The 99274-nt window shown below is 58.5% G+C and carries 86 protein-coding genes, 6 tRNA genes and 1 rRNA gene; 71 read left to right on the forward strand and 22 right to left on the reverse strand.

Annotated features, from left to right (window positions below; all coding sequences use genetic code 11):
- Positions 1-165: 165 nt before the first annotated feature.
- The 4 genes from rrf (at position 166) to uvrB (ending at position 3984) form a co-directional block, all read left to right on the forward strand.
- Positions 166-281, forward strand: a 5S ribosomal RNA gene (rrf, locus tag DWZ52_RS02725).
- Positions 282-476: 195 nt separating this feature from the next.
- Positions 477-1118: a dephospho-CoA kinase gene (gene coaE / locus DWZ52_RS02730; RefSeq protein WP_118384868.1), complete on the forward strand. Its 642-nt coding sequence runs from the start codon at positions 477-479 to the stop codon at positions 1116-1118.
- Positions 1111-1692, forward strand: coding sequence for a lytic transglycosylase domain-containing protein (locus DWZ52_RS02735; protein WP_118384869.1), 582 nt, complete (start codon positions 1111-1113; stop codon positions 1690-1692). Before coaE ends, DWZ52_RS02735 begins: the two co-directional genes overlap by 8 nt.
- A 51-nt stretch (positions 1693-1743) precedes the next feature.
- Positions 1744-3984 (forward strand): excinuclease ABC subunit UvrB, encoded by a 2241-nt coding sequence (uvrB, locus tag DWZ52_RS02740; protein ID WP_118384870.1) that lies wholly within the window; start codon positions 1744-1746, stop codon positions 3982-3984.
- 65 nt (positions 3985-4049) lie between these two features.
- On the opposite strand, the gene DWZ52_RS02745 is transcribed toward uvrB, so the two are convergent.
- The 4 genes from DWZ52_RS02745 to DWZ52_RS02760 form a co-directional block, all read right to left on the reverse strand.
- On the reverse strand, positions 4050-5690 hold the full coding sequence (locus tag DWZ52_RS02745) for an NAD(P)/FAD-dependent oxidoreductase (protein WP_118384871.1): 1641 nt from the start codon (positions 5688-5690) through the stop codon (positions 4050-4052).
- A gap of 80 nt (positions 5691-5770) precedes the next feature.
- The gene (locus DWZ52_RS02750) at positions 5771-7042 is read right to left on the reverse strand and encodes an NAD(P)/FAD-dependent oxidoreductase (RefSeq protein ID WP_117862272.1); all 1272 of its coding nucleotides are present in this window, start codon (positions 7040-7042) and stop codon (positions 5771-5773) included.
- Positions 7043-7873 carry an Mrp/NBP35 family ATP-binding protein gene (locus DWZ52_RS02755; RefSeq protein ID WP_022094864.1) on the reverse strand — a complete coding sequence of 277 codons (831 nt, stop codon included), beginning with the start codon at positions 7871-7873 and terminating at the stop codon, positions 7043-7045.
- 145 nt (positions 7874-8018) lie between these two features.
- Positions 8019-10172, reverse strand: coding sequence for an LTA synthase family protein (locus DWZ52_RS02760; protein ID WP_158572401.1), 2154 nt, complete (start codon positions 10170-10172; stop codon positions 8019-8021).
- 193 nt (positions 10173-10365) lie between these two features.
- On the opposite strand from DWZ52_RS02760, the gene uvrA reads away from it, so the two are divergent.
- The 35 genes from uvrA to nrdD all read left to right on the forward strand — a co-directional run bounded on the left by uvrA (position 10366) and on the right by nrdD (position 51337).
- Positions 10366-13245 carry an excinuclease ABC subunit UvrA gene (uvrA, locus tag DWZ52_RS02765; protein WP_118384873.1) on the forward strand — a complete coding sequence of 960 codons (2880 nt, stop codon included), beginning with the start codon at positions 10366-10368 and terminating at the stop codon, positions 13243-13245.
- 132 nt (positions 13246-13377) lie between these two features.
- Complete coding sequence (gene ybaK, locus DWZ52_RS02770; protein WP_089573609.1) at positions 13378-13878, forward strand: Cys-tRNA(Pro) deacylase; 501 nt, start codon at positions 13378-13380, stop codon at positions 13876-13878.
- Between the two features lie 3 nt (positions 13879-13881).
- Positions 13882-15564: a murein biosynthesis integral membrane protein MurJ gene (murJ, locus tag DWZ52_RS02775; RefSeq protein WP_233547248.1), complete on the forward strand. Its 1683-nt coding sequence runs from the start codon at positions 13882-13884 to the stop codon at positions 15562-15564.
- Positions 15565-15570: 6 nt separating this feature from the next.
- A complete protein-coding gene (gene uvrC, locus DWZ52_RS02780; protein WP_370448264.1) occupies positions 15571-17511 on the forward strand; it encodes an excinuclease ABC subunit UvrC in 1941 nt (646 codons plus the stop codon).
- A gap of 365 nt (positions 17512-17876) precedes the next feature.
- A complete protein-coding gene (locus DWZ52_RS02785; protein ID WP_117638004.1) occupies positions 17877-19490 on the forward strand; it encodes an ABC transporter substrate-binding protein in 1614 nt (537 codons plus the stop codon).
- 157 nt (positions 19491-19647) lie between these two features.
- Complete coding sequence (locus tag DWZ52_RS02790; protein WP_055251823.1) at positions 19648-20604, forward strand: ABC transporter permease; 957 nt, start codon at positions 19648-19650, stop codon at positions 20602-20604.
- 3 nt (positions 20605-20607) lie between these two features.
- On the forward strand, positions 20608-22623 hold the full coding sequence (locus tag DWZ52_RS02795) for a dipeptide/oligopeptide/nickel ABC transporter permease/ATP-binding protein (RefSeq protein ID WP_117842833.1): 2016 nt from the start codon (positions 20608-20610) through the stop codon (positions 22621-22623).
- On the forward strand, positions 22624-23451 hold the full coding sequence (locus tag DWZ52_RS02800; protein WP_089573612.1) for an ABC transporter ATP-binding protein: 828 nt from the start codon (positions 22624-22626) through the stop codon (positions 23449-23451). It begins immediately after the preceding gene.
- 80 nt (positions 23452-23531) lie between these two features.
- Positions 23532-24509, forward strand: coding sequence for an acetylxylan esterase (locus DWZ52_RS02805; RefSeq protein ID WP_118384875.1), 978 nt, complete (start codon positions 23532-23534; stop codon positions 24507-24509).
- Positions 24502-25353 (forward strand): acetylxylan esterase, encoded by an 852-nt coding sequence (locus DWZ52_RS02810; protein ID WP_117786311.1) that lies wholly within the window; start codon positions 24502-24504, stop codon positions 25351-25353. Before DWZ52_RS02805 ends, DWZ52_RS02810 begins: the two co-directional genes overlap by 8 nt.
- A 68-nt stretch (positions 25354-25421) precedes the next feature.
- On the forward strand, positions 25422-26342 hold the full coding sequence (locus DWZ52_RS02815; RefSeq protein ID WP_089573615.1) for a dihydrodipicolinate synthase family protein: 921 nt from the start codon (positions 25422-25424) through the stop codon (positions 26340-26342).
- A gap of 172 nt (positions 26343-26514) precedes the next feature.
- Entirely contained in the window at positions 26515-27480 is a 966-nt protein-coding gene (locus DWZ52_RS02820; protein ID WP_022094876.1) for an ROK family protein, read from the forward strand.
- Positions 27481-27550: 70 nt separating this feature from the next.
- Complete coding sequence (locus tag DWZ52_RS02825) at positions 27551-28237, forward strand: N-acetylmannosamine-6-phosphate 2-epimerase (RefSeq protein ID WP_022094877.1); 687 nt, start codon at positions 27551-27553, stop codon at positions 28235-28237.
- A 101-nt stretch (positions 28238-28338) separates the two neighbouring features.
- Complete coding sequence (gene rapZ, locus DWZ52_RS02830) at positions 28339-29259, forward strand: RNase adapter RapZ (protein WP_022094878.1); 921 nt, start codon at positions 28339-28341, stop codon at positions 29257-29259.
- 6 nt (positions 29260-29265) lie between these two features.
- Positions 29266-30195 (forward strand): DNA-binding protein WhiA, encoded by a 930-nt coding sequence (whiA, locus tag DWZ52_RS02835; protein WP_022094879.1) that lies wholly within the window; start codon positions 29266-29268, stop codon positions 30193-30195.
- Positions 30196-30388: 193 nt separating this feature from the next.
- Positions 30389-31414: a type I glyceraldehyde-3-phosphate dehydrogenase gene (gene gap / locus DWZ52_RS02840; RefSeq protein WP_022094880.1), complete on the forward strand. Its 1026-nt coding sequence runs from the start codon at positions 30389-30391 to the stop codon at positions 31412-31414.
- 140 nt (positions 31415-31554) lie between these two features.
- Positions 31555-32745, forward strand: coding sequence for a phosphoglycerate kinase (gene pgk / locus DWZ52_RS02845; RefSeq protein ID WP_022094881.1), 1191 nt, complete (start codon positions 31555-31557; stop codon positions 32743-32745).
- A complete protein-coding gene (gene tpiA, locus DWZ52_RS02850; RefSeq protein WP_118384876.1) occupies positions 32738-33505 on the forward strand; it encodes a triose-phosphate isomerase in 768 nt (255 codons plus the stop codon). The genes pgk and tpiA overlap by 8 nt, the downstream gene beginning before the upstream one ends.
- Positions 33506-33510: 5 nt before the next feature.
- Positions 33511-35064, forward strand: a complete 1554-nt coding sequence (gpmI, locus tag DWZ52_RS02855) for a 2,3-bisphosphoglycerate-independent phosphoglycerate mutase (RefSeq protein WP_055286937.1) — start codon at positions 33511-33513, stop codon at positions 35062-35064.
- Positions 35065-35227: 163 nt separating this feature from the next.
- Complete coding sequence (gene secG / locus DWZ52_RS02860; protein WP_006236144.1) at positions 35228-35482, forward strand: preprotein translocase subunit SecG; 255 nt, start codon at positions 35228-35230, stop codon at positions 35480-35482.
- 290 nt (positions 35483-35772) lie between these two features.
- On the forward strand, positions 35773-37449 hold the full coding sequence (locus DWZ52_RS02865) for an ABC transporter substrate-binding protein (protein WP_117648301.1): 1677 nt from the start codon (positions 35773-35775) through the stop codon (positions 37447-37449).
- Positions 37450-37605: 156 nt separating this feature from the next.
- Complete coding sequence (locus DWZ52_RS02870; RefSeq protein WP_089572952.1) at positions 37606-38643, forward strand: ABC transporter permease; 1038 nt, start codon at positions 37606-37608, stop codon at positions 38641-38643.
- 14 nt (positions 38644-38657) lie between these two features.
- A complete protein-coding gene (locus DWZ52_RS02875) occupies positions 38658-39593 on the forward strand; it encodes an ABC transporter permease (protein WP_089572954.1) in 936 nt (311 codons plus the stop codon).
- Positions 39594-39595: 2 nt separating this feature from the next.
- Entirely contained in the window at positions 39596-40687 is a 1092-nt protein-coding gene (locus DWZ52_RS02880) for an ABC transporter ATP-binding protein (protein WP_117655654.1), read from the forward strand.
- A complete protein-coding gene (locus DWZ52_RS02885) occupies positions 40688-41716 on the forward strand; it encodes an ABC transporter ATP-binding protein (RefSeq protein WP_117655655.1) in 1029 nt (342 codons plus the stop codon).
- Between the two features lie 597 nt (positions 41717-42313).
- Positions 42314-42403, forward strand: a tRNA-Leu gene (locus tag DWZ52_RS02890).
- A 59-nt stretch (positions 42404-42462) separates the two neighbouring features.
- Entirely contained in the window at positions 42463-44808 is a 2346-nt protein-coding gene (locus tag DWZ52_RS02895) for a GAF domain-containing SpoIIE family protein phosphatase (protein WP_118384877.1), read from the forward strand.
- A gap of 78 nt (positions 44809-44886) precedes the next feature.
- Positions 44887-45633 (forward strand): anti-sigma factor antagonist, encoded by a 747-nt coding sequence (locus tag DWZ52_RS02900; RefSeq protein ID WP_117800887.1) that lies wholly within the window; start codon positions 44887-44889, stop codon positions 45631-45633.
- A gap of 105 nt (positions 45634-45738) precedes the next feature.
- Positions 45739-45814 (forward strand) — tRNA-Gly (locus DWZ52_RS02905).
- Between the two features lie 34 nt (positions 45815-45848).
- Positions 45849-45922 (forward strand) — tRNA-Cys (locus DWZ52_RS02910).
- 42 nt (positions 45923-45964) lie between these two features.
- A tRNA-Gly gene (locus DWZ52_RS02915) sits at positions 45965-46040 on the forward strand.
- Positions 46041-46404: 364 nt separating this feature from the next.
- Positions 46405-48138 (forward strand): glycoside hydrolase family 13 protein, encoded by a 1734-nt coding sequence (locus DWZ52_RS02920; protein WP_233547249.1) that lies wholly within the window; start codon positions 46405-46407, stop codon positions 48136-48138.
- Positions 48139-48280: 142 nt separating this feature from the next.
- Positions 48281-48356 (forward strand) — tRNA-Gly (locus DWZ52_RS02925).
- A gap of 3 nt (positions 48357-48359) precedes the next feature.
- Positions 48360-48434, forward strand: a tRNA-Val gene (locus DWZ52_RS02930).
- Positions 48435-49114: 680 nt separating this feature from the next.
- Positions 49115-51337, forward strand: coding sequence for an anaerobic ribonucleoside-triphosphate reductase (gene nrdD / locus DWZ52_RS02935; protein ID WP_117766069.1), 2223 nt, complete (start codon positions 49115-49117; stop codon positions 51335-51337).
- Positions 51338-51473: 136 nt separating this feature from the next.
- Here the strand turns inward: nrdD and DWZ52_RS09925 are convergent, their stop codons facing one another.
- Positions 51474-51647: a hypothetical protein gene (locus tag DWZ52_RS09925; protein WP_158555244.1), complete on the reverse strand. Its 174-nt coding sequence runs from the start codon at positions 51645-51647 to the stop codon at positions 51474-51476.
- Between the two features lie 116 nt (positions 51648-51763).
- Between DWZ52_RS09925 and nrdG the strand changes: the two genes are divergently transcribed.
- The 4 genes from nrdG (at position 51764) to folB (ending at position 54082) form a co-directional block, all read left to right on the forward strand.
- Positions 51764-52345 (forward strand): anaerobic ribonucleoside-triphosphate reductase activating protein, encoded by a 582-nt coding sequence (gene nrdG / locus DWZ52_RS02940; RefSeq protein WP_055251392.1) that lies wholly within the window; start codon positions 51764-51766, stop codon positions 52343-52345.
- Positions 52346-52411: 66 nt separating this feature from the next.
- Positions 52412-52969, forward strand: coding sequence for a GTP cyclohydrolase I FolE (gene folE / locus DWZ52_RS02945; protein WP_055251394.1), 558 nt, complete (start codon positions 52412-52414; stop codon positions 52967-52969).
- Positions 52970-52971: 2 nt separating this feature from the next.
- On the forward strand, positions 52972-53553 hold the full coding sequence (locus tag DWZ52_RS02950; protein ID WP_172622418.1) for an HD domain-containing protein: 582 nt from the start codon (positions 52972-52974) through the stop codon (positions 53551-53553).
- Between the two features lie 43 nt (positions 53554-53596).
- Positions 53597-54082 carry a dihydroneopterin aldolase gene (gene folB, locus DWZ52_RS02955; RefSeq protein WP_055251396.1) on the forward strand — a complete coding sequence of 162 codons (486 nt, stop codon included), beginning with the start codon at positions 53597-53599 and terminating at the stop codon, positions 54080-54082.
- A 6-nt stretch (positions 54083-54088) separates the two neighbouring features.
- Here folB and DWZ52_RS02960 read toward each other — a convergent pair whose 3' ends face one another.
- Both DWZ52_RS02960 and DWZ52_RS02965 read right to left on the reverse strand, forming a co-directional pair.
- Complete coding sequence (locus tag DWZ52_RS02960) at positions 54089-54865, reverse strand: M48 family metallopeptidase (RefSeq protein WP_158572402.1); 777 nt, start codon at positions 54863-54865, stop codon at positions 54089-54091.
- A gap of 74 nt (positions 54866-54939) precedes the next feature.
- Positions 54940-55953: a dipeptidase gene (locus tag DWZ52_RS02965; RefSeq protein WP_118384879.1), complete on the reverse strand. Its 1014-nt coding sequence runs from the start codon at positions 55951-55953 to the stop codon at positions 54940-54942.
- Between the two features lie 120 nt (positions 55954-56073).
- Between DWZ52_RS02965 and DWZ52_RS02970 the strand changes: the two genes are divergently transcribed.
- The 3 genes from DWZ52_RS02970 (at position 56074) to DWZ52_RS02980 (ending at position 57965) form a co-directional block, all read left to right on the forward strand.
- The gene (locus DWZ52_RS02970; protein ID WP_118384880.1) at positions 56074-56502 is read left to right on the forward strand and encodes a peptidylprolyl isomerase; all 429 of its coding nucleotides are present in this window, start codon (positions 56074-56076) and stop codon (positions 56500-56502) included.
- Positions 56503-56505: 3 nt separating this feature from the next.
- Positions 56506-57084, forward strand: coding sequence for an urease accessory protein UreE (locus DWZ52_RS02975; protein ID WP_118384881.1), 579 nt, complete (start codon positions 56506-56508; stop codon positions 57082-57084).
- An 83-nt stretch (positions 57085-57167) separates the two neighbouring features.
- Positions 57168-57965: an HAD-IIB family hydrolase gene (locus DWZ52_RS02980; protein WP_117655274.1), complete on the forward strand. Its 798-nt coding sequence runs from the start codon at positions 57168-57170 to the stop codon at positions 57963-57965.
- A gap of 15 nt (positions 57966-57980) precedes the next feature.
- On the opposite strand, the gene DWZ52_RS02985 is transcribed toward DWZ52_RS02980, so the two are convergent.
- The 5 genes from DWZ52_RS02985 to DWZ52_RS03005 all read right to left on the reverse strand — a co-directional run bounded on the left by DWZ52_RS02985 (position 57981) and on the right by DWZ52_RS03005 (position 61505).
- A complete protein-coding gene (locus DWZ52_RS02985; protein ID WP_172677978.1) occupies positions 57981-58361 on the reverse strand; it encodes a Fur family transcriptional regulator in 381 nt (126 codons plus the stop codon).
- Between the two features lie 61 nt (positions 58362-58422).
- Entirely contained in the window at positions 58423-58833 is a 411-nt protein-coding gene (locus DWZ52_RS02990) for an acylphosphatase (protein ID WP_118384882.1), read from the reverse strand.
- A gap of 2 nt (positions 58834-58835) precedes the next feature.
- Positions 58836-59942: a Gfo/Idh/MocA family protein gene (locus tag DWZ52_RS02995; protein WP_118384883.1), complete on the reverse strand. Its 1107-nt coding sequence runs from the start codon at positions 59940-59942 to the stop codon at positions 58836-58838.
- A 75-nt stretch (positions 59943-60017) separates the two neighbouring features.
- A complete protein-coding gene (rnhA, locus tag DWZ52_RS03000) occupies positions 60018-60554 on the reverse strand; it encodes a ribonuclease HI (protein WP_117776457.1) in 537 nt (178 codons plus the stop codon).
- 48 nt (positions 60555-60602) lie between these two features.
- Positions 60603-61505: a LysR family transcriptional regulator gene (locus DWZ52_RS03005; protein WP_118384884.1), complete on the reverse strand. Its 903-nt coding sequence runs from the start codon at positions 61503-61505 to the stop codon at positions 60603-60605.
- A gap of 273 nt (positions 61506-61778) precedes the next feature.
- On the opposite strand from DWZ52_RS03005, the gene DWZ52_RS03010 reads away from it, so the two are divergent.
- The 3 genes from DWZ52_RS03010 (at position 61779) to DWZ52_RS03020 (ending at position 64575) form a co-directional block, all read left to right on the forward strand.
- A complete protein-coding gene (locus DWZ52_RS03010; RefSeq protein ID WP_055251414.1) occupies positions 61779-63089 on the forward strand; it encodes an O-acetylhomoserine aminocarboxypropyltransferase/cysteine synthase family protein in 1311 nt (436 codons plus the stop codon).
- A gap of 311 nt (positions 63090-63400) precedes the next feature.
- Positions 63401-64177 (forward strand): hypothetical protein, encoded by a 777-nt coding sequence (locus DWZ52_RS03015; protein WP_118384885.1) that lies wholly within the window; start codon positions 63401-63403, stop codon positions 64175-64177.
- A gap of 191 nt (positions 64178-64368) precedes the next feature.
- Positions 64369-64575 carry a hypothetical protein gene (locus DWZ52_RS03020; protein WP_117564436.1) on the forward strand — a complete coding sequence of 69 codons (207 nt, stop codon included), beginning with the start codon at positions 64369-64371 and terminating at the stop codon, positions 64573-64575.
- Between the two features lie 108 nt (positions 64576-64683).
- Here DWZ52_RS03020 and DWZ52_RS03025 read toward each other — a convergent pair whose 3' ends face one another.
- Complete coding sequence (locus DWZ52_RS03025; RefSeq protein WP_233547250.1) at positions 64684-65598, reverse strand: ketopantoate reductase family protein; 915 nt, start codon at positions 65596-65598, stop codon at positions 64684-64686.
- Positions 65599-65715: 117 nt separating this feature from the next.
- Positions 65716-66486 (reverse strand): cyclase family protein, encoded by a 771-nt coding sequence (locus DWZ52_RS03030; RefSeq protein WP_118384887.1) that lies wholly within the window; start codon positions 66484-66486, stop codon positions 65716-65718.
- 163 nt (positions 66487-66649) lie between these two features.
- On the opposite strand from DWZ52_RS03030, the gene DWZ52_RS03035 reads away from it, so the two are divergent.
- From DWZ52_RS03035 to DWZ52_RS03060, 6 genes are all read left to right on the forward strand, one after another.
- Positions 66650-67840, forward strand: coding sequence for an aldo/keto reductase (locus tag DWZ52_RS03035; protein ID WP_118384888.1), 1191 nt, complete (start codon positions 66650-66652; stop codon positions 67838-67840).
- Between the two features lie 90 nt (positions 67841-67930).
- Entirely contained in the window at positions 67931-68950 is a 1020-nt protein-coding gene (locus DWZ52_RS03040) for a Gfo/Idh/MocA family protein (protein ID WP_233547251.1), read from the forward strand.
- 144 nt (positions 68951-69094) lie between these two features.
- A complete protein-coding gene (locus DWZ52_RS03045) occupies positions 69095-69961 on the forward strand; it encodes a deoxyribonuclease IV (protein WP_118384889.1) in 867 nt (288 codons plus the stop codon).
- 147 nt (positions 69962-70108) lie between these two features.
- Complete coding sequence (locus DWZ52_RS03050; protein WP_118376924.1) at positions 70109-70969, forward strand: ABC transporter substrate-binding protein; 861 nt, start codon at positions 70109-70111, stop codon at positions 70967-70969.
- 112 nt (positions 70970-71081) lie between these two features.
- Positions 71082-72443 (forward strand): ABC transporter permease subunit, encoded by a 1362-nt coding sequence (locus tag DWZ52_RS03055; RefSeq protein ID WP_233547252.1) that lies wholly within the window; start codon positions 71082-71084, stop codon positions 72441-72443.
- Positions 72444-72455: 12 nt separating this feature from the next.
- Positions 72456-73208: an amino acid ABC transporter ATP-binding protein gene (locus DWZ52_RS03060; protein WP_055286888.1), complete on the forward strand. Its 753-nt coding sequence runs from the start codon at positions 72456-72458 to the stop codon at positions 73206-73208.
- Positions 73209-73323: 115 nt separating this feature from the next.
- Here the strand turns inward: DWZ52_RS03060 and DWZ52_RS03065 are convergent, their stop codons facing one another.
- Positions 73324-73743 (reverse strand): flavodoxin, encoded by a 420-nt coding sequence (locus DWZ52_RS03065; protein ID WP_118384891.1) that lies wholly within the window; start codon positions 73741-73743, stop codon positions 73324-73326.
- Between the two features lie 46 nt (positions 73744-73789).
- Positions 73790-74494 carry a DUF3793 family protein gene (locus DWZ52_RS03070; RefSeq protein WP_118384892.1) on the reverse strand — a complete coding sequence of 235 codons (705 nt, stop codon included), beginning with the start codon at positions 74492-74494 and terminating at the stop codon, positions 73790-73792.
- 174 nt (positions 74495-74668) lie between these two features.
- Between DWZ52_RS03070 and DWZ52_RS03075 the strand changes: the two genes are divergently transcribed.
- Positions 74669-75052 carry a heavy-metal-associated domain-containing protein gene (locus DWZ52_RS03075; protein ID WP_117583897.1) on the forward strand — a complete coding sequence of 128 codons (384 nt, stop codon included), beginning with the start codon at positions 74669-74671 and terminating at the stop codon, positions 75050-75052.
- Between the two features lie 26 nt (positions 75053-75078).
- Here the strand turns inward: DWZ52_RS03075 and DWZ52_RS03080 are convergent, their stop codons facing one another.
- Together DWZ52_RS03080 and DWZ52_RS03085 are read right to left on the reverse strand one after the other, a co-directional pair.
- Complete coding sequence (locus DWZ52_RS03080; RefSeq protein WP_233503836.1) at positions 75079-75504, reverse strand: hypothetical protein; 426 nt, start codon at positions 75502-75504, stop codon at positions 75079-75081.
- Complete coding sequence (locus tag DWZ52_RS03085; RefSeq protein WP_118384893.1) at positions 75497-77002, reverse strand: DNA repair protein; 1506 nt, start codon at positions 77000-77002, stop codon at positions 75497-75499. The genes DWZ52_RS03080 and DWZ52_RS03085 overlap by 8 nt, the downstream gene beginning before the upstream one ends.
- A gap of 223 nt (positions 77003-77225) precedes the next feature.
- On the opposite strand from DWZ52_RS03085, the gene DWZ52_RS03090 reads away from it, so the two are divergent.
- The 5 genes from DWZ52_RS03090 to DWZ52_RS03110 all read left to right on the forward strand — a co-directional run bounded on the left by DWZ52_RS03090 (position 77226) and on the right by DWZ52_RS03110 (position 82371).
- The gene (locus DWZ52_RS03090) at positions 77226-77750 is read left to right on the forward strand and encodes an iron-containing alcohol dehydrogenase (RefSeq protein ID WP_158572403.1); all 525 of its coding nucleotides are present in this window, start codon (positions 77226-77228) and stop codon (positions 77748-77750) included.
- Positions 77751-77949: 199 nt separating this feature from the next.
- On the forward strand, positions 77950-79644 hold the full coding sequence (gene pgi, locus DWZ52_RS03095; RefSeq protein WP_117564424.1) for a glucose-6-phosphate isomerase: 1695 nt from the start codon (positions 77950-77952) through the stop codon (positions 79642-79644).
- A 236-nt stretch (positions 79645-79880) separates the two neighbouring features.
- Complete coding sequence (locus DWZ52_RS03100; RefSeq protein WP_199579094.1) at positions 79881-80723, forward strand: Cof-type HAD-IIB family hydrolase; 843 nt, start codon at positions 79881-79883, stop codon at positions 80721-80723.
- A 64-nt stretch (positions 80724-80787) separates the two neighbouring features.
- Entirely contained in the window at positions 80788-81447 is a 660-nt protein-coding gene (locus tag DWZ52_RS03105) for an HAD family hydrolase (RefSeq protein ID WP_368161025.1), read from the forward strand.
- A gap of 60 nt (positions 81448-81507) precedes the next feature.
- The gene (locus DWZ52_RS03110; RefSeq protein ID WP_089573021.1) at positions 81508-82371 is read left to right on the forward strand and encodes a PfkB family carbohydrate kinase; all 864 of its coding nucleotides are present in this window, start codon (positions 81508-81510) and stop codon (positions 82369-82371) included.
- A 279-nt stretch (positions 82372-82650) separates the two neighbouring features.
- Here DWZ52_RS03110 and DWZ52_RS03115 read toward each other — a convergent pair whose 3' ends face one another.
- Positions 82651-83433: a TatD family hydrolase gene (locus DWZ52_RS03115; RefSeq protein ID WP_089573023.1), complete on the reverse strand. Its 783-nt coding sequence runs from the start codon at positions 83431-83433 to the stop codon at positions 82651-82653.
- Between the two features lie 14 nt (positions 83434-83447).
- The gene (locus DWZ52_RS03120) at positions 83448-84245 is read right to left on the reverse strand and encodes a ThiF family adenylyltransferase (protein WP_117779268.1); all 798 of its coding nucleotides are present in this window, start codon (positions 84243-84245) and stop codon (positions 83448-83450) included.
- A gap of 179 nt (positions 84246-84424) precedes the next feature.
- On the opposite strand from DWZ52_RS03120, the gene DWZ52_RS03125 reads away from it, so the two are divergent.
- The 3 genes from DWZ52_RS03125 to ettA all read left to right on the forward strand — a co-directional run bounded on the left by DWZ52_RS03125 (position 84425) and on the right by ettA (position 87264).
- Positions 84425-84703, forward strand: coding sequence for an autorepressor SdpR family transcription factor (locus tag DWZ52_RS03125; protein ID WP_117635429.1), 279 nt, complete (start codon positions 84425-84427; stop codon positions 84701-84703).
- Entirely contained in the window at positions 84696-85400 is a 705-nt protein-coding gene (locus DWZ52_RS03130; protein WP_117779269.1) for an SdpI family protein, read from the forward strand. Before DWZ52_RS03125 ends, DWZ52_RS03130 begins: the two co-directional genes overlap by 8 nt.
- 184 nt (positions 85401-85584) lie before the next feature.
- Complete coding sequence (gene ettA, locus DWZ52_RS03135; RefSeq protein ID WP_055251458.1) at positions 85585-87264, forward strand: energy-dependent translational throttle protein EttA; 1680 nt, start codon at positions 85585-85587, stop codon at positions 87262-87264.
- Positions 87265-87309: 45 nt separating this feature from the next.
- On the opposite strand, the gene DWZ52_RS03140 is transcribed toward ettA, so the two are convergent.
- The gene (locus DWZ52_RS03140; protein ID WP_118384897.1) at positions 87310-88626 is read right to left on the reverse strand and encodes a hypothetical protein; all 1317 of its coding nucleotides are present in this window, start codon (positions 88624-88626) and stop codon (positions 87310-87312) included.
- Between the two features lie 140 nt (positions 88627-88766).
- On the reverse strand, positions 88767-89729 hold the full coding sequence (locus DWZ52_RS03145) for a hypothetical protein (protein ID WP_118384898.1): 963 nt from the start codon (positions 89727-89729) through the stop codon (positions 88767-88769).
- A gap of 493 nt (positions 89730-90222) precedes the next feature.
- Here DWZ52_RS03145 and DWZ52_RS03155 point away from each other — a divergent pair, with 493 nt between their 5' ends.
- The 7 genes from DWZ52_RS03155 (at position 90223) to DWZ52_RS03185 (ending at position 99254) form a co-directional block, all read left to right on the forward strand.
- Positions 90223-90504 carry a DUF2087 domain-containing protein gene (locus DWZ52_RS03155; RefSeq protein WP_055251466.1) on the forward strand — a complete coding sequence of 94 codons (282 nt, stop codon included), beginning with the start codon at positions 90223-90225 and terminating at the stop codon, positions 90502-90504.
- Entirely contained in the window at positions 90482-91666 is a 1185-nt protein-coding gene (locus DWZ52_RS03160) for an MFS transporter (RefSeq protein WP_082435530.1), read from the forward strand. Before DWZ52_RS03155 ends, DWZ52_RS03160 begins: the two co-directional genes overlap by 23 nt.
- A gap of 7 nt (positions 91667-91673) precedes the next feature.
- Complete coding sequence (locus tag DWZ52_RS03165; RefSeq protein ID WP_117735774.1) at positions 91674-93995, forward strand: radical SAM protein; 2322 nt, start codon at positions 91674-91676, stop codon at positions 93993-93995.
- A gap of 312 nt (positions 93996-94307) precedes the next feature.
- The gene (locus DWZ52_RS03170) at positions 94308-96308 is read left to right on the forward strand and encodes an NAD(+) synthase (RefSeq protein ID WP_117800373.1); all 2001 of its coding nucleotides are present in this window, start codon (positions 94308-94310) and stop codon (positions 96306-96308) included.
- Positions 96309-96425: 117 nt separating this feature from the next.
- Complete coding sequence (locus tag DWZ52_RS03175; protein WP_118384899.1) at positions 96426-97589, forward strand: pyridoxal phosphate-dependent aminotransferase; 1164 nt, start codon at positions 96426-96428, stop codon at positions 97587-97589.
- A gap of 201 nt (positions 97590-97790) precedes the next feature.
- The gene (locus DWZ52_RS03180; protein WP_006234343.1) at positions 97791-98741 is read left to right on the forward strand and encodes an L-lactate dehydrogenase; all 951 of its coding nucleotides are present in this window, start codon (positions 97791-97793) and stop codon (positions 98739-98741) included.
- A gap of 132 nt (positions 98742-98873) precedes the next feature.
- Positions 98874-99254: a hypothetical protein gene (locus DWZ52_RS03185; protein WP_199579096.1), complete on the forward strand. Its 381-nt coding sequence runs from the start codon at positions 98874-98876 to the stop codon at positions 99252-99254.
- The last annotated feature ends 20 nt before the right edge of the window (positions 99255-99274 follow it).

Raw genomic sequence — 99274 nt, forward strand, 5'->3', positions numbered from 1 at the left:
GCCCGAGCTCTTCCGGAACCGCACCTCGCGGCCCGCGGGACATGCGCTCTGAAGCGCGGTCCGGGCACGAGGATGCCCCCGAGTCAGACCTTTCCTATGCGCCATGCGGCCCCCAGGGCACGTGTATGCGATACCGGACACCGTAACGGTGGGCGCCGCCCACCGGTCAGCGGCCAGAGCATGGGGGGCACGCCCGGTCCCGTTCCGAACCCGGAAGCTAAGCCCCATCGCGCCGAGAGTACTGCGGGGCCAGCCCGTGGGAGGCCAGGGCGCCGCTGACCGGTGGACGGCACCGAGCCGTACGCTTGGACTGAAGAAGGGGGAGGCCTCGCGGCCTCCCCCCTTTTTTGCGTTATATAGAGAGCTGTAATACAAGAACTCGCCTTCTTTTAGCTTGTCTTACTGTTTGGCTGTATTTTGAGTCCTTCTTTTGTATTTGCGCGATAATAACTCCCATTGGCGTTGGGGAGGACTTGATGTTTACCGTTTTTGTCTTGGGCAATATTGCTTCGGGTAAGTCGACTGCCTGCCGCTATCTCGAATCTCATGGCGCCATGCTTATCGATCTGGACGAGCTTGCCAAATCGCTGTATGTGCCAGGCTCCGATATCGTCAATGCCCTCGCGGAAGAATTTGGCTGGGATATTTTGGACGAGGAGGGCGGCGTTCGCCGTAACATCCTCGCTTCTCGAGCCTTTGTTTCTCCTGATGCGGTCGCGGGGCTCAATAGCATTGTGCACCCCGTTCTCATTGAGCAGCTGTCACTGAGGATTCTTGATCCGGTTTGCTGTACGGTTTCATCTCCCCGTTATTCCTTTGCGGTGGTCGAGGTTTCTGCTCCGACTGGTTTTGAGGATGCATTTGGCTTGGCTGATGAAATTCTGGTCATCAGCGCCCCTTTGTCAGTTCGTCGCGAGCGTGCTATTCAGCGTGGCATGGAGCCATCTGATTTCGATGCCCGTTCTGCTTGCCAGCCCGATGAGTCTGCGCTGTGCAATCTCGCTACAACGGTGATTGATAATGCCGCAGGCGATAATTCGCTCTTTGAGCAGCTTGACTCATGGCTTGCATTCCATGGGTTTATAGACACTGCGAATAAGGAGGATGCCGATGCCTAAGACACGTTTCTTTGCGTGGTATCGCCTTATACCGCTGGCTGCCGTTTTTGCCTTCGGCCTTATCTCATTCGTTTACTCGTGTGCTCCTGCGACTTTCTTTAAGCCGCTGTATCCCATTGACTACGAGGCGTATGTAAAGCAATCTAGTATTTCGCATAATCTGGATCCGTATCTGGTGTGCGCTGTCATTAAGTCGGAATCGAATTGGGATCCCGAGGCTGAGTCGAATCAGGGTGCTCAGGGATTGATGCAGCTGATGCCCGAGACTGCCCAGGATATGATCGCCAAGGGTCTTGTCGACGGTGGGGAGTATTCGGCCGACAACCTTAACGATCCTGCTACGAATATCGAGTTTGGCTGCGCGTACCTCTCGTATCTCTTAACGTATTTCAACGGGTCGACGGATAGCGCTATTGCCGCATATAACGCCGGCATGGGCAATGTGGATGGTTGGGCGCAGCAGAGCGCGTCGCTTCACAATGCAATCACCTTTCCCGAGACGCAGGCGTATCTGATTCGTGTCAATAATGCCTGGGTTCGCTATAAGACCCTCTATCCCGACCGGTTCGTATAGGACTATGCCTGCCGCCTGCGTATACTGCAGATGTATGAGTTAGGAGTATCCATGGCGGATTTTGAAGTTGAGCGTGTTGGCGGAGAGCTCAAACGTTTTGGCGTTGAGGGCTCTGATGTGCCGTTTAAGGTCGTGTCTCCCTATGACCCTGCAGGCTCTCAGCCTGAAGCCATTGAGTCGCTTGTGCAGGGTGTGAGGGACGGAGACCGCTATCAGGTTTTGCTTGGCGTGACCGGTTCGGGCAAGACCTTCACGATGGCTAAGACTATTGAGGCCCTGGGGAAGCCGACGCTGGTCATGGCCCCCAACAAAACCCTCGCCGCACAGCTTGCGAGCGAGCTCAAAGAATTCTTTCCCAACAACGCTGTGGTCTACTTCGTCTCGTACTACGACTATTATCAACCCGAGGCATATGTACCGCAGAGTGATACGTATATCGAGAAAGACTCCTCGATTAACGAAGAGGTCGAGATGCTGCGCCATCAGGCGACAGCATCGCTGCTTTCTCGACGCGATGTGATCGTCGTCGCATCGGTCTCGTGCATCTACGGTATCGGCTCTCCCGAGGACTACGCGGGCCTGGCGCCGAACGTCGACAAGAAGGTGCCGCTCGAGCGCGATGACTTTATCCATGCGCTCATCGACATTCAATACGACCGCAATGACTATGATTTGGCGCGCGGTACCTTCCGCGTGCGCGGTGATGTCGTCGACGTGTATCCGCCCTATGCCGAGCATCCGTTGCGCTTTGAGTTCTTTGGTGACGAGGTCGAACTGATTGCCGAGATCGATGAGGTTACCGGTGAGATGTTGCGTGAGTACGAAGCGATTCCCGTGTGGCCGGCTTCGCACTACGTGACCGAGAAGCCAAAGGTGAAGGCGGCCCTGAAATCGATCAGCGAAGAATGCGAAAAGCGCGTGGCGGAGCTCAAGGCGACTGATAAGTTGCTCGAGGCACAGCGCCTGCAGCAGCGGACCGATTATGACCTCGAGATGCTCGAGACGATGGGCTTTTGCAACGGCATCGAGAACTACTCGCGCCATCTGGATGGACGTAAACCGGGCGAGCCGCCGTTTACCTTGATTGACTACTTTCCCAAGGACATGCTCTGCATCATCGACGAGAGCCATGTGACGGTGCCGCAGATTCGCGGCATGCACGAAGGTGACCGTTCGCGTAAGGTGACCCTGGTGGAACATGGTTTTCGCCTGCCCTCGGCGCTCGACAACCGTCCACTTCGCTTCGATGAGTTTGAGGCGAGGATCCCGCAGTTCATCTACGTTTCGGCCACGCCGGGTGACTATGAGTTGCGCGTGAGTCAAAACGATGTTGAACAGATTATTCGACCGACCGGCCTGCTCGATCCCAAAATCGACGTTCGTCCGGTCCGAGGCCAGATTGACGATCTTGAGGACGAGATTCGCGAGCGCGTGGCCCGCAAGGAGCGCGTGCTGGTGACCACGCTGACCAAGCGCATGGCCGAGGATCTGACCGATCACCTGCTCGATGCCGGCATTAAGGTCAACTACATGCACTCCGATACGGCGACGATGGACCGTGTCGAGATTCTGCGAACGTTGCGCGAGGGCAAGATCGATGTTCTCGTTGGCATCAACCTGCTCCGCGAGGGTCTAGACCTCCCCGAGGTCTCGCTGGTGGCAATTCTCGATGCCGATAAGGAAGGTTTCTTGCGTAACCGCCGTTCGCTGATTCAGACAATTGGCCGTGCGGCCCGCAATGCCGACGGCGAAGTCATCATGTACGCCGACGTCGTGACCGATTCGATGAAAGAAGCCATCGAGGAGACGCAGCGCCGTCGTGAGATACAGATGGCCTACAACGAAGAACACGGCATTGTGCCCAAGACGGTGCGCAAGGCCATCAACGACATTTCGAGCTTTATTGCCGAGGCCGAAAAAACTGTGGGCTCCAAGGGACGCTCGAAGGGCGACTCTCTTGGCCATGGCGCATTCTATACGCCCGATGAGTCGGGCGAGGGCGGTGTGCCGGAAACGGTGGCGCCCGAGCAGACACTTGCGGAACAGTTGGAAGAACTGCCGCATGACGAGCTTGTGCGGATCGTCGAAACCATGGAAGAGGATATGCGTAACGCTTCTGCCGCCATGGACTTTGAGGAGGCGGCGCGCCTGCGCGATGCCGTCGTTCAGATTCGGGCGATGCTCGAGGGCGCGTCTGAGGACGAGACGATCGAGCGCTTACGTTCGCAGGCCCGCAAGGGTTCCACTTTCGCATCGGGCAGAAAACGCCAGGGTGCACGGTTTAAGAAATAGCAAACAGGCCCCGAGTCCCCTGTGGAGCTCGGGGCCTATGTCTTTTGCGCGCTGGAATTCGTGCGTTAGAGGTCTGCGATCAGGGCTTCGGCACAACGAATGCCGTCGGTGGCCGCGCTCATGATGCCGCCGGCATATCCAGCTCCCTCACCGCAAGGATAGAGACCCGGGGTCGACACGGCATGGCACGTTCGGTCTCGGGTGACAGTGACCGGTGAGCTCGAACGAGTCTCCACGCCGGTAAGAACGGCGTCGGGACGGTCGTAGCCTCGTAGCTTTTTTCCGAGTAGGGGAAGTCCCAGGCGGAGCGACTCGACGATATGCTGCGGCAGGGCTTCGTCAATTGCCGTCCAGGTCACACCGAGCGGATAGGTGGGCTTTACCTTTCCGGGCGCCTTGCTGGCACGTCCTGCGAGGAAATCTCCGACGAGCTGTGCCGGTGCGTTCCAGTTGGAACCGCCCAGGCGATAGGCGGCCGCCTCGCAGGCACGCTGGAGCTCGATGCCGGCGAGCGGGTCATCGTTGGGAAGGTCCTCGGGCGTGACGTTAACGAGCAGGGCGGCATTTGCGTTGCGTCCGTCGCGGGCATTGAGACTGGCGCCGTTGACGCACAGGTGGCCCTGCTCGGAAGAGGCGGCGACAACCTGCCCGCCGGGGCACATGCAAAACGAGAACACGCTGCGGCCGTTGGGAAGATGGGCGACGAGCTTGTAAGGGGCTGCTCCGAGGGCAGGATGTCCCGCCGAGGCTCCGTATTGGACTCGGTCGATGTCGCGCTGCGGATGCTCGATGCGAACGCCCATGGCAAAGGTCTTTTGTGCGAGGGCCACGTTGTGGCCCTTAAGGAGCTCAAAAATATCGCGAGCAGAATGCCCGCAGGCGAGGATGAGGCGCTTTGTCTCGATTGGCTCGCAAGCGGCGTCTTGGGACGATTGGACATCAATACCGGTGATGGCGCCAGACGCGTCGATGCGAATGTCGACGAGCTTTGTTCGATAACGGACGACACCTCCGAGCTGCTCGATGCGCTGGGATATAGCGGTGACAACCGTGGGAAGGATGTCGGAGCCAATGTGCGGCTTGGCATCCCACAGAATATCGCGGGGCGCGCCCGCCTCGACGAAGGTTTCGAGGATAAGGCGATGGGCGGGATTTTTGGTTCCCGTATTGAGTTTGCCGTCCGAGAAGGTTCCCGCGCCGCCCAGGCCAAACTGGATATTGCTCTCGGGGTCGAGGATGCGCTCCTTTAGAAAGAGGTCGATCGCCTGCGAGCGGCGAAATGCCGGGTCGCCGCGCTCGATGAGCAAGGGCTTAAGACCTGCTTCGGCGAGCGTAAGCGCAGCGAAAAGGCCGGCGCATCCGGCGCCGACAACGACAGGGCGTTCTTGAGGTGCGTCGGAGGCGGGGGAGGGGAATGAAGGCTCATCATCTTCTATCGCGCGTACGCGCGAGCGGTCACGCTCGGCAACGCTGTCGATCGCTTCTCGCTCGAGGTGGGGACTAGTCAGCTCAACACGAAAGCTCAGGATAAAATGGACGTCTCGTTTTTTGCGAGCGTCGATTGACTTGCGGTGGAGCTCGATGGACTTGATCTCGGAGTCCTTGCAACGTAGGACGCACTTGGCGACTCGCTTGCCAACAATGAGACAGGCATTTTCATCGCCGGCTTCATCGAGCGACGCGTTGACTTGGGTGATTTCAATCATCGAGGTCTCCTTAGAGGCAAGAAAGAGGCCGTCCGGTATCCTAGACGGCCCGAATGCGTTTTTGATTATAGACTGCGCGGCTACAGGCTGCTTGCAGCGCGAATGCCCGAGATCCAGGCCCACGCAAGGTTAAAGCCTCCGCAATCGGCGTCGATGTCGAGCGCTTCACCGCAGACGTAAAGCGGGGCGTCGACAACGCTGCGCGCGCGTAGGCTGGGTGTTGAGATGCTCTCGACAGATATGCCACCACGCGTGACCTGTGCTGAGCGCTCCTCGGCTGTTCCCTCGACGAGCAACTTAAAGTGTTTGAGGATCGAGACCAGGTGGATGACATCGTTGGAGCCTGGATGGCACTGCTCGAACGCTGTGCAGACGACGCGGGAGAGTTGCGGGGCGAGCATGCCGTCGAGCCAACGGGGATCGCGGGGTGAAAAGCGGCCGAGCAGTTCAACGCGTCGGTTGAGCGTATCGAGCAGCTCGTCTTTGGAGAGGTCGGGGAAAACGTCGAGCAGGATCGTATCGCCGTGCTGGATACGACGAGAGAAGTTGAAGACAGCGACGCCCGAGATACCGAAGGTTCGAAACAGCACTTCACCGTCTTCGTGCCAGAGCTCATTATGATTGCGGGCGAGCGTCAAGCAGGCGCGGACGCGCAGGCCGTCCAACGTCTTGAGTGCCGCTCGATCGCCAACGACCGTTGCCGATACGGGGCAGAGGATGGGGCGCAGCGAAGTGAGGGGAAGGCGAAACGTATCGGCGATACCGGTGGGGTTGCCGCCCGTAGCGATAATTACGGCATGTGCCTGCAGGGCCTCGTTCTTGCGAGGGACATCGGCGAGCGCCTTCCGAAGCGAGCGGAGCTCCGATTTTCGGTCGTCGTGCTTTTTTGCCTTGAGCGCCCGCGCTGGACGGTCTATTTGGAGTGCCCAGCCTTCAGAAGCTTTGTACGCCGAGGCAACGTTGGCTCCGCAGATTAAGGTGATACCTAGGCGGTCGCAAGCGTTGAGAAGTGCGTCGCGCACCGATTCGGCGCGAAGGGAGCGCGGGTACAGCCGGCCTTCCTCGGAGGTTGTCATGATACCCAGCGAGGAGAAGAAACCCATAAGCTCTTGTTCGGGCTGGGGGGCCATGACGGATTCGACGAATGCGGGGTGGTTATACCGCTGAGGATCAATCGATTCGTTGGAGAGGTTGCAGCGGCCGTTACCGGTCGCAAGGAGCTTAAGGCCGCAGGCGACATCGCGCTCAACGATGCAGACGCTTTTGCCAGCGCGTGCGGCCGTAATGGCGGCGGCGAGGCCTGAAGCCCCGCCGCCGATTACCAGGACGTCATAGAAGGCGCTCGCGTTCACTTAGGCCTCGTCGGTCTCGTGCGGGGTAATAGCCTCGACGGCAGAGACTGCCTTGGGCAACATGCCATCGGGCAGCGCGGTCTCGACCTCGCCCTTATCGCAGGCCTCGGCGAGTGCCGGATTAATGGGAAGCTGCCCCAAGATGTCGAGGTTATAGCGCTCTGCGACCTCGGGGAGCTTGCTCTTGCCAAAGACCTCGATCTTCTTGCCGCAGTCGGGGCACTCAATATAGCTCATGTTCTCGACAATGCCCAGAATGGGGACGTTCATCTTCTCGGCCATGTTGACCGCCTTGGCGACGATCATCGAGACCAGATCCTGCGGGCTCGTGACGATGACGATGCCGTCGACGGGCAGCGACTGGAAGACGGTGAGCGCGACGTCGCCTGTTCCCGGAGGCATGTCGACCAGCAGGTAGTCGATGGGGCCCCACGAGGTCTCGCTCCAGAACTGCCTAATGGCGCCTGCGATGACCGGACCGCGCCAAAGGACGGGGTCGGTCTCGTTTTGGAGCAGCAGGTTGGAGCTCATGACCTTGACGCCGTGCTCGGAGATTTCGGGCAGCATAAGGTTGCCAAGGGCATGGACGTGGCGTCCACTCATACCGAACATCTTGGGGATAGAGGGACCGGTGATGTCGGCATCGAGGACGCCGACCTTGTGGCCGTGACGGGCAAGCTCGGTGGCGATGGCACCGGTGACAAATGACTTGCCGACACCGCCCTTGCCGGAAAGCACGGCGATGACGCGCTTGACCTCGGACAGCGTGTTCTCCTCAAATTGCGACGGCGACGTTTGTCCGCCGGCGGCCTGTGCGTGTTCGCAACCCATGTATGACTCCTTTGTATATGCTGGGGCCGGGGCCCCGCGATGTGACACGAGCGTCATTGTACCCTCGTTTGCGAGCGGGAGTCATTTGCGATGCGTTTGGGCCGAGCGTGCTTGCAATACGATGGGCCCAAGCGAATGGGCGGGCTTACTGAACTTTGCTGGCGAACTCGAGGTATTGCATGCGCTGCAGCTTGTCGATCGTCGAGGCGTAGGGGCTGTCTTCCGATTCCAAGTCGTAGCGCAGCCCGTCGGCACCGAGATAGCCGGCGACATTGATGGTGGGCACATCTGACCTTGTCGCAAGCAGGGCCTTTTGGTAATTGGTGAGCGGGGCGCCGATCTTATTAAGGGTAATGGCTGCAATCTCGTTTGCCCCGACGGTGTCGTAGACGTTGAGCTCGGTATTGCCGGCGATCTCATAGTTAGCCCAGACGAGATATGTCGACTGATAGATACGGAAAGCGTGGCTTGCCGTATCTTCCTGAGGGTACAGCTCGTCGTTGAGAGTCGTTGCGGCGCTCGGCTGATGGTCGCCAAAAAAGACAAGAACAACCGGTCTGCCGATGTTGCGGAGCTCGTTGATAAAGTACTCGAGGTCCCGGTCGGATGCGTTGATGCAGGTGAGATAGGTGTTGAGCGCGCTGTTGGCGCCTTCGCTGGCTCCCTCGACCCAATAGTTTGTCAGCTCTTCGGCGGGAACGGTGCCATAGTCGTAGCCGCCGTGATTTTGCATCGTGACGTCAAAGATGAACTGCGGCGCTTCGTCGGTTCTAAGCAGGTCGAGTATCTTGTCGTAGGTGGCGTAGTCGCATACGCCGGCATGGTAATAGGGCGCACCTTCGAAATCGCCGATTGAAAGAAAGTCTCCAAAGCCCAGCTGCTGATAGATTTTATCTCGATGGTAGTTGACGGGGTTTTGCGGGTGCATAGCGGTAGTGGTATACCCAAGCTCTTTAAGGTCCTTTGCCAGGCTGTTTACGCCATTCATCTGATACAGCTGATAGGGGATCTTGCCTAATCCGACAAAGGCCGTTGTCGCTCCGGTCAAAAATTCGAATTCGGAGTTCGCCGTTCCGCCACCGGCGACCGAAGCGAGCATGGTGCCGCGAACAAGTGTGTCGGGAAGCGAGTTGTAGAATGCGGGGCCGAAGTACCCGGCCGCCTGGAGCTGCTCAAAGCACGAAAGGTCGCTAAAACTCTCGTTCATGACGGCAACAATCGTCGGCTTGATTTCATTGAACTGGGCAACGGCCGCCGCGCGCTGTTCGCTCGAGCCATATGTGCTGTCGTAGACGGCGGCGAGCTCCTGCTCGATGCTCTGCGCCTCATCGGGCGTATAGTCTTCGGGCTTCTCAATGGGCAACTCGTTGACCATTTCGGTGAACGAAGTGATAAAACCCTGAGACGCATACGTGGTGATGGGCTGCCAACGGTCAAATCCAAAATCCAGCGCCTGCTCCAAGTCGATGTTGGAAAAGCCTGAGAGCCCCACAACGGTCACTAGCAGAAAAGCACAGAGGTTAGCGGCGATAGCGGGGAAGACATGGGTGGGCGTACGGAGCTTTCGCGGTCGGATGAGCGAAAGAAGCCCCAGGGAAATCTCCAGCAGGGCGAGAGAGGTTACGATTCCGGCGGTAAAGGTAAACTCGTATCCCTCGCTCACTTCCATTGCGGTGCCAAGGGCCAAGATATCGCTTGGCAGGATGGCTTCGCCTTTAAACGTTATGACGAAGTGCTCGGCAATGCCAAGGATGCAACAGACGACGGGCACGAGGACCATGACGCCTCCATGACGCTGTCCCAGCAAATAAAGGGAGAGCAGAACCGTCGCGAGCAACCCGACGGAAAACCCGAATGAGTTGGCGGGAATGCGATAGAGCGTTTCGTTGCAGGCAATTTCGATTGAAACGAACGAGAGCGCTGAAACAGCGGCGATGACAAGGATGTCGCGGCAAATACAGGCAACCGTTCCCGTCGCAAGGTCGGTTTGGTCGATAAGTCCCGAAACCAAGGGCTCGACAAGAAGCATGACGGCGGCAGCACCGAGCGCCGAATAAGAAAGGACCCATAGGGAGCTGCCCTCATTTACGAGCGATTGATTCGTAATCCATGCAGCTACCACGCCGAGCGGGATGAGGAGCGTCGCGCACCAAAAGACGCGGGCAATGGGTGGCTTTTCGTTGCGTTTGATTGAAAAATACACGCGCACGACGACGGCGGCCACGATAAGGACGGCGATGAATATGGGCAGATTGGCCATGTCGCTCGAAGTGATTTCAAGGGGGATATCTTCGGTCATGGACGTTCCTCTGGTACAGCAAATTAAGTTCAGTATTAGATTACTGTAACCTTTCCACGGCATTTCGAGAAACAAAGCGCCCGATACGCAAAGCTAAAGGTCTGCGAATCTTGTATTACGAACATCTGTGCGCGTCGAGTGCGCTAAACTCATCGGCAGTATGATTCGATGCAATAGGAGGCAAGGAGCTTCCATGTCTGATTCCTCTATCGTTATTCGCGGCGCTCGTGAGCACAACCTCCGTGATATCGATGTTTCCATTCCGCGTGACCAACTCGTGGTCATTACCGGTCTTTCTGGCTCGGGCAAGAGTTCGCTGGCATTCGACACTATCTATGCCGAGGGCCAGCGTCGATACGTCGAGAGCCTTTCGAGTTATGCGCGCCAGTTCTTGGGCCAGATGGACAAACCCGACTTGGATTCAATCGACGGCCTTTCGCCGGCGGTGTCGATCGACCAAAAGACGACATCTAAAAACCCTCGCTCGACGGTTGGCACCGTAACCGAGATTTATGACTATCTGCGTCTGCTGTTCGCCCGTGTGGGCACCCCGCACTGTCCCGAATGCGGCCGCGTCATTGAGCGCCAGACGACCGACCAGGTCGCCGATAAGGTCCTGGCGGCGGGGGAGGGCCGCCGCGCGTTTGTGCTGGCACCGGTGGTGCGCGGGCGAAAAGGCGAGTACACCAAGCTGTTTGAGGACCTTCGCGCCGAGGGCTTTAGCCGCGTGCGTGTCGACGGCGAAGTGCGCTCGCTCGACGATCCGATCGATCTGGACAAGAAGTTCAAGCACGATATCGAGGTCGTGGTCGATCGCATCGTGATCCGCGAGAACTCGCTGGGCCGTATCGCCGAGTCTGTTGAGCAGGCGACCGCGCTGGCTCACGGCAATGTAAACGTGTACATGCTGCCCGATCGTGATGCCCCCGAGGGGACCGAGGGCGAGCTGCTGGAGTATTCGTTGGCCTTGGCGTGCCCGGAGCATGGTCACTCCATTGACGATCTTCAGCCGCGTGATTTTTCGTTCAACGCTCCCTATGGCGCATGTCCTGAGTGCGACGGCCTGGGCTTTAAGAAAACCGTTGATGCCGAGGCGCTGATCGAGGACCCCTCGAAGTCCATTGCCGACGGAGTCTTTGGTAGCCTGTTTGGCAATTCGAACTACTATCCGCAGATTTTTGCTGCGGTCTGCAAACACTTTAAGGTGAGCACCGATACGCCGTGGGAGGACTTGCCCCCTCGCGTGCGTCGTGCATTCTTGGATGGCCTGGGCGATACGAAGATTTCGGTCGACTATCAAAAGCTCGATGGGCGCCGCAGCCAGTGGGACACCAAGTTCTCGGGTGTGCGCAATATCCTGTACGAGCGCTATACCGAGACGACGAATGAGAACACCAAGGCGCGCTTGGAGAAGTACATCCGCGAGGAGCCGTGCTCGAGCTGCCACGGCGCTCGTTTGCGCCCCGAGATGCTCGCCGTCACCGTGGGCGGCAAGTCCATTTACGAGGTTTGTTGTCTGTCGTGCCGTGAGTCGCTCGAGTTTTTTGAGGGCCTGGAACTCACCGAGCGCCAACAGTTTATCGGCGGACGCATCGTCAAGGAAATCCTGGAGTGCCTGCGTTTTCTGGTCGATGTCGGACTCGACTATCTGACCCTCGATCGTGCCTCGGCGACGCTTTCCGGAGGCGAGGCCCAGCGCATTCGCCTGGCAACGCAGATCGGCGCCGGCCTCATGGGTGTCCTGTACATTTTGGACGAGCCATCGATTGGCCTCCATCAGCGCGATAACGAGCGCCTGATCAAGACGCTTGAGCGCCTACGCGATATCGGCAATACCGTCATCGTCGTCGAGCATGATGAGGATACGATTCGTGCTGCCGACTATGTGATCGACATGGGCCCCGGCGCGGGCGTGAACGGCGGACACGTAGTCGCGGCGGGAACGCCTGCCGATATCATGGCGTGTCCCGAGTCGATGACGGGCGCTTATCTGACCGGCAAACGAATGATCCGGGTTCCCGATGAGCGCCGCAAGCCCGGTCGCGGCTGCCTTAAGATCACGGGCGCCCGCGCCAACAACCTCAAAAACGTTACCGCCAAGATCGAGTTTGGTACGCTTACGGTCGTTACCGGCGTGTCGGGATCGGGTAAGAGCTCCCTGGTTACCGACACTATCGCACCTGCCCTTACGAATGCCATTCACCGTTCGACGCGCCCTGTGGGTCCGTATAAGAAAATCGAGGGCATCGAGTGTATCGATAAGGTTATCGATATCGACCAGTCGCCGATTGGCCGCACGCCGCGTTCCAACCCTGCTACGTACATTGGCCTGTGGGATGATCTTCGCGCGCTGTTTGCGAGTACGCCGGAGTCGAAGGCGCGCGGCTACTCGCCGGGACGTTTCTCCTTTAACGTGAGCGGCGGTCGCTGCGAAGCATGCAAGGGCGACGGACAAATTAAGATCGAGATGCACTTCCTTCCCGATATCTATGTTCCCTGTGAGGTCTGCGGCGGCAAACGCTATAACCGCGAGACGCTTGAGGTCACCTACCGTGGTAAGACCATCTCGGACGTGCTCGACATGAGCGTCACCGAGGCACTGGCCTTCTTTGGGAATATCCCGCAGATTAAGCGCAAGCTCCAGACGCTGTACGATGTAGGCTTGGGCTACGTGAGCCTGGGCCAGCCCGCTACGACGCTCTCGGGCGGCGAGGCGCAGCGTGTGAAGCTCGCCAAGGAGCTTCATCGACGCCAGACGGGCAAGACGTTCTATATTTTGGATGAGCCGACGACCGGCCTTCATTTTGAGGACGTCCGCCAGCTGCTCGATGTGCTGCAGCGCTTGGTCGATGCGGGCAACACGGTGCTGGTGATTGAACACAACCTTGATGTCATCAAGGTTGCCGACCGCCTGATCGATATGGGCCCCGAGGGCGGTAACGGCGGCGGAACCGTCGTGGTTTCGGGCACACCGGAGCAGGTTGCGGACTGTCCGCAGAGTTATACGGGCAAGTTTTTGGCGCCGTTGCTCAGGCGTGACCGGGAGCGTCAGGCTCAACTTGATGCTCAATAAATAGGCGATTCAGTTTATGGGCGCCATCGACTCCTTGTGATTCGATGGCGCTTGCTGTGTCGAAGTGACGTATGCAGCCGAATTGGACATATACTTAATCCTTGCGTCCGAATGCGAGGGAAAGGATATGCCATGGCAAAGGCTGTAAAGACGCCAAAAACCAATGCGATGCGCGAGCTGGAAAGCGCCGGCATTTCCTATGTTCTACATACGTACGAAGACGATGGTGATGAGTCGGCGGGCCTGGGGGTCGCGATTTCGGAGCAGCTTGGCGAGGAGCCCGGACAAGGATTTAAGACCTTGGTCTGCGTGACGCCGTCCAACGACCACGTCGTGTGCTGCATCCCTGTTGCCGACGAGCTCGATCTAAAGTCCGCCGCGCGTGCCGCGGGGGAGAAGTCCTTGGCCATGATGCATGTGAAGGATTTGCTTGCGGCGACTGGCTACGTTCGCGGCGGCTGCAGTCCGGTCGGTATGAAAAAACGCTACCGGACGCTCATTGATGAGACATGTGTCCTTTGGGATACCATTTTTATTTCGGGAGGCAAGCGTGGTTATCAGCTTGAGCTTGCACCTGATGATTTAATTGCATTTTGCGGGGCGACGGTCGCCCCGATTACGAGAGAGGACTGAGCGATGCCGCAGGAAGAATTGAAGTGCGGAGCTCATTTTGCAAAAGAATCTGCGCCTCAGACACCCTCATCCGAAGCTTCTTCGTCGCGAGACGACACTGACGACATGGGCTCGTCGGACTACTCCACGGTTGGTCGTTCCGCCGGGCTTATGACCATCCTGACCATCGTGTCTCGCGTCACCGGTTTTATCCGCACGTGGGCAATGGCGGCCGCTATCGGCATGTCGCTGCTCTCGTCTTCCTATCAGGTCGCCAACAACCTGCCCAATATGCTCTACGAACTCGTGATGGGCGGCATGCTCGTGACGGCGTTTTTGCCCGTGTACATGGGCGTGAGGCGTGAGCAGGGTCGCGAGGCCTCTAACGAGTACGTGGGCAACCTGCTCGGTATTCTGCTATTGGTGCTGGGTGGCATTTCGTTGCTGGGGACCGTGTTCGCCCCAGGCTTTATCTGGACGCAATCGTTCCTTTCGGGTGACGGCGGCAGCATGGATACCGCTGCGTTCATGTTCCGTTTCTTTGCCATCCAGATTCTGTTTTATGGTTTGGGCTCGGTGTTTTCGGGCGTCCTCAACGCACACCGCGACTACTTCTGGTCGACGTTTGCCCCGGTCCTCAACAATGTGATCGTCATTGCGAGCTTTATGGGCTTTGCGCCCGTGTCCGCACAGTTTGGCGAACGTGCCGGCATCATCTTGATTGCGGCCGGTACGACCCTCGGTGTCTTTGTTCAGATGGCATGCCAGATCCCCGCGCTTGGCAAGCACGGCGTGCATCCCCATATCCATATCGACTTTAAGGACCCCGCACTGCGCCAGACGATTGCGCTCGGTATCCCGACGCTGCTCGCCACGGTGTGCATGTTTGTCTCGACTTCTATCACCAACGCTGCTGCGCTGGTGGTCCAGCCCGAGACTGGTCCTTCCGTCATCGCCTATGCGCGCCTGTGGTACACGCTGCCCTACGCGCTGATTGCCGCCTCGCTTTCGACGGCGCTCTATACCGAGCTCTCTCACGACGCACAGGAGAAGGATTACGACAGCGTCCGCACGGGCATTTCGCGTGGCGTCGCCCAGATGCTGTTCTTCCTGATTCCATTCGCGCTGTACCTGATTGTCTTCGCGCGTCCGCTCAACATGATCTACTGCGCTGGCAAGTTCGATGAGTCCGGTGTGGCGCTGGTGTCGGAGTTCCTTATCTACCTGGCACTTTCCCTGCCGCTCTACGGCGTGGTCGTGCTGATGCAGAAGAGCTTCTCTGCCTTGCTCGACATGAAGCCCTATAGCCGCTATTGTCTGTATTCCGCCATCGGCCAGGCCGGCTCGGTTCTGCTGTTTGGCGTTGTGCTGGGCTTCGGTATGCCGGCAATCGCGCTTTCGTATGTCGTCGACTACGTGATCTTGGTCGGTTGCTCGCTGTGGTGGCTGCGTCGTCGTCTGCGTGGTCTTCAGGTTAAATCTATCCTGCATGGCGGTTTCTTTGGCCTTTTGCTCGGTGGCCTGGGTGCTGCCGCAGGCGCCGGCGTCATGTGGGCGCTTGAGCACTTTGTCGGGGCACTTGGCGGCTCGATTCTGATTACTCTTGGCTACGTTTGCGTTGCGGGTGTCGTCTCGCTTGCTGTTACCTTTGGCCTTGCCGTCGTCCTTAAGATGCCCGAGGTCTCGGCGCTGATTCGTCGCAAGTAGGTGCGCGTGGCCGGTCACGACAACATTCCAACGCTTGCCGAGCAGGTTTCGCGCGTTCCCACGCAGCCCGGCTGCTACCTTTGGAAAGACGCCAAGGGCGATGTCATCTACGTGGGCAAGGCGAAAAACCTGCGCGCCCGTATGCGTCAGTACGTGACGCTGCAGGACGAGCGCCAGAAGATCCCGCTGATGATGCAGCTGGTGGCGAGCTTTGACTATATCGTGGTGGAGACCGAGCACGAGGCGTTGGTGCTCGAGCGCAATTTGATTGGTCAGTACCATCCGTACTTTAACGTCGACCTCAAGGATGACAAGAGCTACCCCTTTATCGCCATTACAAAGGGCGACCTGTATCCCGCTATCAAATACACGCGTGAGCGTCATAAGCCGGGAACGCGCTATTTTGGACCTTATACCGATAGCCGCGCGGCACGTGAGACGATAGATACGCTGCGCAAGGTTATCCCCATCTGCTCCGCATCCTGTGCGGAGTGGCGTCGTTGTCGCCGTATCGTCGAGTCCCACAAGGGCGAGGAAGACATCGTCAATATGATTTGCGCGCAAAACGGGCGCCCCTGCTTTGACTACCATGTCGGGCGCGGCCCGGGTGCGTGTGTCGGCGTGATTTCCCCGGCAGACTATGCCAAGAACGTCAAGCGTGTCGAGCGCTTTTTGTCGGGCCATCGCAAGGATGTCGTCGATGAGCTGACCTCCGAGATGACGGATGCCGCTGAGGTGCTCGACTTTGAGCGCGCGGCACGCGTCAAACGTCGTTTGGAGGTCATCAGGGGTCTGGACGATCGTCAGCAAGTCGTTTTTCCCTCCAGTGTCGATATAGATGTCATCGGTTTCTATCGCGAGGAGACCATCTCCGCCGCTTGCGTCTTCGTCGTTCGCGAGGGCCGAACAGTTCGCACCTGCGAGTTCATTCTCGACAAGGGTCTTGATGTTGACGAGGAAGAGCTCCAGTCGGGCTTTCTTAAGCGCTATTACGACGAGACGGCTGATATTCCAGCTGAGGTCAACCTTTCCGTCGAGCTTGAGGATGCGGAGGCGCTGGGGGAGTGGCTTGCGGGCAAGCGTGAGCGTTCCTGCCATCTCCATAGGCCGCAGCGTGGCGAAAAGCACCGTCTGCTCGATATGGCATCCAAAAATGCGCGCCATGCTCTCATGCGCTACATGATGCGAACGGGGTACGCTGACGACCGCACCAATCAAGCGCTCCTGGAGCTCGAAAGTGCGTTGGCGCTGCCATCGCCGCCGTTGCGTATCGAGTGCTTCGATATCTCTACACTGCATGGCACCTTCACGGTCGCCTCGATGGTGGTGTTTACCAACGGGCGCGCCGACAAGAGTCAGTATCGTCGTTTTAAAATTCAGGCCGAATTGGACGAGGCAAACGACTTCGTGTCGATGTCCGAGGTTTTGGGACGACGTTATGCTCCCGAGCGTATGGCCGACGAGCGCTTTGGCTCGCGCCCCGATTTGCTCGTTGTCGATGGCGGTAAGCCGCAATTGACCGCTGCGATCAAGCAACTTGAGGCTCTTGGGCTCGATATACCAGTTTGTGGCTTGGCAAAGGCCGATGAGGAGGTTTTCGTGCCTTGGGACGAGACTCCAGTCGTGCTGCCGACCGGGTCCGCGTCGCTCTATCTAATTAAACAGGTGCGCGATGAATCGCACCGTTTTGCCATCACGTTCCATCGCGAATTGCGCGATAAAGCCATGACGGTTTCGGTACTCGATGACGTTCCAGGCGTGGGACCCACCAGAAAACGTGCCCTTATGCGCCATTTTGGCTCGATGAAGCGTTTGCGCGCGGCGAGCGAGCAAGAGATCGCGGAAGTTCGAGGCATTCCTGCCGATGTCGCCAAAGCGGTTCACGAGGCGCTCGTTGCATGGAATGCCGAGCGCGCCGAGGCGGCGGCAAAGCAATCCGAAAACTAAACACGCCTCTAAACAACTGATATACATGATTGCGTGATTTTCAATCATTTATTTCACGGCGATTACCAGCCGATTTCGGGTTTAATTAACGCTAAAACGTTTGACTAGCCATGGTGAACAACCCTGCTATCCTGCGGGTTGACGAAGACTGATATCTCACCTCGTCGATACATACTGTCTGGCGAATCGTTTGTCAATGAATTCGGTGAACGGTAGTAAATACCGTTCAAGCGTATGTATGTATCGGTCGCCGAGCGCGGCACCTCAGTTGGGTTCGTCGGTAGGTAAGGTATATATCGTCCGCAAGTTGCGCGGGGGCACGTCTAGGTGCTCCCGGGTAAGATTCTCTATTGATAGGAGAAGACATGGCCATCATCAACAAGGGTATGTCCAGGCGTTCGTTCCTCGGCCTCACCGGCAGCGTCGCTGCTGTCGCAGGGCTTGGTCTCACCGGCTGCGGTGGCAGCTCCAACGACGAGGGTTCCGCTTCCGGTTCCACCGATTCCGCCAACCGTGGCGGCGGCGTGATCACCGCTGGTTCCGCTTACGCTCCGTCCAGCTTCGATCCCGCCAGCACCGGCTCCGCTGTGGGCCTGGGTGCTAACTGGCACGTCGTCGAGGGCCTCTACGGCATCGATTACCACGACTACAGCACCTTCAACGAGCTCGCCACCGACGATCCCAAGTCTGTGGACGACACCACTTTCGAGGTCACCATCCGCAAGGGCGCCAAGTTTTCCGATGGCACCGAGGTCACCGCTGACGATGTCGTTGCCTCCTACACCGCTTGCGCCGCTTCCGCTACCTATGCTCCGTTCTTCCAGCCCTTCGAGTCCATCGAGGCCAAGGACGCCAGCACCGTGACGGTCAAGACCAAGGTCCCCAACTTCTCCCTGCTCAAGGATCGTCTGGCCATCGTCCGCGTTACCCCGGCCACCCAGACCGAGGAGGATCGCGCCAAGCAGCCGATCGGCTCCGGCCCCTGGATGTACGACTCTATCTCCGATACCGAGATCACCCTGGTTCCCAACCCCGAGTACAACGGTGAGTATGCTGCCGAGGATAAGAAGATCCAGTACAGCATCCTGACCGACCCCACCGCTCGCGTTACCGCTCAGCAGGAGGGCTCCACGCTCGTTATGGAGCTCGTTACCGCTGACGCCGTCGACCAGCTCGAGAGCGCCGGCTGCAAGATCGATAACGTTCAGGGTTTCGGCACCCGCTTCATCATGTTCAACGTCGCCAAGGAGCCTTGGAACAACGTCAAGGTCCGCCAGGCTGTCATGTATGCGCTCGACACCGAGAAGATGGTCAGCAACACCTTCGCCGGCCTTGCCACCGCTGCCAGCTGCTACCTGCCCAAGAGCTTCACCAACTATCATGAGGCTTCCACGGTGTACAAGACCGACGCCAAGAAGGCTAAGAAGCTCATCGAGGAGTCTGGCATCACCCCGGGTGCCATCACCCTGCGCACCACCGACAACGAGCAGATTAAGGGCATGGCCGCCCAGGTCAAGAACGACCTCGACGCCCTCGGCTTCGATGTGACCATCCAGACCGATACCTCGCCGGCCACCTACGCTGCCATCGACGGCGGCGAGGCCTACGATATCCTCCTTGCCCCTGGCGATCCTTCCTGCTTCGGTGCCGACCCCGACCTGCTGCTCAACTGGTGGTACGGCGACAACGTCTGGATGCAGACCCGTTGCCCGTGGAAGGAGTCCGCTGAGTGGCAGAAGCTCCACGGTCTCATGGACGAGGCTCTTGCCGCCGAGGGCGACGAGCAGCAGAAGAAGTGGAACGAGTGCTTCGACATCATTGCCGACAATGCCGTTCTGTACCCCGTTGTCCACGTCAAGACCGTCTCCGCTTCCTGGGACGATCCGTCCACTGCGCCCAACGGAGAGGCCCTCGATGGCTTCAAGGGCATCGGTACGACGAGCATGTCCTTCAGGGGCGTTGCGACCGTCAAGGCGTAAGACTCGCTTGAGTCTGTATGCAGGATGTCGGTCGTTGGGACCGTATCCTCATAGTTGAAACAAAGACCCGGGCGGCAACGATGTCGCTCGGGTCTTGTAATGAGTATCCGTACTCATATACCAGTTGGTCCTACCGACAAAAGAAAGGGGAGAGAACGTGAACAACTTGCTACGTTTGATTGGAAGGCGTCTTGTGGCGCTGCCGATCATGGCATTGGGCGTCACCGTCCTGGTGTTCTTCCTTATGTCGTTCTCCAAGACCGACCCCGCCTACACGGCGTTGGGTGACGGTGCCTCGCCCGAGGCGGTTGCCGAGTACCATGAGAAGTATGGTCTGGACGACCCCTGGCCCGTGCGCTACGTGCGCTATATGGGCGATTTGATCCATGGCGACATGGGCACCTATGGTGCTGCTCGCAACTCCGTTGCCAAGCGCATCTCCACGGCCCTGCCCGTCACGATGCAGCTGACCTTCATCGGCCTTGCCATCGGTGCGGTCGTTTCGTTTTTACTCGGCGTCATCGCGGCACTGTATCGCGACAAATGGCCGGACCAAGTGATCCGCGTCTTTTCCATCGCCGGCTTGGCAACCCCGTCGTTCTGGCTTGCCGTTCTGTTGATCCTGCTGTTCTCTTCCTACCTTAAGGTGCTTCCGGCATCGGGTGCTCTGCCTCACTTCACCACGAATCCGGCTGGCTATCTGGGACGTATGATCATGCCCGCTATCGCCTTGGCATTTCCGCTGACGGGCCAGATGACTCGTATCGTGCGTACCGCCATGGTCGAGGAGCTCGATAAGGATTATGTCCGTATGGCTCGCGGCGCCGGCGTTCCCGAGAAGGTCGTCGTCGGCATCAACGTTCTTCGCAATGCGCTGATCACCCCGGTCACCACCCTCGGTCTTAAGATCGGTTACCTCATGGGCGGCGCCGTCGTCATCGAGGTTATCTTCAACCTCCCCGGCATGGGCACCGCGATTCTGCAGGGCGTTCAGGGCAACGAGGCGAACCTGGTTCAGGGCGTCGTTATCGTCGTTGCTCTTGCCTTCATCATCATCAACATCGTGGTTGACATGCTCTACCTGCTCATCAACCCGCGCATCAGGACGGTGTAGATTATGGTAAAGATTCGAGAGAAGCAAACCGAGCAGCTCGAGAAGGCTGCCTCCAAGGGGCTCAAGCTCGGTGGCTGGAAGAAGATGACGCTGTCTTCTAAGATTGCCGCCGTCGTGTTGGTGCTGGTCGCCCTGACTGCGATTCTGGCGCCCCTTCTTGCCCCCTATAGCCCGGTCGAGATTTTTACGGCTCGCCAGGCTCCCGGCAACGGATTTATCTTCGGTACCGACGATAAGGGTCGCGACATTCTGTCGCGCATGCTCTACGGTGGTCGTTACTCGCTGATTATCGGCTTTGGCGCCACTGCCATGGCTCTGGTCTGCGGCTCGGTCGTGGGCGCCCTTGCGGCGGTTTCGCGCAAGGCCGTTTCCGAGACGATCATGCGTATCCTGGACATCATCATGTCCATCCCGGGCATCGCCCTCGCGGCCGTCTTCGTCTCCATCCTGGGCAACTCCGTGCCGTCGATCATCTTCGCCATCGGCTTTATGTACACTCCGCAGATTGCCCGTATCGTGCGCGCCAACATCGTGTCCGAGTACGGCGAGGACTATGTCCGCGCGGTCATCGTTTCCGGCGCCAAGGCTCCGTGGATTTTGATCAAGCATGTTCTGCGTAACTGCATCGCCCCGATCATGGTCTTCACCGTTACCCTGGTCGCCGACGCCATCATCTTCGAGGCCTCGCTGACCTTCATCGGCGCTGGTATCCAGGAGCCCACCGCTACCTGGGGCAACATCCTCGCCGACGCCCGCGGCGGCGTGCTCGCCGGCCGTTGGTGGCAGGCGCTGTTCCCGGGCCTGGCCATCATGATCACCTGCCTGGCGCTCAACATCCTCTCCGAGGGCATTACCGACGCCATGGCCGCTGCTCCCTCCGCCGCCCTGGATCCGACCGATTCCTCCAAGCGTCGCGAGGCCGACCTGCTGGTCTCCGACCCCGTTCGCGCCTACAAGGAGCAGGCCCAGTCCCTCTCCGCTCGCCTTGGCGCCCTGCGCGATGTCGAGCTCAAGCGTGACGATCGCCATGTGCCCGACGAGTCTGTCGAACCGATTCTCTCGGTCCGTGACTTCTGCATTCAGTTTGAGCATCACGGCGATATCAACGTCGTCGACCATGTCAACTTTGACGTCCGTCCTGGTCAGACCATGGGCCTGGTGGGCGAGTCCGGTTGCGGTAAGTCCATCACCACGCTGGCCATCATGGGCCTGACCGACGATGACGAGCACCTTTCCGGCCAGGTCCTCTGGGAGGGCCGCGACCTGCTCAAGATGAGCAAGAAGGAGTGGTTCGGCCTGCGCGGTACCGATATCGCTATGGTCTATCAGGACGCCCTGTCCTCGCTCAACCCCTCCATGCTCATCTCTGCCCAGATGAAGCAGCTCACCAAGCGCGGCGGCACCCGCAGCGCCGAGGAACTCCTGGAGCTCGTGGGCCTCGACCCCAAGCGTACGCTCGAGAGCTACCCGCATGAGCTTTCCGGTGGCCAGCGTCAGCGTGTCCTGATCGCCATGGCCCTTACCCGCGACCCCAAGCTGGTCATCTGCGACGAGCCCACGACCGCTCTGGACGTTACCGTCCAGAAGCAGGTCATCAAGCTGCTCAACGACCTTCAGGCCAAGCTCGGCTTTGCCATGATCTTCGTCTCGCATGACTTGGCGCTGGTCGCCGAGGTCGCCCATAACATCACGGTTATGTACGCCGGTCAGGTTATCGAGCAGGCGCCCACCAAGGAGCTGCTCACTAACCCGATCCACGAGTACACCCGCGGTCTTCTGGGCTCCGTTCTGTCCATCGAGAGCGGTTCGGGCCGTCTGCACCAGGTGCCCGGCGCCGTTCCGAGCCCGCGCGATTTCCCCAAGGGCGATCGCTTCGCGCCCCGCTCGAGCCATCCGCGCATTGGCCTGGACACCCGTCCGGTCTTCAAGCGCGTGCCCGGCACCGAGCACTTCTATTCCGAGCTCCCCGACGAGGTGCTCAAGGCAAATGGTTTGACCCCTCACGCGGAGGTGATGTAGATGAGCGAGACCGCAGTCAACGGCGTCGAGCCGATCATCTTCCTTGATGACGTCCACGTCACCTTTAGGACCCGTACCGGCTCGATTCTGCACCCCAACCTGGTTCACGCCGTCCAGGGTGTAACGATTAGGCTCATGCCCGGTCAGACGATCGGCATCGTCGGCGAGTCCGGTTGCGGTAAGTCCACCACCGCCAACGTCATGTGCGGCCTGCAGGCCCCCACGAGCGGCAAGGTCTACTTTAAGGGCAAGGACGTAACCAAGCGTACCGCCGAGGACCGTCGCCACATGGGTCGCGTCATCTCGGTCGTGTTCCAGAACCCGGCCACGGCGCTCAACCCCCGCATGGTCGTTCGCGAGCAGCTGCTCGATCCCATGCGCGTCCACAATCTGGGCACCGAGGCCGAACAGGAGAAGCGCGTCAAGGAACTCCTGGAGCTCACCGGTCTGCCCAGCTCCGCCGCCGAGGTTCTTCCCGGTCAGCTTTCGGGCGGCCAGCGCCAGCGCGTCGCAATTGCCCGTGCCCTGTCGCTGAACCCCGATGCCATCATCGCCGACGAGCCCACCTCGGCTCTGGACGTTTCGGTCCGCGCGCAGATTCTGAACCTGCTGACCGACCTTAAGAAGGAGCTCGGCCTGGCCATGGTGTTCATCAGCCATGACATCCAGACGGTCCGCTATATCTCTGACGACATCATCGTTATGAATGGCGGCAAGATCGTCGAGCAGGGCGAGGCCAAGCAGGTCTTCCAGCACCCCCAGGACCCCTACACCAAGATGCTGCTCGGCGCTGCGCCGTCGCTGCTGCATCCCAAGCTCGGCGAGTAGTCTCGCTTTCCCTCCCGTGCGCCCGGTTCCCTTGCCGGGCGCACCTCCGTTGCGATTTCGAAAGGTTGGGTTCACGAGCCATGCCAAGTGCTCAGGAGCTGCAACATCAATTTGGTGAATATCGAGGCGCCATGCCCCGTCCATCAGATTTCGATCTCTTTTGGAAGGATCGCATGGCCGAGGCCGACGCCGTCGGGCTTGACTATGCGATCGAGACGGCATCGGTCACCGATGCCGTGACCTGCCAGCTTTTCGACCTCTGGTATACCGGCATGTGTGGCGCTCGCCTGCATGCCAAGTACCTTAAACCCGTCTCGGACGAGCCCGTGCCATTGGTACTTCAGTTCCATGGGTATCCGGGTGCAAGCCGCAGCTGGTTTGAGCAGGCGTCGTTTGCGGGCATGGGCATGGCACTCATCGCCCTCGACTGCCCCGGCCAAGGAGGTCCCTCCGAGGACATTGGTGGATTTGAGGGCACAACGGTCGCGGGCCATATCGTCGCCGGTATCGACGGCGATCCGGCCAACCTCTACTATGTCCGCTTGCACCAAGATATTCGCATCCTGTGCCGCATCGTTCGCGAGCTCGAGGGCATCGATCTTGCCCGTGTGTTTGTGAACGGCGCGTCGCAGGGCGGCGGTTTGGGCATTGCGACCTGTGCACTTAACAGCGAGCTTATCAATCGCGCCGCCATCCTCTATCCCTTCCTGTCGGATTTCCGCCTGGTCTGGGATTTGGATGCCGACGACATTGCCTACGAGGGCCTGCGCTATTGGTCTCGCTGGTTTGACGAGGACTCGACTCGTATCGACGTAGCCTATGCCAAGCTGGCGTACTTCGATTCCAAGAACTTTGCCCCTATGGTCAAATGCCCCGTGCTGTTTGGCACTGGCACAGCCGATACCGTCTGTCCGCCAGCGACGCAGTTTGCGGTCTATAACAACCTGACCTGTGAAAAGCGTCATGAGTTCTTTGAAGGCTTTGGCCACGAGGAGATTCAGGATTTTGACGATCTGATCATTCCGTTTTTCTGCAAGGGAGGGGAGGCTTATGTCTAAGTGCGAGAGCAATGTCAATGAGCTGATTGTCTCCGACCTTGTGGGGATTCCCGGAACGGTCTCGTCAAGGCTCGCTGATTTCCGGGATTGGCGCGGTGATGCTTCTGCGGATGTTTCCGAATTAGAGATAGCCGCTTCGGACCTTGAGGTTTGCGGGCCGAGTATTACGGCGATCGATTTCGCCAATCCGTATGCCCGCTACTCCGAGGTTTCCTTTGAGCTTGGTGGCGATGTGGTCCACGCACGCTTGATTGAGCCTGCCGGTCGCGCCCGAGCATCCGAGCTTGTGCCGCTATGTCTGATGTTTCACGACATCGACCGACCCGTGCGGGGATGGCATCACATGACGAGGTTTGCGGCCATGGGATATGCCGTGCTTGCGCTGGACGATGAGGCGATTGGATCCAGCGAGCTGCAGCAGGGGATTGCCTCTCCTGCTTTTGTCAAGCGCGTCCGTTGGGGTTGCGCGATGGCGAAGGTGGCGCGCAATCTTGATGGCGTGGACCCCGACCGCATCTTTGCATGGGGCGAGGGCCTTGGCGGCGGAGTCGCGCTGGCGGTTTCTGCTCTGGACGAGCGGGGCCTCGCCTGCACGGCGGTTGCCAATCCAATTCCCGGTGGCCTCGAGGCGTTGTCGTCTCGGGTGCGTGGATCGGTGCTCATGGGCACATCGCTCATGGATGCCGTGAGCGATCCCAAGGGCCAGTTTGCCGTATTCAACGGTCTTGAGTGTGACCGGAGGCATATCATCTATGCCAAATACGCTCATGAGCGCATCAATGCGTTCGAAAACGAAGTCATCGACTTTTTTAACCAAACGTTCTACCCGTGTTCTTTGGCCTAGACGGCCTGGACACTGCCAACAAGAGTGGGTGGCATAGGGCCGCCCGCCAGACAACTAAGGAGATTCTTGTGGCAACTCAGAAATTCACCGGCGTTATCCCTCCCGTCGTTGTTCCCGATACCGAAGATCACCAGCTCGACGTTGCCTCCTTTGAGCGCAGCATCAACCGCATGATCGATGCCGGCGTCGATGGCCTGTTCTTCCTGGGCTCTTCGGGCGAGGTCGTTTTCTCCACCGATGAGCGTCGTCGCCAGATCATCGCCGAGGCCGTTCGTATCGTCGACCACCGCGTGCCCGTCCTGGTCGGCATCATCGATACCGAGACCGAGCGCATGATCGAGCACGGTAAGGTCGCTCAGGAGCTGGGCGCCGATGCGCTTGTCGCCACCTGCCCGTTCTATGCCCTGCAGGGCATGACCGAGGTCGAGGAGCACTTCCGCATCCTGCACGAGGAGCTCGACCTGCCCATCTTTGCCTATGACATTCCCGTCTGCGTTCACACCAAGCTCCCCTGGAAGCTCCTTGCCAAGCTCGGCGCCGAGGGCGTCCTTGCTGGCGTCAAGGATTCCTCGGGTGATGACATCTCGTTCCGCTATCTCGTTCAGGAGAACGAGAAGAACGGCCATCCGATGAGCATCCTCACCGGCCACGAGGTTGTTGTCGACGGTGCTTACCTCGGTGGCGCCGACGGCTCTGTCCCGGGTCTCGCCAACGTTGAGCCCGAGGGCTACGTTCGTCAGTGGAAGGCCGCTCAGGCTGGTGACTGGGCTACCGTCAAGGCCGAGCAGGATCGCCTCAATGAGATTTCGCACATCTGGGATGTCACCTCGGGCGTCCAGGGCTATGCCGGTGGCGTCGGCGCCTTCAAGACCGCTATGAACCTCATGGGTATCTTCGACAGCCCGACCATGCCGCGCCCGGTGAAGGCCATGACCGGCGAGAACGTCGAGGCTATTAGGAAGGTCCTCCAGGACAACGGCCTCCTGTAAAGCTTTCCCAGGCACCCGACCTCGCCGTTCAACCGTGTGGCCATGACTATTAGGTCAATGGCCACACGGTTTCTCGGCGATCTTGGGCACCAGGAAAACCTTTACTGCGCTGTGACGGCTAGCCTGACGGCGCATTTCCTATAGTTGTTTTTTATCTCCGAAGGAGAGCGACATGGAGAACAAGTACGTCTGCTCTGTCGATATCGGCGGAACTAAGATTGCGACTGCCATCATGGAGTACCCGGCTGACGGTAGTGTGCCCCATCCCGTTTTTGAGGCCGAGGTTCCCACGGAGGCCCAAGAGGGCGGCGAGGCCGTCTTCCAGCGTATTGAGGCGTCCATCAAGGCTGCTCTCGAGGCGAATCCCGATGTCGAGGTCCTTGGCGTCGGTATCGGTGCCGCCGGCGTCGTCGATCCCAAGACGGGCGCCATCGCGTATGCCAATGAGATCATGCCCGGCTGGTCCGGCGTTCAGTTGGGGCCGCGTCTGCGTGAGGATCTCGGTCTTCCCGTTGCCGTTGTAGGCGACGTGCAGGCTCATGCTCTGGGCGAGGCCCACTGGGGCGTCGGCAAGGGCAAGTTCTCCGTCTTGTGCCTGGGCATCGGTACGGGCATTGGCGGCGCATATGTCGAGAACGGCCGCGTGATGCAGGGCTTCCATGGTGCTGCTGGCCATATGGGCCACATCGAGTGCTCGGCTGCCGCCGGCATTCCCTGCGCCTGCGGGCGTTCCGGCCATCTTGAGTCTGTCGCTTCGGGCACTTCCATTGGTCGTATGTACGATGAGCGCTTTGGCCGCGTCGACCCCAGCCGTCCTTCGGTCGGTCGCGATGTGAACGACCTGTGCCGCGCGGGCGACGCAAAGGCAACCGAGGTCATCCACGACGCCGGCTTTGCGCTGGGCGCCAGCTTGGGCTCGCTCGCTAACATCCTGGACCCTGAGGTCATCGTGCTTTCGGGCGGCGTGATTCACCAAGGTCCCGATTGGCGTTCGCAGACGTGGAAGGATTCGGTGCACGAGGGCTATGCCAGCCAGGCGCTCGATCCGCTTCAGGACACGCCGATCCTCATCGGTTCTCTGGAGGGCGATGCTCCGCTCATCGGTGCCGCTGAGCATCTTCTTGCCTCGTTGAAGTAAACGTATCTGCTGTAGGAGCCTCCCGAGACAACACGCCTCGGGAGGCTGTTCTGAGAAAGGTTGCAGCCTTATGACCGTCGATCCTTTGATTCAATCCCTGAAGGGCAAGCTCGTCGTGAGCGTTCAGGCGTATATGGGCGAGCCGCTTCGTACGCCCGAGACCATGGCTCAAATGTCTCGCGCTTGCGAGCTTGGCGGCGCCGCCGCCATTCGCTGTCAGGGCCTTGCCGACATTGCCGCTATTAAGGGTCGCTGTGAGGTTCCCGTCATCGGCCTGTGGAAGGATGGACACGAGGGCGTTTACATCACGCCGACGCTGCGTCACGCTCGCGCCTGCGTTGCTGCCGGTGCCGATATCGTGGCGATCGACGCCACCGATCGTCCGCGTCCCGATGGCAAGACCGTCGAGGATACCTTCCGCCCGCTGCACGAGGAGGGCGTGCTCCTGATGGCGGATTGTGCCACCATCGAGGACATTCGCCGTGCGGTTGATATGGGCTTTGACCTGGTATCCACCACGCTTTCTCACGGCGTCGCCGCCATCGACTGCACCATGGCCGATGGCCCCGACCTGCCACTCCTGCGTCAGGCGACCGAGGAATTCCCCGGTCTTCCCATCATCTGCGAGGGCCGCGTGCACACGCCCGAGGAGGCTCGCGCTGCGATCGATGCTGGCGCCTGGGCCGTTGTCGTCGGCACCGCCATCACGCACCCCACGAGTATTACGAGTTGGTTCAAGGCTGCGCTTGAGGCGTAAGACAGGCCTCGTATCCGCTCGGGGCGGTATACTCAATATAGGCAATTGACCGCGCGGGATCCGGGTTGCTGGGTCCCGCGCTTGTTTTTGGGAGGCAGCACATGCAAAAGGGAGATGCCATGGATGCGGCGGAGCGCTCGGAGCGCATCCCCGATATCGTCATCATCACCGGAATGTCCGGATCGGGCCGCACACAGGCCATGCACGTGTTCGAGGACATGGGCTATTTTTGCATTGATAACCTACCTCCGCGTCTCATCGCCCAGCTTGCCGAGCTCGTCGGCATCAATACGGGCGTGGGCAGGCATCTCGCCGTCACCTGCGATTTGCGTAGCCAGGGACTGTTTGACGAGTTGCTCGATGCGGTCGCCGCGCTCGAAGAGCGCGAGATGAGCTGCGACATCGTGTTCCTGGAGGCTTCTGACGAGGTGCTGATTCGTCGCTACAGCGAAAATCGCCGCCGTCATCCCATTGCCAAGCCGGGGGAGACTACGGCCGATGCCATTCAGCGCGAGCGCCTTCAGCTGCAGGGCGTGCGCGATCGAGCCGATATGATTATCGACACGAGCCGCCTGCGCACCTCTGCCCTGCGCAACAAATTGCGCATGGCGTTCTCCGAGTTGTCCGACCAGCAGCTCATGGACGTTCACGTGTTCTCGTTTGGCTTTAAGCACGGTATGCCCGTCGAGGCGGACATTATGATCGACGTTCGCTTCCTGCCCAATCCGTTTTACGATCCCGAGATGCGTACCATGACCGGTCTCGATAAGAAAGTCTCCGACTTTGTTCTGGACCATCCCAAGACCCAGGAGTTCTGGAAGGCCTGGACGCAGCTGCTCGATACGGTGATGCCGGGCTATATCGCGGAGGGTAAGCCGCAGCTTTCTATCGCCATCGGCTGCACGGGCGGACAGCACCGTAGCGTCGCCATTGCCGAGGCCACGGCCCGTTACCTGGAAGGCGCCCAGTATCACGTGAGCATCTCCCACCGCGACCTGTCGCGCGCCAACACGAAGGCATAGGCCTGCATGTCGTTTACCGCTGAGGTGCGCGACGAGCTTGCGCGCTGCGAACCCGAATGTGAATACTGCGATTTGTCGACGCTTGCCGCCCTGACGCGTGTGAGCGGTACGCTTTCGTTGGCCGGCTCCGGGCGGTATCGTTTGACGGTCGCGACCGAGACGGGCGCCGTCGCGCGCACGATGATCACACTGACGCATCGCATCCTTAAGCTCAAAACGGAGTTCACCGTCCGTAAATCTGTATTGCATAAGGTTCGAAACTACCTCATCACCTTGCCCGATCAACCCGACCTGGACAAGGCTCTGGTGCTGCTGGGCATTCTCGACCGCAGGGGAGGGCTCGTCGCCGGTGTTCCCCGGCACATCGTTGCCCGTCCCTGCTGCAGGCTTGCCTACATCCGCGGCGCGCTCATCGCGGGCGGTTTCGTGGCCGATCCCCGCGGCGACTTTCATTTGGAGATCGCGGTGCAGGGCGAGCAATATGCCAAGGGGCTTTGCGATCTGTTGGAGCAGATTGGGGTCCATGCTCGTGTTAATGCGCGGCGGGGGTCATATGCCGTGTACATTAAGAGCGCCGAGGAAATCGAGCATCTATTAAAGCTGATTGGTGCCAAGCGCAGCGTTGCCGAGATTGAGGAGGCGCGCGCGGTCAAGTTGGTTAAGAACGATGTGAACCGTCGCGTGAACGCCGAGCTCGCCAACCAGACCAGAAGCGCCGGTGCTGCCCAGCATCAGCTTGCGCTTATCGATGAGCTCGAGCAGCGAGGCCTTCGCGATGCGCTTCCGGATGCCTTGGCGGTCTTTTGCGACCTGCGCGAGCGCTATCCCGATCTTTCGCTGCGTGATTTAGGGGAGATGGCTGACCCTCCCTTGTCGAAGTCGGCCCTCTACCATCGTGTTTTACGGCTTGAAAAGCTCATTGAAGCAAACAGGTAGATTAAAGTATCGACTTATATACGGATTTAGCTGCTGTTTTAGTATTTAAAACGTTTTAACGTAAATTTGATTTTCAATTTCGAGCATTCTCGTGAAATTCAAGTCAAAAAAAAGGTATATTAGGCGAGTGGTTAGTTTGTGGGCCTCAACGGCAGGCGCTGTAGCTTGCGGGGGCCTTACGAAAGGAGACACAATGGCAGTAAAGGTTGCTATTAACGGCTTCGGTCGCATCGGTCGTCTGGCTTTCCGTCAGATGTTCGGTCATGAGGGCTCCGAGATCGTCGCTATCAACGACCTCACCTCTCCCGATATGCTCGCTTACCTGCTGAAGTACGACTCCACGCAGGGCAACTACGCTCGCGATCACGAGGTCGTTGCTGGCGAGGATTCCATCACCGTTGACGGCAAGGAGATCAAGATCTACAAGGAGGCCGACGCCAACAACCTGCCTTGGGGCGACCTCGACGTCGACGTCGTTCTCGAGTGCACCGGCTTCTACACCAGCAAGGCTAAGGCTCAGGCCCACATCAACGCTGGCGCCAAGAAGGTCGTCATCTCCGCTCCGGCTGGCAGCGATCTGCCCACCATCGTGTACAACGTCAACCACGAGACGCTGACCGCTGAGGACAACATCATCTCCGCTGCTTCCTGCACCACCAACTGCCTCGCCCCGATGGCCAAGGGTCTGAACGACTTCGCTCCCATCGTGTCCGGCATCATGACCACCATTCACGCCTGGACTGGCGACCAGATGCCGCTCGACGGCCCGCAGCGCAAGGGCAACAAGCGTCGTAGCCGCGCCTGCGCCGTCAACATCGTCCCCAACACCACCGGTGCTGCCAAGGCTATCGGCCTGGTTCTCCCCGAGCTCAACGGTAAGCTCATCGGTGCCGCCCAGCGCGTCCCGACGCCGACCGGCTCCATCACCAACCTCTACGCTGTCGTTGACAAGAAGGTCACCGTCGACGAGGTCAACGCTGCTATGAAGGCCTACGCTGCCACCATCTCCGAGACCTTCGGTTACAACGAGGACGACATCGTCTCCACCGACATCATCGGCGAGACCCATGGCTCCATCTTCGATGCCACTCAGACCATGTGCTCTGACCTCGGCAACGGCCAGACCCTCGTTCAGGTCACCTCTTGGTACGACAACGAGAACTCCTACACCTCTCAGATGGTCCGCACCATCAAGTACTTCGAGAAGTTCGTTGCTTAATTTAGCTTTTAGCGAATAGCTCGTTGAGCGTCTAAAGAAGGGCGCGGCCTTATAGGGCTTACACCCTAGGGTCGCGCCCTTTTTATAAGAAATCGTCTGCCGTAATGGGAGGCAGACACGTACGAAAGGTAGAAGCAAACATGGCCTTTACCAAGAAGACCGTCCGCGACATCGATGTCGACGGCAAGCGCGTTCTCGTCCGCGTTGACTTTAACGTGCCTATCAAGGATGGCGTCGTTGGCGACACCACCCGTATCAAGGCTGCCCTGCCCACCATCAACTATCTCGTTGAGCACAATGCTCGCGTCATCCTCATGAGCCACCTCGGCCGTCCCGATGGCACCGGCTTCCAGCCCGAGCTGTCCCTCGAGCCCGTCGCCAAGAAGCTCGCCGAGCTCTCTGGTCTTGACGTTGCCTTTGTTGCCGACACCTACGGCGAGAAGGCTGCCGAGGCTGTCGCCGCCGTCGAGCCGGGCAAGGTTCTCGTTCTCGAGAACGTCCGCTTCGATAAGCGTGAGAAGAAGAACGATCCCGAGATCGCCAAGAAGCTCGCTTCCTATGGTGACGTCTTCGTTCTCGATGCCTTCGGCACCGCTCACCGCGCCCAGGGTTCCGTCGTGGGCCCCGCCGCTTACCTGCCTGCCGTCGCCGGCTTCCTGCTCGAGAAGGAGGTCGACACGCTGACCGGCATCTTCGCCGAGCCCGAGCGCCCCTTCGTCGCCATCGTCGGCGGTTCCAAGGTTTCCTCCAAGATCGGCGTTCTCGATCACCTCATCGACTCTGCTGACACCCTGATCATCGGTGGCGGTATGGCCTACACCTTCTTCCTGGCTCAGGGCCTGTCCGTCGGTCAGTCCCTCAAGGAAGAGGACTGGGTCGAGCGCGCTGGCGAGATGCTCAAGAAGGCCGAGGAGAAGGGCGTCAAGATCCTGCTCCCCATCGACAACCGCGTTGCCGATCACTTTGGCGAGGACGCTGTCCCCGAGGTTGTCGCTTCCGACGCTATCCCCGACGATCGTGAGGGCATGGACATCGGCCCCAAGACCGAGGAGCTCTACGCCGAGGCCGTCAAGGGCGCCAAGACCGTGTTCTGGAATGGCCCCATGGGCGTCTTCGAGTTCGACAACTTTGCTCACGGCACCCAGGCTATCGCCGAGGCTGTCGCCGAGGCCGACTGCACCTCGATCATCGGCGGTGGCGACTCTGTCGCAGCTGTCAACAAGTTCAACCTGGCCGACAAGATGAGCTGGATCTCCACCGGTGGTGGCGCTTCCATGGAGCTCGTCGAGGGTAAGGCCCTGCCCGGAGTGGAGGCGCTTCTCGATGCCTAATCGCACCCTTCTTATCGCTGGTAACTGGAAGATGAACAACGACGTCGCCGAGGCTGCCAAGCTTGCCGACGAGCTGGCTCAGGCTCTGCCCGAGGTTCCGGCTGGCGTCGAGGTGCTCGTCTGCCCTCCGACCATCGACATCACCACGGTTCATGACCGCATTCAGGCTGCCCCCATCGCCCTCGGTGCACAGAACGTGTACTGGGAGGCCAAGGGTGCCTTCACCGGTGAGTCCTCTTGCGACATGCTCAAGTCCGCTGGCTGCACCTACTGCATCATCGGTCACTCCGAGCGTCGCGACTACTTCCACGAGACCGACGAGGACCAGAACAAGAAGGCTAAGGCTCTCGTTGCCGCCGGCCTTGTTCCCGTCTTCTGCTGCGGCGAGTCCCTCGAGGTCCGCGAGGCTGGCACCTATGTCGAGCACGTCGTGAACCAGGTCAATGCTGGCCTTGCTGGTCTTGAGATCACCTGCCCCAAGCAGGTCGTCGTCGCCTACGAGCCCATCTGGGCCATCGGCACCGGCAAGACCGCTACCGCCGAGGACGCTCAGGAGGTCTGCGGTGCTATCCGTGAGACCCTCAAGGAGATGTTCGGCGAGGAGCTCGCTAACGGCATCCGCGTGCTGTATGGCGGTTCCGCCAAGCCCGGCAACATCGCCGAGCTCGTCGCCAAGCCCGACGTTGACGGCGCCCTCGTGGGCGGCGCTTCGCTCAAGGCTGCCGACTTCGCCTCTATGGTCGTCAAGGCAGGCGAGTAGGACATATGGCACAACGTCATCTTCCTGCACTCCTGATTATCATGGATGGCTGCGGCCTTGCTCCGGCCGATGGCGAGAACGCCGTCGCCGCTGCCAAGACGCCCTTCCTTGATGGCCTGTACGAGAAGTACCCCCACACCACGCTCGGTGCTTCGGGCGAGGACGTGGGCCTTCCCGACGGCCAGATGGGTAACTCCGAGGTGGGTCACCTCAACATCGGTGCCGGCCGCATCGTGTTCCAGGAGCTTTCGCGCATCAACAATGCCATCAAGGACGGCTCCATCGCCAAGAACGAGGTTTTCGTCAAGGCTATGGACGATGTCAAGGCTGACGGTAAGACTCTCCACCTCATGGGCCTTATGAGCCCTGGCGGTGTTCATTCTCACATGAACCACGTCGAGGCTCTGGTCAAGATGGCTGCCGAGCACGGTGTCAAGACCGTTCGCGTCCACGCCTTCATGGATGGTCGCGACGTTGACCCGCAGTCCGGTGCCGGTTACATGAGCGAGTTCTGCGCTTTCCTGGCTAAGATCTCCGAGGAGACCGGTTGCGACGCTCGCGTTGCCACCGTTTCGGGCCGCTATTGGGCCATGGACCGCGACAACCGCTGGGAGCGCATCCAGCGTGCCTACGACGTCATGGTCAACGCGTCCGATGCCGATACCGACCCCGTTGCCGGTATCAAGGCCTACTACGAGAAGGATCCGCGCGGCGACGAGTTCGTCGAGCCCTTCGCTGCCCACAACGAGGGCATTCACGAGGGCGACGCGGCCATCTTCTTCAACTTCCGTCCCGACCGCGCCCGTCAGATGACCCGCGTGTTCACGGACAAGGAGTTCGACGGCTTTGAGCGCGAGCAGATTAAGCTTTCGCACTTTGTGACGATGACCGAGTACGATCCGACGTTTGACGTTGAGGTCGCCTTCCCCAAGACATTCCCTGAGAACGTCCTGGCTGACGTTATCGCCGCCAATGGCCTGAAGCAGCTGCATACCGCCGAGACCGAGAAGTACGCCCACGTGACGTTCTTCCTCAACGGCGGCATCGAGGAGCCCAAGGAGGGCGAGGAGCGCGTGCTCGTCGCTTCCCCTAAGGTTGCTACCTACGATCTGCAGCCCGAGATGAGCGCTCCCGAGGTTACCGAGAAGCTCGTCGCCGCCATCAACGAGGATCGCGCTGATTTCTACATCGTGAACTTCGCGAACTGCGACATGGTTGGTCACACCGGTGTCTTCGACGCCGCCGTTAAGGCCGTCGAGGCTGTTGACGATGCCCTGTCCAAGGTTGTCCCGGCGATTCTCGCTAAGGGCGGCTTTGCGCTGATTACCGCCGACCACGGCAACGCCGATCACATGTTTGACGTTGCTTCCGACGGTTCCAAGCATCCGTTTACGGCTCACACCACCAACCGTGTGCCGTTTATCATCGTTGATGAGAAGGCACAGCTCACCGGTATCGAGGACGGTCGTCTCTCCGATATCGCCCCGACTATGCTCACCATGGCTGGTCTGGAGCCTTCCGCCGAGATGACGGGCCGCGTGCTCGCAACCGAGGCCTAAGAGAAAACTCCAAGCGATTTCATGCGAGGGGGTTGCCCATATTCGGGCAACCCCCTTTTGGTATTTCTGCCATTTCTACCCCGTCCCTAAATGGCAGGTGGGGGAGTGTTGGAGGTTGTGGTACAGTACTGGAGTTTGAATTGTTCTATTAAGGAGCTTATCTATGGGTCCGTTTCAGATTCTTCTGTTTGTCGTTTGGGCTGTTTCTGCCGTGGCGCTGACGATTCTCGTCCTGATGCACTCCGGTAAGGGCACCGGCGTTTCGGATATGATCGCTAGCTCGCTGTATAACTCCAGCTCTGCCACAGGCGTTATGGAGCAGAACCTTGACCGCCTGACCGTTATCATGGCTGTCGTGTTTGCCGTGTGCGTCGTGCTGTGCATGTTCTTCTTCCCGCAGGGCATCGTCGGCTACTAAGCATCGGCGTATATGCGTTTGTAAAGGGTCCCGCATGTGCGGGGCCCTTTTTGTTTACATATTTGTAACAGAGTCAAAATATCCCCACATACTTCGCCCAACTAAAGAAATTCTCGACCGTTAACCGGAATCAGCGCCAAATTGTGCATAAAATGCGCTACTGTATTGCAAAACGTTGGCCCGCATTGCATAACCAGCCATAACAGCGGACCGCGTTTGAATGGTTCGATTGGGCTGTCTCGACGTTGCCCGGCCGAATTCACTTTGTCCTATCTCATAAGGAGGATGGCATGGCTGATTCTATGTTCCACCAGCCCGTTATGGGTCGTCGCGCCTTTGTTGGCGGCACCCTCGCTGCGAGCTCCATGGCTTTTCTTGCCGCATGCGGCAAGAAGGGCGGCGACGCTTCCGGTTCTGAGTCCGGTTCGACGCTGAACTTCTACATCAACAACCCGGTCTGCATCGACCCCTACAACGTCCAGGAGGATCAGGGCACTCAGGTCGAGTACCAGCTCTTCGACGCTCTGACGGAGTACGATAACGAGAAGGGCGAGATCGTTCCGCTGGCTTGCGAGTCCTTTGAGGCTAACGACGACGCCACCGAGTTCACCTTCAAGATCAAGAAGGCCAAGTTCCATAACGGTGACGACGTTACCTCCAAGTCCTTCAAGCTCGGTTGGGAGCGCCTGGTCAACACCAAGTCGGCCATCGCTACCGAGTATGGTCCTTCCGAGGTCTCCTATCACCTTTCCATGGTCGAGGGCTATGACGATCTGGTTGCCGGTAAGGCTACCGAGCTGACCGGTGTCACCTGCCCGGATGACGAGACCCTCGTCGTCAAGCTGACTTCTGCCTACGCCGACTTCCCCTTCGTCGCCTCTCACCCGGCTCTGTCCCCGGTTCCCGAGTGCGCCGAGACCGATGTCAAGAGCTTCTATCTTGCCCCGGTCGGCAACGGCCCGTTCATGATGGACGGTAAGTGGGAGGATGGTCAGGAGATCAACCTCAAGAAGTTCGACGATTATTATGGCGACAAGGCCAAGATCGACGCCATCCACTTCCAGGTCATCAAGGACGTGGAGACCGCTTACAAGGAGTTCCAGGCCGGTAACCTCGATGTCTGCGACGTTCCCGTTGCTCAGATCGACGCCGCCAAGAAGGACCGCGGCGAGTCCAAGGATGGCTACACCATGAGTGATGGTGCGCGCATGCTGCTCGGTTCCGAGCCTTCCACGTACTATCTGACGTGCAACACCACGGCCGAGCCGTTCAACAACGCTGACCTGCGCAGGGGCATCTCCCTGGCTATCAACCGTGAGGCCATCTGCAAGACCATCTTCAAGGGCACCCGTACCCCCGCTGACGGCATCGTTCCTCCGGGAATCGCCGGCTACAAGGAGGGCGCATGGGAGTTCTGCGCCTACGACGTCGACAAGGCTAACGAGTACCTCGACAAGGTCGCTCCCGCTGGCGCTAACGGCGATCGTGGCATCAATGTGACCCTGTCCTACAACCAGGACGGCGGCCACAAGGAGATCATGGAGTCCATCATCGGCGACCTCGCCAAGGTGGGCGTCACCGCCGTCTCCGATACCCCTGAGTGGTCTGCCCTGCTCGAGCAGTATCAGAACTTCAACTATCAGTTCGGCCGTCTGGGCTGGATCGCTGATTACCCGATCATGGACAACTTCCTGTATCCGCTGTTCCACTCCGACTCCCTGGGTGGCGACAACCGCTCCGGTTACAGCAACCCCGACTTTGACGCCAAGGTTGACGAGGCCCGTGCCACGGTTGACGACGACGAGCGTATCGCCAAGATGCAGGAGGCCGACGCCATGGTCGCCGCCGACTGCCCGGTCATCCCGGTGATGTTCTACACGCACACCATCGCTGGCTCCGACCGCGTCAAGTACCTCTACGTTGATCCGCAGAAGCACGCCGATCTGGGTACCGCTGAGCTCGCCTAAGAGTTTGCAGCTTCCGTGAGGGTCAAGTATTTACGTAGACCTCATGGGAAACATACAGTTCCCCCTAACCTGGGGTAAACTGGCTGATGGTAATTTTGGGATGCCGGTCTGGCGATCGGCATCCCATTTAGGTTAATCCCTAGATAGGGGAGTGGTATGGGTAAGTACATCGTTAAACGTGTGCTTCAGTTCATCCCGGTGTTTTTGGGCGTCACGCTGATTCTGTTCGCCCTCCAGAATATCGTGCCGGGAGATCCGATCAAGCTGATCGGTGGAGACAAGGCTCTATCCCCCGAGGTAGAGCTTCAGCTTCGCGTACGCTATCACCTGGTCCAGACGGACGAGGACGGTAACGCGATCCTTGACGAGAACGGCGATCCCGTTCAGACGTCGCTTGTAGACCGTTATCTGTATTACATGAACGGTCTGCTTCATGGCGATCTGGGTAATTCGTACCAGCGCAAGCTGCCGGTTACGGAAATCTTTGCCCAGAAGTATCCGTATACGGTCAAACTCGCCGCGTGCGCCATCGTGCTCGAGGCGATCATGGGTATCGGTGCGGGTATCATTTCGGCGGTAAAGCGTTATTCCTTCTGGGATATTTTGGTAACGCTGACCACGTCGATCCTCGTTGCCGTTCCCGCCTTCTGGCTCGGCATGCTGCTGCAGCTGTTCTTCGGCGTCATCCTTAAGGACCTCACCGGCGGCGCATTCTCCATGCCGATTTCGGGTGCCGGCGGTTCCAGCTCTCAGTATCAGGATTGGATGCACTATGTGCTTCCGACCATTACGCTGGCTTCGGTTTCGACCGCTTATGCTGCCCGCATTATGCGTTCGCAGCTGCTTGACGTCATGAACCAAGATTACATCCGTACGGCAAAGGCCAAGGGTCTCTCCAATCGCGCGATCATCATCAAGCATGCGCTTAAGAATGCACTCATCCCCGTCGTTACCTATATTGGTGTCGACTTTGGCGGCATGCTTTCGGGTGCCATCCTGACCGAAACGGTCTTTAACTGGCCCGGTATCGGCTATGAGGTCTATCGCGCCATTAGCATGCGTGACTGGCCCATCGTTATGGGCGGCGTTACGCTCATCGTCGTCGTCGTCATGGTGATCAACCTGCTCGTCGACATTAGCTATGCATTCCTCGACCCGCGCATCCGCCTTGGCGGTCCGTCGGATAAGGCCTAAGGGAGGTACGTCTCATGCAGGAAACTGATTCTCAGTCTCAGGAGCAGGCTACCGCCACCAAGGCCGCATCTGCTCCCGCCAAGTCCCGCACGCTGTGGGGCGACGCTTTTAAGCGTCTTCGCAAGAACAAGCTCGCCGTTATCGGTGTCTGCTGGATCATCGTCGTCGTTTTGGTTGCCCTGACCGCAGATCTTTGGGCTAAGCCCTGGCTCGGTTCGCCGACGGCTTCCGACTCGACCACCATGGCCGAGACGTCGCTGCTGGCTCCGTGTGCCGAGCACCCGTTTGGCACCGACGCCCTTGGCCGCGACATTCTCGTTCGTGTTATCTACGGTGCACGTGTTTCGCTTTCCGTCGGTATTATGGCCACCGCCATCTCCACGGTGATCGGTCTGGTCATGGGCGCCCTTGCCGGTTTCTATGGCGGCATCTGGGATACGATTATCATGCGCTGCGCGGACATCTTCCTGGCGTTCCCGTACGTGCTGTTCGTCGTCGCCATGATCGCCGTTATCGGCCGTGGTCTTCAGAACGTCTTTATCGCCATCGGTATTCTCGGCTGGCCTTCGATTGCGCGCGTCTTCCGATCCGCGATCCTGACGGTCAAGGAAAACGACTATGTTGACGCTGCGCGCGCGATGGGCGCATCCGATGCTCGTATCGTCGTGCGTCACATCTTCCCGAACTCCGTCGCCTCCATCGTGGTCTACGCGACCATGAACATTGGTGGTGCCATTTTGACCGAGTCCGCTCTGTCCTTCCTCGGCATGGGCGTTATCCCGCCTACGCCTTCGTGGGGCTCCATGATTCAGGACGGTCAGCAGTATCTTCTGACTGCTCCCTGGATGATGATCATGCCCGGTCTGGCAATTCTCTCGACGGTGCTCGCCTTCACCCTGCTGGGTGACGGTCTGCGCGACGCCCTCGACGTCAAGATGAAGGACGCATAAGGATGAAGAAGAACAAGAACTATGTGGACCTGAAGGACCAGCCGGTTCCCGAAGGCCAGCATCTGCTCGAGGTCGATGACCTTAAGATGTATTTCCACACCGAGGATGGCGTCGTTCGCGCTGTCGACGGTGTCTCCTACACGCTCGATCGCGGCGAGACCTTGGGCGTCGTCGGTGAGTCCGGCTCCGGTAAGTCCGTGACCGCCATGACCATCATGGGCCTCATCTCGATGCCTCCGGGAAAGATTGAGGGCGGCGACGTTCGCTACCGCGGTCGTTCGATCCTCGAGATGACCGAGGAAGAAATGCAGCATATTCGCGGCAACGATATCGCGATGATCTTCCAGGATCCTATGACCTCCCTGAACCCGGTCTATAAGATCGGCAAGCAGGTGGGCGAGGGACTTCGTCTGCACCGTGGCTACTCCAAGCAGGAGGCGCTCAAGCGCGCCACCGAGCTTTTGGACCTCGTTGGCATTCCCGAGCCCGAAAAGCGCGTCAACGAGTATCCGCACCAGTTCTCTGGTGGCATGCGTCAGCGCGTCATGATTGCCATGGCGCTTGCCTGCGATCCCGATATCCTGATTGCCGATGAGCCCACGACTGCTCTGGACGTTACCATCCAGGCTCAGATTATTGAGCTGATGCAGGAAATGCAGGAGAAGAACGGCAACGCCATTATCATGATCACCCACGACCTTGGCGTTGTCGCCGATATGGCCGATAAGATCATGGTTATGTACGCCGGCCGTCCCGTCGAGTTCGGTACTGCTGAAGAGATCTTCTACGAGAGCCGTCATCCCTACACCTGGGGCCTTATCCGCTCCATCCCGGAGCAGGCTATCGATGAGAAGAAGCCGCTGACGCCGATTCACGGCAATCCGCCCTCGCTCATGAACCTGCCCGAGGGTTGCGTGTTCTCGCCTCGTTGCCCCTATGCGACCGATAAGTGCCGCAAGCAGCGTCCTGAGCGTGTTGTCACTGAGTCTGGCCATTATTCCGCGTGCCACTACTCCGGCGACCCCGAGTTCCTCAAGAATGCTCCTGCGACGTCCCGTACGCGCAAGGATTCCGAGAAGGGAGGCGAGGCGTAAATGGCAGATAAGAACGAGCGCACTCCGCTGCTGAAGGTCGAGCACCTCTCTAAGGAATTCCCCGCCGAGTCCGGCATGTTCGCCAAGCGCTTTTCCAAGCGCGTCGTCTCTGCTGTGAACGACATCTCGTTTGAGATTTATCCTGGCGAAACCTTTGGTCTGGTTGGCGAGTCTGGTTGCGGTAAGTCCACCACGGGCCGCACGATTATGCGCCTGACCCAGCCGACTGCCGGCAAGGTGTTCTTCCAGGGCAAAGATGTTGCCGAGATGAGCAAGCATGAGATCAAGGACATGCGTCGCGAGATGCAGTTCATCTTCCAGGACCCCTATGCTTCGCTGAACCCCCGTATGACCATCGGCGAGATCGTCTCCGAGCCCATGACTATTCACGGCGTGGGCACCAAGGAGGAGCGTATCGAGCGTGTTCGCGAGCTTCTCGACGTCGTTGGACTGAACCCCGAGCACATCAACCGCTACCCGCACGAGTTCTCGGGCGGTCAGCGTCAGCGTGTCGGCATCGCCCGCGCCTTCGCTTTGAAGCCCAAGCTGATCATCTGCGACGAGCCCGTTTCCGCTCTGGATGTTTCCATTCAGGCCCAGGTTCTGAACCTGCTCAAGGAACTTCAGGACAAGTTTGGTACGGCGTATCTGTTTATCGCCCACGACCTGTCCGTCGTGCAGCACATCTCCGATCGCGTTGCCGTTATGTATCTGGGCAAGATGGTCGAGGTTTCGGACTGGAAGACGCTCTATAGCGAGCCTCACCATCCGTACACGCAGTCGCTGCTATCTGCTGTGCCGGTGCCCGATCCGGATATCCAGAAGACCCGCAAGCGTATCATCCTCGCCGGCGATCCGCCGTCGCCGCTGGATCCGCCGACCGGCTGCCGTTTCCACACGCGCTGCCCGATCGCGCAGGGCATCTGCTCAGAGAAGCTTCCTGAGTTTAAGGAAGTTGCCCCGGGCCACTGCTGCGCCTGCCACTTCGCGGAGCCGTTCCCGATTAAGGAATCGCACATCGACCTGTAGTCGGTGAACCGTCCGGGCCCGCTCTGGAATTGCCTTTCAGAACGTCCTCGACCATGGAAGCCCTCTTATCCTGCTCCTTCGGAGCTGCGGATAAGGGGGCTTCCTGGTCTGCGGAATGTTCTGAAAGGCAATTCCAGAGCGGGCCCTGCGTTAACGCTGCAGAGGGGAGTGCGATTCCTTGATCGCTCACTTAATCTAATAGGACAGTTAGTGAGGCCGGAGCCTTGGCTCCGGCCTCCCCATATAAGGGCTCGGCAAAGTCGAGCCACTAAATTTATATCAGCCCCCAGAACATGTTTGAGAACTGTGCATGAAGCATGTGCCCCTAGGGCAGGAATGAGGTCGCTTTCCAACGCATTCCGCAGGGGGCGGCATTATTTTGTAGCGCGAAGCGCGGATCAAAATAATGCCGCATGCCCGAGGACGCGTTGGAAAGCGACCTCATTCCTGCCCGAACAGGTCGGTCTACCTGCGCAATTACAAATTCGTAAACTTTTTTGAAAAAAGTGCTTGCACAGTTCTCGAATCATAGGTTATTATCTTCCTCGTTGAACGCGCGGGTCCAACAAAACGAACCGCGAATCAACAACATAGCATGTCGGAGTGGCGGAATTGGCAGACGCGCTAGCTTGAGGTGCTAGTGACCGCTTTTTGGTCATGCGGGTTCAAGTCCCGCCTCCGACACCATCGCATTTGAGAAGCCTCTTCGGAGGCTTTTTTGTTACCGATAGACGGTGAGGTCCACGATGGAAACGCTTGAACGCAACGAGTGGGCAGACGTTGCCCAACTAGTCGAGATCACGAGCGATGCTGTCATCATCTGCGAGCTCGACGGAACCATTCTGCATGTGAATAATCGCTTACTTGGTTTGATGTGCGAGGAACGCGCCGACGTCATCGGCGGAGATGTTAAAGACGTCCTGTACTCGTCCGCTTTTGAACGTGCGACGGAACATCGTCTGCCATTTGAAACTGATGGCTCCGAGAACGAACTGATGCTCAAGCTGAGTGACGGCTCTTTTATTCCCGTCTTGGTTCGTGCGGGCTCCGTAACGCCTCCACACATCTTTGGGCGCCGCGCACCACGTGTCCTGGTGGCGCTTCACAGTATCGAGGAACAGTATTCTCACGACCGGCAACTCAAGCGTGCGCTTTCGGAGCTTAGAGTGGCGAACAAGCGCCTCTCTGGCACGCTCTCGGTCATTATGAGTACCGTGGGCTCCGATGAGCTGCCCAGCCTACTTGATACCGTTTTGAACCAGCTTGTAGGAACGCTCGATGCTTCGGGTGCCGCTATCTATTTTTCTGAGAGCGGTGGTTTTAAACTTCGCGGTGTTTCCAAGGAGCTGTACGACAGCTACCTGCCTGAGTTTTTGCCGTATGGCGCTGGCATTCCGACGTATGTTCTTCGTGAGTCGCGTGCCTGTCGCTTGTCGATTCAACAGGACCTTGAGGGTGATAAGGTCGCCTCCGGTATGTTCATGGATCTGGACAATCGTTCTAAGCACCTGTTGCGCATGCAGGATATGCCTCCGTACCGCAGCGAGATCTGTCTTCCCGTTTTTTACGGTACGCAGATCCTTGGCGTGCTGGAAGTTGGTTGGAAACGCCCTCAGGCACCGCTCGCCTATGACGTTAATGTGCTCGAGGTCATTTGCGATTACCTGTCTATCCAGCTGGTCGGCATGGCATCGAGCCTTCGCTCCCGTCGCACGGCCGAGCTTGGCCGCTCGCTCAATGTCTTGCGTGACGAGTTGTTTACCTTTCTAGACGATTCCGCCGCGGCTACCCAGGCGGTATCGTCCGAGATCTGCAATATGCTCAACTGCCATTTTTGCCCTATTGAGTATGACGCCAGTCTGGATTCCTACGTCATAGATTTTGAAGGCGGCAGTCGCGTTGCTTTGCCGGACGATCCCGAGAAGCTTTTCTTTTCCACGACGGCGCCAGCGGCACGTCTGGGGGCTGGCCCTGATGGCTTTGAGGCATCTGTTTTGGGCGGCACGAGCGCCGAGGACCTTAAACACGTCCGTATAACTCGCGTTGACGAATCGATGCCTATGGGAGGCTGGCTTAGGGCGCATGGCCTGCCTTGCCAGGGTCTCTACGTCGACGCCGGCATCGAGGCGGGGCGCCCGCGCCCTGAGGGCGATGGCAAGCACAGTAACGACGCGATCGTTCCTGCTTCTGTTGCGAAGGGCCCGACGACGCGCGCGCTGCTGCTTCGTGATGGTAGCCAAGAGCCGATTGATGACCTTGAATATGACTACTTGGTGCACTTGGCTCATGACTTTGAACTGATCTATGAAGGCGAATCTCAAAAGCGTGAGGAGCGCCATATCGCTCAGACCCTTCAGATTGGCATGAGAAATTCACTGGGGGATGTTCCGGGAATCGCCGCCGATTCGGTGTACCTGTCGGCCACGAACTCGGCGTTGGTCGGCGGCGATTTCTATACGCTCATCCGTCTTCCCGACGATTGCGCCGTCATGATTCTGGGCGATGTGTCTGGCAAAGGCATTGAGGCTGCATCGATGTCCGCGCTCGTCAAGACGGCCCTGACGGCATATGCCTGGGAGGGCGCTGGGCCGGCCCGCATGGCACGCTCCCTTAACAGCATGCTCATGGGCTTTTCAAGGGTCGAGACGTTCGTGACGGCCTTTATCGCCAAGGTTGACCTTAAAGCCGGACGTGCAACGTATTGTTCGGCGGGCCATCCTCCGACCATGGTCATCAGGCCAGAGTCGATGCCGCTGGGTGGCGGCGAGGTTCGTGGGGGAGAGGTTGAGCTGCTTGGATGCCAATCGGGGGTAATCGGTGCCTTTGAGAGCATGGTGTACGAGACAGGCGTGTTTACGTTCGCTCCTGGTGACATGCTATTTATGTACACCGACGGAACAATCGAAGCACGTGACCGCTCGGGTGCTTTCTTTGGCGAGCAGCGCCTTCGTGACCTTCTGCTCTCTGTCTCGGGTGAGGGCGTATCGGGAATCTGCGGCAAGGTCTTGGGCGAGCTCGACCGATTTACCGAATCGGCGCTGGACGATGACATTGCATTGGTGTCCCTTGAGTTTTTACGGGGTCGTTCATAGACGACGCTGGGTGGGCTGAATCCGTACGGTTGGGGAAACGAATGCATCGAGTGGGCTTTTTTGGGGAACCATGGTCGTATGAATGAGTGGAATGACATAGCGGTTTTGACGCCACCAGGCGATATCGACATCGCCACGGTGCCTGCGCTGCGTCGGCGGTTGGATGCTTTGATTGGCCGCGGCGTGCGTCGTGTCGTCATCAACTGCCAGGCTGTTAGCTTTATCGATTCGACGGGCTTGGCATTCCTGCTTACGCGCGCTCGTGAGCTCATGAGGCGAGAAGGCCTGCTTTCGCTCGTCAATGCATCAGGTGAAGTTGTTCGCTTTTTGGAGATTGCCCGTCTTGTCGATATTCTTCATGTCGCGGGGCCGGCACGGGAGTCTATTCCCGCCATTCCGGTGGGGGAGCTGCCTCGCTGGAGTAAGAGCGTCGAGGTCCGTCAGGGTATCGAGAATCTTCCATACTACCGACATCGCATCGCCGAACTCCTTGAATCGCTTCCGTTGCGCCGTGACGAGCGCTACGATGTCGCGTTGGCGTCGGGGGAGGCGCTGGGTAATGCCTATGACCATGCGGGCGGTATCGGGTGCGTCCTGACGGTTCAGGCCTATGGCGATCGCGTTGTGGTTGAGGTGCTTGATCGAGGTGCCGGCTATTCTATCGATGAAACGAGCGAACCGGTCGCATCAGAGGAGCGCGGCCGTGGTATCAAGCTTATGCGTATGCTCGTCGATAACGTGGAGGTTGCTCGTCGTACGGACGGCGTCGGTACGCGCGTGCAGATGGTGAAGCTGTTTAGCGGAGCGCTGGAGTCGTGTGCCTAGCCAATCGCTTTAGCGCGTTTAGCTACTAAGAACATGCGGCAGACAAGTTTTTTGAAAAAAGTACTTGCGTCTTTTGGACAACTCGCGTAAATTAATAACCCGCAAGCGGACATGGCTCAGTTGGTAGAGCACAACCTTGCCAAGGTTGGGGTCGCGGGTTCGAGCCCCGTTGTCCGCTCCATTGCATTTCCGGACCGTTTAGGCGGTCCTTTTTCGGCGAAGTGGCCAAGTGGTAAGGCAGAGGCCTGCAAAGCCTTTACCCCCGGTTCGAATCCGGGCTTCGCCTCCAGGCAACATCCGGGCGCTCCGGCGCCCGTTTTGTTTTACATATGCGGACATGGCTCAGTTGGTAGAGCACAACCTTGCCAAGGTTGGGGTCGCGGGTTCGAGCCCCGTTGTCCGCTCCAAACGCAGCAGCCCGACTACTACGGTAGCCGGGCTTTTTCGTACCCATCGCTTGGACTCGAACCCGAGAGGGAGCGAGCGTTAAGCAAACGCGGAGCGTTTGTAGCGAGCTGGCGAGGACGCCGGCAGGCGGCCGAAGCCGGTGCGGATCCGCGAAGCGAATACGCAGACGCCCCGTTGTCCGCTCCAAGCGTAACAGCCCGACTACTACGGTAGCCGGGCTTTTTCGTACCCGTCGTCTGGGCTCGAGCCCGTGAGGGAGCGAGCGTTTGGGGCGTGGCTGTGGCGTTGTTTGCCGCGAATGTCCGCTTTGGGCGTATCATCGTGGGCATCTCGCAAAACCTCGTTGCAAGGGAGACTCATCCCATGGCTACAGAAAAGTCCTCGTCGCGCCCATGGATGTCCGATGCCGCGATCTATCAGATCTATCCGCGCTCGTTTAAGGATTCGACTGGTTCGGGTCTGGGCGATATCGCGGGCATTACCCAGCAGATGGACTATCTTGAGCAGCTGGGCATCGAGGCCATCTGGCTGAGCCCGTTTTACCCATCGCCTCTTGTCGATGGCGGCTATGATGTGGCGGACTACTGCGATGTCGACCCACGTCTCGGCTCGCTTGACGACTTCGATGACATGATCGCTGCGGCTCATGCGCACGGCATCAAGGTCATCGTCGACATCGTGCCCAACCATTCGTCCAACCAGCACCCCTGGTTCAAAGCCGCTCTTGCCGCCGGCCCCGGATCACCCGAGCGCGCCCGTTATATCTTCCGCGATGGTCGCGGCGAGCACGGCGAGCTGCCTCCCACCAATTGGAATGCCAACTTTGGCGGCCCCGCCTGGACGCGCGTCGCGGACGGTCAGTGGTATCTGCACATGTTTACGCCCGAGCAGCCGGACTTTGACTGGTCGTGTCCCGAGGTTCATGCGTTCTTTTGCGACGTCCTGGCGTTTTGGAGCGATCGAGGCGTCGATGGCTTTCGCATTGATGTGGCGCACGGTCTCGCCAAGGATCTCGACCGCGATGACCTCGACCAGTGGCATCTCGCCGAGGGCGATGACATGGTTGAGGACGGCACCCATCCGCTGTGGGACCGCAACGAGGTCCATGAGATCTATCGCGAGTGGCGCCGCGTGTTCGACCGTTATGATCCGCCGCGCAGCGCCGTTGCCGAGGCGTGGGTTCTGCCCGAGCGCCAGTATCTCTACGCACGCCCCAGCGAGCTTGGCCAGACATTCAACTTTGAGTTCGCCAAGGCCACTTGGACCTATGATGACATGCACGCTGCAATCGAGAAGGGCTTGAAGGCGGTCATCGAATCCGGTTCCGCCTCGACCTGGGTACTCTCCAACCACGACGTGCCGCGCGTGGCGACACGCTATGCCCTGCCGCAAATCAAGGCGACGCGCTACCATCAGATTGCGCTCGACTGGCTCTTACGCGACGGGTCGTCTTATGACGAGGACCGTGAACTCGGCGAGCGCCGCGCGCGGGCAGCCCTTTTGCTTGAGTTGGCGCTTCCGGGCTCGGCATACGTGTATCAGGGTGAGGAGCTCGGCCTTTTTGAGGTGGCTGACATCCCGTGGGCTGCACTCGAAGATCCCACTGCGACCAATACGCACGGACCGAAGCGCGAGAAGGGGCGCGACGGCTGTCGTGTGCCCCTGCCGTGGGTGGCAGCGGACGATCCCGCGCAGGGCGGATCGTTTGGGTTTTCACCGGCGGACGCCGATGCGGCGCCCCATCTGCCACAGCCTGCATGGTTTTCCGATTACGCTGCCGATAGGGAAGAAGCGGACCCGGCATCGATGCTTGCGTTCTATCGCGACGCCCTCTGGCTGCGGCGCAAGCTGCGCGGGTGCGCCAACGATCTTGCGTGGCTCGATCTTGACGGGTGCACCGGCCTTGCGGATGGTGCCGAGGGCGCTGAGGGCGGCGTCATCGCCTATCGCCGCGACAACGGCTGGGCGTGTGTGACGAACTTCGGTGCAGCACCCGTGGAGCTGCCGGCGGGCAGGGTCCTGCTCACCTCATCACCGCTTGCAGATGGCAGGCTCGCGCAGGACAGCTCTGCCTGGATCATGCTCGCTGAGTTGTAGGGGGCCTCTTGCGGCGAGCTTGCGTTTGCCTACACCTTCCGTGGTGGCTGATGTCTTCGCGAGGTTCGCGAGGGCGTCGCAAAACTTTTCAAAAAAAGTTCTTGCATTTGGGTGGATCATCCCGTATATTAAATCCTCGCAGGCGGACATGGCTCAGTTGGTAGAGCACAACCTTGCCAAGGTTGGGGTCGCGGGTTCGAGCCCCGTTGTCCGCTCCATTTGGGCGTTTAGCTCAGGGGGAGAGCGCTTCCCTGACACGGAAGAGGTCAGAAGTTCAAATCTTCTAACGCCCACCAAATGTTCGCAGCCCAGAGGCATCGCCTCTGGGCTGTTTTGTTTTACGTCGCCAAATGGGTCGCCAAATACGTCACCAAATATCGAGTTTTTGATCTTCCGGAATGCTTCTCAGTAGTCATCCGAGAAAACTCCCATCTTCTCCGTTTGCATGCACATATCTTTCAAGGATTCGTGCCGCGGTTGCATGGAGCTCGGCAAGGCACGACCGCAACATGTTGGTCAAGCATAATCTTTTGGATTCTTTTGGCGTGAGCGGCTTGGTTTTGGTAGGATTTGTCAGCGGCTTGACTAAGGGGGTTTTATAACTGCCATGCAGGTAGCCGTGTTGGTAACGTTTTACCGACTTGTCAAATACCCCTCATTTTTAATGCGTCTGCAAAATGACCAATTGCTTTGACCTGCTGAAACACTATATGTTGTGTTTGACCTAAAAAAAGAATACAGGATATAGATGCTTCTTTGTCGTATGATAGATGGCGGACAGAGAACGAAGACCTTAACTGCCTCTTTTGAACGTGTCCTTGAACCGCTTGATTGGCTCTAGGGAATGTCCGCATGGAGGCTTATGGTTTATCGAGAACACAGATTGCGCGACGGCGCCGCAAGGCAGGGGCAGGCCCTGCCGGGCATCGTTTGGCTCTGAAGCGCAATGAGGCTACGACGCGAAAGAGGCAAGAGGATGAAGATCATCAAGCGCAGCGGCACCGAGGTTGTCTTTGACATCGATAAGATCGTCAATGCCATCCGCGCCGCAAACTTGGAGGTCGAGGAGAGCTCTCGTCTTACCGACCGCCAGGTGGTTTATGCGGCGCAAAACGTCGCCGAGGCATGCGAGAACGCGGGCCACACCGTTTCGGTCGAGGAGATCCAGGATTTGGTCGAGGACGAGATCATGCGTCTCGACTGCTACGAGGTCGCCCGCCACTACATCATCTATCGCTATGTTCAGAGCCTGAAGCGCCAGAAGAACACGACCGACGACAAGATTCTGTCGCTGATCGAGTGCAATAACGAAGAGGTCAAGCAGGAGAACTCTAACAAGAACCCGACCGTCAATTCCGTCCAGCGCGACTATATGGCCGGCGAGATTTCAAAGGATCTGACTCAGCGTGTGCTGCTGCCCCAGGAGATCGTGGATGCCCACAATGAGGGCCTGATCCACTTCCACGATTCTGACTACTTTGCCCAGCACATGCATAACTGCGACCTGGTGAACCTGGAGGACATGCTCCAGAACGGCACCGTTATCTCGGGCACGCTGATCGAGAAGCCGCACAGCTTCTCGACTGCCTGCAACATCGCGACGCAGATTATCGCCCAGGTTGCTTCCTCCCAGTACGGCGGCCAGTCTATTTCGCTGACCCATCTTGCCCCGTTTGTTGAGGTGAGCCGTCAAAAGATTCGCGGCGAGGTTGCCCGCGAGCTCGAGGAGCTCGGTGTTTCGGCATCTGCCGAAAAGGTCCGTGAGGTCGTTGAGGACCGTCTGCGCGATGAGATCCGTCGCGGCGTCCAGACGATTCAGTATCAGGTCGTGACCCTTATGACCACCAATGGCCAGGCGCCGTTCGTGACGGTCTTTATGTATCTCAATGAGGCCCGTACGCCCCAGGAGAAGCACGACCTTGCCATGATCGTGGAGGAGACGCTTCGTCAACGCTATGAGGGCGTTAAGAACGAAGCCGGTGTGTGGATTACCCCGGCATTCCCCAAGCTTATCTACGTGCTCGAGGACGATAACATTCGCGAGGATTCGCCGTACTTCTATCTGACCAAGCTCGCCGCCAAGTGCACCGCCAAGCGCATGGTGCCCGATTACATCTCCGAGAAGAAGATGCGCGAGCTCAAGCTGTCGAAGGGCGAGACCGCCGGCAACGGCGATTGCTACACCTGCATGGGTTGTCGCAGTTTCCTGACGCCCGACCGCTCGGGCAACGGCTTTAACAATGTTGCCAACGCGCTGAACTATGACCCGACCAAACCTAAGTACTATGGCCGCTTTAACCAGGGTGTTGTGACCATCAACCTGCCCGATGTCGCGCTGAGCTCGCATCAGGACATGGACAAGTTCTGGAAGATCTTCGATGAGCGCCTTGAGCTGTGCCATCGTGCCCTGCTGTGCCGTCATGAGCGCCTGATGGGCACGCTTTCGGATGCCGCGCCGATTCTTTGGCAGTACGGCGCCCTGGCGCGTCTGAAGAAGGGCGAGACGATCGATAAGCTGCTCGTGGGCGGCTATTCCACCATCAGCCTGGGGTATGCCGGCCTGTATGAGTGCGTCAAGTACATGACGGGCCACAGCCACACCGAGAAGGAGGGCACGCCCTTTGCCATGGCAGTCATGCAGCGCATGAACGACAAGTGCGCCGAGTGGAAGGCCGAAAGCGATATTGACTTCTCGCTGTACGGTACCCCGCTTGAGTCGACGACCTACAAGTTCGCCAAGTGCCTGCAGCGTCGTTTTGGCATCATCCCGGGCGTGACGGACAAGGGCTACATCACCAACAGCTACCACGTCCACGTGTCCGAGGAGATCGACGCATTCGACAAGCTCAAGTTCGAGGGCATGTTCCAGCAGCTTTCGCCGGGCGGTGCCATCTCCTACGTCGAGGTTCCCAACATGCAGGACAACCTCAAGGCTGTCATCCGCGTGATGCAGTATATCTACGACAACATCATGTACGCCGAGCTCAACACCAAGAGCGACTACTGCCAGGTGTGCGGCTACGATGGCGAGATCAAGATTGTCGAGGATGACGGCAAGCTGGTGTGGGAGTGCCCCAGCTGCGGCAACCGCGACCAGGAGAAGATGAATGTCGCCCGTCGCACGTGCGGCTACATCGGTACCCAGTTCTGGAACCAGGGTCGAACCGAGGAGATCCGCGACCGCGTGCTGCATCTCTAATAACCATCCCAGGCCGCCCCGTAGCGAGGCCCCGGACCTTTACTCGCTATTTCGGACAGTCCTGGCTCACGACGGAGGCGCCACTGGCGCCTCCTGTTCGTGCGGAACTCATATCGAGCAAAGGTCCGGGGCCTCGCTACGGGGCGGCCAAGTTGATGTAGCTGAGATGCAGCACGCAGCCTGCTCGCTCCTCGAAGTTCTTAGCGGAAATGAGTTGACTTGCAACAACGCTTTGCTTGCGATGGCGGTTGAGCCGCAGCCCAGTTTTTATTAGACCTCGAACCCTATACTCGATGTTCGCTTCGTTCATTGAGTTACCCTTTGCATGAGGCCGGGACATATCGTCCCGCCCGCAGTTTCGCAGGCCGAAGGCCGAGAATGTTTGAGGACGGGATGATATGTCCCGGCCTCCCGGGAGAGTTACCTATGAACTACGCGAACATTAAGTATTTCGACATTGCTGATGGAGAAGGCGTCCGCACTTCTCTGTTTGTGAGCGGGTGCCGTCGTGGCTGCAAGAATTGCTTTAACTCCGTCGCGTGGGACTTTGCTGCGGGCGAGCCCTTTGATCGTGCCGTCGAGGACAAGATTATCGAGAGCCTCGATCATCCCTTTATTGACGGCCTGACGATTCTGGGCGGAGAGCCCATGGAGCCCGAGAACCAGGCGGGGCTCGTTGAGTTTGTCGAGCGTGTTCGTGCCGCTTATCCTGCGGGGTCAGGAAAGACCATTTGGTGTTTTACCGGCGACGTGCTCGAGGAGCTTATGCCGGGTGGTCGTCACCATACCGAGGTCACGGACCGTATCCTTGCCTGCCTCGACATGTTGGTGGATGGCCCGTTTGTTCAGGATCTTTATGATATCTCGTTGCGCTTTAGGGGCTCGAGTAACCAGCGTGTGATCGATATGAACGCTACGCGCGACCGCGCCGTGCGTGAGGGCGTTGCGCTTTGCGACGCTGTGGAGCTTTGGCGGGACGATCCAGTCTATTCGACCCATACTATGTAGCTTGTGGTCGATGCCGGAGGGCGTGGTACCATAGCGCGAACGTGAAATCGGAAAAGTGAGGCCCAGATGGTCGATCAGGAAAAAGTCGAGGCCGCCATTAAGCTGTTGCTTGAGGGCATAGGCGAGGACCCAACTCGTGAGGGCCTGCTGGAGACCCCGGCGCGCGTTGCCCGTATGTATGGTGAGATCGCCGGCGGCATGGACCAGAGTGCCGAGGAGCACCTGTCCAAAACCTTTGCCGTCGCTTCGAACGATTTGGTTATCGAGCGCGACATTACGTTCTACTCGCTGTGCGAACATCATCTGCTGCCGTTTTATGGCAAGGCCGCCATTGGTTATATCCCTAACGGTCGGGTGGCTGGGCTTTCCAAGCTCGCCCGCACGGTTGAGGTTTATGCCCGCCGTCTTCAGCTGCAGGAGCAACTGTGCACACAGGTTGCCGATGCCCTCATGGATTATCTCGCTCCCCAGGGAGCGATTGTGTTGATGGAGGCCGAGCATATGTGCATGACGATGCGTGGCGTGCAAAAGCCCGGCACCAAGACCGTGACGCTTGCTCGCCGCGGCGTCTTTGAGACCGATCCCGCGCTCGAGGAGCGTTTCTTTAGGATGCTGGGCCGCTAACCATGAGAGTCGTCAACGACTTTACATCGAAGACCGATGAGGGGACGTCGCGTCGCGGCTTTATGGCTTCGGGCCTGGCCCCCTTTGGTGCCATGCCTCGCATTGATTACATTTGTGCCAACGGGCTGTTCCGGCGGCACCTGGGCAACATCGTACAGTTGGAATCGGGGCGCATCTTCTGCCGCCACGGTATTGACCATCTGCTCGATGTCGCTCGCATTATGTGGATCAAGAATCTCGAGGAGCAGCTCGAATTTGACCGCGAGGTCATCTACGCCACGGCACTTCTTCACGATATCGGCAAAGATGAACAGTATGAATCGGGTATATCCCATGATGTTGCAAGCGAACGCGTCGCTGATGCGATTCTCGGCGGCATGCCCGATGATGTGGCGTTTGAGCCGGCCGATGCCGCAGCCATTAAGACGGCCATTCTGGGCCATCGAAAGCTGCGCGTGAACAGCCAACCGCTTGAGCGTCTGCTCTATGCGGCCGACAAAGCGTCGCGCGCCTGCTTTGCATGCCCCGCGCGCAATGCTTGCAACTGGAGCGATGATAAAAAGAACCTGTCGATTCGCGTGTAGTTAGTTTGCGCGGTTGGGGTTCTAAACGAAGGAGACGATCGCGTTGAGTAACAAAAAACTGCCCGAGAATGCAACCAAGACTGAAGGTGCTGAGCTCGCCCGCCGTGGAAGGGGCGAAATATCCACCGCAACGGCGGTGCCTCACGTGAGCTATGATGATCTGCGCCATGCCGATCGTATTGTCATTGACGGCCTTGAGGTTTTTGCCAACCATGGCGTGTATCCCGAGGAGAACGCGCTGGGTCAGAAGTTCATCGTTTCTCTGGTGCTCTATGCCGACCTGCGCGCGGCGGGGGAGCACGATAACCTGGATGCCTCGATTGACTACGGCTCGGTGTGCCACGATGTCGATGGCTATCTGCGCGAGCATACGTTTAAGCTCATCGAGGCGGCAGCCGAGGGGACAGCCCAGATGCTGCTGCGCCGTTATCCCTCGCTGCTTGGTGTGCGCATAAAGCTCGATAAGCCGTGGGCTCCTGTTGGCCTGCCCCTGGCAAGCTGCGGCGTCGAGATCGAGCGCGTGCGCTAACCGGTTCTAATACGACTCTATGGGTGGCTGCTTGAGCCGCTGCGACAGAGCTTTATTGTTGGGACAGTACGTGTCGAGCAGGGCGTGAAAACGCTGATTGTGGCTTGGCTCGAGCAAGTGGACGAGCTCGTGGGCGACAACCATGTCGAGGCATTCGACGGGGTAGGCGGCGAGCTCGCGCGCGATGCGAATGGCGCCGGATTTGGGCGTGCATGATCCCCAGCGCGTTTTCATGCTGCGCACGGAGATGCGGGCCACGGTGACGCCCATTGCGACTTCGTACGCGTGCACGATGTCGCGCAGCGCCGATGTGACCTCGGACGCGTAGAGCTGGTCGATGTGGGCTTGGAGCTCATCGGACGTTAGGACGTCGAGGATTGCGTGCCGCTTGGCCTGCGGGCCTTCGTCCGATTCATCGGTACCCATAAAACTTGCGAAGGTGGCCTGTTTGGGTCGCGGTGCGGGGGATGCAAAGTTGTGATCGAGTGCATCCTGTACCGTGATGGGCTTGCCCCAAAGTGCAATGATGGACGAGGGGCTGAGCGGCTCTCGTGCCGTCGCCTGACGCTGCTCGCGCTGGGCAAGTCGGCTGATAATCCAGGCGCTGTTGCGCTTCACAAACGCTTCGATACGCTCGCGGCTGGCGCCGATCGGTGCGCTGGCGTGGACCTCGCCGCTCGATGTGACGCGTAGGTTGAAGTTCTTGACGCGCTTTTTGGTAACGACGACGGGGATGGTCATCCCATCCGGTCGGGATGCGGAAATCGTAAACTGCTGCGTCAAAAGCGGTCCTTCAGATCGGGGACGGGCCGGCATGTCGACCGTTCGGCATGCCGGCCCGCTCAAGGGATGTGAAATTAATAACGCTCGAAGAAGGCAAGCGCGTTGTCGCTGCAGAGCTTTTGCATCACGGTCTTGCCAAAATGCTTGGAAAGCATGTTCTGGAACTCGGGCATCTTGCTGGCATCGGAGAGGAAAGCGGGCACCGTGGCACCGTCCCAGTCGCCGCCGAGCGCGATGACGTCCTCGCCGCCCAGGTCGAGCCAGTGCTCGATATGCGCCGCCAGCTGGTCGAAGGTGACGTCTGCGGCGGTCTTGTCGGTTGCGTCGTTGGAAAGGAACTCGCTGCAGTAGTTGAGGCCGACGATGCCACCCATGTCGCGAATGGCGCGGAACTGGTCGTCGGTAAGGTTGCGTTTGGCGCCGCAAACCGCACGGGAGTTGGAGTGGCTGGCGACGAAGGGACGCGTGGCGCGGGCGGCGACCTCGTCAAAGCACTCATCGTTGAGGTGGGAGACGTCGAGCACCATGCCGGCGTGCTCCATCTGCGTAAGCGCCTCGATGCCGGCGGCGGTGAGGCCGGCGTGGGTGTCGTGGCCGCTCGCGAGCGGTCCCTGCGCGTTCCAGCTGAGTGACGACATAAGCACGCCCAGGCTCTTGAGCACCTCGATCAGCGCGGGGTCCTCGGCAAAGAACGTGGCGTTTTCGATGGTGTGGATGCAGGCGACCTTGCCGTCCTTGAGCGCGGGGCGAATGTCTGCGGCGCTGCGCACGTTGACCATACGGTCGTGGTTGAGCATCGCCTGGCCGCTCATGTGCGCCATGATTTGCGCCTGGAAGCGCGCGGCGTGGGCGGTGGGAATCTCGTCGGGGACAAACGTGGCGAAGCACTGTGCCCACGGCGTGTTGCCGATCTTTGCGAGCGAGATGGCGCAGGCGTTGCCCTCGATGAGGTCGAAATCTTGCGGATGCGTTTCGTCGCCGGGGAAATAACCGTCGGTGCCGGCGGTAAAGCGCAGGTCGAGATCGAGCGTGGCCCAGCCGATGCGGTCGGCGGTGTCGCAGTGTAGGTCAAATACGGGATATGCCATGGTTCCTCCGGTTGCAGCGTTTCTTTGCAAACTGTCTTTGAATTGTATGACTAGGGTATAGTTAGCGCCATATGTTCACGGCGGCCCGCGTTGTGCGCCGCCCTTATCACGGAGGTTACCATGTCCAACAAGGGCAAGAAGGTCAAGACCCATTATCGTGGCACGCTCGACGACGGCACGCAGTTCGATAGCTCTTACGATCGCGGCGAGCCGCTGGAGTTCACCTGCGGCGCCGGTCAGATGATTAAGGGCTTCGACGCCGCTGTTGTCGACATGCAGGTGGGCGAGAAGAAGACCGTGCACATTCCCGCTGCCGATGCCTACGGCGAGCACAACCCCGAGATGGTTCTGACCTTCCCGGCCGAACAGGTTCCCAACATCGAGCAGATCGAGAAGGGCATGAAGCTCTTCCTGTCCACGCCGAGCGGCATGCCCGTCCCCGCCGTGGTCATCGACGTGACGCCCGAGGCCGTGACGCTCGACGCCAACCACGAGCTCGCCGGCAAGGATCTCAACTTTGATATCGAGCTCGTCGAGGTCGAGGGCTAGAGTATGCCTGAACGCTTGGTTTCGACGACATGCTTGGGAAATCTCAACGATCCGTCCTATGAACTCCTACTTCGCCGGGAGCTGGGCGGTGTCTTTGAAGTTGACGAGCTACTGCTCGATTGGGACCAGGCTGATGCCTGCGCGTTTGTGGGCGTGACGGAGCTGGGACGCACGATCGATGTTCGGCTGGATACTGCCGACGGCGGTCGTCTTGCCGATGGCGACGTGCTCGCCATTGACCGTTCGGGCATGGTGCCCGTGGCGGTTGTCGTGCGCCTGCGCAGCGCCGAGGTCTATTTGGTCGAAGTCGACCGCATGGATCCGATTGCACTCGCGCATGCGTGCTGGGAGATCGGCAACATGCATGCGCCGCTCTTCCGGGGCGACTCGGACGAGCATACCGTGCGCATGTATACGCCGGTGCAGCCTGTTTTGGGCCGCATGCTTCGGGGTGTCGAGGGAGCTCGAATCTCGATCGTTTCGCGCGAGCTCGATGCGGGCCGACGCTTTGCGTCGAGCGCGGCCGATGTTGTCGTGAGCATGGCTCCGGACTTTACCATCGTTAAAAAGACGCGCGACTAAGCGCGCGTATGCGCAAGACGGGCTTTGAGGGGTGACCGATCAAGGTCCGTCTTGCTGTTGATAGGAGGCTTTGGGGGAAGCATATGGGTCTTGAGGGAATCAAGCTGATTGCATGCGATTTGGACGGCACGCTGCTGCACCCGGGGGAGCGCGAGCCGCGTTCCGAGGCCTTTGAGCTTATCGATGAGCTGCATCGTCGCGGTATCGTGTTTATGCCGGCGAGTGGCCGTCAATATGCGAGCCTGCGCTACCTGTTTGCCCCGGTGGCCGATGAACTCGCCTATGTATGCGAAAACGGAGCCCTGGTCATGAGCGAGGGGCGTGCCGTGGTCAAGCGTTCTATGGAGCGTGGCCTGGCCATGGATATCGCGAATGCCGTGGTTGCGTACCCCCATGCCGACGTGACCCTTTCGTGCGAGGGACACCTCTACACCATGAGCAGCAACGATGCGTTTGTTGACCACCTGCGTTATGAGGTCCATTGTGATGTGGCGGTAGTCGACCGTCCCGAAGACATTGACGAGGATGTCATTAAGATTGCCTTCCAGACGCCCGAGGCGGAGCAGCCGGCGGCGCTGGAGTATTTTGTGCGTCGCTTTAGCGACCGGGTCGATGTGATGACGTCGGGAACCGAATGGACCGACTTTATCGGCTTTGATTCGGGCAAGGGGTCCGCGCTTGCCGATTATGGTTGTGCGCTGGGGATCTCACCTAACGAAATGATGGCGTTTGGCGATAACGAAAACGATCGCGACATGCTCAACGTGGTGGGCCATCCCTATCTGATGGAGAGCTGCAATCCCAGCATGCGCGGTGTCAATGACCGTGTCCGCTACGTGCGCACGGTCGAAGAGGAGCTGCGTCGTCTACTTGCTGAGTAGGCATGTCCCAAACATCTACCGGCAGTCGGGGCAGAGACCCTCGAAGATGGTGTAGTGCGACGTGACGTGCCAGCCGATTTGCTCGGACGCCTTGGCGTCGAGCTGGGCATCGAAGGGGAGCGGTACGTCGATGACGCGGCTGCACGAGGTGCAGATGATATGCGCATGCGGCTCGATGGTGCGATCGAAGCGGCTGCCGCCCGGCGTCTTGATGGAGAGGATTTCGCCGGCGTCGGCCAAGAGATTGAGATTGCGGTAGACTGTACCGCGGCTGATTTTGTCATCCTGCGCGCGCACGACGTTGTAGATTTCGTCGGCGGTGGGATGGTTATAGCTTTGGCGCACGGCGTCAAGAACCAGCTTTCGCTGCCTGGTATTCCTTCTTTGCACCGCCATGCGCCTCGCCTCTTTTCTATTAACGGTCGTAGGTAAATGATACCGTATTTAGCACACAATACTAATAACGAGGCGTGAAACCGTCTTCATTGGCAAGTGGGGCTCGAGCCTGGGCGTCTGCGAGGCGAAAACGCGTTCCCATGCGCTCGTAGGAGGCATGAAGCGCTTCGAGATGAGATAGGATATTTGCCGGAGCTCCCTGTATCTCCATCTCGACTGAGCCGTCTTCCATGTTACGCACCCAGCCGGTGAGCGCGCGTGCCTGCGCGAGGTTGGTGTTGGTAAAGCGAAAGCCAACGCCCTGGACTTGCCCCGCCCAGCGCAGGAAATAGCGCAGGGGAGTGTCTTGAGTGGCCTCGTCGCTTGCGAGCACAGTAAGCCTGCGGCGCAGCTCGAGCTCGACGTTTGATGGTTTTTGAGGTTCTCGACTGCCGCCGGTGACGCTGGAGAAGAGCGTATCGAAGAGGCCCATCGCTATGCCTGCTTGCCTGCGTCGGCCGGGAAGGTTATGCCGGCCTGCTGGCGCACGGCATCCATGATGCGCAGCGAGACGAGCGTGACATCGCGGTAGTGACCAAGTTCGTGACGTCCCGCCGGGGTCTCCCAAATCTCTTCCTTAACGTTATCGATGCCGCCGATGGCGGTGATAAAGTCTGTGAGTTCGTATTCCATAGTGTTGCTCGATTTGGGCAGGTCGAGCACGCGGCCGTTGTCGCCCTGTTCGCGCGGTGCCTCGGTCGCCGAGCCGCGTACGACATCGCCGCGATAGTCGATGCGGACGTTGCGGGGCGTGGACAGATGGTCGATCTGGATAGTGCCACGCTCGCCTTCGATCTGCGAGGGCAGCAGGTCATTCGTTATTTTGGAGTGCGCGAGCTCGACGGAGATACGGCCACCGCCGTAGCTGGCGAGGATGGAACCGCAGCCGTCGATGGGGCCGTGCGTGAGCTGTCGCGTGGCGGGGTCGAGCAGAGTAGCCATGCTCGTAAGGCCGGAGGGCATGCCGAAAATCTCGACCATGGGCTCGACGGTGTAGACGCCAATGTCCATGAGGGAACCCGATGCCATATTGCAGTCGAAGATATTGGTGGCGCGTCCCGCGAGAATCTCGTTGTAGCGCGAGGAATATTTGCCAAAGCGCAATGAGGCGCGGCGGATGGGGGCGATCTCGCCTAGGGCGTCCTCGATGGCGTGGAAGGCGGGGTCGTGGAGGGGACGCATGGCCTCGAGGGCCACGACACCTGCTGCCTCGGCAGCGCGGAAGACTTCCAGCGCCTGCGCTTCGGTGGCGCAGAAGGGCTTCTCGACGATGACATGCTTGCCACCGGCGATGCAGGCAAGGGCCTGCTCGTAGTGAAGCGCATTGGGGCTGCCGATGTAGACGGCGTCGACGTCGTCGGCGGACGCAAGCTCGTCAAGTGCGGTGAAGTTACGCTCGCCGCCGTGTTCGGCGGTAAAGGCGGCGCCGCGCTCGGCATCGCGCGAGAGCGTGCCCACAAACGCGGCTTGGTCGTTGGCGTTGACGACCTGGATAAAGTCGTCGGTAATCATAGATGTGCCGATGGTCGCTATACGCGGCATGTATCCCCCTCGTGCCGTTCGGTTTACAGGATGAGTGTAGCGCGAGGGGGCAGGAAATAGCGTGCGAAAACGCCGTTACAGGTCGCTCTCGTTAAAGCCGGTATCGATATCGAGGTTGCTGCCGTCGGCCGCCGTGGTGGCGAGCTCATCGCAGCGCTCGTTGAGCTCATGGCCGGCGTGACCCTTAACCCAGATGAACTCAACCTTGTGCTTGCTTTTGGCGGCGAGTAGGCGCTCCCACAGGTCGCGGTTCTTGACGGGCTGCTTGTTGGCGGTTTTCCATCCGCGCTTTTTCCAGCCGTCAATCCAGTGCTTGTTGAAGGCGTTGACGACGTACTGCGAATCGGAATGGACCTCGACCTCGCAGGGGCGGTTAAGTGCCTCGAGCGCCACGATGACCGCCATGAGCTCCATGCGGTTGTTGGTGGTCTTGGCGTAGCCGCGCGAAAGCTCGGAGGTGAAGGTCTTGCCGGCGGGGTTGGTGTATTTGAGCACGGCGCCGTAGCCGCCGCGTCCCGGATTTGATCGGGCCGAGCCGTCGGTATAGATGATGACCTTCACGGGCTTCCTTTCGTTGGGTACGTTTCGTGTGAGTGACCATTGTAGCGCCATGCCCGCCGGGGGCTAGCAATCTACGATTTCTACCCCGTCTTCCGACAGTTAGTTGGCACGGATGATGCGGTTGAGCTCGTCGAGGTATTGCTGCAAGAGGGGAGAGGGCTTGCGCTCGTCGTGCATGATATAGCCTACGTGCATCGTTGGGGCGTCTGCTAACGGGATCGATGCCATACCCCATTGCATTTCATTGGAGAGGACACCGGTCGACAGGGTGTAACCGTTCGACGTGATAAGTAAGTTAGTAAGTGTTCCGCGGTCCGAGATTCGTATGTTGCGGTCGCAAGGGATATAGCTAAAAGGTTCCTCGGCGTAATAGAAGGAGCTCGAGGTGCCTTGCTCAAAGCTGTAGCGCGTATAGGGTGTAAGGTCGGCAAGGGACAGCTGCGGGCGGCGTGCGAGCGGGTGGCGCTCGCTAACGAAGACGTGGACCGTCGCGTCGAAGAGGGGATGGAAGCTTGCGCGGGCATCGGCGAAGGCCTTCTGCAGAACGCGGGCGTTAAAGTCGTCCAGATAGAGGATGCCGATGTCGCTGCGAAACGCGCGGACGTCATCGATGATCTGCGACGTGGTGGTCTCGCGCATGATGAATTCGAACTTGCTGTCCCGGCAGCGCTCGACGACGTTGACGAAGGCCTCGACCGAAAAAGCGTAATGCTGGGCCGAGACGGCAAGGCGCGCCTGGGGCGTGCCGCCGTCCTCGTAGCGGGCCTCGAGCATATCGGCCTGCTCTACGACTTGACGCGCATAGCCCAAAAGCTCGGTGCCGTCGTTGGTGAGCGTGACGCCGCGGCTGGAGCGCGTAAAGATCTCCAGATGGAGCTCCTGCTCGAGGCTTTTGACGGCGTTGGAGATATTGGACTGTGCGGTATAGAGGCGCTGCGCTGCGGCGTTAATTGAGCCGGATTCTGCCACGGCGATAAGAAAGCGAAGCTGCTGGAGGGTCATCGGCGCCCGTCCTTTCGATAGCTATCTAAAAAACCGATAACAGGCTAGCGCTTTTAAGTGATTGACTGAGGGAGACGATGCTCGTACTATTCAAAACACACAAAGGCGGTAGGTAATTAAGCCGACCACGGAACCGGGATGCGAAAGGAGGCCCGCATATGAATTGCTTACCAAGACGAATGCCGGGCTCCTGTTTGCGCCCGTCGGCGTGATCAGGAGACAGCGACTTACTTCTCTCTTTTTATTTACTTTCGTTCGATCAAGGAGATCATCATGAGCCAGTTCATCAACAACCCCGAGCACACCTTTGGTTTCGATACCCTGCAGCTTCATGTTGGCCAGGAGAGCGCCGACCCCGCATCCGACTCCCGCGCCGTGCCTATCTACCAGACCACGAGCTATGTGTTCCGCAACTCCCAGCACGCCGCCGACCGCTTTGGTCTTGCCGACGCCGGTAACATCTACGGCCGTCTGACCAACTCCACCCAGGGCGTCTTTGAGGACCGTATCGCCGCGCTCGAGGGTGGCGTGGCCGGTCTTGCCGTCGCCTCCGGTGCCGCTGCCATCACCTATACCCTGCAGGCTCTTGCCCAGGCTGGTGACCACGTGGTGGCTCAGAAGACCATCTACGGTGGCTCCTACAACCTGCTCGAGCATACGCTCTCCCAGTTTGGCGTCGAGACCACGTTTGTCGATGCTCATAACCTGGAAGAGGTTGAGGGTGCCATCAAGGACAACACCACGGTCATCTATCTCGAGACGCTCGGCAACCCCAACTCTGACATCCCCAACATCGACGCCATCTCCGAGATCGCCAAGAAGCACGGTCTGCCGGTTGTCGTCGACAACACCTTCGGCACCCCGTATCTGTTCCGTCCGCTGGAGCATGGCGCCAATATCGTTGTCCACTCCGCAACCAAGTTCATCGGCGGCCACGGCACCTCGCTGGGCGGTGTGATCGTCGACGGCGGTAACTTCGATTGGAAGGCGAGCGGAAAGTACGCCCAGATCGCCGAGCCCAACCCCTCCTACCATGGCGTCTCGTTTGCCGAGGCTGCCGGTCCCGCCGCCTTCGCAACCTATGTCCGCGCCATCCTGCTGCGTGACGAGGGTGCCTGCATCAGCCCGTTCAACGCCTGGGTCCTGCTCCAGGGCACCGAGACCCTGTCGCTGCGCGTCGACCGCCATGTCGAGAACACCAAGAAGGTCGTTGAGTTCCTTGCCGGCGACAGCCACGTTGCCAAGGTGAACCACCCGAGCCTGCCTGAGCACCCCGATCACGAGCTCTATCAGAAGTACTTCCCCAACGGCGGCGCCTCGATCTTCACCTTTGAGATTAAGGGTGGCCAGGAGGCTGCCTGGAAGTTCATCGATCATCTGCAGGTGTTCTCGCTGCTCGCCAACGTGGCCGACGTCAAGTCGCTCGTCGTGCACCCGGCTACCACCACGCACTCCCAGCTCTCTGCCGAGGAGCTCGCCGAGCAGAACATCACGCCCTCCACGATCCGTCTTTCCATCGGTACCGAGAACGCCGAGGACATCATTTGGGATCTGAAGCAGGCCTTCGCCGCGCTGGACGAGTAAGGCGACTTGTGCAAGGACCCCTTGCGACTCGATAGGTATAACTGCATAAATGCCTGCTCAAGGCGCCTGCGCAAGCAATGGTTGCGCAGGCGTCTTTTTTGCATAGGAAGGGCGCTATTACAGGGTTTTTGGCATGCTTTATGCATTCGAGTTGTGGAAAACTCCTGTTGAGAGGATGTGAGTTTTACGCAATTGACGTGCGCCTTTTGAGTAAAACCGCAGGTCGCGATTTGCTCGAGGTACTATGCAGCGCGATCGAATCACACGCAGCTCAAACGCAGCAAAAACGCACTACGGAGGTTTCCAGCTACATGAGGATCGATTCACGAAAACCGAAAGCCGCTGCCCTTTCCGCCGCTCTGACCGTGGCACTTTTGGCAGGCGCCGGCGCAACTGATGCCCACGCGGCAACACTGTCCGATACGGTTGGATCTACGCCGTCCGAGGCGACGCTGGTACAGCCCGTTGATTATCGCGGCGATGGTTATGGTTCCATGCAGGAGTGGAACGCCTCGATGGAGGCCAAGCGCGATTCCCTTGAGATGCGCGCTCAGATCATTATGAATATGTATGGTGACTATGCCACCGATGACGAGCACGCTGTGCTGCAGGGTTGTATCGATGGTGCGGGCAGCCTTTTGACGATGGGGGAGGTCGACGCGAAGTCGACCGAGCTCGATGAGCTGCGCACTGCGCTTGAGAATGCCAAGCGCGAAGCGCTCGAGGCCGCCGCAGCCGAGGCGGAGGCTGCCGAGGCCGCCCAGGCTTCGTACTACAACGCCGGTTACACTCCGTCCTACGCGTCTGCCGCGTCCTACGCGAACGGATCGGGCCTGACGCGCTCTGCGGGTGTCAATAACTACAACGGGCGCCGCGAGACCTATTACAGCAGCAATGTGCTTTATCACTATCGCACGGGCGAATGGACTCAGGATTCTGAGGGCTTCTGGCGCGATTCCGACGGCTATTACGTTGTTGCCGCGGGCGATATGGCCCAGGGCTCGACCTTTACGGGCTCCAAGGGTGATTGCAAGGTCTATGACTCCGGCTGCGCCGCCGGAACCACCGATTACTACACCGGTTGGTAATCTGCTATCAGAGCAAAATAGGCACATGATGGGCGGGCGTCTTTACTGAGCTTTTAGGCAACGTAAAGCCGCCCTTTCTTTATGTGCGTTTGAGCTAACAGAGCCCTTACCGTGGCGGTACGCTGGGCGTATGCATACGGGGCACACTGGTTCATGAGAAATAAGGTCTTTCTCGTGGAGGAAGTGGTCTCATGAACGCTCGAGATATCGCTATCGCCGCCGTCGCATTGGTACTTGGCTGTCTTGGCCCTACAGCTGCGTTTGTCGCAGGCATGCAGGGCTCGTGCGGGGCTGCTCCTATTGTGGTCGGCGCGCTCATCGCAGCAGCGCTGCTGGGAAGTGCGGGCGTGACCCTTTGTCGCGATGACGAGGACGAGACGCCGCAGGTGCGGCGCTAGCCGTTGTGAAGCTGGTTTTGCCCATAGATGAAGAAGGAAGCCGCCGCAAGGGGAGTGCCCTTTGCGGCGGTTTTTGCTATTGAGACTGTTGGATGCGGTGCGGCGGCGTTACCAGCTGGCCTCGATTTCGCGGATGCGCGAATAGAGCCATTCGTTTTGCGGCACCTGGATACCGTGCTTGGCCGCGAGGCGGCAGATGGTACCCGCAAATTCCTCGACCTCGGTTCTGCGTTGAGCGATGCGGTCTTGCGCCATCGAGGGCATGCCGGCGGGATCGAGCCCTTTTATGAGACGCACCATCTGCGTCAGGTCTTCCTCGGTGAGCTCGATGCCCTCGGCATTGGCGACTGCAAGCGTCTCGCGCATGGCGGAGACAAAACTGCGGAGCTGCTCGGAGCCCTGCTCCGTAGCGCTTCCGTAGGTGCCGCCGTAGGCCATACAGGTCTGGTTGATGCCGTCGTTGAGCATGAGTTTGGCCCACATGCGATGTGCGATGTCGTGCTCGACGGTATGGGCGATGCCGCAGCGCGTGTAGAGCCCGTCGATAGCGGTGACGGTCGCGGGGTCGGTGCCGGCGGCCGCACCAAAGCGGATCTCGCCCGCATTGGTAAAGGTGAGCGCGCCGTTGAGAAACACAGCGTCCATGCCTTGGCAGATTCCGAGGACGGTGTGCTCCCAGCCAAAGCGCTCGGCAATCTTTTGCTCGCTCGTGATGCCGTTGCATAGGGATGCGATGAGCGTGTCGGGCCCTACGATGCGTTCCATAGTCTTGAGCGCCTGGTCGAGTCCGGTTGTCTTGACCGTGAGGATGACCAGGTCGACGGGCGTCGCCTCGCTCGCGCGGACGGACTTGAGCGCGCAGGGCTTGCCGTTGACGGTGAGCGCATCACCCGCGTGGCGCTCAAAGCGCGCGTCGTCCATAACGTATTCGACGGCGTCGTTGCCGAGCGCTTGGGCGATCATGCTGCCGTAGAGCAGGCCCACGCCGCCCTTGCCGATGAAGGCGACCTTGTTGATCTGCATGTGAATCATCTCCCCATAAAAAGGCGACCGCGTATGGGGCGTCTGATGGATTGTATGCCGCCGGGCCATGTCGCGTGCACCGGATGGCCGTATTTAGAAGAACAAACGCATGGGAACTTATGACGCGGGGCAGACCGCAAAGACACGTGCGGGATATCCGACGCCATCACGCACCTTGGGGAAGGTGCAGAAGATGACGGCGCCCGTGGCGGGAAGCTCGTCCAGATGGTCCATGACCTCAATCTGGTAACGGTCGACTGAGAGGATGTACTGTTCGCCGGGGTAGGGGTAGGCATCCTCGCGTGTGGTCACGGTTGCGGGGTCGGTGTCTGCCGGTTCGTGGCCGATGGCACCGATGTTGCGCTCTTCTACAAGCCATTTGATGGCATCGAGGTCCCAGCCGGGGTAGTGGGGTTGGCCGTCCTCGTCCTTGTTTTCGAGGTCGGCGAGCTTGGACCAGTCGGAGCGGAAGGCGACGAAAGCGTCCTTGGGAATGCGACCGTGCTCGTCCTCCCAAGCCTTGAGGTCATCGATGGTCAGGATAAAGTCGGGGTTTGCGGCGCACTCCTCGTGCTTGTCGATGACGCAGAGCGGATGCATAAACTCGATAGGTTCGATCTCGCCAAGGGAGCGGCCATCAACATGGAAGTGGCGCGGCGCGTCGACGTGGGTGCCGTACTGCGAGGCGACCGAATACTGGAAGCAACGCATGGGCGCGAGCATATCTTCGGGCGTGCCGGGCAGGTAGTCGAAGAGCTTGGTGGACTCAAATGGCTCAAAGCCAAACCAGTGCGGGGTGTCGCACGAGAGCATATGGGTGAGGTCAACCCAGCGATAATCGGTGCTTTTGAGCTGGGATGCGAGGTTCCAAAGGTCGAGCGCGGGCATGGGTGACTCCTTTCATCGGGCTTTTTGCTGATGTTAAAGCGGTGCCGTGACAGCTCGATTTCTGCTGCGTTACGATACGTTCTCGATTGCGATTCCACGATGTTTCGGCCGCGTGACCATTGTGTTTCGCCTTGCCGGGGCGCTGATGGCGAAGGGAGGGGCCGTGCAATACCGCGTTGACCCCAAAAGTGGTAACCGAATATCTGCTCTGGGTCTGGGCTGCATGAGGTTTCCCGGTTCGCCGGGACACCCCGATGCGAAGACAGCCGATGCCATCATTTCCCATGCGGTGGAGCTGGGGATTAATTATCTGGATACTGCGTATCTCTATCCCGGTAACGAGGCGTGCGTGGGCGCCTCACTTGAGCGCTTGGGGCTGCGCGACCGGGTGTTGCTGGCGACCAAGTTGCCGCACGCTTCGTGCAAGTGCGCGGAGGATTTCGACCGGTTCTTCGACGAGCAACTGCGTCGCCTGCGGACCGACCATATCGACTATTACCTTATGCACAACATCACTTCGCCCGCCCAGTGGGAGCGCGTGGTGGCGTTGGGCATCGAAGACTGGATTGCGCACCAAAAGGCTGCGGGGCGTATTCGCCAGATAGGTTTTTCGTATCACGGCAGTGCGGCGGACTTCCTCACGATGCTCGACGCGTATGACTGGGATTTTTGCCAGATTCAGTACAACTACGCTGGAGAGCGCTACCAAGCGGGAACGGCGGGACTTATAGCAGCCGCCGAGCGCGGGCTCGCGGTGTTTGTGATGGAACCGCTTTTGGGCGGACGCCTGGCGGGCAAGCTGCCTCCGCGGGCCCGCGCCGTGCTCGATGACGTACGCGATCCGTACCTGAAGACGCCGGCTGCTTGGGGCCTTTCGTGGGTGTGGAACCATCCTCAAGTCACGATGCTGCTTTCGGGCATGACCGATACCGCGCAGGTGGACGAGAACGCGGTGCTGGCCGATCGGGCCCTGCCGGATTCGATGACAGCCGCTCAGCTCGATACCATCGCACGCGTGCTGGCGGAGTTTGAAAAATCGAATCGCGTGCCCTGCACGGGATGCGGCTACTGCATGCCATGTCCCAAGGGTATTAACATTCCCGGCTGCTTTGCCGCTTACAACGCGAGCTATGCGCACAGCTGGTTTACGGGGCTGTCGCAATACTTTACGGCGAGCGCGGTGCGCACGAGCGAGCCCAAGCTCGTGAGCAATTGCGTCAAGTGCGGCAAATGTGCGCGTCACTGCCCGCAACACATCGATATCCCCGAGCGTCTCGACGACGCGCGCCGACGTTTCCAGCCTGGCCCCGTAACGGCCGCGCTTAAAGTCTTCAGCAAAACTCGCTCCTCATGACCCTTTTATATCTTGTGATGGAATAGTTCCTGTTTGCGGCAGAATAGGGCGATAGCAGGAACTATTTCGTCGCAACTGAAGGGGGCTGTCGTGGGCTATCGGGATTCATGTGATGATTTGCGTGAGGTTCGTTGGGGCGTTTTGGGCGCTGGGCACATTTCGCATCGATTTGCATCGTCGCTCAAGAAGGTCGACGGGGCACGGCTGGTGGCTGCGGCCGGCCGCACTCCTGCACATGTCGAGGAATTTTGTCGAGCGTTTTCGATCGATGCTGCGCACAGTTATGTCACGGCTGACGATGGCGGCGATGCGGCTTATGATGCGCTGATTGCCGACCCCGATGTCGACGCAATCTACTTGGCTCTTCCGCATGGTATGCATACGCGTTGGGCCTGTCGCGCGCTGCGCGCCGGAAAGGCCGTGCTGTGCGAAAAGCCGGCCGTTTTGAGTGAGGAAGAGGCTCTCTCGATTGCCTCCGCCTCTCGCGAGTGCGGCGTGCTGTTTATGGAGGCGATGAAGAATCGGTTTTGCCCGATGCGCACTCGCGTGGAGGACTTGCTTGCGTCGGGCGAGCTCGGCTGTATCGTCTCGATCGAAAGCGTGCAAAAACTCGATTATGGTGAGTTCCCTTCGAGTTATCTGCTCGATCCGTTGCAGGGCGGCTGTCTATATGACATGGGCTGCTATGCGGTCGGGTGGTTTGAGGATCTGCTTGCGGGTGCGTGCGATGTTTCGTCTCGTGAAGTTCGCTGGCGTGACGTATTAGGCGGCCGCGTGGATTGGGCCGATGAGATCCATATGAGTGTCGGCGGTATACCCATTCATATGGTGTGCGACGGCAAAGCAGCATATGAAAGCCGCTTAATGATTGCTTGCGAACGGGGTTCGGTGGAAATCGAGCGCCTCCATCGCCCCGAGCTCGCCCATGTGAAGTACTCCGACGGACGAATGCTCGAAATTAATGCCCCGTTTGATGTCGATGATTTCTACGGCGAAATTCAGCATGCGACGCAGCTCGTCCAGACGGGAGAGCTTGAAAGCCCCGTTATGCCTCTTGCCGCCACGCAGCGCTGCGCGCAGATAATCGATGCGATTCGCTTGACGCTCTAGGCTGCGGTGCTGGTGCTCAAGGGGGCTCGGCGGACCTTGCCCCTGATGCCCCTTTTATATCTTGCGGTGGAATACGGTCTGATTGCGCCAAAATAAGGCACCAATAGACCGTATTTCACCGCAACTGATGAGGGGGAGTTGGAGATGCTGACGATCGGGTGTCATCTTTCGACGACGAAGGGCTATCGGGCGATGGGGGAGACGGCGTTGTCCATTGGCGCCAATACCTTTGCGTTCTTTACGCGCAACCCGCGCGGTGGCAAGGCAAAAGACCTTGACATGGATGACGTGGCGGCTCTGCGCGAGCTTATGGCGCAAAACGACTTTGGACCGCTGGTGGCGCATGCCCCGTATACCTATAACCCCTGCTCCGCTAAGGAGCGAGCGCGCGAGTTTGCCTTGGAGGCTATGGCGGAAGATTTGCAGCGTCTGGAAGCACTGCCCGGCAACTACTACAACTTCCATCCCGGTGCGCATGTGGGACAGGGGGCAGACGCCGGCATTCAGATGATTGTCGACACGCTGTGCCAGGTGATGTTTGAGGGACAGCAGACGACGGTATTGCTTGAGACCATGGCGGGCAAGGGCACCGAGGTGGGCCGTAGCTTTGAAGAGCTGACGCGCATTATCGAGGGCGTTGCCGCCAAGTGCCCGGAGCTGTCCGATAAGCTGGGCGTTTGTTTGGACACCTGCCATGTGAGCGATGCTGGCTACGACATCATCCATGACCTGGACGGCGTACTCGACGAGTTCGACCGCGTGGTGGGTATCGAGCGCTTGCGCGCCGTGCATATCAATGACTCCAAGAACCCCTGCGGCGCCCATAAGGATCGCCACGAGTGCATCGGCAAGGGCTACCTGGGTAGTGAAGAGTTTGGCGGCGGTATGCAGGTTATGCAGAATATTGTATCGAATAGCCGCTTGCGTGCACTTCCATTTATTTTGGAGACGCCGAACGAACTTGCAGGTTATGCAGCTGAAATCAAACTGTTAAGGTCATTGCAGCAGTAATGACTGTTGCTAAGTGGAGTATTCCATTCACGTTATGGGTTTGTTTCAATCAGTTTTCTCATTGCAGATTCGTAATTCCGGGTGCATAATAGCCAACAGTTTTTGCAGACCTCTGAATCAAACGGGGTCACTGGAAGGAGACTGATTATGAAGCTCAAGAAGCTTGGCGCGTTTGCAGCCACGGGCGCCATGGCGCTCGCCCTCGCACTGACGGGCTGCGGCTCGTCCAACGCCACCTCTGGTTCCGATGCCGGTTCCAGCAGCTCTGACGACGCTAAGGTCGAGAAGGTCGACGGCTCCAAGGAGTACGCGCTCGTCAAGGACGGTACGCTCACCGTCGGCACCTCTGCCGAGTACGCGCCGTTTGAGTACAAGGATGACAACGGCGACTACCAGGGCTTTGACCTTGAACTCATCAAGGCTATCGGTGACAAGTTGGGTCTGGATGTCGAGTACGTCAACAACGACTTCGACACGCTCGTCCCCGGCGTTGCTTCGGGCGCCAAGTACGACGTCGCTATCGCGGCTATCACCGACACTCCCGAGCGTGAGAAGGAAGTTACTTTCTCCGATTCCTACTACATGGACGATCAGGCTATCGTGACCAAGGTCGATAACACCGACATCACGGCCGACAACTACAGCGAGAAGCTCAACAACGCTGACGCTACCATCATCGTCCAGTCTGGATCGACCGCCGAAGCCTTTGCCCAGGAGAACTTCCCCAAGGCCAAGATCGTCCCCTACAAGGACGCTACCGAGTGCTTCAGCGCCCTGCAGTCCGATAAGGGTGACGCCGTAGTCACCAACCGCTCCGTTGCCAGCCAGCTGACCGCCGAGCAGTTCAACACCTGCCAGACCATCAAGCAGGTCAGCACCGGCGAGGAGTACGCCATCGCCATCAACCAGGGCAATACCAAGCTCAAGGACGACATCAACCAGGCCATCAAGGACCTGACCGACGACGGTACCGTTGACGCCCTCATGGCTAAGTACAACATCAAATAACTACTTGATTGCGCGCGGGCCCTTTCCGTTTTGCGGAGAGGGCCTTTGCGCTTCTCTTGACGGAGAGCGTTTCCGTCTCGTTTTGCCGGCAACTTCTACGATAGGAGCCACCTTGTCTCGACTGAACAAAGGGGCCGCGGAGCAGCGTTTTCCACTGCCCGCCTTGCTCAAAAAGCTAGCCTGCGTCATGGCCGTGGCGCTCGCGCTGGTGTGCGCGGGGGCATATGCGCCCACGACCGCCCAGGCGCTTGAGACCGCAAAGATCACCGCCCGACCCAACACCGGTTCGGGCAGCGCTGTGGTCGGCGGCACCGAGACGCGAATTACCTGGGAAGTTCAGGCCGATGCCGACGAGGAGCTGAGCGGTCTTTCGCTGACGTTTGTCGACGGCACGACGTTTGGTGCCGATGACACGCGATTGACGATGCTCTCGGGCGATGACCTCATGGACCGTACGCCCATGAAGCCTACGTGCAAGGTCGACGGCCAGACGCTCAAGATCGATTTTGGCGAGACGGCTCCGGCCGGCGGCTATTTCCGTGTCGAGGTCTACGGCGTGACCTTCCCCGTCGAGGGCGGCGACGAGGCTTTTAGCGGCACCTACACGTTGGCTGCCGGTTCAACCAAGAAGATCTCCAAGATTCCTTCCGTCGAGATTAAGGGCGTGACGGCATTCGATAACTTCCTGGCCGACCTTAAGGAGCAGCCGTGGGTCGAGGCATGGAATTCCAACATGTTCCTTCGCCTGTTCCTGAACCCGGTCATTTTGGTTCAGAGCCTGCCGATCGTCTTCAAAGGCTTCCTCATGTCGCTCTCGATCGTGCTCGTGGCATTTCCGTTGGCCATTCCCTTTGGCTTTGCCTTGTCACTCATGCGCATCTCCAAGTCGCGCATCCTGCGTTGCCTTGCCGGCATCTATGTGAATATCATCCGCGGTACGCCGGCGTTCCTGCAGATCTACATCGCGTTCTTTGGCCTGCCGCTGGCCGGCGTCAAGGTTGACGATTATGTGCTGGGCGTCATCGTCATGGCCATGAACTCGTCCGCCTACCTGTGCGAGATCTTCCGCGCCGGTATTCAGTCGATCCCCAAGGGCCAAAACGAGGCCGCGCGCTCGCTGGGCATGAACGCCTTCCAGACGCTGCTCTACGTTATGATTCCGCAGACGTTCCGCAATGTCCTGCCTACGCTGACCAGCGAGTTTATCCTGCTTTACAAGGATACGTCGCTGCTCGCGGCCGTGGGCGTGGTCGAGATCGTCATGAACGCCCGTACCATCGTGGCCACGACGGGTTCCATTACGCCGTATGTGGTTGCCGCGCTGTTCTACCTGGTCATCACCCTGCCGCTTGCTCGCTTGGTGAGCGGTCTTGAGGCGAGGCTTCTGGGGACGGCCGAAACCAAGAAGAAGCGTCCCGCCAAGAGCGCCGGACAGGTTGTCGCGACGCCCGCCGACCACATCGCCGGTCTGTAAGGAGGTCCTATCATGAGCGAAACCAATAACTCGAACGAGGTCGTCGTCAGCATCAAGAATCTCCAGAAGGCCTTTGGCGACAACGTGGTCCTGCGCGATATCGATCTGGATGTGCACAAGGGTGAGGTCGTTGTGGTCTTGGGCCCCTCGGGCTCGGGCAAGTCGACGATGCTTCGCTGCATCAATCGTTTGGAGCATCCCACGAGTGGCTCGATTATCGTTGAGGGCGTGGATGTGTGCGCCAAGGGTGTCGACCTCAACAAAGTGCGTACGCACCTGGGCATGGTCTTTCAGCAGTTCAACCTGTTCCCGCACCTGTCGGTCAAAAAGAACGTCATGCTTGCGCAGCAAAAGGTGCTCAAGCGCAGCAAGGAAGAGGCCGAGAAGATCGCCGTCGAGGAGCTCACCAAGGTCGGTCTGGCCGAGCGCATCGATTTTATGCCGAGTCAGCTTTCGGGCGGTCAGCAGCAGCGCGTGGCCATCGCCCGCGCCCTGTCGATGAATCCACACGTGATGCTCTTTGACGAGGCCACGTCGGCGCTTGACCCCGAGCTTGTCCGCGACGTCCTGGGCGTCATGCGCGACCTGGCACGTGACGGTATGACCATGATCGTGGTGACCCACGAGATGGGCTTTGCCCGCGATGTCGCCGACCGCGTCGTCTTTATGGACGGCGGCGTCATTGTGGAAGAGGGTACGCCGAGCGAGGTCTTCGACCACCCCAAGAGCGAGCGCACCAAGGCGTTCTTGGGCAATATCTCGTAGCTGGTTCATGCGGCTGGCATTACAGAAAACGGGGCTGGACATGAATCCAGTCCCGTTTTTTGTTGGGATGTCGATAATGTAGCGTGAGCCCCTTCTGTCGGGCTCGGTGCTGCTGCTAGGCCAGCTCGGCGCCAAGGGCACGGCAGGCCGCCTCGCCCTCATCGTCGGGCGCATCGTAGCAAATGACGGAGTCCACGACGTTGACTCCGGCCTCGTCGGCGTCGGCCTTCCAGTTGTCCATCCACTCGCCCTCGGCCCACGAATAGGAGCCAAAGAGGACGACCTTCTTGTCGCCGAGGGTCTCCTTGACCTCGTCCCACATAGGCTGAAACTCGTCATACTCAAGCTCCTCGGAGCCCATGGCGGGGCAGCCGAAGGCGAAGGCATCATATTCGGCGGCCTTGTCGGCAGAGAAGTCGGCGCAGGGGATGACCTCAGTCTCGGCACCCGCGGACGTGGCGCCTTCGGCGACGAGGTTTGCCATGGCCTCGGTGTTGCCCGTGCCGCTCCAGTAGACGACGGCGATCTTGCTCATGTTGAGTCCTTTCAGTTGTGCGGCAGGTTGCCGCGGCTTCTATGTTCTATCGGGTTGCCTGGGCAAGTTGCGCCAAGCTGCAGCCCTGCTGATAGACAAAGGTGAGGTATTGAGTGCAGGCACGGTAGGCGTCAAACATCGCAAGCGCTTGCTCGACATTCGTGTAGACCTTCCAAGCTCCAAAGACCTTGTAGTTCTCGCCGCGCTGGACGATAAACTCGTGCACGTCGTCGTAGGGATATCCAAGGAAGTAGCCTATTTCGTGCGGAAACTCGCAGGTGCAGTCGTTGCTGCAGCTAGCTTGCTGGGGTAGTGCACATCGAGTCTGGCTACAAGCGCATTCCGCGACGTTATTGCTCGCGAGCGTGATGCGTGATGCCAAATGCACAAGGCATGTCGAAAGGTCTCTCGTGTCGTAGCCTTCCGAGGCGAGCGCTGTTTGGGCGCGAGGGTCTGCGAAATAGGTGGAGAGGCTTTTGGCTCGGTACACGTACACGAGTGCTCCGCAGGGCCGCCAGACCAAAACACTCAGGTGGATGCCGAGCGGGTCAAGCTCGCGATTGCACTGGGCGATAACGTTGAGCAGGCGTGCTCGACGTTCTGCGATGGTTTCGGTTGTGGTCGAGCCGTTCCCGTGGGCGTAGATGCCTGGATAGGTAAAGAGCGATGCCGGCTTGATGCCCGCGAGCGTGGGAGAGCAGTTGCGCACGACTGCCGCCTGAAACGTTGGGATGTCTATGGTTCGAGTCACGGCGCTCCTTACGGATCTAAACTGTTAGCCTAGGAAAACTTATACACGAAAGTAAGCCATGGTCAACAAAAAAGTTTGAAGAGGGAAACTAATTGACCGAACAGACATGATTTTGGGTTAAGATGGGGGCACCCCATGGGGGTATCTAGATAGTGCTACTTGAAAGGGGAGCGCATGAGTGACTTGCTCAACCCTGCGAATCTCATCGTGCTGGCCGTCATTGCCGTCGGCATGTTTTTTGGACTGCGTCGCATTGCCGCTTCGACACACGGGAAGAGTTGCTGCAGCGATGGTACGAGCGGCAAGAAGGCCAAAAAGGTTGTTGTGGTGGATACCGATGCGTCACACTATCCCTATAGCGATGAGCTGCTCATCGGCGGCATGAACTGTGACGGCTGCGCTCAGAACGTAGCCAATGCCCTCAATGCGCTGGATGGCGTGTGGGCAACGGTGACGTATGCGGACCACACGGCACGCGTGCGCTCTAAGCAGCCGGTTGATCGTGGTGTCCTCGAGACGGCCGTGAAAGACGCGGGCTACTACGTCATGACGCTGTAAGTGCCGCCCTGGATGCGCTTCCTTGGCTAGGCTCGTCCGCGCAGTTCGATGTCTTGGATGTCGTCGAAGTCGATGGCGATGTCTCGGAGCTTGAGGAGCTTGAAGGCGGGGAGCGCCTCGTCGAGGATGCCGGTGCGGCTGCGATAGCCGTATGTATCGTAATAGGTGACACGAACCAAGTCGCCACGTTTGAGACCCTCGAGCTTTTTAGAAAGTACGAGGGCTTTTTCTTCCGTGAGCTCACGTTTTGACTCGACGGTGATTTCCTGCTTGCGCACGAGTTCGTAGTATCCCGTGAGGGCGGCAAAGGGCATAAACTGTGCGGCGCGGTTGGCGCGCACGGCACCGTTGGCAGTGAGGTTGGGGTCGGCGGCGCGGCGTCTGCCCTCGGGGTCCGCCAGGCGCTCGAAGGCGGTCGGCGGGCGCACGGGCTGCTGCTTGGGTTTAGGCACGATGTCCTCCAACTTGGCCGTTGCGTTCGCGCGCGGTGGCGCCGGCGGTAAAGCTTAATCCCTTGACGAGCGCGTTCTTGCCGTACTTGCCTTTCACGGCCAGGACGGCGCGCGCCAGGTCGCGCTCGCGCTCATCGGCCTCGATATCGCTGAACAGATCGATGGTGGCAAATTCCTCGGGCACAAGATTGCCAAATCCCAGGTTGATGCGCTTGACCGGTCGTTTGGGATCGACCGTTTGTGCCCAAAGGTCATCGAAATACCCCATGATTTTCTTAAACGAATTAGTGCGCTCGGGCAGCTTTCGCGAGGCGTTGGAGTGCGCAAAGAGTTCGGCATAGCCACCACGCGGTTTGCCGCCATGCTCTCCCACAAAGATGCCATCGATTGCCTGCGCTTCGCGCACCAGGCGACGCCTTTCGTCATCGCGCTGGACGGGCTTGGGAGCACGGGGCGCGAGCTCGGGGCCGTCGGTCGCTGCGGGCTCGATGCCCGAGGTGCTCGAGCGCAAGTGTCCGCAGCCGTCTATATACTGCGCCGTGCCGCTGGCGTTGAGCCGGCGTATGTCGGCGCGCTCGCTCGCGTAGCCCACAAAGAGCGAGATGCTGTCGCAGACCACGTGCTTATCGACTAGATCCAACACGGCGTTGTCGACCATTTCGCGCAAGACGGTGTAGGCCTGCTCGTAGGCATAGCCCTTCGAGAGCACCTGTCCTGTGGTGGTCGAGGTCGCTTGCGGGCGATAGGCTTGGATATCGGCGATGGTTGTCGGCTCGCGCCCGAAGGCGTGGTCGATGAGATATTCGGCATTGACGCCGAGTTCGTCGTAGAGCAGGTTCTCGTCGAGTGCGGCGACGCCCATCAGGTCGTAGACGCCGTATTTCTCGAGACGGGCCGCCACGCCGGGGCCGATGCCCCAGATGTCGGTGATGGGGCGATGGGGCCAGATCTCCTTGCGAAAGATCTCGTCGTCGAGTACGCCAATGCGGCTGGCTACGTGCTTGGCGGTGATGTCGAGCGCCACCTTGGCCTGGAATAGGTTGGGGCCGATACCGACCGTCGCCGTGATGCCGGTGCGCCCCAAGACCTCGTCGCGCAACATGCAGGCGAACCCTTCGGCATCGGTGTGATAAAGGTCCAGATAGGGCGTCACGTCGATAAAGCACTCATCGATGGAGTAGACGTGCACGTCCTGGGGGCTGACGTATTCCAGATAGACGCCGTAGATTTGCGCCGACACCTCCATGTAGTGTTGCATGCGCGGCACTGCTTTGATGTAGTCGATGCCGTCGGGAATCTCGAATAGACGGCAGCGGTTGTGTATCCCGAGGTCCTTCATGGTCTGCGTGATAGCGAGACAGATGGTCGTGCGTCCGCGCGATTCGTCGGCAACGACCAGGTTGGTGGTGAGCGGATCGAGCCCACGATCGACGCACTCGACGCTGGCATAAAACGTCTTGAGGTCGATGCAGATGTAGGTGTGCTGCTCGTGCTCCATCCGAGCCTCCCATCAAACACATGTTCTTATCGAATACCTGTTCGATAATACCTGCTCGACCGGACACCGTCAAAACCTGCCCCTTTTTGGCAGGTATGGTCGTGCGGCTGCATCGGGTTTTTAACGCAGCCCTAAAGAGTGCGTAACAGCTCGGAAAAGCTCGCTTCGTAGCATGAGGCTAACGATTGATACCACCATAAAGCACGGAAGGGTTGTGGGGATAATGGTCAACTATGGGTTTGGTATGCCGACGCGCTTGGTTGCGGATGGGGATGTGGCTCGCTGGTGCGGGCGATTGGTTGCCCACTATGGCGGCACCAAGGCACTGGTCGTGCTGGGAGGCGACAAGCACACGCGTGATGAGCTCGTTTCGGCGGCGCTGGGCTCGCTCGATCGCGCCCTGCTCGAGCGCGTGCTTTTCCGCTGCGGCTCGGTTGAAGGCGACGGAGGAGACGAGCTGATCGACGAAGCCGTGGCCCTGGCGATCGACGAAGGCGTGGACTTTGTCTTGGCGATTGGCGATGCCGATACTGCCGGCTTTGCGCGCGAGCTCGCCCGTCGCATGGCGGCGCTCGATGTCGGCGAAGACGGTTTTGTCCCTTATGGATGTATCGTCTCGGAGGGCAAGGTGCCTGCCGTCGTGGGGGCCGGCGAGGTTCCCGTTTTTGCCATCATCGCGCCCGAACTGCTGGAGGGCATCGGGTCTCCTCTGCGTGAGTTGCTCGGTAGCGTCTGCGCTGCGGCCTAATATTTGGCATAAAGGGATAGGTTATTTTTGATTGGTAAAGCGTTTGACCTGCCAAATTAAACCTGTCCCTTTTTGGTCGGTTGCCGTTTGGGGGCCGATTGGCAACGCTCGCTGATTATAGTCTTGACCTGCGCTAGAATAGTGGCATCTGAATGTCCGGGCGCATGGAGGCGTGCGCCCGTATGCTGAGGAGGACTCTATGGCAACTGTTGCCGCACCTATCGATGCTACGTCGACTGCCGCTTGGAAGGCGCTCGAGGCCCATCAGGAGAAGCTCGAGGCCGAGGGTATCGACCTCAAGGCCTGGTTCGCCGCCGATGCCGAGCGCGTGAACAAGCTGAGCTTTGACGCCGGTGACCTGCACTTCGACCTGTCCAAGAACCTGGTGACTGATGAGACCGTCAAGCTGCTGTGCGATCTTGCCCGCGAGGTGAAGCTCGAGGAGCGCCGCGACGCCATGTTCTCCGGCGAGCACATCAACACCACCGAGGACCGCGCCGTCCTGCACACCGCGCTGCGCCGCCCGGCAAGCGAGAAGGGCCAGCTCATCGTCGACGGCCAGGACGTCGTCGCCGACGTGCACGAGGTTCTCGACCGCATGTATGCCTTCGCCGAGCGCGTGCGCTCCGGTGAGTGGAAGGGTGTTACCGGCAAAAAGATCGAGCACCTGGTGTCCATCGGCATCGGCGGCTCCGATCTGGGCCCGGTCATGGCTTACGAGGCCCTGCGTCCCTATGCCGACGCCGGTATCGATTGCCGCTATATCTCCAACATCGATCCCAACGACCAGGCCGAGAAGCTCAAGGGTCTGGATCCCGAGACCACGCTCGTGATCATCGTCTCCAAGACCTTCACCACGCTCGAGACCCTCACCAATGCCCGCGAGGTCAAGACCTGGATGCTCGAGCAGCTCAAGGCTCAGGGCGCCATCGATGGCTCCGATGAGCAGAACGCCGAGGCCGTGGCAAAGCACTTCGTCGCCGTTTCCACCGCGCTCGAAAAGGTCGAGGCCTTCGGTATCGACCCCGCCAACGCCTTCGGTTTTTGGAACTGGGTCGGCGGCCGCTATTCCGTCGACTCCGCCGTGGGTCTGTCGCTGATCGTCGTGCTCGGCCCCGAGCGCTTCCAGCAGTTCCTCGAGGGCTTCCACGCCATCGACGAGTACTTCTGCAACACCCCGCTCGAGAACAACGCCGTCGCGCTGATGGGCCTGCTCAACGTCTGGTACGTCAACTTCTTCGGTTCCAAGAGCCACGCCGTGCTGCCGTACTGCCAGTATCTGCACCGCTTCCCGGCCTACCTGCAACAGCTCACCATGGAGTCCAACGGCAAGCACGTCCGCTGGGACGGCAGCGCTGTGACCTCCGATACCGGTGAGATCTTCTGGGGCGAGCCCGGTACCAACGGCCAGCACGCCTTCTACCAGCTGCTGCACCAGGGCACCGTGGTGGTCCCGGCCGACTTTATCGCTTTCGCCAACACTGCCAATCCCGCAACCGACAGCGGCCAGGACGTCCACGAGCTGTTCCTGGGCAACTTCCTGGCCCAGACCAAGGCGCTCGCCTTTGGTAAGACGGCCGACGAGGTTCGTGCCGAGGGCACGCCCGAGCAGATCGTCCCGGCCCGCTGCTTTGAGGGCAACCGTCCGACGACCTCGATCTTCGGCGACACGCTGACCCCGTTCGCACTCGGCGAGCTCATCGCCCTGTACGAGCACATCACGTTTGTCGAGGGCACGGTCTGGGGCATCGACTCCTACGACCAGTGGGGCGTCGAGCTGGGCAAGCAGCTTGCCAAGCAGATCACCCCGGCCTTCCACGACGACGCCGCCAAGGCCGAGCAGGACGCTTCGACCCAGGCGCTCATCGAGTTCTATCGCGCTCATCGCAAGTAGTTTTTACGGCCGAGTTGGCTTATGGCTGAAAGGGGCCCGTATCCGTTGGGATACGGGCCCCTTGCTATTTGGATAGGATGGAATGTATCGGGAGGCGCCTCGACGGGCATCGCAATCGTCGAAGGCGCGCCGTTCATGTTTGGGACAATATGACATTTTTCCCGTTGCAAACAGCGCCGCCGTGGGTGTTCTGTATGATGGCTCAGACAAGGTTGTTCAATGACAGGGAGGCATATATGGCAATCAAAGCCATCGCAATGGATATCGACGGTACGCTCACCAACGACCAAAAGGTCATCGGCCCGCGTACGCGCGAGAAGCTGCTCGCGGCGCAGGAGTCGGGCATTAAGCTCATCTTGGCTTCGGGCCGTCCCGCATGGGGGCTGCGCGCCTTGGCGCAAGAGCTCGACCTTCAAAACCATGACGGTCTGCTGGTGGCCTTTAACGGCGCACACGTCGTTGATGCCCAGACCGACGAGGTGCTGTTCGATCAGGCTATGCCTGCCGACGAATTGCATCGCCTGATTGATCACCTGCGTAATTTTGACGTGATCCCTATGATTTCGCTCGGTCGCGATTTGCACGTCGAGGACTCGTACCATTGCATGATCACGCTGCCTGACGGCTCACAGAAGAATATCGTCAAGTATGAGCGCGACGCGTGCGATCTTAAGATTCGCGAGGTGGAGAGCCTGCATGAGGTCGCTGATGCTTATCCCGTGGACAAGCTGCTGACGGCGGGCGATCCGGCCTACCTGCAGGCGCATTACGAGGAGATGTATGCGCCCTTTAAGCAGACGCTTTCGGGCATGTTTACGGCCGACTGGTACTTTGAGTACACGGCGCCCGGTATCGACAAGGCCCGCGCACTCGAGGGTGCCCTGCCCAAGCTCGGCATCGATGCCAGTGAGGTCGTATCGTTTGGCGACGGCCAGAACGACAAGTCCATGATTGAGTGGGCCGGCACCGGTGTTGCCATGGGTAACGCCGTCGATGAGGTTAAGGCTGTAGCCCAGATGGTGACCGCCGATAACAACGAAGATGGCATTGCGGTGGCGCTGGATAAGCTGCTGGGTTAGAATCGCCGATTAATGCATGGCTCGGGCGCCTGCTTGCGGGCGTCCTTTTGTTAGGGAGGGTGCCGTGTCCGCATTTCCGTTCGACGCCGTTATCTTTGACATGGACGGCGTCATTGTCGATACCGAGTATTACTACTTGGGCGAGACTGCCGCGTTTGCCAAGGAGCTTGGGCTTAATCTGACTCAAGAGGAGTTGAATGGGCAGGTCGGTACCTCGCATCAGTTCTTCCTGCATATGCTGGTCGATTGGTTTGAGCGCGCCGGTAAGGGGCACTTCACTGGCGAGGAAGCGTTGGCCCGTTGGGACGAGTGGGCGCATAAGCGTCCGCGTGACTATCAGGCTTTGATTAACCCAGGCGCCGTGGATACGATTCGAGAGCTGCCGCGCCGCGGCGTTCGCGTGGCGCTTGCCAGCTCGTCTCCCATGGTTAGCATCGAGGAAGTGCTCAACGCATGCGGGCTGTCTGATGCCTTTGAGTATGTGGTGAGCGGCGAGCAGTTTAAGGAGAGCAAGCCCGAGCCCGACATCTACCTGCATGCGCTGGACCTGCTGGGGCTGCCCGCGAATCGCTGCTGCTGCGTTGAGGATTCCGTTCCGGGCATTACCGCAGGTAAGCGCGCCGGTCTGACGGTAATCGCCAAGCGCGAGGAGCGCTTTGGATTTAGCCAAGATGCTGCGGATAAGATTATCGACCAGCTGCCCGATTTGTTGGAACTCGCGTAGGGCCGGGGTGGTACGGCGGCTATTACAGCGATCTCGTTGGGACGAGAGGGGAGCGGCACTATGACATTCAACGTTAGCGCTCTTGGGTTTGGCGATAACGTCGTCGATCGTTACGAGCATATCCACACTATGTATCCGGGTGGCAATGCGGTGAACTTTGCCGTGTATGCCAAGAAATGCGGAGCCGCGCGCTCCGCGTATATGGGCATCTTTGGAAACGACGCCGCGGCTGAGCATATCATCGCGAGCCTTGAGGACGAGAGCGTCGAGCTCGCCAAATGTAAACAACTCATCGGCGAGAACGGTGCGGCTCGTGTTACCGTGGTCGATGGTGACCGCGTGTTTCTGGGGTCGAACGAGGGCGGCATCCGTGGTGATGCGCGCTATGTGCTCGATCGCTTTGACCTTGCGTATATGAAGCAGTTCGACGTGGTTCATTCGGGCAACTATTGCTTTACCGAGCGCGAGCTGCCCAAGTTGAAGGCAGCGGGCGTCACGGTCTCTTTTGACTTTTCGGATGACTCCACCGACGAGTACTACGAGCAAATTGCGCCCTACGTCGATTTTGCTTTCTTTAGTGCGGCGGATGCCGCGGGTGAGGACGAGATTCGCGAGCGTCTGGCATGGGTGCAGGGCTTGGGTCCGCGTTTTGTATCGGCCACGGCTGGCGCTGAGGGCTGCATTGCCTACGACGGCGAGCGTTACTATCGGCAGCATGCCAAGCCTGTGGCAGATATGAAGGACACCATGGGAGCGGGTGACTCGTTCCTGACTTCGTTCCTGATGTGCTATCTCGACGCTGTCAAGCGTGGCAACGATGACGCTAATGCTATTGAGCGCGCGCTCGACTTTGCGGCGGGGTTTGCCTCGACTGTATGCGGCATGGAAGGCTCCTGGGGCCATGGAGCGCCGATTTCCGAATAGGTGAGCAGTCCCGGGAAGTCGAATCGTTGTCTTCTCGGGACCCTGTGGGCAAAAAATGCCAAATATGAGTACTGTCACTATTTTAGTAACAGCGAAATTAAGCTTTTGAGGCCCTAGTTGAATGTCCGAGAGCGATAAAAGCCTGTTATACGCGGCTTTAGCCATGCTAAAACACCCTGATAATGAACGGTTGTGCATTATCAGGGTGTTGTTTTGTCGCAAAATGATGTGACTAGCTTTGCAACAGTACTCATATTTGGCATTTTTTGCCCACCGGGATCAGCGGAAGTCAAATATGGAGCGCGAATTTCCTAAAACGGTCGATTCGACGCTCTCCTCGGCGCAGTTTTTAAGTTCGGCGATGTGCAGGGAGGCGCTTTTTAGCGATGTGATGAGCTGTCGCGCGCTTGCATCTGCTTGCGGTTCGGCTGGAGCGTCGGTTTCGAGCAGCAGACGGTCGAGTGGAATCTGTCGGGCGTATTCACGACCGCGCTTGGTAGCGAGCATCCGCTCGTTCACGGAAAAATAGCAGCCTGCGTTTCGCGTACGGACGAACTCGTTCGAGGTGCCGCTAAACCAGTGAAAGATGATGGCGGGGGAGTTGGGGCTTGGGGTGAGTAATCCATATGACTCAAGGGCGTCCAGTACGGTTCCTGCTGAACGAACAGCGTGAATTGATATCACGCGCCCGGCGAGAGGGTGCTGCACGAGTGCATCGCAGAGACGGTCAAGTGCCTGTATTTGAAGCGGTTCGCTTCCGGCAAAGCGCGCAGAAAAGTCGAGTCCTACCTCGCCGATATAGCGCTCTTGGTCAGCAACTTCGCAAAGCAGATTGACTTCGGCAGGACCGCAGCGGCCGTCGGCGAGCCACCAGGGATGGAGGCCGGCGCCCGCGATAATGTTTGGGTATCGGCTGGCCCGCTTTTTTGCTGCCGCGAAGTCGCGTGGGTCGACCCCGCAGTCAAAGAGCCCCAGACCCAACGCCGCCGACTCACTGGCTGCAGCATCGGGGCTGAGCATCAAATCAAGATGACAATGCGTGTCAAAGAATCGCGGTTCCATCGCAGGGCATCCTGCTAGTCCAAGCGCTGGCCATCGGCGCGCACGCGCTCGCACCCGCGCCCGCTGATCTGGCGGATAACCTCGCCGGCAATCATCTGACCCATGATGGGCGGCATAAAACTGGCAGTTCCCAGCTCGGTGCGCTCGTGGATGTTGGAAGGGTCGCGGGGTTGGGTTTTAACCGATTCCTCGCAGCTAAACAGCACGTGCAGGCTCTTGATTCCGCGCTTCTTACATTCTTTGCGCATAATGCGGCTCATGGGGTCACGTACCGTATCGAAGATGTCGGCAAAGCGGAGGCACTCGGGATGGAGCTTGTTGGCCCCGCCCATGGAACTGACCAAACGGATGTCGTGGTCCTGAGCATATTTGGCAATGGTGAGCTTGGCCGAGATGGTGTCGATGGCGTCGACGACGTAGTCGAGCTTGCCACCCGTCTGCTCCAAAACGCTCGCGAAGAAATCATCGATGTTGTCGCTCAGCAGGTATTCGGTGCGCTTGATAACGGTGGCAGCGGGATTGATGTCGTTGATCATGGCTTCCATCACGTCCACCTTGCGCTTGCCGATGGTGCTATGAAAGGCGATGGCCTGTCGATTGATATTGCTGGGCGCGACGATATCCTTGTCCAGAATCACAAAATGACCGATGCCGCCGCGGGCAAGTGCCTCGCAGCAGTTGGAGCCCACGCCTCCACAGCCGAGTATCAGCACCGTGGCGTTGGCGAGCTTGTCGAGTGCCTCGCGGCCCATGATGATCTCGAGCTTGGTGTCGCGTGTCTCGTTGGGAGTTGCGGCTGTGGTTTCGGTCATAGACATCCTCCGATGGGGAAGCAAATCGTGTTTTGGCTATCGCCATTATAGGTAATCGCCCATAGGTTGCGATGGCGCTTGCTTTGATGTGGTTTGAAGCATTTCGATTAGATAGTTAGACAAACATCTAAATATCGAGTATAGTGTGCGCGTCATGAGGGGTGCTGAGAGGAGGTCTTATGCCGGGAGAGGGTTTTAAGGCGCTGGCCGATCCTACGCGGCGGCGCATTTTGGAACTGCTGCGCGAGGGCAATTGCACGGCGGGGGAGCTTGCCAAGCATTTCGATATCAGTAAGCCGTCGCTGAGCCATCACTTGGCGACGCTTAAAAACGCCGGGTTGGTGACCGACGAGCGCCATGGCCAAAACATCGTATACAGCTTAAACACCACCGTCATGCAGGATTTAATTGGCTGGTTTATGGGTTTTACAAACAATGAAGGTGATAAGGATGAATAACGAAAACAAGGGCATTCACCCCACAGGGGTATCGTCGCGCGTGTGGATTGCGCTGGTCGCTCTGTGCGTCGCCAATGTCGTAGCGCACCTCATGGTGATGCCGAGCTTGCCTGCGCAGATTCCCACGCACTGGGGCGCGAACGGCGCTGTCGACGGTTGGGGTCCTAGCTGGATGGCCTCCGCGCTCGGCGTGCTGCCTCTGGCGCTTCTCGCAATGTTCTGCGTGGTGCCGCGCATCGATCCCAAAGGTGAGGCATATCGAACCTCGGGTAAGTTCTATCAGGGCTTCGTAATTGCCTTCACCTTGTTCATGTGCGCCATAAGCTGGCTGGGAGAGCTTACGGTCTGGGGCGTGGTGCCGGCGGTCGGTTCGGTCAACGTGCTGATTTCCGGTGCTGTCGGTTTGCTGTTCATCGGCGTAGGCAACTACTTACCGCGCGTAAAGCAGAACTACACGCTCGGTATCAAGACGCCCTGGGCGCTTGCCGATCCCGAGAACTGGCGCCGTACGCAGCGTTTTGGCGGTGCCTGCTTTATGGTGCTGGGTGTTGGCCTGATTGTGATGGGCGTGGCGGGCAGCGTGCTTTCGAGTGAAGTCGTCGCCGCGGTGATTGCGGCTCTGGCGTTTGGTTCGGCCGGAGCTGCCTACGCCTATTCGTATCTGCTGTGGCGTAAATCGCAGCGAGCCGTTCGCTAAGGTTGCGGAAAACTAGCGTACGCAGTTCATAGTATGTTCCGGGGGACTTTTCCCAGGTAGTATTAGGGGGTGTGGGCAACCATGCCCCTTTTTCGTTAAGTTTCAGAGCTGGTTTTCTCATTTCGTTTCCACTAAAGCGAATCAAGAATAGGGAAACAGCAGGTAGAAAGGATAAAACAGGCAAATGGCGGAGTTTATCTACCAGATGTATCAGGCTCGCAAGGCCCATGGCGACAAGGTAATCCTTGACGACGTGACCCTGAGCTTCTACCCCGGTGCCAAGATCGGCGTCGTGGGTCCCAACGGCATGGGCAAGTCGACCCTGCTCAAGATCATGGCCGGCATTGAGGAGGTCTCCAACGGCGATGCCAGGCTCACCCCCGGCTACACCGTGGGTATCCTGCAGCAGGAGCCGCCGCTCGACGACGACAAGACTGTCATCGAGAACGTGCGCATGGCGTTTGGCGATATGATCGCCAAGGTCGATCGCTTCAATAAGATCGGCGAGGAGATGTGCGACCCGGATTGCGACATGGACGCCCTTATGGCCGAGATGGGCAAGCTCCAGGACGAGATCGATGCCGCCGACGGCTGGGATATCGATTCCAAGCTCGGCCAGGCCATGGACGCCCTGCAGCTGCCCGATTCCGACATGCCGGTCAACGTGCTCTCTGGCGGCGAGCGCCGTCGCGTGGCCCTGTGCAAGCTGCTGCTCGAGGCTCCCGACCTGCTGCTGCTCGACGAGCCCACGAACCACCTGGACGCCGAGTCGATCCTGTGGCTCGAGCACTTCCTGCACAACTACCAGGGCGCGGTGCTTGCCGTCACACACGATCGCTACTTCCTGGATAACGTTGCCGAGTGGATCTGCGAGGTCGACCGCGGTCACCTTTATCCCTACAAGGGCAATTACTCCACGTATCTGGAGACCAAGGCCGCGCGTATCGAGGCCCAGGGCAACCGTGACGCCAAGCTCGCCAAGCGCATGGAGGCCGAGCTCGAGTGGGTACGCAGCTCGCCCAAGGCTCGCCAGGCCAAGAACAAGGCCCGTCTGGCTCGCTACGAGGAGATGGAGGCCGAGGCCCGCGCAAGCCAGAAGCTCGACTGGACCGACATCCGCATCCCTGTGGGCCCGCGTCTGGGCAACAAGGTGCTCGAGGCCCATCACCTGCACAAGGAGTTCGATGGCCGCGTGCTCATCGATGACCTTTCGTTCACCCTGCCGCGCAACGGCATTGTGGGCGTTATCGGCCCCAACGGTGTCGGTAAGACCACGCTGTTCAAGACGATTGTGGGCCTGGAGCCGCTGACTTCGGGCGAGCTCGAGGTGGGCGAGACCGTCAAGATTTCTTACGTCGACCAGAACCGTTCCGGCATCGACCCCGACAAGAACCTGTGGGAGGTCGTCTCGGATGGCCTGGACCACATGATGGTCGGCGAGACCGAGGTTCCGAGCCGCGCTTATGTGGCGAGCTTTGGCTTTAAGGGCCAGGACCAGCAGAAGCGCGCTGGCGTACTCTCCGGTGGCGAGCGCAACCGTCTGAACTTGGCGCTTACGCTCAAGCAGGGCGGCAACCTGCTGCTCCTCGACGAGCCCACGAACGACCTCGACGTCGAGACGCTGTCCTCGCTTGAAGCGGCGCTGCTCGAGTTCCCGGGCTGCTCGGTGGTCATCAGCCACGACCGTATGTTCCTGGACCGCGTCGCCACGCACATTCTGGCGTGGGAGGGCACCGACGAGAATCCGGGCAACTGGTATTGGTTCGAGGGCAACTTTGAGGCCTACCAGGCCAACCGCATCGAGCGCCTGGGCGAGGACGCAGCCCAGCCGCATCGTATTCACCGCAAGCTCACGCGCGATTAATCGAGCTCAGGTGACCTAACGAGAAAGGGACGATAACCCTCAAGGTTATCGTCCCTTTTTGCTACTCGGTAGAAGATTCAACCTTGTCGATGGTCCAGGCGGCTCCGAGACCGCCAGTGGTGTTGCGGCGGATGCGCACGGTGACTTCGTGGCGCTTGCCGGCCTGCGTGTAGCGCAGGGGGAAGCTTGCGCGGTTTCGCGCGGCCTCGAGGGTGCCGCGTTCGCGGGCGATCCAGTAGTACTCGCCGACGATGCCGAGCGTGTCGGCGCCGTAGGGGAGATAGGTCGACAGCTGGTGCAGAAGCGGGCCGGGGCAGAAGACCTCAGTTGCGAAATCGACGGGGAAGTCCTCGGGGATGGTCGGTGCTGCGGGTGCGGGGCCGGTACCATCGCCGGTGCGAAGGCCTGCTCATTGACGGGCGTCACCTCGACGACGGGCACGGGTTCGGTGCCGAGTACTGATTCGATGCCCACTTTCGGCATCGCCGCGGAATCTGCAGTCTCGACGATAGCGGGTGCGTCTGCGGTCGCGGTGTCGAGCTCAACCTGCGTCGCGCTCTCATTCTCGACGCTCGACTTTGCCTCGATGGGCGTGGATGCCATGGTGGTGATGCCGGCGTTGGCGTTCTCGGGGTCATAGACGACCGTGAGCGAGATGGCGGGCTGCGGTGTCTCGGGCTCCGGCGCCGACTCGGTAACATCTTGATCGGCGGGTTCGTCAGACTGATCGTCCTCGGCCTCGTCGCCAAAGACGTCGCTGTTTTGGAACGCAGGCGTCTCGGATTGGTCAGCGACTTCTTCGGTTGTCGACTTGGGAGCCTCGTTGAGCTCCGCAGCGGCTTCCTGTTCTGACATAACTTCGGGATCGGTCGTGGCGGCGATTTCGGTTTCGGCTTCTGCTATTACCTCAATAGCGACTTCGATCTCTGCCTCGGGCTCGGATTCCGGCACAGCTTCAATCGCGGCTTCTGGTTCGGGACGCTTAACGCGCTTGGGGCGCACGGCCTTGAGGTCCTTCTCACCGCGCTTTTTCTTTTTGTAGGACTGCTTGGCGCCCTTAGCGGCTTTGGGCTTGTCGTCTCCCTTGGCAAGGGCGGCGTCCCAGGCCTCGTTGGCGATGACCGTGGCATACAGACGACCGCCCTTAAAGACAGTCAGCTTAATGCAGTCGTCGAGTTCCTCGAGCAACTCGCGCGTGGACTCGAAGCCCAGGTCATAAGCAGTCATGTCGCCTGCGGCGAGCGCTTCCTCGACCTGCGTCATAAACGTTTGCTTGCCGCATCCAATCGCATCGCGTAGCAGGCGATACAGATAGATGTGGTTGCCCAGCGAAAGCGTGGGCCTAACTATTGTCTTGCTCATGGCAAATCTCCTCTTTACACATGTAAAGCATCTTACCATCGCATGGCGTTCGCCATGGCGGCGCCCAAGGCAAACGGGCGCGAACCGCTGTCGATTCGCGCCCGTTATACAGGTCGGTTATCTATGAGAGGCAAATGTGCTTAGTTGCCCGATGCCGTGCCTTGGCTCGAGTTGTCGGATGCCGTGCCGGACGCGGTTCCGCTCGAGCTGTTCGAGCTGTTGGTGTTGCTGCTGTCTGCTGTGCCCGTTCCCGAAGTGCTGTCGCTCGTTTGGCCGCCCGTGCTCGGCTGCGAACCGTCAGTCGTTTGGCTTGAGTCGGTCGTGCCGGACGGCGTGCTGCTGTTGGCCGTAGAGGAATCGGTGCCCTGCGATTGGTTTTGGGTGTTCGAGGACGAATTGGCAGAGGTAGAACTGTCTTGCGTATCGTCCGTCTGTGCCTGCTGATTCTGCGACTGGGTGTTGCCATTTGCATCGCTCTCGGTCGTGCGCGACGAAAGGATCGGCTCGGGACGCTCGCCCAGGCCCTCACCGGCAGTGGTGATAAGGATGGCGCCGGCGCAGGCGATGACCGCGACGATGGCGATAGCGATCGAGAAGACGATGACCTTCTTTTGCGTCTGGCTGCGCTCAGCCGCCGCCTTGGCGCGCAGGCTGTTGGGAGCGACGCGCGCCGTGGTCGCGCGTCCCGCAACCTGGCGCATCTCCTGCGTGGTTGCGGCGCCACCTAGGTGCTCCTCGACATTGGGCTCAACGGGCTCGTAGGCGCCGGTAGGGTAGTCGACAGCGGCATGCGTGCCCTTGATTGCTTCGGCGCTGGCGGAGATAAAGTGGCGATAGACCTGCGAAGACACAACAGTGATGACTGAGCTCACAGCGGCACCAATCACCGAGCCGGCAATGCCGATCTTTGAAGCAAGCGCCACGCTCGTGGCGGCAGCTGCGGCGCCGGCGATGATCTGGGGAATGGAAATGTCGTCGAACAGGCCCTTTTTGGGCGCGATGGCCATGGTCTGGCCGATGGAATGGTTTTCGTGAACGCCGTTGTTCAGTGCGGCGGGAGTCATGACGCGTGTACGCGGCGCGTCGGTGTACTTGGTTGTCATACGGGGTCCTCCCGGTGTAAATCTGCTTCGTTTCGTGTAGCCATCAGGGTACCCACCAGATGTGAATCGTGCGTGACATTTAACAGATACCATCAACTCATCAAGGGGGCCTGCTGTCTTTGGTGCAATAGCTTGATGCTAAACTGGATTTACTATTGCGAGGTGGTTTACGTGATGTACCCGTATATGACATTCGAAGATGGTACCGAGGTCATTCATTCTGACCTGATTACAGATGGCGATATCGAAAAGGTTATCGTGCATTTTGAGCGACCGACGGCAGAGGGCTTCGACTCCGCTCGTTGTGAGTTGCCTTCCTGTTCGTGGACTGACTGGGAAGGGCATTTTACTCAGAGTGAAAAACGAGCTTTCGAAGAGTGTCTGAGCAAATAATTTAGATTAGTTCGAGTTTAGTTCGAATAAAGAAGCTGAATGCGATGACCTAAAGCGTATGCATTTTTAGTATTAGATGCGTATGAAATGGAGGATGTGAATGGATGAGCTAATAGACTTTAAAAAACGATTTCTCAAGAATGGCGAGCTGGTTTCAATTCCAAAAAAGGAAAGCTATAAAAGAATCATGCTGCTATGGGCCGTCTCTTTCTTTGAATTAAATACAAGTTATACGGAGCTTCAGGTTAATCGTGTGCTGTCACAGCTCTATCCTGATTATGCCGTGTTGAGGCGGTACTTGGTTGATTATGGATTCCTATTAAGGGATGAACGAGGCCTGAAATACGAGGTTAATCGTGATGTTCACGGTATTGAGAGCTAGCCGTCCGGTTCGGGTCCTATATATTGCTAGAGGGATAAGCGAAATAGGCAATTGGTGTGCGAATATTGCTTTGCCAATGCTGATTTACGAGGTAACTCACGATGTTTCTGCAACTGCTTTGATGGTCTGCTGCAGATTTGCCCCCTCTCTGTTTTCAGTTGCGCTCGCGCAGCTGCCTCAGAAGATGGGTATCGGGACACTGCAGGCCATGAGATTGGCAGACTTAATTCGCGCGGGATTATTCGTTTGCTATATTTTTGTTGATAGTAAATGGAGTATGTTTGCTATTACGTGCGCGGTATCGCTTTGCCGAACGGTAGAAATGCCCTGCTTTTACTCGTTGTTAAGAGCCAATACGAATAGTATCAATCGCGACGTAATTAATAATTCGTTTGGGTTCCTGCAGAATTTGATGATGGTCCTGGGGCCAGTTGCCGGCGGTTTTGTTGTCGCTCAATTTGGGGCGGAGGCTGTTCTTGCATTAGACGCGCTTTCTTTTGCCGCGTCGTTCTGGTTGCTGCGAGATGTTCCGTCGGTTATCGAGGTTAATGATAAAGAGGGAATAAGCAAAAATGAAAAAAACAGGACTGCATTTAGTGATCTTAGCGCGAAGCACTTGGCAATTGGTTTCCTATTAATCGATATTTCTAGTGGCGTGGCATTCGGCTCTCTGAATTCTCTTTTGCCAGCTATAGCGCAATTGCAATTTGACTCGTCATCGATACAATATGGATTCCTTCAGAGTAGTCTTACAATCGGACTGTTGTTCGGAAATACAATATACGGTCGTTTAATCAGTGGTTCCGATTGCGTTAAATCATATTGTTTTGTGACGTATCTTGCGCTCGGTGCGTATCTGGCGTTTGGCTATCGCTATGCGTCTGGGATATCGTTTATTTTCCTTTTTATCGTCGGTGCCGGAAACGCCATTCAAGATGTGCTTCTCATAACATCGCTGCAGGATTTGGCGAGAGACGGATCTGAATCGATAAGCCTGTTTTCAATTAGGGAGTCTTTGCAATCGGTTGCTGTTGTTATTTCAACACTTCTTGTTTCCCTGTTCACGAGCATCGCGATGTTCTCAATTCTCGTTACAGGACTTGGTGTATTTTCAATTATGATGGTAGTTGTGTTTCAATTGAATTATTTGCGAAAGATGTGACGTTGATATGCCTAAAACGCTTTTAGTATTTCCCCCAGGATGGAGTCCAGTGGGGCCGTATCTTGCCTTGCCTGTTTTGAAGTCATATCTTCAAGAGGTTGAACAATACAAAGTTGACATTGTTGACTTAAACGTGGAATTTTACGATGACCTCCTATCTTTTAGACATGTCGAAGAGTGCTGTAAAAGGTATCGGGAATCAAAGGATTCGTTTAGTTCGAATGTTCAATTAACAATCGAGTTGATACAAAAGTCGGCACTTAATGTTGACGAGGCAAAAGATATTTTCAGATCGAAGAGATACTTTAATCTAAAAGAAAGACAATATGCTGAAAACATTTTTAGAAATGCACTCTATATCATAAATCACGTCTCATATGGAGTTAAATACACGTTCAACTCCATAGATCTGCCCTATGATTATTATTCGACACCAGAAATAATGAAATCGCTTGCGGATACCTTGCATAATCCGTTTATTTCCTTCTATGAAACTGCCTTTCTTAAGCGTATTCAGAGGGAAAAAATCGAGTTTATTGGGATTTCGGTGAGCGGCTGTTTCCAATTGATTTCTGCAGTTACGTTAGCGAAACTGATTAAAGAAGAATGTCCATCTGTTAAACACGTCTCATTGGGCGGCAATTACATTACTCGTTTAGCAGATGACTGCATGAAAGAATGGCATCCCTTTTTTGAATACATTGATTCGATAATGATGTATGACGGCGAAGAGCCGCTTGCACGTCTTCTTGAGGCTCTTGACTCTGGTGATGACAATCTCGACTGTGTTCCAAACCTTTGCCATGCTAAAGGTGGAAAGATATATAAAAACCATCGGATTGAGCAAACATTTATCAACGATACAGTTCCCGATTTCGATGGCTTCGCCCTTTCTAAATACTTCATGCCTGAGCTAATATTGCCGGTTTATTCCTCTAGGCAGTGTTTTAATCATTGCGCCTTCTGCACCATTCCCGGTGCTACCGGTGGTTGTTACCGAAAGATGCCTATATCGAGAGTATTTGAAATAATGTGTCGGTTAAATGAAAAATACGGCACGAGAGTTTTCTCTTTTGTGGATGAAACATTCGAAGGCAAAAGAATGGAGCAACTCGCGGATGAAATAAACGCATCGGGAAAAACGTTTTTCTGGCATGGAGAAACGAGGTTCTCTCCAACCCTAAGTACAGACGTTTTTAACAAGATATACCAAAGTGGATGTAGGCAGATTCAGTTTGGCCTCGAGTCATACAACCAAAGAGTTCTTGATCTAATGAAGAAGAACACGAGAGTTGATTGGATTGATCGCAATATCCATGATTGTCTCAATGCGGGTATTCCTGTTCATCTATTTTTTATGATTGGCTTTCCGACCGAAACTAAAGAAGAGGCTCTGAACACCTTAGCTTATACAGAGAATGTTTTGAATTATTCAAAACAGGTATGTGGTGTTCCATATTCCACGAGAGGATTTACGAATTTTGGTCTCGTTATGGGGTCGGATGTTTGGAATCATCCCGATAAGTATGGTGTCTCTGTAATGCCGAAGTCCCAATATGAGGATTTGCGCCTCGAAGTGGATTATGTTTCAGGCACTGGTTTAACTTTAAATGAAGCAAAATCCTTATCTGATGAGCATCATATTGATTTTTATATGCAAGAGGTCATAAACGGTAGTGACACAATTGACTTGCCCCAGCGGCTTCATATTTCAGAGGTGACCTGGATCCTAGATTCTATTCACGCTGTCAGGTATAAGGGACATTTGACCAAAGTAAAGCGACGGCTAACTAGTCTAAATCCAGCTGATCGAATCTGGCTGGATTCCAAGACCTCTGTCGTGCTCGTTGAGCCATTTGCCTACTTCTATAATTCTGAATACCATCATGTCTATGCTGTTTCCCAGTTGGTATACCTTAAGTTGGCCCGTTTATTGGAGGCCGATTGTAGCATTTCTCTTATTCTTGATCAGGGCGACCTCGAGCTGACAAGGGCGATAGAAGAACTGTTGCATTATGGATTGCTGAATACAAATATCGATGCCGATTATGTAATGCACGATAATGGTTTTCAATTGGTTAAAAGTTCGTTTGTTAAAGAAGTCGGACGCTCAAAAGAGGGGTTAAGAGTACTGCTGAGTTGTGCCACCCATAGAATGTGTGCGGTTAATGATTATTCGTTCGCTTTGCTTTCGTTGTTTGAAAAGCCGATTACTAAGAACGAGCTGCGCGACATTTTGAAAAAAGAGGGACTATCGGCAAACGAGGAGCAATTAAACAAGTTGGTTGATAATTGCATGAAAGCAGATATACTACAATTGATTAGATAGAGGAGGTTTCTGCATGGACGTTATTAACAAAGATCTCTTGGAGCAACTGAAAGAGTCTCAGGAAGAGGGCGTCGTGGTAGAAGTGTTCGACTTTGAGGACTACATGGATAAATTCTGCCATTAGTTTCGGAATTTACTTGCCTCGCTTAAAGGAGAAGTCGATTATCGATTTCTCCTTTTTTAATTAAAGATATTTTTGGAATACATGCTCTTAGCACAGGTTGGCGTCTCAGTAAACTGGGAGGTTGCTTTGGCTAGTTAGAGATATGTGAACGTCCGTTAGACTGAATCTCAGGGTAGAAGGGGCCTCCAGTGTCCAGATCAACAAGGCAATGCTGCGTTTCGGCTAATAAGAACGACGGCTTTTTGCGTGTGGCGGCGGCGTCGCCGCGGATTCGCGTGGCCGATGTCGAGGGCAATGCCGAGGTGGCGTTGGCTGCCGTGCGTGAGGCTGCCGAGCGTGGCGTTCGCGCGCTGGTGCTGCCCGAGCTTAACCTGACCGGCTATACCGCGGCCGATCTGTTCCATAACCGCACACTGCTGCATGCCTGCGAGGCTGCTCTGGTGCATATCCTCGACGAGACTCGTGAGCTGCCGATTGTCTTTACCATTGGTCTTCCCGTTGCGGTTGCCGAGAATATCTACAACTGCGTCGCTGTGTGCTGCGCGGGCGAGCTTTTGGGCCTCACGGCCAAGAAGTATTTGCCCAACTATGGCGAGTTCTATGAGCGCCGTTGGTTTGCTCCGGCACCTACCGATCCCGTTTGGCTTGAATTTGCCGGTCAGGGTCCGGTCCCGTTGGGCTCGGGGCTTGTCTACCGTTGCTGTGATGAGGGCGCCGAGGACCTGGTGCTGGGCGTTGAGGTCTGCGAGGACCTGTGGGTGCCGGCGCCTCCTTCGACCGAGATGGCGCTTGCCGGTGCGACGGTGATTCTCAACCCGTCGGCCTCGGACGAGATCATCGGCAAAGCGGATTACCGCCGCAGCCTTATCTCTAACCAAAGTGCACGCCTGTACTGCGCCTATGCCTACGCGGACGCGAGCGAGGGTGAGTCCACGACCGATATGGTCTTTGCGGGCGAGAACCTCGTCTACGAAAACGGCTCCAAGCTCGCCGCGACCAAACTGCTTACCTGCGATATGGCCATCGCCGATGTCGATCTTGACCGCCTGGTTGCCGAGCGCCGTCGCTCGACGACGTGGGCGCGCGCGGACGATGCGCCGGAGGCCACGACCGTTGAGTTTTCTTTTGAGGGCGTGCTGGCCAAAGAGCCTGTCCTGCGCGATGCCTGCGATATCGACCGCGTTTTCCCTCGCGCGCCTTTTGTGCCGGCCGACCACGGTGATCTGGCCGAGCGTTGCGAGACTATTCTCAATCTGCAGACTGCGGGCCTCAAGACCCGCCTTGCCCATACGGGTACCAAGGCTGCCGTCATCGGCCTTTCCGGCGGCCTCGATTCCACACTGGCGCTACTCGTGACCGTGCGTGCCTTCGATGCGCTGGGGCTGCCGCGCACGGGCATCACTGCCGTGTCCATGCCCGGCTTTGGCACGACGCATCGCACTAAGTCCAACGCCGAGTCGCTCGCGCGCGACCTGGGCGTGAGCTTCCGCGAGGTTTCGATCCACGCGGCTGTGGAGCAGCACTTCAAGGACATTGAGCACGATCCGACCGTGCAGGACGTGACCTACGAGAACAGCCAGGCCCGCGAGCGTACGCAGATTCTGATGGATCTGGCCAACCAGGCTGGCGGTTTTGTCATCGGCACGGGTGACCTGTCGGAGTTGGCACTCGGCTGGGCTACCTATAACGGCGACCACATGAGCATGTACGCCGTCAACGCGAGCGTGCCCAAGACACTCGTGCGTCACTTGGTGCGTTATGCGGCTGATGTCTTTGGCGGGCGTATTGCCGAGGTTTTGCTCGATATCCTCGACACGCCGGTGTCCCCCGAGCTTCTGCCGCCCACGGGCGACGGCGAGATTGCGCAGAAGACTGAGGATTTGGTGGGCCCGTACGAGTTGCACGACTACTTCCTCTACTACTTGCTGCGTTTTGGCTTTGAGCCGGGCAAGATCTACCGCATGGCGCTCAAGAGTTTCGAGGGTGTCTACGACGCCAAGACCGTCCACGCGTGGCTGCGTACGTTCTATCGTCGCTTCTTTGCCCAGCAGTTTAAGCGCAGCTGCCTGCCCGATGGCCCCAAGGTTGGTTCGGTGACGCTCAGCCCGCGCGGCGATTGGCGTATGCCGAGTGACGCCAGCTCGCGTCTGTGGCTTGCGCAGATCGACGCGCTCAATCCAGTTGACTAAGGTTGGCTAAATTGAACCAATACGGGGGTTGCAAGCGTTACACTTTTGCAATCTGATGGCCCGTATCGCGCGGCGCTCTTGTCGGAGCGCCGCTTTTTTATATCGGAAGGTGGCACCATGCAGGCATCGCAGCGTCTCGACCGCTTTGGCGCGGAGGTCTTCGCCTCGCTCAACAACAAACTGCTTGCGCTGAAGGCTCAGGGCAAGACCATTTACAACATGAGCGTGGGCACGCCCGACTTTAAGCCGTACGACCACGTGGTCGAGGCGCTCACGCAAGCGGCCCAGGACCCCGAGATGTGGAAGTATGCCCTGCGCGACCTGCCCGAACTCAAGCAAGCCGTGTGCGATTACTATGAGCGCCGCTTTGGCGTTTCGGGCATTACGCCGTCTATGGTGCAGTCGTGCAACGGCACGCAGGAGGGCGTGGGCCATTTGGGCCTGGCCCTGCTCGATCCGGGTGACACCATTTTGGTTCCCGATCCGTGCTACCCGGTCTTTGAGGCGGGCGCCAAGATTGCCGATGCCAAGCTCGAGTACTATCCGTTGGTCGCCGAGCATAATTACCTGCCCTATGTGGCGGGCATCGATCCCGAGGTGGCCGATCGTGCCAAGTATATGATCGTGTCGTTGCCCGCGAACCCGGTTGGCTCGGTGGGCACGCCCGAGGTCTACGAGGAGATCATCGCTTTCGCCCGCGAGCACGACCTGCTCATCGTCCATGACAACGCGTACTCCGACATCGTGTTCGACGGCGAGCCGGGCGGAAGCTTCTTGCAGTATCCTGGTGCGCTTGAGGTGGGCGTGGAGTTCTTCTCGCTTTCCAAGTCGTTTAACGTTACCGGTGCGCGTATCGGCTTTTTGGTCGGCCGCGAGGACGTGGTCTCTGCCTTTGCCAAGCTGCGCGGCCAGATCGACTTTGGTATGTTCTTCCCGATCCAGAAGGCTGCTATCGCCTGCTTGAGCGGTCCGCGCGATGAGGTCGAGGCGCAGCGTCTGAAGTACCAGGAGCGCCGTGATGCCCTGTGCGACGGTCTTGAGAACTTGGGCTGGGAGCGTCCCAACGCGCATGGCTCTATGTTTGTGTGGGCCAAGCTTCCCGGTGGTCGCACCGATTCCATGGCGTTTTGCGAGGAGCTTATGGAGAAGGCCGGCGTTGTGGTGACGCCGGGCGCGAGCTTTGGTCCTTCGGGCGAGGGACACGTGCGCATGGCGCTGGTCCTGCCGCCCGATCAGATTGCTTTGGCTGTCGAGGCCATTCGCGAGGCGGGCCTGTATTAGAAAGCTATTTCGCCTCGTCAATAGCTCGAAACCGATTTCGTGCAGTTATTTTACGAATCCTGCAAACAATTTCGGTAAACGGTCGATTTTTGGCTGCGAATAGGAGCATAATCAAAGTCCCGATTGGATGTATTGGGATTACGGCAAGCCGCTCGGGTCGTTCCCGGGCGGCTTGCTTGTGGAGAGAGATGGGAGTTTCTAATGGTTAACGAGAAGAAGGTCGCTATTGTCGGCTGCGGTTTCGTCGGTTCGTCTTCGGCGTTCGCGCTGATGCAGAGCGGTCTGTTCTCCGAGATGGTCCTCATCGACGTGGACAAGAACCGCGCCGAGGGTGAGGCTCTGGATATCGCGCACGGCATGACGTTTGCCGAGCCGATGAAGATCTACGCCGGCGATTATTCCGATGTCGCCGACGCCGCCATGATCGTCGTCACCGCTGGCGCTGCCCAGAAGCCCGGTGAGACCCGCTTGGACCTGGTCAACAAGAACGTCAACATCTTTAAGTCCATTATCCCCGAGATTAAGAAGTCCGGCTTCGACGGCATTCTGCTCATCGTCTCCAACCCGGTCGATGTTCTGACCTATGCCGCCATCAAGATGTCCGGCCTGCCCGAGGGCCATGTCATCGGCTCCGGTACCGTGCTCGACACCGGTCGTCTGCAGCAGATGCTTGGTGCCCACGTTGAGGTCGACCCGCGCGATGTCCAGGCCTATGTCATGGGTGAGCACGGCGACTCCGAGTTCGTTGCTTGGTCCAGCGCCCAGGTTGCCGGCGTTCCGCTGAACACCTTCTGCGAGCTTCACGGTCATCTGGAGCATGAGGCTGCCGAGAAGCGCATCGCCGAGGACGTCAAGAACTCCGCCTACACCATCATCGAGAAGAAGCACGCCACCTACTATGGCGTCGCCATGGCCGTCAAGCGCATCTGCACCGCCGTCATGCGTGACGAGCAGACCGTTCTGCCCGTCTCCTCGCTCATGGTGGGCGAGTATGGCCTGTCCGATCTTGCCATCTCCATGCCGACCGTCGTTGGCCGCGACGGCGTTGTCTGCCGCGTCCCCGTGCCGCTGAACGATGACGAGCAGCATGAGCTCACCGCCTCTGCAAAGGCCCTCAAGGACATCATCGACAGCGTCGACTTCTCCTGCTAAATCGACTTCTCCTGCTAAATCAAGCTCGCTAGAGCGAAAAGCTACAATGAAGGCGTCCGGGTCCACGCGGCCCGGGCGCCTTTTTGATGCAAAGTAACCTGACCCCAATGCACCATAGTTGATGGGAGGGCCATGTCGGATTCCTCTAATTTTTTGACCTATGCCCAGACGACGTTTGATTCGTTTGAGGAGCAGCCGTTCTGTGCGGTGGATAGCCTGGTCTTTGCGTGGCTGTCCTATTTGCGTTTGCCGGGTGATATGGCGGAGCTGACGAACTGGCAGGGCCTAGACGTACGCGAGCTGCTGCGTGCCGAGTGCTACCGGGACATGATTGGCGACCTGTGGGATCCGGAGGGGAGCAGGGCCTTGTTGGAGGCCGTGGCAGCAAGCCCTCGCTACCGTGGCGTGCACGTTTGCGGTTATCGTGCCGTGAGCGATGTGGTAGCGACAGAGCAGTTTGCAGCCATGGCGTTCCGGTTTCCGGCGGGGTTTAGTGAGTATTTGCCCGCATGAGCACCGCTGAATATTGCGAA

Source organism: Collinsella sp. AF33-16, from assembly GCF_003475325.1.
Taxonomy (GTDB): Bacteria; Actinomycetota; Coriobacteriia; order Coriobacteriales; family Coriobacteriaceae; genus Collinsella.

Coding starts and splice junctions, on each gene's coding strand:
- DWZ52_RS03130 (WP_117779269.1), top strand. CDS start 84,696: ATGAATAACGAAAACAAGGGCATTCACCCCACAGGGGTATCGTCGCGC.
- DWZ52_RS03125 (WP_117635429.1), top strand. CDS start 84,425: ATGCCGGGAGAGGGTTTTAAGGCGCTGGCCGATCCTACGCGGCGGCGC.
- DWZ52_RS03115 (WP_089573023.1), bottom strand. CDS start 83,433: ATGGAACCGCGATTCTTTGACACGCATTGTCATCTTGATTTGATGCTC.
- uvrB (WP_118384870.1), top strand. CDS start 1,744: ATGGCGGATTTTGAAGTTGAGCGTGTTGGCGGAGAGCTCAAACGTTTT.
- DWZ52_RS03140 (WP_118384897.1), bottom strand. CDS start 88,626: ATGAGCAAGACAATAGTTAGGCCCACGCTTTCGCTGGGCAACCACATC.
- secG (WP_006236144.1), top strand. CDS start 35,228: ATGGGTCCGTTTCAGATTCTTCTGTTTGTCGTTTGGGCTGTTTCTGCC.
- folE (WP_055251394.1), top strand. CDS start 52,412: ATGGTCGATCAGGAAAAAGTCGAGGCCGCCATTAAGCTGTTGCTTGAG.
- DWZ52_RS02755 (WP_022094864.1), bottom strand. CDS start 7,873: ATGGGTTGCGAACACGCACAGGCCGCCGGCGGACAAACGTCGCCGTCG.
- DWZ52_RS03175 (WP_118384899.1), top strand. CDS start 96,426: ATGCAGGCATCGCAGCGTCTCGACCGCTTTGGCGCGGAGGTCTTCGCC.
- DWZ52_RS03015 (WP_118384885.1), top strand. CDS start 63,401: ATGAGGATCGATTCACGAAAACCGAAAGCCGCTGCCCTTTCCGCCGCT.
- DWZ52_RS02875 (WP_089572954.1), top strand. CDS start 38,658: ATGCAGGAAACTGATTCTCAGTCTCAGGAGCAGGCTACCGCCACCAAG.
- ybaK (WP_089573609.1), top strand. CDS start 13,378: ATGGCAAAGGCTGTAAAGACGCCAAAAACCAATGCGATGCGCGAGCTG.
- DWZ52_RS03110 (WP_089573021.1), top strand. CDS start 81,508: ATGACATTCAACGTTAGCGCTCTTGGGTTTGGCGATAACGTCGTCGAT.
- DWZ52_RS02895 (WP_118384877.1), top strand. CDS start 42,463: ATGGAAACGCTTGAACGCAACGAGTGGGCAGACGTTGCCCAACTAGTC.
- DWZ52_RS02800 (WP_089573612.1), top strand. CDS start 22,624: ATGAGCGAGACCGCAGTCAACGGCGTCGAGCCGATCATCTTCCTTGAT.
- DWZ52_RS03065 (WP_118384891.1), bottom strand. CDS start 73,743: ATGAGCAAGATCGCCGTCGTCTACTGGAGCGGCACGGGCAACACCGAG.
- DWZ52_RS02885 (WP_117655655.1), top strand. CDS start 40,688: ATGGCAGATAAGAACGAGCGCACTCCGCTGCTGAAGGTCGAGCACCTC.
- rapZ (WP_022094878.1), top strand. CDS start 28,339: ATGCAAAAGGGAGATGCCATGGATGCGGCGGAGCGCTCGGAGCGCATC.
- DWZ52_RS03100 (WP_199579094.1), top strand. CDS start 79,881: ATGGCAATCAAAGCCATCGCAATGGATATCGACGGTACGCTCACCAAC.
- DWZ52_RS03075 (WP_117583897.1), top strand. CDS start 74,669: ATGAGTGACTTGCTCAACCCTGCGAATCTCATCGTGCTGGCCGTCATT.
- DWZ52_RS02870 (WP_089572952.1), top strand. CDS start 37,606: ATGGGTAAGTACATCGTTAAACGTGTGCTTCAGTTCATCCCGGTGTTT.
- DWZ52_RS02975 (WP_118384881.1), top strand. CDS start 56,506: ATGCCTGAACGCTTGGTTTCGACGACATGCTTGGGAAATCTCAACGAT.
- gap (WP_022094880.1), top strand. CDS start 30,389: ATGGCAGTAAAGGTTGCTATTAACGGCTTCGGTCGCATCGGTCGTCTG.
- DWZ52_RS03020 (WP_117564436.1), top strand. CDS start 64,369: ATGAACGCTCGAGATATCGCTATCGCCGCCGTCGCATTGGTACTTGGC.
- DWZ52_RS02760 (WP_158572401.1), bottom strand. CDS start 10,172: ATGACCGAAGATATCCCCCTTGAAATCACTTCGAGCGACATGGCCAAT.
- DWZ52_RS02810 (WP_117786311.1), top strand. CDS start 24,502: ATGTCTAAGTGCGAGAGCAATGTCAATGAGCTGATTGTCTCCGACCTT.
- nrdD (WP_117766069.1), top strand. CDS start 49,115: ATGAAGATCATCAAGCGCAGCGGCACCGAGGTTGTCTTTGACATCGAT.
- DWZ52_RS02970 (WP_118384880.1), top strand. CDS start 56,074: ATGTCCAACAAGGGCAAGAAGGTCAAGACCCATTATCGTGGCACGCTC.
- DWZ52_RS03085 (WP_118384893.1), bottom strand. CDS start 77,002: ATGGAGCACGAGCAGCACACCTACATCTGCATCGACCTCAAGACGTTT.
- DWZ52_RS02820 (WP_022094876.1), top strand. CDS start 26,515: ATGGAGAACAAGTACGTCTGCTCTGTCGATATCGGCGGAACTAAGATT.
- pgk (WP_022094881.1), top strand. CDS start 31,555: ATGGCCTTTACCAAGAAGACCGTCCGCGACATCGATGTCGACGGCAAG.
- gpmI (WP_055286937.1), top strand. CDS start 33,511: ATGGCACAACGTCATCTTCCTGCACTCCTGATTATCATGGATGGCTGC.
- DWZ52_RS02985 (WP_172677978.1), bottom strand. CDS start 58,361: ATGGCGGTGCAAAGAAGGAATACCAGGCAGCGAAAGCTGGTTCTTGAC.
- DWZ52_RS02825 (WP_022094877.1), top strand. CDS start 27,551: ATGACCGTCGATCCTTTGATTCAATCCCTGAAGGGCAAGCTCGTCGTG.
- DWZ52_RS09925 (WP_158555244.1), bottom strand. CDS start 51,647: ATGAACGAAGCGAACATCGAGTATAGGGTTCGAGGTCTAATAAAAACT.
- DWZ52_RS02995 (WP_118384883.1), bottom strand. CDS start 59,942: ATGCCGCGTATAGCGACCATCGGCACATCTATGATTACCGACGACTTT.
- DWZ52_RS02745 (WP_118384871.1), bottom strand. CDS start 5,690: ATGATTGAAATCACCCAAGTCAACGCGTCGCTCGATGAAGCCGGCGAT.
- tpiA (WP_118384876.1), top strand. CDS start 32,738: ATGCCTAATCGCACCCTTCTTATCGCTGGTAACTGGAAGATGAACAAC.
- DWZ52_RS03060 (WP_055286888.1), top strand. CDS start 72,456: ATGAGCGAAACCAATAACTCGAACGAGGTCGTCGTCAGCATCAAGAAT.
- DWZ52_RS03185 (WP_199579096.1), top strand. CDS start 98,874: ATGTCGGATTCCTCTAATTTTTTGACCTATGCCCAGACGACGTTTGAT.
- DWZ52_RS03030 (WP_118384887.1), bottom strand. CDS start 66,486: ATGCCCGCGCTCGACCTTTGGAACCTCGCATCCCAGCTCAAAAGCACC.
- DWZ52_RS02950 (WP_172622418.1), top strand. CDS start 52,972: ATGAGAGTCGTCAACGACTTTACATCGAAGACCGATGAGGGGACGTCG.
- DWZ52_RS02980 (WP_117655274.1), top strand. CDS start 57,168: ATGGGTCTTGAGGGAATCAAGCTGATTGCATGCGATTTGGACGGCACG.
- DWZ52_RS02900 (WP_117800887.1), top strand. CDS start 44,887: ATGAATGAGTGGAATGACATAGCGGTTTTGACGCCACCAGGCGATATC.
- DWZ52_RS03010 (WP_055251414.1), top strand. CDS start 61,779: ATGAGCCAGTTCATCAACAACCCCGAGCACACCTTTGGTTTCGATACC.
- DWZ52_RS02880 (WP_117655654.1), top strand. CDS start 39,596: ATGAAGAAGAACAAGAACTATGTGGACCTGAAGGACCAGCCGGTTCCC.
- DWZ52_RS03155 (WP_055251466.1), top strand. CDS start 90,223: ATGGATGAGCTAATAGACTTTAAAAAACGATTTCTCAAGAATGGCGAG.
- DWZ52_RS03165 (WP_117735774.1), top strand. CDS start 91,674: ATGCCTAAAACGCTTTTAGTATTTCCCCCAGGATGGAGTCCAGTGGGG.
- DWZ52_RS02920 (WP_233547249.1), top strand. CDS start 46,405: ATGGCTACAGAAAAGTCCTCGTCGCGCCCATGGATGTCCGATGCCGCG.
- DWZ52_RS02865 (WP_117648301.1), top strand. CDS start 35,773: ATGGCTGATTCTATGTTCCACCAGCCCGTTATGGGTCGTCGCGCCTTT.
- DWZ52_RS03160 (WP_082435530.1), top strand. CDS start 90,482: ATGTTCACGGTATTGAGAGCTAGCCGTCCGGTTCGGGTCCTATATATT.
- uvrA (WP_118384873.1), top strand. CDS start 10,366: ATGTCTGATTCCTCTATCGTTATTCGCGGCGCTCGTGAGCACAACCTC.
- DWZ52_RS02965 (WP_118384879.1), bottom strand. CDS start 55,953: ATGGCATATCCCGTATTTGACCTACACTGCGACACCGCCGACCGCATC.
- DWZ52_RS02785 (WP_117638004.1), top strand. CDS start 17,877: ATGGCCATCATCAACAAGGGTATGTCCAGGCGTTCGTTCCTCGGCCTC.
- DWZ52_RS02990 (WP_118384882.1), bottom strand. CDS start 58,833: ATGGGCCTCTTCGATACGCTCTTCTCCAGCGTCACCGGCGGCAGTCGA.
- DWZ52_RS02795 (WP_117842833.1), top strand. CDS start 20,608: ATGGTAAAGATTCGAGAGAAGCAAACCGAGCAGCTCGAGAAGGCTGCC.
- whiA (WP_022094879.1), top strand. CDS start 29,266: ATGTCGTTTACCGCTGAGGTGCGCGACGAGCTTGCGCGCTGCGAACCC.
- coaE (WP_118384868.1), top strand. CDS start 477: ATGTTTACCGTTTTTGTCTTGGGCAATATTGCTTCGGGTAAGTCGACT.
- nrdG (WP_055251392.1), top strand. CDS start 51,764: ATGAACTACGCGAACATTAAGTATTTCGACATTGCTGATGGAGAAGGC.
- DWZ52_RS03090 (WP_158572403.1), top strand. CDS start 77,226: ATGGTCAACTATGGGTTTGGTATGCCGACGCGCTTGGTTGCGGATGGG.
- DWZ52_RS03025 (WP_233547250.1), bottom strand. CDS start 65,598: ATGCAGATCAACAAGGTCGCCTTCATCGGCAAGGGCGGCGTGGGCCTG.
- DWZ52_RS03050 (WP_118376924.1), top strand. CDS start 70,109: ATGAAGCTCAAGAAGCTTGGCGCGTTTGCAGCCACGGGCGCCATGGCG.
- ettA (WP_055251458.1), top strand. CDS start 85,585: ATGGCGGAGTTTATCTACCAGATGTATCAGGCTCGCAAGGCCCATGGC.
- DWZ52_RS03045 (WP_118384889.1), top strand. CDS start 69,095: ATGCTGACGATCGGGTGTCATCTTTCGACGACGAAGGGCTATCGGGCG.
- DWZ52_RS02805 (WP_118384875.1), top strand. CDS start 23,532: ATGCCAAGTGCTCAGGAGCTGCAACATCAATTTGGTGAATATCGAGGC.
- murJ (WP_233547248.1), top strand. CDS start 13,882: ATGCCGCAGGAAGAATTGAAGTGCGGAGCTCATTTTGCAAAAGAATCT.
- DWZ52_RS03180 (WP_006234343.1), top strand. CDS start 97,791: ATGGTTAACGAGAAGAAGGTCGCTATTGTCGGCTGCGGTTTCGTCGGT.
- pgi (WP_117564424.1), top strand. CDS start 77,950: ATGGCAACTGTTGCCGCACCTATCGATGCTACGTCGACTGCCGCTTGG.
- DWZ52_RS03005 (WP_118384884.1), bottom strand. CDS start 61,505: ATGACCCTCCAGCAGCTTCGCTTTCTTATCGCCGTGGCAGAATCCGGC.
- rnhA (WP_117776457.1), bottom strand. CDS start 60,554: ATGGCGCTACAATGGTCACTCACACGAAACGTACCCAACGAAAGGAAG.
- DWZ52_RS03145 (WP_118384898.1), bottom strand. CDS start 89,729: ATGACAACCAAGTACACCGACGCGCCGCGTACACGCGTCATGACTCCC.
- DWZ52_RS02735 (WP_118384869.1), top strand. CDS start 1,111: ATGCCTAAGACACGTTTCTTTGCGTGGTATCGCCTTATACCGCTGGCT.
- DWZ52_RS03120 (WP_117779268.1), bottom strand. CDS start 84,245: ATGACCGAAACCACAGCCGCAACTCCCAACGAGACACGCGACACCAAG.